The organism is Fluviicola chungangensis, assembly GCF_007558725.1.
Taxonomy (GTDB): Bacteria; Bacteroidota; Bacteroidia; order Flavobacteriales_D; family Crocinitomicaceae; genus Fluviicola; species Fluviicola chungangensis.
Window position 1 is genome coordinate 1 of record NZ_VLPL01000009.1, and the last position, 115,343, is coordinate 115,343.

Consider the following 115,343-nt stretch of genomic DNA (forward strand, 5'->3'; position numbering starts at 1 on the left):
AAATCATCCACACAAATCTTTAGCGGGGCAAAGCCCCTGGTTGTTTAAGGGAAGTAATAGATTGGAAAAAGTAAAACAGAATAATTATATTTAATCATTGTCTGAAAACGGGGAAGGTTACAATTGACCTGTGCTAAATAATGCTGATAAGGACAGCAAATAAGTGATTTTTTTCATAAGTATTATTTAATAAAAGCCGAGGTTAAATTTTATAGTATTGCATTAGCTTTCGGCATTTATTTTGCCAATACAACACTTATATTTCAATTGTCTGTAATCAATGAAATATGCTAAAACAAGATATTACAGATCTCTTGTTTTTAATTAAATTGCTTTTTCAATAAATGGGAATTTGGTGAATAGTATCTGGTATTGCTAAATATTTTTTAGGTTATTCTTCAATATTGCATTACAAAGATACCCTTCAACCTCGTAACCTATTTACGTAATGAAATCAAGTACTTTTATTTTGAACGCAACGTTAAAATTAATCTCTAAGTTGAGGCTCAAAAAAACACGTATTTTACACGTATTTTTCAAATTTCACGTACGTGTTTCGTACGTGTTTTTATTAATTGGTTGATTATCAATCGTTTCAAAATTTGTTTCAGTTCTAAAATTTTCGCCACTAAATTTCTCTATAAAATCTTTTTTGTTAGCAGATTCTGTCTTTTTGTAAATGTTTGAGGCATGTTTCGAAACAGTTTTTGGAGTGATAAATGTTTCTTGCGCTATGTCTTCATAAGTCATACTTTTGTTTTTCAAGATCAAATAGGCAATATCCAATTCCCTTGAAGTCAGTCCACTTTTTTCAAGTAATTCCGATTGCAAATCATTCAATTCATCATTCGTTGTTTCTTTTATTCCTAAAAACCCTGCTTTTTTCAGCAGGTTATATTCTACTTTGCTTTGAAATAAATAGTACTTCGTATAGGCATAAAAGGTAATAATGAAACTAATATTTACTAATCCATTATTGATTGTCTGATAATCACCAAAGAAAACGACAATTGGCATGGTGGCCATAAATATGATTCCGATATAGCCAGAATATATCATGAGTTTAAAAGGTGTTTCTTCCAACTTCTGTTTTTTTCTTTTTTTCGAAAGAAACTTAACTGTAGTAATGCAAAAATATACAGAGATTAGAACCGGGAGAACAATGAAATTTCGTTTTGAAATAGCGATATTACCAGTAATAAAATAGGTAAGAATGAAACCTACTCCAAAGGATAAAACCAAACTCCAAAATAGAACTTTTGTATTGAATAGCTTTTCCTGGGAAATGTTTAGTTCCTGGACCAAGTAATAAAAGTAATAGGTGGCAAGTATAATTCCGCTTCCAAATGCTAAAATGTTTTGTGCGAGAATATGAATCGGAATCCGTTCGTCTGGAAGTAATCCACTGCAAAGATTATAAAATATAAAAGCAACAATGAGAATCAAAAACCTGAATCGGGATTTGTCTTGCCTACGAGATAAATAATTTGGTAGTTGAAAAAACAAAACGATTATTTCAATGCAGGTAAAAATGAATGTTGTTAGTTTAAGTTCCGTTCCAAACATTTGCTTAATTCTCTTTTAAGTACATTTTTAATGGATAACCTAAAGTGTTTATTTCGGAGATAACTTTGAATCCGAGCTTTTCGTAAAATGGAAAGTTTCTTTCTGTAGAAGTTTCTAAATAAATAGGTAATCGTTTCTCCCTAGCATCGTGGATAATTCTCGCCATCATTTCAGTTCCTTTAGCTCGACCTTGTTCCGCCGGATCTACACCTATATACCACAGATGGAGGAATTGAAAATCCGGATGGTGTTTTTTGATTTCGCTTTCGCGTTTTAGAACTTTTTTGACGTTTGAAATTCCCATGCATCCGAAAACCAGTTTCAGATCCCATACAATGCTTTTTAGTGTGGTTTTCTGTTTGGACGGATCCAGTACTATTGCGCATGCCTTTTGATCTTTTGAAATATAGATCTGTCCAGAGTTTTTTCCCTTAAAGTAGGAGTATTCCATTAACTTCCTAATTCTTGCTTCGCGCTTATTATCTTGTTTAACTACAAAGTTTACAGATTTATTATCCACAAATGATTTAAGAAGAATGTCAATTACGATCTGCTTTTCGTTGATATTGTTTTGCATTTTTTGTTTTTTGCTCGCAGAAGGGGTAAGAACAATTGTTTTACCGATTCAGTGAATGTTTTTTGTTGATCAAAATTAAATATTTAATCGGTTTCTAGTATTTGGGTTACAAAAATACCGTAAATAAATACACCGAAAACGTGAAATTATATTTACGAAAATATTAAAAACAGCTTATCAAATTTGAGTTGTTTTGTCAGTATGGCAGAAATCCACATTGGTAACGAGATTAAGAACGTTTTTGATAAGCGCGGATTTACAATAACCGAGTTCTCAAAACGTATAAAGACATCTCGTGAAAATGTGTATAATATCTTCGCTAGAAAAACAATTGATACCGGATTGCTTTTAACTATTTCGAATGCCCTTGAATTTGATTTTTTTTCATTGTATGTGCATACTATTAATCCGACAAAAGATTCGGAAATCGATAGGCTTCGAAAAGAAATTGTATACTTGGAAGAAATTAATTCACTTTTAAAGGCGAAACAATCTAAATAGGATTTTTTCAAACTCAGCATAGTATATTGTTTTTCAGTTGGCTTTGGCAAGAATACAACATTAAAATTGTATTTACAACATATTTGTTGTATTGTTTTTCATTTTGATACAAGACCTTTCCAGTATGGATAAGGAACGATTGCAACAATTTGGAGAAGGAATTAGACAATTGAGACGTTCCAAAAATTTAACACAAGCTGAATTAGCCAGTCGTATGGGAAGAGATCAACAATCAATACAAAGGCTTGAATCAGGAAGAGTTAATCCGACTTACTTATATCTTCTTGAATTAGCAAAGAGTCTTGAAATGGATATTTCTGAACTCGTAGCAGTTGGCAAATAAATTTTTCATTTTCTATTGAAAAAAATATCTTCCCGTTTGAATAGGTCAGTCAATATTTTTTTGTCCTTTTCAGTTAAAAGAAAACGAGAACAAAGCGAAACCAACCAATTACCAGTTTGCAACCCCGCTAAATCCTGACTATCAGCTTCACATTGAACCTCCGCTGTGTCAAATAATTCGGGATAGAGTAATACTTCCCGGAAACGTCCTGTACCCACTGCTTCGAAAGCACGTTGTTTACCCCAAGTAGGTTAAATACCTCAAACGAAATGATCGCGCTTTCCATTTTCTTCAGGAAATTTCGTGTTTTACCCGGTTTGCGGTATAAAAGATCATACGACATTCCCATATCCACCCGGAAATACGATTTCATGGTTAAGGTATCTTTATAGCGCGAATGATCCGGCGGACCGTAGGGTAAACGTGAACCGTAAGTAATTCCAACCTGGCAAGTCAACTGCTGTAATCCCGGCATATGATCTTGGAACAACACTCCGACAGTTACATGCTGATCAGTGGGTCTTCTGATATACCCTGGATTTACCCGGTTTGAGTCTACTGCCACCTGATCCTCGCTGAATCCATAAATAATCTTTTCACCTGCAGCATTGTAATAATCGTAATAATAATCATCTTTAACGTCTTCCTTGGTAGAAAGTAAACCGAGCTTGAAAAAAGACATGAGCCCCGGAACAAATTCGCCGTTCAGGTTCAGGTCCAGCCCGGTTGCATAGGCTACTGCATTATTCTGTGCGAAATAACGTGTCCGTACATTGTCCACCTCGTAAGGATTTACGTCCCACAAGTATTTGTAGTAAGCTTCCGCTGAAAATTTAAAAGGAGACTCCCGTTTCCACATAAAAAAACTGTAATCCATCCCCAAGACAAAATGAGCGGATTTTTGCGATTTTACATTCGGATTAATTTGCCCTGAAAATGTGCGGTATTCTCTGTAAAAAGGCGGTTGATAATAAAGTCCGGTAGAAAGTCGGTAACGAACTCCCCTTCTGACAAACAGCGTGTCTTTACGAACATATTTGACAGGATAAAAAGTAAGGCTTAAACGAGGTGTAATGAAGCCATCGCTGTTGAAAGTGGTATAAGTGCCTCTCAATCCATAATCCAATACCAAAGAAGACCTTCCTTCTTCAATCGTGTCACGTACAATTGTTTCGCGGAAATTTCCAATCGAATCTTTGAACTTATAGGTTTTGGAAACAGGAATATTTTTCCGGGACTTTTTCCATTCCCAGTGATCCTGAGTATAAACATTGTAACGCTGATTATCCAACTGCAGCTTGCTTTTGATTACCTCATACAAATCTACCTCATCCGTTTGTTGGTCCACTTGGGAATACCCGGCAGAATCTACAAATTTCCATTCGCTCAATACGTCATTAAAATGATCGATCTGGATTCCTGCGCCTACTTTTAATTCGTGTTTGGTATTTTTATTCTTCGGTTTAAAAATTACCGATCCGTCATGGTACACACTGATAATATCTGCATTCAGTTTATTTCGGGCGTGATTCAGAAATCCTCCTACCCCCAACACAGCAATGGAATCACCAAATGCTTCTTTGGAAGGGTCCATTTCCAATTCATTGATGAAGTATTCACCCAGGATATCAAAAGTTTCGCGCTCATCGCTTCTGAAATAGGTAAAAAAGGTCTTACCCTCGTATTTTTTGGAGGTATAATTCAAAGAAGTTCCAACCGTAGAAGTGAGGAATTTGGTCTTTTCCTGTCCTTCAAAATAAATATTGAACGAATACGCCTGGTTCGCTGTTCCAAAATCGGTCTGGCTGGTTTGAGGAGCAAATTGATAGGTATTCGATGAAACATGCCCAAGCATACTCCAGGACCAATGCTCATTGATAGTATAATTCGTCACTGCCTGGGCATCCCAAAAGATCGGATTGTAATTTCCTTTCGTCGGAAGTGAATTCAGCAAGTATCCGTTGGCGCGGTATCTGGCTCCGAACAAGTATTGAAAACGGTCGTGTTTCCCAACCTTATCTTCCACATGAGCTTCAACCCCTAGCAAAGAAGCCATCGCCGAAATCCGCAATGAATCGGGACGTTTGTATTTGATATCCAAAACCGAGCTCAATTTATCCCCGTACATGGATTGAAAACCTCCCGATGAGAAGTAAATATCTTCTACCAATGCTGTATTAATAAAGCTCAATCCTTCCTGCTGACCGGAACGGGTAAGAAAAGGCCTGTTGATCAAAAATCCATTGACGTATACCAGGTTCTCATCGTAGTTTCCTCCGCGCACATTGTAATTGGAAGTCAATTCATTATTGGAATTTACACCGGCCTGGGTCAACACAAGCATACGTTCAACACCTCCGAGCACTTGTTTTTGCAAATCAATCGGTGGAATTTTGTCCAAACCATTCAGATCTTCCTTCGCTTTATTAATATCCACTTCGATAAAACCAAAATCAAAAACAACCGGGTCAAGTATAAAGGAATTCACATCCGGGATATGAACATTGCGCTTGTACTCATTTTCGGCATCAAACCGGGCAATCATCCCGTACTTTCCCGGTGCAAGCTGGACCTGGAAACGGCCTTCCTTATCGGTCGCGGTCGAAATGGTGTCTGCACCAAGGAGAAAAAGGATTTTCACGTTAGGCAACCCATTTTTCCGGTTATCCAGTACATTTCCGTTTACCTGGACCTGTGACCACAAAGCAGTCAGTGGCAAGAAAACAAGGAAAAATAATACTAGAAATCGGTTTCGCATCTTCGCTTAAACGTTGAAATGCCGAAATTAGTGTAAAGTTTTTTATTTCATCTGCGAATCCGCCGTTTTTTCAAGAATTCCTCCGGAAGAACAGCACATTTCAGTCCCCTGCAGATTTCGAACAGAGCGCAGATTAATGATTTACTGTATGTAAGCAAAGTTTATTCATCCTCCAGTGAAAAATCTGCGAGATCCGCATGAGCTTATTTCGTCAGATCAACCACTATTAACCCGGCTTCAAAAGGATCAATTTCTGAGTGGATCTGCTTTAGTAATTCCTTATAAGCTCCACTTGGTGCAAACTGCAGCCAATGAAAATGCCGCTCTTGCAGGGAATTCTCAGGGATTATCCGTTCCGAAATGAAATCAATGGATTGCAGTGCCTGCTCGTGTCGCTGCTTCAACTGCTTTACCAAACGCTGCTCGAAGGATTCCAGCTGTTTTTTCATCCGGACGGTTTCTGCTTCAGCGAATGATTCCAAAGTCGCTTCAATCGATCGTGCCTTTTCGATCATGGTGGAACGCAGGGTATTAAATTCAGTATAAAGCATCGAAAGATCCAGGTCATCTTCTTCATTTTCTTTCAGAAACAACTTTTTCAGATGCTCTTTTGGCTCGAAATAGCGTTCATCCGGCCAATTCAGTTTATCCATGCGCTTTTTCAAAGCACCATCGACCAATTGAAGTGAAACACGCTGCTGAACCAAAGGAAACAACATGCGATGCACTTCAAACACTCCTTTCAGCTGGATCCAATAAGCCATCTCTCCTCCTCCTCCGACATACACCAGATTCGGTAAGATCGTTTCCTGGTAAACGGGACGCAAAATCACATTCGGCGAAAAATTTTCCGGTTCCTTCTGAACCAATTGCTCCAGCTCTTCTTTCGAGTATATCTTTCCGTCAATTGCCAGGCCATTTGCCGTAGGTTCAATTCGTAAACGCTCACCTGCTTTCAGGTAAAACAAATTACATTCCCGCGAATTTGCCTGCGGTTTATATCCGGCTTCTTCTACTTCTTTATTTTTAGCTAAAACCGCCTGGTGTGCCAAAGGACCGGAAATCTCGCGTAAGATTACCGGGATAAACTCCTTTTTCAGATCACGGTTATCCGGTTGCAGCACCAATACTCCGAAATCTGCAAATAACTTACTGATGAATTCCTGCAAATACGAAGCATAATCTACTTTCTCTGAAATCGCTAGCAAGTCATTGATTTCCGTTTCCTTTCCTTCAAAGAAGGCACTGAATTGAGAAAAAACCTCCTTGAAATCACCCATATTAAAACGACCTACAGGTCCTGTTTGTGCAGATTCCCAGGTCAATTTTTGATTGAACAAATACGCAGATTTCACTTCATCAAAATCATGATCTTCGGAAGCCATCCAGAACACCGGAACCGCTTTAAACTCGCTTTGACTTTTGTTAAACTCTTCCGATAAACGGACCACATGAAGGACTTTGTAAATCAAATATAGCGGTCCGGCAAAAAGCGTCAGCTGATGCCCTGTTGTAATGGTAAACGTACGTTCGCGCTCCAATAATTTCAGGTTTTCCAATTGACTTTCGGAAGCATAAGAAGCAATTTGACTGTTCCAAACCCGCACCAGGTTTTGCCTGTTCGCTGAAGAGTAAACTTCCTTCTTTTTTTGAGCTTGCGCATGCAGATCTGAAATGGAACTCAAGGGTGCCGTAAGAAATTGCCCGAATGTTGTCTGGTTCCCAAAAGCCTGGGAAAATGATGAAAATTGGTTGATTTTATCTCGGGAGATTGTTGTATGACTCATGAGGCAAATGTACACATCATTTTCACTTGTAGCAGTTACCATGGAAGCTAAACTGTTAAAAACCCTAAAAGAATCCGGACTCTGAATCCCGGCTTTCGCATTGAGAATTCAAGAATAAGCCCGTTAAATGAGTTTTATTCCATGTGCGGGAACACTTCCGGAATTCAATTCGCATTTTTTAAAGTACTTTTGTAAAAAAAAATTTATCAATGGAAGCTATCATTCGTACCGAAAAGGGAGATATGCGTGTAACCTTCTTCCAGGAAGATGCACCGAATACAGTTGCTAATTTTGTCAAATTGGCCAAAGAAGGATTTTACGACGGACTGACATTTCACCGTGTTTTGCCAGACTTCGTCATCCAGGGTGGATGCCCGAACTCACGCGAAGGTGCAACAGGAATGCCGGGAACAGGCGGACCAGGTTACAAAATCGACTGTGAATTGAACGGAGGGAATCAATTCCATGATCGTGGAGTGCTTTCGATGGCTCATGCGGGAAGAAACACCGGAGGATCTCAATTTTTCGTTTGCCACAGCAGAAACAATACGGCACACTTAGACCGCAATCATACCTGCTTCGGAAAAGTCATTGAAGGGTTGGATGTAATTGACGACATCAGACAAGGTGATCGCATTTTGGCGATAGAAGTTCAAGATTAAGATCAAAACGCAATGGACCATTGCGATTTTGCTGAAATAAAAAAGGGTGGAAATTTTTTCCACCCTTTTTTATGTTTATCAAATCTTAATTTGTTTTCGGTGCATCAGCAGGAGTTTCCTGAGGCAATACTTTCCCGGTAATGGTCAAAATGATCGGTTCTGTAGAAGCGTTCGTTGTTACTGTAATTGTTTTTGTAAACTGACCAACACGTTTTGTATCGTAATTCACAACAATTTTAGAAGATTTTCCTTTTGCAATAGGTTCAGTCGGTTTTTCAGCAGCCGTACAACCACAAGAAGTCTGAACATTTGTAATGATCAATGGGGTTTTCCCGTTGTTTTTAAATTCAAAGATAAACGGCTCCTTAGAATCATATGGAATTTCCGCTCGTTCGATTTTTAACGTTTTAAAAGCCACAGGAGATTTCACTTCTGTTTTAACTTCTTTTTTCGCTTTATCCTTTGTAGTTTGTGCAAATGTTCCAAGTGAAATCAATGAAACTGCCAGAATTGCTATTACTTTCATGTGTTTTAGTTTTAACTATACAAGAATACGAACTCTTTTTAGAATGGTTGTTTAATTAACAAAAAAATAAGACAGTTCAAGAGCTTAAAAGTTCAAAACGATCAAAGAATCCCAGTAATCAAACCATTTAAATTGCAAGTTGAACATTTAAACTTTTTGAATCTTTTAAAATTTGAACATTTCTTTATCTTCGCAATCCATTCAAAACGAGTTCCATGAAGTTACTTTTTAGTTGCATCCTGTTCCTCACCACCGGATCTTTGCTTGCACAAACACAGCAGCAGCTGGATTCCCTGGAACGGCTGCTTCCCAGAAAGAAGGGAAAAGAAAAAGTACAGTTATTAAACGATCTGACCTTCTATTACTTTCGGGCCGATGCAAAGAAAGCCATTGCTTTTGGATCTCAATCACTGAAGCTGGCTCAGACTTTGAACGACGAAACCATCCTGGCAAATACCTACAACGATTATTCCATGCCCTTTCTGACTACCGGAAATTTCCAAAAATCGGTCGAACTAAATACCAAAGCTCTGGAAATACGAACCCGTTTAAAAGACACGAGCGGAATGATCTCTTCTTACGCAAAACTGGGAAATGGCCATTTCGAACTGGGACAATACAAAAAGGCGCAGCAAGCTTACAATAAAGCCATCTATTTTGCAAAGATTCTCGGCGATGAAAACACCTTACTTCAACTGTATCAGAACAGCGCAAATGTACTTGAAGTCAGTGGTTTTATAAAAGAAGCCCTGAAAATGCAGTTGGATGTACATGAAATCGCACTCCGCACAGACAACAAATTAGTCCAGCTCTCGAATTACGGCAACCTCGGCTCCTGCTATCAAAAATTAAAGCAATACGAAAAAGCAAGGGAAATGTATCTCAAAGCAATACCCCTTGCCAGGGAAACCAATCAGTCGGAACAACTTGCTATGGTTTATCAGGGCTTGGGAGTGGTAGAAAGAGCTGCTGGAAACACCGATTTAGGTCTGAAATATTATCAGCAGGCATTTCAACTCTACAAACGACTGGATTCAAAAACGGGAGAAGGAATTATTGCAGTCAATATCGGGAATAGTTTTGCAGACCTGAAGCAACCGGATTCGGCTGCTTTTTATCTCAATCTTGGTCTTCAACTGGTCAAAGACACCAAATCGTACAGACAAATAATGAACGCATACCGTGGTCTATCCGAACTGGAACTGAGCAGAAAAAATTATCAAAAAGCCGCAGAATACTTAGTGCTCCAAAACAAATACCAGGACAGTGTGACTATTTTTCAAGGAAATGAGCTCATTGCGGATGTTTTTGGGAAATACGAATTGGAGAAAAACCAACGTGCACTGGCTGAAAGCAAAGCAAAAAATGCAAAAAATCAATTGTATCAAGCCATTTGGATCGGTATTTCTGCTACTTTGTTACTACTGTTCGTTATCGTTTTCCTGTTTTTCAGACACAAACGAAAGATTGCCAAAGAAGAATTGGTGCGGACCAAACAGGAAGAACAATATTTGCGCGAAAAACAACTCAACGAACAGAAACTGAGTATTTCAAGAGAGTTGCACGACAACGTTGGTTCACAAATTACCTACCTCATTTCCTCCATTGATAACCTCTCTTACATGGATGAGGAAAACGAGGTTTTGAATACCAAACTTCAGGACCTGAGTAATTTTGGAAGAAATACCATGCAGGAACTCCGCAGTACTATTTGGGCAATGAATTCCGAAGACGGAAGTATCGAAACACTCTTAACACGCATTGAAAGTATTCGCAATAAAATCCCGCTTTCAATCGAAATTCATACAAAACTGGATCAAAACCATCCTTTAAAATCAACCGAATTATTGAACCTGTACCGGATCATCCAGGAAGCGATTCAAAACACCCTGAAACATGCACAGGCAACTTGCATCCGGATCACACTGGAAGAAAAAGAAAACCGGGTAAAGCTCACCATTACGGATGATGGCAAGGGAGTTCAAACAGGAAACGCACAGGGGAACGGCCTGCAAAATATGCGTCACCGCTGTGAGCAGATCGGCGGCGAATTTCAATTGAACACATCCGAAAAAGAGGGTACAGCTATTTCATGTACATTCGTCATCTGACGTATTGATTCATTTCGGGAATGATTGCATCTTTGCCAAGGAGAAAACGTTCTGTTTGTGATTGGACTCTTTTGATTCCGATAACTTTCCGGACTTTTAACCAATTAAACAACCTTTATGATTCGAATCGCAGTAGCCGAAGACAATGCTTTCTTAGCAAAATCCATTCAGGAAAAACTAGCCCTTTTTCCCGGGGAATTGAAATTTAAATTCCATGCATTTAACGGGAAATTGTTCCTGGAAAAATTAGCAGAAGACCCGATGGTGGATGTGATCCTGATGGACATCCAGATGCCGGAAATGGACGGTATTGAAACAACACGGACCATTTCAGAACGCTATCCGCAGATCAAAGTCATTATGCTGACAGTACTGGATGACGAAGAATCTATTTTCCAGGCGATCCTGGCTGGAGCAAACGGATATTTGTTAAAAGATGAAAATCCGCGGGTCCTGCTCCAAAGCATTTTGTCGATCGTAGAAGGCGGAGCTCCCATGTCATCCGGAATTGCGCTCAAAGCATTGAGACTGCTGCGGAATCCAATCAAACCGGATGAAGAGAAATTCAACACGGAAAGACCGGAACTTTCCCCACGGGAAATAGACGTCCTGAATCAGCTAAGCAAAGGAATGGACTACAAACAAATTGCGGAAAACCTGATCATTTCTCCGTCAACTGTTCGCAAGCACATCGAAAACATTTACAGCAAACTGCAGGCACACAACAAAATGGAAGCCGTGAAAATTGCTCAAAAACACCGGATCATTGATTAATTATCAAGAGGAATCCCCGTAATAATTGATAGTTAGAAATCCTTCAGTTCATAAGAGCGTCCACTCGCACAAGAAGTCCCGCATCCTGCTGCCAATCCTCCAACGTAATTCCGCAATATTACGTCAGGACGTTCCCAAAAGTGTAACCCGTTTTTACCATGCAATTTGAATATTCCAGGCATCAAGTACAGATAGAGCATAGATAGAGCATAGATAGAGCATAGATAGAGCATAGATAGAGTATGAAAATGTTATGAAATTAACAAGCTGATTTACTGCAAAAAGATATCTAAACGAAGCTCACTGATCAGGTCAGAAGCACCAAAGACGGTCTTAACGCCATAAAAAACTGCTCACAAATGTATCCCCGGAATTCCCCTTCATAATTTAAAAATCTTTTGCCATATCAAGAACCTCCTTAATCGAATCATAAGTATTCTCCCGGATCATATTCCATTCCTTCTTTTCAATCCAAATTGCCTGGGTGATCGATTCTTCTTCTTGAGGAAACACCTCCATGGACCCGGAATAATGGAGTGCGTACCACCAGTTCTTCTTAATAGTCGGCCTTCCCATATACGAATAAGTATGAAAAGTGATTCCAAGAAGGTGATCGATTGTTGGTCCCTGGATACCACATTCCTCTTCAATTTCCCGAACAGCAGCTTCCCAAGGCTGTTCATTTGCATCCAGTTTTCCCTTCGGAATATCCCACATTCCATGTCGTTCAATAAATAAATACCGCCGATCACACTTTACAATCCCCCCGGCAGCATCCATAAACTCGTAGGCATGAAAAACCTGGTTAAGGGCCATGTCAAAATCCTCGTAAACAACTAACAAACAAATACTTGAATCATAAAAATTGAATTGATCCAAAAGTTTTGACAAATCATTTTGTAGCGAATTCAGAACCGAATCATACCTCTTGGAAGGTATTTCTTCCGAGGAATCCAAAAATTCTATAACCGAATTATCAATAAAAACTTTGTACATTTGCAGTATGATTTTAAATAAAGATCGAGCACTAAAAGTAGCGGAATTTTTGCTACAGATTAAAGCAGTAAAGTTACAACCAAATTCTCCATTTACATGGGCTTCCGGTTGGAAATCACCGATATATTGTGATAACAGAATCACACTTTCCTTCCCTGCAATCAGAACATACATTCGCCAGGGCTATGCAGACGCTATCCTTGAGCATTTCGGAAAACCGGATATCATTGCAGGTGTTGCAACCGGCGGTATTGCTCAGGGAGCACTTGTTGCCCAGGAATTGGGACTTCCATTCGTATATGTCCGCAGTTCTGCAAAAGCACATGGTATGGGCAATCAGATCGAAGGCCATTTTGAAAAAGGACAACGTGTAGTGGTGATCGAAGATTTGATTTCCACCGGCGGAAGCAGTTTGAAAGCGGTAAAAGATTTAAGAGAAGCCGGATTGGAGGTAAAAGGATTGGTTGCCATCTTTACTTACGGATTTGACATTTCCATCAGGAATTTCGCCCAGGCAGAATGCCCGTTTGTCACCTTAACAGATTACGATCATTTGATTGATCAGGCCTTGAAATCAGATTACGTTACTTCCTCTGATATCGAATCCTTACGCGAGTGGAAGATCAATCCTGAAAACTGGAAAAACTAAGACCATGTTGTTAAAGACTGATTCCTCACCGGTAAATGCTCCAGCACAAAAAGTATTCGAATTCCTTTCGGATGCCGCAAACATAGAGCAATTGCTTCCAAAAGATAAGATCTCTGATTTTCAATCGGATGAAAAAGGATGTTCTTTCAAAGCACAGGGTGGAATTGTTATTCCGTTGATCTATTCAATGAAGGAACCCAACACCAAAATTGTTATGGAATCCGGTGAAAAAGCACCGTTCAGTTATACCTTATCCATTATCTTAAAGGAAACTGGCAGTACCTGTGAAGGTCATCTCGAATTTGAGGCACAAATCAATATGTTCATGAAAATGATGGTTGAAAAGCCTTTGACGAACCTCTTCGGCGTGATGACAAAGAACCTGCAGAAACAGTTTGAATGATCTAAATATTCATAAAAACAGGGGCGAAAAATTTTTCGCCCCTGTTTTATATACCAGCTTAACATTCGGAATCAGGTATTCGGAATAATCCGACCGTAGTTTGATTCAAAATTCAGCTCCTGGTTGTGATAAACCGTGATAATTCCATCCCGTTCAACCAATAAATTCCCAATTTGATCAACTCCGCGGATAATCCCCGTAAACGGGACCGGATTCTGGCGTTCTTCCAGGACAATTTCTTCATCCTTTTTCCACAAAAAAGACTCGTAAGTCCGTTTCAGGTAATCAAAGTCAGCTTGCTGAACGTAGTGATAGAACCCGTTCAGGCTCCGTGACAATGCATCCAAAACGGTAAATACTTCGGGAGATTTTCCCGAAAGTTCTTCCAGTGAAGTGGCATATCCGACACTTTGGACAGGAGAAATATTGACACCTATTCCAACAATGGCACCTTCCACCCGTCCGTTCTTCCAATTGGTTTCTATCAATATTCCCGCAATTTTCAGACTGCCGATGAAAATATCGTTGGGCCATTTGATGGCGACTTCTTTTCGCGTAAAGGATTGAATCATCTCGCGAACAGCCAGTGCAATGCTCATATTCAGATAACACAAATGGTCAACTGACAAAAAATCAGTTTTTAAAAAGTAGGTCCCGGTAAACTGTTTCGCGCCTATAGACTGCCAATTTCGTCCTCTTTGTCCCCTCCCCGCTGTTTGGTGCTCTGCCAAAATTACAGTTCCATGTGTCAATTTCCCTTCCGAAAGTAGCTTGGCAGCATAATTGTTGGTAGAGTCTACCTCATGGATTTGGATAATTTGTTGACCAATCATGTTTTATTAACAAGTATTTGCATTTAACAATCACACAAATCAAGCTAATAAATGCTTAGATTTGTACTTACAAATTTACGAATGTATAAATTAAAAAACGACATCGATTCTAAAGTACTTTGCGACACGATCGTTGAAGGTATGCAAGAAAACAAGGCGAAAGACATCGTTGTATTAGACCTACGAAATATTTCAAGTGCAGTTACAGACTTTTTTGTCATTTGCTCCGGTGAATCCAGCGTGCAAGTGGATGGTATTGCTTCAACCGTGGCAAGACATACCCGAAAAGAATTACAGGAAAAACCATGGCACCAGGAAGGTAAAACAACTTCCGAGTGGGTTTTATTGGATTATGTAAGTGTTGTAGCCCACATTTTTTATAAAGACGCAAGACATTTTTATGAATTGGAAGATCTTTGGTCGGATGCACTCAGAACAGATATTCCAAATTTGAATTAACTCTATTATGGCTGAAAATAACAATTCAAACAAACCGAAAAGAAATCCGTATGCGATTTACTGGATCTATGCAGTAATTGTACTAGGGATCATCGTTGCAGCTTACTACAACGGATCTTCGGACGCTCAATTGCGCAATATCAATACGTTTTATTCCCTGGCAGACTCCAGTATGATCGGAGATGCACGTATTGTAAATTACAAACGCGTGGATTTCAAACTCAACGAAGCAGGTGAAAAAGCGCTCAAAGCGAATAAGAACCCCAAGGGAGAATTAAAATTCATCAAAAAAGCACTGGAGAAGAAAAGCAACGGGTTTTCTCAAAAGGGTACGCCTGTTTTCTCCATTGATATCGTAGACGCAGGAAATTTTGAAACCAAACTGGATGAGATTAACGAACGCTTGATAGCAAAAGGAAAAGCAACGATTTCGGCTCCTCCGGTTGAAGAACGCGATTACTTCGGATCGATCATCGGTTTCCTTTTACCTATTTTGATCATCATTTTGATCTGGGTATTCGTTATGCGCCGCATGTCAGGAGGCGGTGGCGGAGCAGGCGGTCAGATCTTCAACATCGGTAAATCCCGTGCCCAGGTTTATGAAAAAGGAAAATCTACAAACATTACATTTAAAGATGTGGCAGGTTTGGAAGGTGCAAAGGAGGAAATCCAGGAAATTGTAGAATTCTTGCGAAGCCCGCAGCGTTATACCGAACTGGGTGCCAAAATTCCGAAAGGAGCTTTATTGGTAGGCCCTCCGGGAACAGGAAAAACCTTATTGGCAAAAGCTGTTGCAGGGGAAGCAAAAGTGCCGTTCTTCTCGCTTTCAGGATCCGATTTCGTGGAAATGTTCGTCGGTGTAGGAGCGTCACGAGTACGTGATCTATTCCGTCAGGCAAAAGAAAAAGCACCGGCAATTATCTTCATTGATGAAATTGATGCGATTGGTCGTGCAAGGGGTAAAAACAACGGTTTCAATTCCAATGACGAGCGCGAAAACACCCTAAACCAGTTGTTGACTGAGATGGATGGTTTCGGTACAAACTCCGGGGTGATTATCCTTGCAGCAACGAACCGCGCCGACGTACTGGATGCTGCCTTGATGCGTGCAGGTCGTTTTGACCGCCAGATTTATGTCGACATGCCGGATTTGAATGAGCGGAAGGAAATTTTCCAGGTTCACTTAAAACCGTTGAAACTGGATAAAAACATGGATATCGATTTCCTGAGCAAACAAACACCGGGATTCTCGGGAGCGGATATCGCAAACTTATGTAACGAAGCTGCTTTGATTGCTGCACGTAAAAACAAAAAGTTTGTTGAAAAACAAGATTTCTTGGATGCCGTAGACCGGATTATCGGTGGACTGGAAAAGAAAAATAAAATCATCACCAAGGAAGAGAAACGTGCAATTGCATTCCACGAAGCCGGTCATGCGACCACTTCCTGGTTGCTGGAACACGCGCATCCGTTAGTAAAGGTAACCATTGTACCGCGCGGACGTTCATTGGGTGCTGCCTGGTACTTGCCGGAAGAACGTCAAATCACCACTACAGAACAAATCCTGGATGATATGTGTTCTGCATTGGGTGGCCGGGCTGCGGAGCAGCTGATCTTTGGAAAAATCTCTACGGGAGCATTGAGTGACCTGGAAAAGGTAACCAAACAGGCTTACGCCATGGTCTCTATCTACGGACTGAATGAACGGGTAGGAAATATTTCCTTCTATGACTCCCAGGGCCGCGATGCATTTACCAAACCGTATTCCGATGATACAGCACGTATTATTGACGAAGAAGTAAGCAAATTGATTGAAACTCAATACCAGCGTGCCTTGAAAATCCTTTCAGAAAACAAGGATAAACTGACAGCCCTGGCTGACAAGTTGCTGGACAAGGAGGTGATTTTCAAAGAAGATTTGGAAGAAATTTTCGGAAAACGATTATGGATCTCGGAAGAAGAAGAGAATATGGCCGTGAATACTCCGCCAAGTGAAGATTCGACTACCAACTTCGTTTCGGAACAAGGAATGGATGAAGCAAACAATTCTGATTCGAACGTGATCAATCCGACGATTGAACCGTTGGACCATACGAATAAATCGGAAGAGTAATAACTATTTAAATAGTCCCGTCCCGGTTGAACCGGGACGGGATATTTTTTATATGAAAGATGTATTGATACGCTCCGTTTTCGGGGCTTTATTTTTGATGGTTGTTTTCACTCCATTTGTTTACGATGTCAGAAACAATGGCAATATGCTGAATCTGGTATTCTATGTATTTACCATGCTGGGAACTCATGAATTGTCTGAAATGAGTAAGAAAAGCCCGTATAAACACAGCATGAAATTACCGGCACTTTTACTGGTAACCGCCTTATTCATGCCCTTGCTGATCCAAACGGCAAAAAGTTTTTACCCGCTTTTATTCAATCCTGTCTGGGATTATTTTGTTCAAACACCGGCATTACTGGTATTGTGGGGAATCGTAATTGCAACAGTTATTATTCTTTCCTATTGGATCTTTCAAAAAGAAAAGATCGATTTTGTATTCAAAAGCCCGTTCGTATTCAACTTCTTCTACCCTGTTTTACCTATGTGGACATTGGCAATTGCTTATACCTTAACAAACAGCATCGACAAACAAATGCTGTTGATTGTGCTGTTGCCTATTTACCTGAATGATACATTGGCCTATGTTTTCGGGCGCTTGTTCGGAAAAACTCCCCTGATACCAAGTGTTTCCCCTAAAAAAACACGGGAAGGATTCATCGGTGGATTAATCGGTGCAGCCATTGTTATGATTGCCATCCTGTATTTCGCCGGGGAATTTACCACATACAACGCACTTGGTGTTGCCGGAGTATCTGTTTTAGCAAGTATTTTAGCCACACTCGGCGATCTTTTTGAGAGCAAATTAAAACGTTCTGTCAACGTTAAGGATTCCGGAAATATCCTTCCCGGACACGGAGGAATTCTGGACCGAATTGACGCCATGCTATTCGTAGCTCCCGTTTTATACGTACTTTTGGCACTCATCAGTTAACATCATGACATGACACTTCACAGAGAAGGAACAACTACCATTATTATTGCGGTAATTATCCTTGGCTTGATCCAATGGGGAAATTACTGGCTTTACACCAAAACAGACTGGCTCTGGTTATTCGTATTATTATCTGCAGGAGCATTGGTAATGCTTTATTTGGTCGTTCAGTTTTTCAGAATCCCCAAACGTACATTTACATTCACAGATTCGGATATTTTGTGCCCGGCAGATGGGAAAGTAGTTGTTATTGAAGAGGTAGAAGAAACGGAGTATTTCAAAGACAAACGCATCCAGGTTTCTATTTTCATGTCACCCTTAAATGTCCATGCCAATTATTTCCCGATCAGCGGATTGGTAAAATATGTGAAATACCACAAAGGACTCTTTTTGGTTGCCTGGCACCCGAAAAGTTCAACAGACAATGAACGCAGTACGATTGTCGTTCAACACGCTTCCGGTCAGGAGGTATTATTCAGACAAATTGCCGGAGCTGTAGCACGAAGAATCTGTTATTACACAAAAGAAGGTCAACATGCAGAAACCGGACAGGAATTCGGATTTATCAAGTTCGGGTCACGGGTGGATGTATTCCTGCCACTTGGCACGAAATTAGATGTCAAAATCGACCAGGATGTTAAAGCTAAGTTAACGAAGCTTGGCTCATTCTAATATTAATTGTATTTTTAAGCAAATTAAAACATTGAATCATGAAAAAAGCATTTGTTGCATTGACTTTATTGATGTTCGTAGGATCTGTAAGCGCTACAGTTTACGCTGCTTCTAACAACACTACTGTTTCAATCGTTAAGCACGACGATAAAAAAGGAAAGAAAAAGAAAAGCAAAAAAGGTTCTTGCTCCGGTGAAAAATCAGGAGGATCTTGCTGCCAGAAAAAAGCAGCTTAATACATTAAACGAAATAAAAAATCCCGCCTTGTTAAAACGAGACGGGATTTTTTTTGTGTTCGCTTTTTGCTATTCGGTACTTTTAATCCACGTTTGGGTTCTGTAAAATGGCCCCACATACCCTCTCACATGCAATTTGGTAAAATCATTGCGATCGATCCAAATGGCGCAGGTGTATACTTTTCCGTTCTCGGGATCCACAATCGTCCCATCTTCCCATTCACCGCCGTCCCACTCCAATCCGCGAACAATCTGCAAACCAACCAAGGGCTGATCCTTGCGGTCGTCCGTACATTTCTTACACTTCGGGTTCTCTTCTCTTCCCTCACGCGGGTACAAATAGGTAATCCTTCCGTACAGCTTCTCATCCTTTTTGTAAAGCTCCACTTTAGACTTTTTCTTGCCTGTTTTGTCGTCAATGGTAATCCAGGTCCCAATACAGGACTGGGCTTTTGCTACAACAAAAAATAACAGAAATAACGATGTGATGATCCATTTCATAGTTTTCGAATTTGATCCCAATATACAACTTTTTGCTATGACCGCATAATAATCAATGCACAAGGATGTCCTGCTAATCTCATTTTAGTGTCGCATTGACAACAACTCCGTCCTGTCGGTATTCCGCATATTGTTCCCGATGCGTGCCGACCTTCCTGTCAGGACAATCGAACTGACATTTGCGGAATGTATCAAGACACGGACAAACTAATTTCCCGTCACAATCTCCACAAAATTTTTGATCATTTTCAAGCCTGCAGGAGTCAAAATACTTTCCGGGTGGAATTGAACGGCATAGATTTTTTTCTCTGGGATTTCCATCGACATCAACACATTGTTTTCTGAAAATGCAGTCGGAATAAACGGCGATTTCTCATGGAGCTTAACCGCCCAGGAATGGTACAAGCCCACTTCAAAGCGTTCGGGAATCGCAGCATAAAAAAGTGAATCCCGCTTTACCAGCCGGATCTCTTCGGCCAATCCGTGTTTTACGATTTCCTGATTGTAAACAGTATCTCCTGCGTGAATAGCAAGTGCCTGCATTCCCAAACAAACTCCCAACACAGGAATATTCATTCGAAAGGTTTCAGCAACCACTTCCATCAGTTTTCCTGCCTGCGGAGGAAGTCCGGGACCGGGTGAAAGCACAACGGCATTATAGTTTCCGAGCAATGAACAATCGACTTCCAGGTTCGTAACTACATCCACCCTTACCTCGCATTGTTCCAGGTAATGGACAATGTTATAGGTAAACGAATCGAAGTTATCTACTAATAAAAACCGCATGTGGCCCAAATTTACTAAACTTGCAAAAAAGAATCGATGAAAAAGGCAATTCAAATTCCCGGAGCTCCTGCTCCGATCGGACCATACAGCCAGGCTATTGTTAGTGGAAATACAGTATATGTAAGCGGACAAATTCCATTAAATCCTTTCACGGGGGAATTGGAAACCGGATCCATTGAAGATGCAACCCATCAAATCCTGAAAAACATTGAAGCTTTGCTGAAGGAAAATAACATGACCCTGAACCACATTGTAAAGTGCAGCATATTCATGACCGACTTAGGGCAATTTTCCGAGATGAATGCCGTTTATGGTTCGTACTTTCAGCATGTTCCGCCGGCAAGAGAAACCGTACAAGTTTCCAAATTGCCTATGAACGTACCGATTGAGATTTCTTGTATTGCTGTAAACTAATTTAACACACAACGGTATTGTGACCCATTCTGCTCCAAAAATTGCTGTGATCATCGTCAACTACAATGTTGTCTTTTTCCTGGAGCAATGCCTGAATTCTGTTTCCGAAGCAATGAAACAGGAACCTGCAGAAGTTTGGGTCGTAGACAATAATTCCGTGGATGGCTCCGTAGAAATGGTACGCGAGAAATTTCCATGGGTGAAAGTCATTGCCAATAAAGACAATAAGGGATTTTCCAAAGCGAATAACCAGGCAATGGAACTATCCGAATGCAAATACCAGCTGCTTTTAAACCCCGACACCGTTATTGAAGAGGATACCCTGTTCAAAGTGGTCAACTATATGGACGAACACCCGGAAGTTGGCGGACTGGGAGTTCGCATGGTGGACGGAAAGGGGGTTTTCCTGCCGGAATCCAAGAGAGGCTTACCCACACCGTCGGTTGCATTCTACAAAATTTTCGGGATTTCCCGCATTTTCCCCAAGTCCAGGATCTTCGGAAAATACCATTTGGGTTATTTATCCGAATTTGAAACCAATGAAGTTGAAATCCTTTCCGGTGCATTCATGCTGATGCGCAAGGAAGCCCTCGACAAAGTGGGACTACTCGACGAAGCCTTTTTCATGTACGGTGAAGACATTGATCTTTCCTACCGGATCATCAAGGGCGGTTACAAAAACGTTTACTTTCCCGAAACGCGCATCATTCATTACAAAGGAGAGAGCACTAAGAAAAGTTCGGTAAACTACGTTTTCGTGTTCTACCGTGCGATGGTGATTTTTGCACGCAAGCATTTCTCTCAAAAGAATGCGCGTTTGTTTTCGTTCCTGATTAATTCCGCCATTTATTTCAGAGCGGGGTTAGCAATCGGGATGCGTTTCATCCGAAAGATCACCCTTCCGGTTTTTGATACTTTGTATTTGTTACTGGGATTATTTGCTTTGACCAATTACTGGCAGCAGGCGCAAATCGATTTCCCGGAGCAGATCACCAATATTCTCATCCTGTTCTATACCTTTATCTGGATGACGTCTGTCGCTTTGCAGGGCGGATACGACCAACCGATTACTTTCAGAAAATTTATTTTCGGAGGAGCGATCGGGACTGCCTTTATCTTAATATTGTATGCGCTTTTCCCCAAGGAATGGCAATTTTCGCGCCTCTTCATTTTACTGGGAGCCGGCTGGACCATTGCTTACTATATCCTTTCCAGGAGTATTCTTCACCTGGCAATCGGAAAACGATTCACTATCAACGGACGCAAGCACGCCAATTTTGCGATCGTGGGTTCTCCCGAGGAATTTGAACGGGTGTCGAATCTGCTTCATCAAACACAGCCGAAGATCAATCAGATTGTTTCTGTTTCCCTGACTGAGGACCATGGAAAGGATTCGCTTGGATCGATCGATCAGCTGGAACAAATTGCACGCGTTCACAACATTGATGAGATTATTTTTTGTGCCAAAGACCTAAGCGCTGCGGAAATCATTCATTGGATGACGGCCATTCCGGATGTTTCTGTGGATTATAAAATTGCCCAGCCCGACAGTCAATACCTCATTGGGTCCAATTCCATTGAAACCGCAGGAGATCTGTATATTCTGGAAATTAATGCGATCAGTCAGCCCGCTAAAAAACGGCAAAAAAGATTGTTTGACTTTCTGGTCGGGATCAGTTTACTGTTTACTTCTCCCCTTTTGATTTGGATGTACAGGAATAAAATCCAGTTCCTGGGAAATGTTTTCAAATTGATCAGCGGGCGGAAAACGGTTGTTTCCTACAATGACCCAAGCAATTTATCCAACAAGCAATTACCTAAGATCAAAAAGGGAATCCTTACACCAACCGACCATTTGAGCGGTTTGGACGAAAATCTGAAATCAAAACTGGACTTACTGTATGCACGGGAATATTCCGTCATTCGCGACATCCAGATTTTATGGAAAACGTGGAAAAAATTAGATCAGTAAAAAGCATTGGTGAAAATCCTATTTTTTCCGTTATTTTTGTACGAAATTTAATCGAGAATTCTTAGTCGTTATATGGCACAAATTGAAATTCGTCTTCCAAAAATGGGAGAAAGCGTTACAGAAGCTACCATTACCAACTGGTTAAAAGAAGTGGGTGATACAGTGGCAATGGATGAACCTTTGGTAGAAGTTGCAACTGATAAGGTTGACAACGAATTGCCTTCAGAAGCTGCTGGAGTTTTGGTTCAAAAATTATTTGAGAAGGACCAGGTTGCTCAGGTTGGTGATGTTATTGCGATTATCTCTACAGACGGAGATGCTGCACCGGCTGCACCAAAAGCAGAGCCTGCTGCCGTAGCGGCGGTTGCCGAAACTGTTTCTGCAGCTCAGGCCGTTGTTTCGAACGGAGGAGTTACTCTTGAAAAAAGCAGTGGAAATGGAAAATTCATTTCTCCGCTGGTAAGAAGCATTGCACAAAAAGAACATATTTCCATGTCCGAAATTGATGCAATCAGCGGAACCGGCATGGGCGGAAGAGTGACTAAAAAAGACATTCTTTCTTACATCGATACACGCGGAACGAGTGCTGCTGCTGCAGCTGCAACACCGGCTCAGCCGACACCTGTCGTTTCCGCACCGGCTGCATCCAACAACGGAGCTGCTCCGGTTGTTTCAGGCGGATCTTCGTTCTTAAGCAATATCAAAGAACCGGTCGTGGTTGCAAATCCGGGAGACGAGATCATGGAAATGGACCGCATGCGCAAGCTGATTGCCGAACACATGGTCATGTCAAAACATGTATCTCCTCACGTAACTTCTTTTGTGGAAGCGGATGTAACGAACATCGTGAACTGGAGAAACAAAATGAAAAAGGAATTTGAAAAACGTGAAGGTGAAAACTTAACGTTCACTCCTATTTTCATGGAAGCAATTGTGAAAGCGATCAAGGATTTCCCAATGATCAATGTTTCCTTGTCAGGAAACCAGATCATCAAAAGAAAAGATATCAACATCGGGATGGCAACAGCGCTTCCTTCCGGAAACCTGATCGTTCCTGTTATTAAGCAGGCCGACCGCATGAACCTGACAGGAATTGCCAAATCCGTGAATGAATTGGCACGAAATGCACGCGACAATAAATTGAAGCCGGAAGATATCCAGGGAGGAACCTATACTGTTACGAACGTAGGAACGTTCGGAAACGTAATGGGAACTCCGATCATCAATCAGCCGCAAGTTGCGATCCTTGCTTTGGGAGCAATTCGTAAAATGCCTGCTGTTATTGAAACACCGGAAGGAGACTTCATCGGCATCCGCCACAAGATGTTCTTATCTCATTCTTACGATCACCGGGTAGTCGACGGTTCCCTTGGCGGACAGTTCGTTCGACGGGTTGCAGATTATTTGGAACAGTTCGATATCAATAGAGAAATCTAAATTTATTTATATTTGTAACTAAAAATTAAAAAGAACGTAAGACCCACCAACTTAAACTGTTAAACTGAAAGAGGTGGGTCTTTCTTAATTTATAGCTCAGATGAAATTACTACAATCTACTATTTTACTAACTCTCTTGTGTCCGTTCATGTCTTTTGGTCAATATGACTCCAAAAAGGTCATGGAGATGATCAGCAACGGCTCCGAATCTGAATTGGTTATGGAGAGTGCGATTATGATCCAGGAAGGGTATTTCTATCAGGCAGGGCTGATCGTAGACAAACTGCTCGAATATCAACCTGCGAGTGCGAATTACAATTACCGCCGCGGGTTCATCTATTTAGAGATGTCGACCGATTTTGTTAAGGCAACTCCTTACCTGGAAAAGGCCGTATTGAAAACAGACAAAAAATACGATCCGTTCAACACCAAAGAAACGGCTGCTCCGATTGATGCGTATTTTGAAATGGGGAAATGTTACCACGCAGCTGGAAATATTGATAAGGCAGAAGAGTTTTACAATAAATTCCTCACCAGTTCGATTACGAAGTCCAACAATGTATTCTTTGCAAAACTGTATTTGGAACAATGTAAAGTAGCACGTGCCGAAATGATGAGCCCCAAAAATGTGTATTTAAAAAACATGGGGAGTTCAGTCAACACGGCCAACCCCGAATTTTCCCCGGTTATTTCACTGGACGGTTCTGCTTTGTATTATACATCACGCAGAAGATGGCCGACAGGAGCTTCGGATAAAGGTTTAGATCCGAGAAACAATCAATACCCGGAAGATATTTACGTATCCTACCGCGATTTCGATTCCACCTGGATGGACCCGATCAAACTGGAATTCTGCGATTCGTTGCAAAACGAGGCCACCCTGGCTGTGAGCCCGGATGAACGCCGGGTATATGTTTACCAGGATACCAAAGGAAACGGGGACATCTTCTACTCAGATTTCTCTACCAACAGATTCCAGGAGGTAACTCACCTGGATGATAAGAAAATCAATACCAACGATTGGGAAACACATGCAACAGTGACTCCTGACGGACAGCGTATGTATTTCGTATCGAACCGCAAAGGTGGTTTCGGAGGGCGCGATATTTACTACTGCATCAAACAGAAAGATGGTTCGTGGGGAGATCCTGTCAATGCCGGACCGAATATCAATGGGCCGATGGAAGAAGAGTCTCCATTCGTTTCTATCGACAACAGCACGCTTTATTTTTCCAGCAACGGAAACAAAAGTATGGGTGGGTTCGATATTTTTATGTCCAAAGCAGACGGGAAAGGAAATTGGGGACCTGCCATGAATTTAGGTTCACCGATCAATTCCACCTGTGATGATATTTTCTATACGACAACAGTCGATGGTTTAACCGGGTATATGACTTCCCTTCGCGCAGACGGAAGAGGCGAAAAAGACATTTACGAAATCAAGAACAACTACTTGGGAGTTAAAAACATCGCTGTATTGAACGGTAAGATTAACGTAATCGGTAACAAACCACTTCCTGAAGATGTGTATGTAACCCTGAGATGCCTGAACTGTGAGAACCCGTACGATCGTAAATTATTCCCGCGTTTGCGTGACGGAGTATTTATGAATTCCCTTGAGCCTTGTAAAGAATATGATTTAACATTCTCATACGAGAAAGACGGGAAGAAAAACTTCTACAACGAGAAATTCACCACGGAATGTAACAAGGAATATTCGGAAGTTTACCGTGAATTCTGGTTAGATTTGGACAAGCAAATGATGGTGAAACCTTATTATGTGGTCGGAACGATTACAGACAGCAAGACCAAGGAGAAATTATCAGGAGTTGCCATTACCCTGATCAACAAAAAAACGGGGGAAAAATTGTCTCAATCTGTAACAGCAGCGGCTGGTGCTTACAAGACAGATACGCTTGGCGGCATGAAGAAAGGCGATAACGTAGAGTTTGCTTTAACACTGGAAAAAGCGGGTTATGTGACCATGACTTATGATGCTCCGGAGACATTGGGCGATAATTCCGAGATCCGGATTGACCGTTCGTTGGCGAAGAACGAAGTTGGAACAGACATCGGTTTGGATGTCAATCCGATCTATTTCGACTACAACAAGTGGGATATCCGTCCTGATGCAGCAGCTGAACTGGATAAGATTGTGAAAATCATGAAAGCAAATCCGGATATCAAAATTGAGTTGGGATCACACACAGATAGCCGTGGTACGGATGAGTACAACATGAAATTATCCGATCAGCGTGCCAAAGCTTCTGCCCGTTACATCGTTTCGAAAGGAATTGCTTCCAACCGAATTACCGGGAAAGGATATGGTGAATCGAAATTGAAAGTTTCTGATGCACAAATCAATAACATGCCAAGCTGGGATGAAAAAGAAAAAGGTCACCAGTTGAACCGTAGAACGGAGTTCATTATTGTGAAATAACCCGGATTAAAAAATATCATAAAAAAGGTAGGGGCGAAAAATTTTTCGCCCCTACCTTTTTTATTTTCCCCATCTTTGAAGTATAACTTGTACACTATGAATTTATCACTCACCCGGAATTTTGTGATGCTGGACCTGGAAACCACCGGACTGGACGTTGCAAAAGACCGGATTATTGAAATTGCTTTGATTAAAATTGCTCCAAACGGAGAACAGAGTGAATATTACAAACGCATTAATCCAACCATTCCTATCACAAAAGAATCTGCTGAAATTACAGGTATTACAGACGAAATGGTTGCCGGGGAGCCCACTTTCGGGCAATTGGCTGATGAGATCGCCGCATTCATCGGGGACGCGGACCTGGGCGGTTACAATTCCAATAAGTTTGACATTCCCGTTCTGGCTGAAGAATTTTTGCGCATCAACCATGTATTCAAAGTGAATGAGCGCCGATTCATCGATGTACAGAACATTTTCCATAAAATGGAACAGCGCACACTGGCTGCTGCTTACCAGTTTTACTGCAAGGAATCCATGGAGAATGCCCACAATGCCCTGTATGATACCAAAGTGACCCTGGATGTTTTCAAAGCGCAACTGGAGCGTTATCCGGACCTTGCGAAAACAATTCCCGAGCTATCCGACTTTTCCCGTCAGGGCAACCAGGAATGGCATGATTTCGCAGGCAGACTGGCAAAAACGAAAGACGGCCAGGTGACTTACAACTTCGGGAAGCACAAGGGAAAAACCGTTGAAGAAGTGGCAGAGTCCGAACCGGGATATTTCGGATGGATGATGGATGCAGACTTCCCCTTGTTCACGAAGCAATTACTGCGTGAAGAAATGGAGCGCATCAAGCAGAAACGCCGGGAAAAACGCGAAGGAGAAAGCGCCAACGTGAGTATGGAAGATAAATTGGCTGCACTTCAGAATAAATTCAAAAAATAATTGAAAATGGAGCATGGGATAATTGAAAAGACTTTTCAATTGTCAATTTTAAATTTTCAATTCAATTGAACTTTTGGAACATTTGAACTATTGAATTTTAGAGAATAATGAAAATCATCTGCATAGGGCGCAACTACGCCGATCACGCAAAAGAATTGAATAATCCGCTTCCAACGGAACCTGTTTTCTTTATGAAACCGGATACGGCTTATTTGCCGGCAGGAAACGACTTTTACATTCCCGACTTTACCAAAGACCTGCATTACGAATGTGAGATCGTGGTGAAGATCAAGAAAGTGGGAAAGAATATCCAGGAGAAATTTGCATCGACGTATTACGATGAGATCTCATTAGGGATTGACTTCACAGCACGCGATCTGCAGGAACAATGCAAAGCAAAAAGCCTTCCGTGGGAAAAAGCAAAGGCGTTTGACAACAGCGCTCCTATGGGAACGCATTTCCTGCCTGTCAGTTCACTGAACCTGGCTGAACTGCACTTTACCCTGAAAAAAAACGGAGAAACCGTGCAAAAGGGACACACTGCGGATATGATCTTTTCGATAGACAAAATCATTGCGTATGTTTCGCAATACGTGACACTCAAAACCGGTGATCTGATCTTTACAGGAACACCTGCGGGAGTTGGCCCGGTGGCAATCGGAGATCATTTAGAGGGATTTATCGGGGAGAAAAAAATGCTTGATCTGAAGATCAAATAATTGAAAATGGACAATTGAGAATTGAACAGACAGAATCCATCAAAATTTTTCAATCTCAATTTCCAATTCTGAAAGGCCATTCACCATTGTGTTTCGCCTTCACGAAATAAACAATGGTTCCAAGACTGATCACGCTCAATCCGGCCAGGATCATCTGCCAGCCGGTAGAAATGAGAATTCCTGTCCACAACAAGATCGCAAGGATTGCGGGAAGTGGAAACAAAGCCATTTTCCATGGGAAGAATGCTCTTCCACGTTTTTTATGAAGCAGGACCAACCCGACGGATTGCCCGATGAACTGGATCAGGATGCGCATGGCCAGGATCGCACTAATGACGTCGCTGAGTTTGAAGAGCAAACTGAAAACGAATCCCAACCCCCCAAGGAACAATAGGGAAATATGCGGAAATTGTTTCGTTGGATGCAATGTTGCAAACACTTTAAAAAAAGAGCCATCTTCGGCGGCGGCATACGGAATGCGGCTGTACCCCAAGGTTGCAGAGAATAAGGACGCGAACGCAACCCACAAAATGAGACAGGTTACCACAATCGCTGCGGCGCTTCCCATTAAGCGTTCCATAAATAAACTGATGACAAATTCACTGTCTTTGGCTTCGTTCCAGGGAACAACGCTGGTTACACTGATATTCATGGCCAGGTACAACACGGAAATCCCCGTAATGGAAAGAAACATGCTACGTGGAATATTCCGGGCTGGATTTTTTATCTCACTTCCCAAATGGCAGGCATTGTAGTAACCGAGGTAACTGTAAACGGTCTTTACGCTGGCAAAACCCAATGCTGAAACGAATCCATAATTCAGGGTCAGTCCATCATTCATGTGCTTAATCGGTCCTAAGAAGTTGCCGTGAGCAAGTCCACCTGCAATAATCCACAAGATGGTCAGAATTACTCCGAACCACAAAAACACACTGATCTTCCCGATGGTTTCAATTTTCCGGTACAACAGCAATACGATCAGAATTACTACTCCCCCGCTGACAGCTTTCGAAGCATACCAGTTCAAAGGAAGGAGGTATGAAAAATAGGACGCAAACCCGATAGCCGCGGACGCGATTACGAGCGGTGCCTGGATCATGGTTTGCCACACAAAGAGGAAACTCATAAGCCTACCTGCTTTGTTTGGTCCGTAGGCTTCTTTGAGAAAATTGTACGATCCGCCGGCTTTGGGAAAGGCTGCTCCGAGTTCGCTCCAAACAGTTGCATCGATAAATGAAAGGAGCGCACCGGCGAGCCAGGCATACAGAAAATAGGGGCCGTTCATCATGGTAATGATCATCGGCAAGGTAATGAACGGTCCGATACCGACCATGTCGATCATATTGATCGCAGTAGCTTGTCCAAGCCCTAAACGTCTTTCCAGCATATGTTCAAAATTACGAATTATGATGATGCATGATACATACCGAAACACGAAATTCCTTCTCACTTATGAGCAGTTGTAAAAAAGCAAGGAATGATGTCAGAAGCGCTTCATTTTTGAGTGAATATTTGCTGAAACCCAGTGAAACCGGGTGTTAAATTCATAACATTTTCATACTCTATCTATACACTACCTATGCTGTATCCCTACAGTACCCATACAGTACCTCGCCCTGAGGTCCGGACGGAGTATTTTTGATGGTCCCGGGCTTCCCGGAAGTTACATTTGTGTGAAATTTATTTTTTGCCAACCGGCAAACGAATCTGCATTCGCTCCCCGGCCTGTTTTACTGTAAACAAGAATTAATAAACGACTGCTGATTCAGTAATTCGAGCAGGTTGAATGTGGAGGGATAATCACCGATTCAGCATTCGCTTCTGCTCTTTGATCATTTTATCAATTTCACCCGTCATTTCGACTGTCAGTTCTTCCCAATCGGGAAAAAAATCGTGTACAGCCCCGGTATCATTCCCCGGATTCCTTTTGGTGATTCCTTCCACATACCGGAAACGATCCACAGGACTCGGATGTGTATCTTCTTCACTCGTTTTGCGGTTGAGCGATTTTTGCAATTCACTTTCAAGATCGGATTCATCGGAAGCAAGTTCCGACAATTCGTAGAAGTTACTGTAACTGCGCTTTTGTTCTTCTGCTTGTTTAATTTCAGCATTTGCCAACATACCAAATTCAATGGAACGACGCACAACGAAGGTCAATCCATTGCGAAATGACTGCGCACCATAGGTTTCCGCTGCAATACGATCTGCGAGTACTTCCTGCAAACGGGTTGCTCCGGCAGAAATACGCGTAAAGATGAAATGATAAAACTTCAAAAACAAAAAGGCGATACTCCACCAGGAAGCATTCCCCGAATTGTAAAGTGCAATATAATAGTTGGTCATGTCGCGTTGTACGCGCATAGCAACGCCTCCACCGGCAGTATCGCGATTGGCGAAATGTCCGTACTCATGGGCAAGAATTGCCCTGAAATCATCCTTCTGAAAGTCTTTCAAGACAGCCGCTCCCAAAACGAGAACCCGTTTACCGCTATCCTGCATCTTAGCTCTCCACGAACCCATTTCATACACTGCCAAATCTGTTTCCGGAGTAATCCGGATTTCATCAATCGGCCGGGTGTTCAGGTCCTTTGCTACCGAGCGTGTTAGTGCAACTAATTCAGGTGCTTCCGATTCATTCAGCAATCTTCCCGGTTCTTGCAAACGGCCTCTGACAAGCAGGGATCTCAACAATCCGATGATTGTACCTCCAACAACGATCACCACAATAATAATGAGTTTAAACGCAATAATACCAGCCGAAAGCATACCGAAAAGAAGACCGCCTCCAATGGACAAAACTAAAATCACTATAATCGGCAGAGAAATGTAGTAGTAAAACCCGGCAGTATTAATCAAGATTTTATATACTTTTCGAAGCTTCGAACTTGCTTGCAAATTGTTGTTTCTGATTTGTTGCTCAATGGAACGCAATGTAATCCTGGACAAGATGATACCAACCAGGTAAAGCAATACGATGCCGCTGATCCAAACAATTACAACCACGAAAAGAATGTTCAGAAAACTCCATATTGTATTTTCAGTTGGCGCAAAACTGCCGGCAGAACCAGGCGTCGTATAGTCAGCATTCGCTGCCAAGAATGCATTCATATCTTCCTCCGGTAATCCCAACCTGTTGGCAATTCTGATTTCTTTGGCGGCCTTTTTAGGGTCTCCGTCATTCGCAGCAAGAATCGCGGCATAATAATGTGTTGCCATTTCGTTCTTGAAATGATCTTCCAAAAAATCGGTCGCTTCCCGAAATTGAGGCGGATTATTTTGCTGCAGCCCGATTTGTGCTTTCAATAAATAAAAGCTCACATCCTCCTTGGATTCAGGAAATAGTGCTGCTTCCCGAAGAAGCGTGTTTGCCCGGGTTAAACCAACGGAATAGGATGTTCCTGTAGCATTTTGCCGGACAATGCAGTTAATCAGTGTAATGAGATTAGAATAGGAACGATTCATTTCCACTGCTTTCTCACAAAGAAGAAGTCCTTCAGCATGTTGCCCAAGTTCATTTTTAATACTGCCCAAACGTCTGACAACGTGATTAAACGATGGAACATGTTCATACACGATCGAATACATACTATCGGCAAAAATCAAATCGCCTTTATCCATAGCGACGGTAGCCTGCCTGAATTCATCGACATAATCCGGTGCAATGGATTGAAGTTCTTTTTCTATTGCCTGTTCTGCAACCTGATCGCGTTCTTGTCCAAGAACCGTACTTGAAAAAATCAGTACTATAAGAGAAATAAAGGTGGTGATATAATTCATAAAGATTGAGTAATCGATTAGGTAAAAATAAGACGTTTCAATGAAATAGCGCATTGAATCGCATTTTATTCGCAAGCAACTCCGGATCAACGAAGAACTTTCCGGTTTTTTAGTTTGTTTGTACGGGAGAAATTTGTTTGTCGGCTTTACTAAAACGACCGGTACCCTCTGCAATATTTAATACGATGCTTAATGAGGCTCTTCGTAATTGGTTCTTCGTAACAACATCAATGGATTTGGTGTTTCTAAGAAATGAATAAACTTCTTTATTAAATGCCTTGGCTTTTTTGCAGACCTCCAATTTTTCGAAATCGAACATGAATAGTAGATTATCAGTTTCTACTTAAGATACACATTTTGAAATTAAAAACGAAACAATCCGAAGCCAGATTCTCCTCACACTCAATACTCACGCTCACTACTGCAAAAAGAAAAAGCAGATAGAGTTCAGTGTGAGGGAGAGTGTGAGTATGGAGGGAAAAAGAAAAAGCGAATTACTACCGCAATTCGCTTTTTCTTTTTGGTGCGCATGACTGGACTTACCGACGAAGACGAGCTACAGCTCACCTTGTCGGAATAAACGTCTCATCTTAAAGCTAATTATTTGTCAAATTCCCAATCATCCGAAACAACATCCGCGACAATTCATCTGCTCTCAAGTAAAATTGCTTGAACTCTTCTTCGGTTAGAATGGTTTCGTCTTTCAAAAAGTCGAAAACAGCTGCACATTCAAATGCCGAACCTCTGGAAATGACAAAGAAGTTTCTACGATCCGGTTTGCTGAATCTGCTGGAACCTTCGGCAATGTTGAGCATAATACTGAGCGATGCTCTCCTCAATTGATTTTTAGAAACAGAATCGATGGTTTTGGAGTTTCTAAGAAATGAATAAACTTCTTTATTGAATTGTTTTGCTTTTTGGTAAACATCTAGTTTTTCGAAATCGAACATGAATAGTAGAATTAAGATTACTATTTAAGATAGGAATTCTTTCTGGGATTGAAATGAGTGGAAGGTAATTATTCTTCTACGAGGATCCCGCTCTCAGTTCTCACTCCCGCTCTGAAAAGAATCGGGAATAGAGTGAGTGTGAGAGCGAGAGAGGAGTGAAAAAAAAATCGGGATCTTACTACCGTAAAATCCCGATTCTTTTTTGTGCCCAAGACTGGACTCGAACCAGCACACCTTGCGGCGCCGCCACCTGAAGACGGTGCGTCTACCAATTTCGCCACTTGGGCATTCCGATTACAAAAATAATTGTTTTCCCGAGCGAATCATCACTTGATTCATATATTTTGAAGAAAACATTAGGATTTCCTCACTCTCCGTTAAGAAAGAATAAGAACCTTGCAAGCGTATGCACAGGTCGAACCAAAAAGCGGGGAATTATTCACACCCGCTTTCAGTGCATTCACCCGAAGTTGAACAGGAACTTGCTTCTTTCTCTTTACCTGGTGCGGTGCATTCGGTTTTTGTTGAAGATGCTGAATTGTACTTTTCGTATGCGAAGTAAGTTAAAGCAGTAACGCTGATTGCCAGTCCGATCCAAAAGATTGCTTTTCTTCTTTTTGTTTTACGGATTTCTTTATCATTTGGAGCGCAATCGCACGCATTCCCGGTGTTGCAATTCAGCTTCGGGATCACATAGAGTGAATAATAGGAGATTGTAAAGGAAACCGCACTAATTGCGATTAACAAGGGTTCAATTACATTCATGACGGGTGAACTGGCAATGGTTGCGGAAGAAACCCCGAATAGCGAAGCTACCGGACTAGCACAAACTCCTACGCAGGCACCACTTTTGCAACACGCAAGTAATACGGGAGCAGTTGAAGTTAATCCCCCGGTGAGGATTGTCCAAATGGTTCTTTTCTGTTTCATAAAATTAAGCTTTGTCATAGTATTTCTTCTTAAACCAAAAAGCCAGGTTTACCAACGCAATTAATGCTGGAACTTCAACCAATGGTCCGATAACTCCTGCGAATGCCTGACCGCTGTTAATTCCAAATACGCCAATGGCTACGGCAATAGCTAATTCAAAATTGTTTCCCGTTGCTGTGAAAGCAATTGCGGTTGATCTGGAATAATCCGCTCCAAAATATTTTCCCAAAAAGAAACTGATCACAAACATGATTGCAAAATAGATCACCAATGGAATAGCTATTCTAACAACGTCCATCGGTATGCGCAGGATCAATTCACCTTTCAGGCTAAACATTAAAATGATTGTGAATAACAACGCAATTAAAGTAATCGGAGAGATTTTCGGGATGAACTTCATTTGAAACCATTCTTCACCTTTTAATTTGATCAATAAATACCTGCTTGAAATTCCCAATGCAAAAGGGATTCCCAGGTAAATTCCTACACTTTCAGCAATTTGGCCGATACGGATGTCTACTTTGAAACCTGTGTAACCAAAATAAGGAGGTAGCATAGTAATAAAAATGTAAGCATAAACGCTGTACAAGAGGACTTGAAAAATACTGTTTAAGGCAATCAGCCCGGCAGCATATTCACGATTGCCTTCAGCCAGGTCATTCCACACTACAACCATTGCAATACAACGTGCCAAACCAATCAATATAACTCCAATCATGTATTCCGGATAACCGCCCAAAAACAATAAGGCCAGAACAAACATCAACACAGGACCGATGATCCAATTCAAGAGCAAGGAAGATACCAGGACCTTTGTGTTCGAAAACACGTTACCCATTTTGGAATAATTGACTTTCGCCAAAGGCGGGTACATCATCAATATTAAGCCTATTGCAAGCGGAATATTGGTTGTTCCATTCGAAAAGGAATTGATAAATCCGGTACTTTCCGGGACAAAATGTCCAATAGTAACACCCAAAACCATGGCAAGGAAAATCCATACTGTTAAAAAGCGATCTAAAAAGCCAAGCCTTTTTCGCTCATTTGCGGGAGCACAGTTATTTGCTGACATATTGATTAGTTAATTAATGAAAATGCGTACAATGTTTCCAACGCAATTTGTTTGCATCGTTCATCGTATTTCTGATCTTGTAAGGGCGTATTGTCAAATTCTTTCGGGTCGTCGTAAGTTGTTGCTACCCGTAGCTCAACTCCAGGAATGAACGGACAATTTTCCTCGGCATCACTACACGTCATAATAGCAGAAAATTCTGAACCCGGGTTTTGAGCATGATCATAGACTTTCGAAAAACAAACGCTTGGTTCGCCTCCGTCGCTGTGATAAACGTGATAAATTGGATTTTCCGAATCAGTCGTTTTCTGAACGTTAAAGCCTGCACGTTGCAATGCACTGATTGCATGGGCATTAAATGCCGTTGCTTCTGTTCCTCCCGAATAAGTTTTGACGTTTTCTATATTGAAATAGTCAGCAGCCACTTTCGCCCAGATCTGCCCGAAATGACTTCTGCGGGAATTGTGAGTGCAGATATACACCAAATTTGCGGGTTTGTTTTGCGCTTGTTTTGATCGGATATAATTCGAAATTCGTTCCAAAATATCTTTTCGTTCCTGTGGAATTGTATCGAATTGCTGAGTCAATTCGTCTAAGTAGTTCTTAATTTTTGCATTCATTGGAAATATGGTTTTTTCTTGTTTCGGGAATCGGTTTTGGGACGATCTCCATTGTTCAAATTTCATCCCTTGCATCAAAGAACACGATCGCAAATGATTAGCAACAACCGCCTCCCGGAGTGCAACAAGCTTCCGAACTTCCACCCAATTCCCTCAATGCTACTTTTTCCTTTGCGGCAGGAATGCCACAAGCATCAGAAGCCAAACACGCAGTTGTTTTAGGTACTAATACAAAGTGAGTTCCGTTGAAACTTAAATCGTATTTCCCAATCGTTCCACTTTGGTATTCCACCTCGATTTCATTATCCTCAATTCCCAATTTCTCTTCCGAAAGCTGAATGATCTTCAATAATTTACCCGGCTTCAGGCGGTGTTCAAAATCGTCGGCGTTCCACAACTGGAAATTCACTACTGTTTCTTTGCGGATAGTGCCTCCGCAATCAATAAAGTGTTTTTGAATGCTTCCCACTTCTGTAACATGGAAATGCTCCGGAACGAAAGAACCATCAGGCATTTGAAATTTGACGTTCTCTAAGTTTGGCAAAATTGCCTTGATTTCTGAAAGTTTCATTAGTTGAATTTTTAATTAACAACACGGTTTTTTCTCTTTATTCTCCATTTGAAGCGTGGCATTCGTCAAATAGCCTTGCAATTCTGCAATCGCCTCTTTGTCTACACAGTAACAAATCGCTGTCCCTTCAACATTCCCCTTGATCAACCCGGCGTTTTTCAACTCCTTCAAGTGCTGTGAAACGGTTGGTTGAGCCAAAGGCAATACGTTTACAATATCTCCGCAAATACAAGCATCAACCTCTATTAAATGTTCCATAATGGCAATACGTGCCGGATGCCCCAGGGCTTTCATCCTGTTTGCCAGTCTGTTTTGTTGCTCTGTAAAATGATCTGTTTTAGTTGCTCCCATATCTATCGTAATATAACTATATTGCAATATTACGATTAATAGTTGAATAGAAAACAAAGTGGAGTATTTTTTTTGAGTTTTCGCCATCCATCCGCTGAACATCGAGTAGTTTTAACAAACTGAAACAATCCGAAGCCAGATTTATTTCCCTCACACTCAATACTCCACACTCACTACTGCAAAAAGAAAACGCAGATAGAGTTCAGTGTGAGGGAGAGTGTGAGTACGGAGGGAAAAAGAAAAAGCCCCTAAGGGTCAGTGTGAGGGAGAGTGTGAGAGTGAGTATAGAGGGAAAAAGAAAAAGCGAACTGCTACCGCAATTCGCTTTTTCTTTTTGTGCGTAATTCGGTCCGGAACTAGAACCATATTTGAGGTTTCATAGTACTAATAACATCTACAATTCTATTTTCTGACCAAATTCTAAAATGTTGTGTTTTACCACTCATATGTTCATACCATCCAAATTGTTTTTGAACATACTTCATGTAATCAGAGTTACCAACAACTTTTAGAAAACCGTTAGAATCTAAAATTTCATTTTCATCAAAGCAATAAGCAGATTCATCGACAACTTGCCATGTCAAAATTTCTTCAAAATGAACAATAAATTTTTTGCTGTTCTCATTTGGCCCGATAGCATAAGCATCGTTAATTGTAATATCATTCGATATTTGAATATTTTCAGGCTCACTATTTCGGAATAATTCCAAAAACTCTATTTTCAATCCATTATCATTATACTGAATCGATTCAAGTAAAAGACTATGAGCGGTGTCTAATAATGTTTGCATAATAAAGATAGAATTTATCTATAATGAGCTAGTATTTCCGGTCTCACTCTTCGCACTTGGTCTGAAAAATAAGGAGAGTCCTCACTCTCCTTATTTTTTTGTGTGCAATTCGGTCTAAAATTAGCCTTAAAAAGAGAATCTATTTTTAAGTATTTGATGATATTATAAAATTAATCAGGAATTTCTGGACTTATAATTGAGGGATCGAGTGTGGCTTGTAAAAGATAAGCACGATTAATCGCATCAGCAGCAATTTGCAATTTTTTATCTCTTGGATGTTGGGATGCTGAGCTATTAATTTTTTTCCTTAACATTTCAAGTTCATTAGTTCTAGCTTCACGATTTGTAATCCATTTCATTATAAAATAATAAGTACCTCTGCAATGGATATGAGGTATATGTGGATCTTTATCTCCATGACTAATCATTAATTGATTTGAGAGTTGATCAGCTTGTTGTTTGTAATCTAAGGCATGAGAATAATCGTCTTGAATAGTACTCATTTTATAAAATAGATTACATTTTGCATTTTGGATATGGATATTTTTGGGATCAATTGACTCTGCTTGATTTATGTAATTTTCAGCCAAAATAAAGTTCCCTCCATTCCCTTCCAATTCTAGAGACCCGTATTGCAACCAAAATTGTGCATCATAGTGAAAATATGAAGTTATAGAATCATAAACTTCCCTAGCCATATTTATATCGTTTTGGAATCGAAAAAATAGAATCTTATGATTTATAAGTGACTTGTATAAACTAAATTTTTTGGAATATTGTGAATTAATTAATTCAGGTGCTAATACAGACAAAACTCTTATATATGCGGTTTTTAGCATATTTAGATTTGCACAATGTCTTATCATATAATCAGCAAGAATTCTATGTCTAATCATGAAATTACCAGAATTTCCTACCCAATTAATCGTTCCATCTAGTACGTTATGCAAATAATGCAATGTTTCAATATGATTAGCTTCTGAGAAGCCTACAAAATCTTGTTTTGAGTTTGAGAATCCTAGCTCTGTATTCAGTGCTATACATAAACATAATATTTTCGCTTCAAATGGTTCTATAGAATCAAATTCACTTTGTATGATTTCGTTAAAAGACATACCATTAGTAGCCTCCTTCATGGCAACAAGGATCTGTTTTTTAGCGCGAAATTTGAATTCCGAAAATCTCCTTGCATCACTCATTCCTTTTAATTTACTCAATAAGTTGTATTGATCGAGTTTAGCAATTAAAGCAGTAATTTCATCATCATCTAAGTTGGGAATAGTATATGAAAAATGCTCTGTTATATCAGGATCTGTATAATAAACTAATTTGTCTTTTAAATTAGTCCGAACTGAAAAAAGAATTATTGGAGGGTTTTCAAGTTTAGCAAATGCATGGACAAGATTAGGAATTTGTGAAAGTACTGAAGTCGCATTATCAAATATAAGGACAACACGATCTTTGATAGCCGCTAATACATCTACTATTTTATCAATTCTGGGTAGAAAATCGGAATCAGTAATAAAAACTGTTATACCATTTTGAGATAAGTTAAGACCAAGTCTTTTGATAATGGTGGATTTTCCTGATCCAGCTGTTCCAATAATTGAAAAAACTTTTTGTTTTGTATTAGGATGCTGTCTTGTGCACAAATCAAAAAGTTGATTATAAATATTATTTGAGATTGTTCTCGGAATATCCAAATTATTATAAATATCGTTCCAACTTGGATTTGTTCCTAGTAAATAAGCTGATCTTGTGTTACTAATAGTATATTCTTTTGGAACACGTTTAAAAGTTTCTGCAAAGTCACTAACTGATTTTGTATTAATATTTGATACCGTAGCAAACTCAAGAACATTTAAAAGGTTTGGAAAAGTTTGCTTAAGTATTTCATTCTTATCTGGTAAATTACTTGCTTTAGATTCAAGCCAATTGAAAAAATCTTCTGTTGTTCCAACGATGTGATGAACATTATAGTCATTCTTTAATATTTGCGCTTTAACAGGCGAGATTGATGGGGTGATGATAAACGAACGAGGTCTTAACTCACCAAAACCTTCACGCCCTTCCCTAGATTCTATATACCTTTCAAACAAAGGTTCATTAAGGTCTGTTCCGATAAATATTGTGGGGTGAGTAGCATAATCATAAACGAATTGACTGTACAAAGGTTGTTCCCGCAATCCTGCCCTTGCATATTGTTTAGTGGAAAATACAACATCTTCAGGAATACATGGTAATTTACCATGTAAGTGAACAATATGAATTTCATCAAGAGATTGGTCGCGCTCCTTGAATTCATCGTGAGGGAAAATTAATTCCCGTAACTTCTTTCCCTTTCTTGCATAAACTTTTTGGACAATGTCATCAATATTAATTGTATAAATTTTATACCAATAAGGGATTGTTATTCGATTATAAGAACTAGGAATATCCCCACTCGAAAGGTTTTCATTTAGAAAATTTGTTTTTAAATCTCTTTTAATACCAGCTCCAATAAAAGCCTGATATAAAATAGGCAAACTAGTCCCATCATACTCCCCTGGATAACCGAGGAACTGCCATAATTTTTCTCCAAGTGCCCAACCTGTCGGGAAACTCTCTCCAATTTTATTTTTTGCATCTAAGGAAAATCCTGCCCCTAAAAACAATACGACCTCATTTCTTCCAAGTAATCGAATCAGATACTTTTCATCTTGTTCTTCAAACATATAGTGTTAGATTATATACGATGTAATTCTACACAAATAAAAAGACAATAGTGCAATACTTCAATCTTAATTTCATCTTTAGGATGAACTTTTACTTTCAATTCGAAAGTTCAAACCTTATTGTCCCACAAAGAAGGGCTTACAAGTTTTTCATTCTAATAAATATTTGTTATTGTTAATTCAAGGTAGAATTGAAGAGTCTCTATTTCGTTTTGCGTATGACTGGGGCTTACCGATGTAGCTGAATTATATGGCATAAACTTCTCATGAGTACTAATTATTTGACAAATTCCCAATCATCCGAAACAACATCCGTGATAATTCATCAGCTTTTCCATAAAATTGGGTGAATTCTTCTTCGTTTAAAATGGTTTCGTCTTTCAGAAAATCAAAAACGGCAGCACATTCAAATGCAGAACCTCTTGAAATAACAAAGAAATTGCGTCGATCAGGTTTACTGAATCTGCTTGAACCTTCAGCAATATTGAGCATGATACTCAACGAGGCTTTTCTCAATTGGTTTTTGGATACTGAATCAATGGTTTTAGAATTTCTGAGAAAGGAATAAACTTCTTTGTTGAAGGATTTTGCTTTTTGGTAAACATCTAATTTTTCGAAGTCGAACATGAATAGTAGGTTTAAGATTACTACTTAAGATAGAAATTATTTGTGAGATTGAAAACCTGGAACGACAAATTAGTTTTTTTCGAGGATCCCGCTCTCACTCTTCGCACTCGCTCTGAAAAATAAGAGCATTCGTAACAATAGAGTGAGTGTGAGAGTGAGTATTGAGGGATGCGCACAAAAAAATAAGAGCACCACTCGCGTAATGCTCTTATTTTTTTGTGCGCATGACTGGACTCGAACCAGCACATCCGTAGGAAACCACCCCCTCAAGATGGCGTGTCTACCAATTTCACCACATGCGCAGTTGCGTTCTAAACGCTTGCGAATATAGTATTTTTCTTGCTTTCAAAAAGACCTGTTTGCAGATTTTAGCCTGTTTTTCATACGTACTCCTTACAATATGCCTTTATCTGGTCCCGTACCTTGCGGAATCGGACAGTATTTCTTCCGGGGTTCCGCCTGCTTTGGTCGGATCCGGGAAATTCTGGTGAAACTTCCGGGCAGTTGTGGGGAAATACGGACAGTGTTCCGGAACAAAGATTCGTCCGGCATTTGGAATACGGTATTAGCGAGCTTGAAGGAGTAAAATAAAAAAAATCAATTATTTGTCACAAAACAACAGCTCGCCGGTCTTTGGTATAAAAAACGATTATGGATACTCCTTTTTTATTACCGATCGAGAAACCAAAAGGCCTTCTTTGGAAACTGATCTATTTTATGACCCGCAAACGCTTCGGCAAAGTTATTACTCCGTTGAAAGTTATGGCCGTAAGGCTTCCTCTTAGTTTCGGAAGTTTCTCCGGAAAGATTTCAAAGCTCGATAAAAAATTACTGCTTCCCGCCGAAACCATCATGCTTGTCCGTGAGCTGGTAGCCCAGATCAATGTCTGCAAATTTTGTATGGATATCGGACGTGCGCAGACAATCGTTTCGTTCATGAACCAGAAAAAATTTGATGCCTTGCATGATTACCGTTCCAGTCCCCTGTTCTCCGAAAAGGAACGCATATTGCTGGATTTCGTCACAATGCTGGCACAGGAACGTAAAATGGAGCGCGAAATGTTTGATCAATTGGCAAAACATTACAATGAGCGTTCCATTTGCGAGATTATGTGGCTGGTATCCAGCGAATTTTTCTACAACATCGGCAATATTGGCCTGAACATTCATTCGGATATGCTGTGTGATATCGCAAAAAAACGCGTTAGTTAACCCATTTACAACAGACCTATTTCTCCATTTTTAGTAACTTTAATTGTATGGAATTAACACCGGAAATATTCGCACTTCGCCCCTATCTCTTCAGTATTTCCTATAACATGTTGGGAATGGTGGAAGAAGCGGAAGACATTGTGCAGGACGTTTTTGAAAAGTGGATATCTGCTAAAGAAGTACAGGATGCTAAAGCCTACCTGGCCCGCATGGCTGTGAACCAAAGTATCAACCGGCTAAAGGAATTGCAGAAAAGCCGGGAAAATTATGTCGGGATGTGGCTTCCGGAACCGTATATTACATTGGAACCGGAACCTGTTCCCACCCTGGAATACGGCATGCTCTTTCTATTGGAACGCCTGAACCCCAATGAACGGGCTGTTTTTATTTTGCGGGAAAGTTTTTCGGAAGATTATCAATCAATTGCAGAGAGTACGGGACTTTCTGCCGAAAATTGCAGGCAATTGTTGCACCGCGCACACGAAAAACTCGGACGAAGCAAGCCCTTGCAGGTAGATCCGGAGAAACAACGGGCGTTCACTATTGCTTTCCTCACGGCCTTGCACGAACAGGACCGTTCGGAGCTCACCCATTTATTGCGAAACGACATTGAGTTATACAACGATGGAGGCGGAAAACGCGCAGCAGCTCTCAAACCACTTTTCGGAATGGAAAAAGTCCTGAAATTCCTGATGGGTGTTACGCAACTTCCGGAAGCCCTGGAAAGTCAGTACGAATACCGCGCTGTATTTGTGAATGGCCGTCCGGCAGCAATTATTTTCAACCGCACCACCGAACAACTGGATTCCATGCAATACATCGAAATGGATGACCAGGGAATAACGCGTTTGTTGAATATGAGGAATCCGGATAAGTTGCAGATCAGAGGGAAATTGAATTAAGCGGCATCGTCGCAAGAAGTAAGCAAAAATCCCGTTAGCTATGGGGACAAAGTCTGTACTCATGCGTCAGTCTTGATACGTCCCGCTTGTTGATTGATATTTATAATTCGCAGGGCATTCAGGCCACTCGACATGACATCCGTGTATAATGCTGTCCGGTTGAGTAGTGGAACAGTACCTTTGCTTGTTACGCTGTAAGCCCTTTACAGTCCACCATTCAGCCAGCCCATGCACTCTTTCAACTTCAACGGAAAAAGCGGCTTGTGTGTTATTCTTGTAAATCGCACTGGAAGGACAACACCTTTAGTTATAAAATGTAACATTTATCACATAAAACAATATAATCTAACTTTCCACGTCTCTTTTGTGCTTTATCGTAGCGGAAAACCACATTTAACGTTTTCAGATTTGACTCGTGATACCGAATGAGTTAACTTACTTCCATAACAATTATTCACTGTATTATGAAGACAACACTATTCACGGTGGCGCTCCTGCTTGCGCCCTATTTTGGCAACTCTCAGCGAATCCTGGAAATTACCAACGGAAGCTGGGTCAATCAAAACTTATCTGTTGAAAGCTTTCAGGACTTTGTCATAAGCGGTTTCACGGAAACCAATCCGGCAACAGGTTTATTAACTCCCACTTTTAAGGTTACCAATGTTGCCGGAACTCCTTTGAGCACCTATTATGTCGATTACCCCGATGCTGTTTATTTAATGGACTTTACAATCAGGGAAGCCACAAACACCATTATTCTCACGGGAATGACGGCTGTAACGACCGGCGGAACACCTTATAAAATGATCGTAGCAGAAGTTGACTTCATGACGGGAGCACCGGTACAAAGTTCGCTTGAGTATACCTTCAGCGGAAATTCCACGGTACCTCACCAGATTATCTGCTCGGAAACAGCCGGACAGGTGACGGTAGTCGGGACTGAAATTGTAGGGACAGTTACATCGAGCAATTATGCTACTATTCCGAAGTTCGGTTTTGTACTGGGGCTGGATATCACTAATTTCAATATCCAATCTTATCCTCCGATCGAAATGGACCTTCCGGCGACCAGCATCTGGGATTATGACATGCTGGAAAACATTACGGAAGTACCGGGAGCAGGCTACTTTATTTCGGGATCCTGCAATGCTCCTGCTTCGGGAGAACAAAACCTCATTACGCTCGGGACAGATTATGCAGGAAACGTAACATTTTCCAATATTATCGACAACACCAACTCGCGTTTTGCGGGATCTTCCGTAATGTACAATGCCCCATTGAATGTCGTTTACCTATTGGCTAACAACAGTGTTATTCACCAGTTCCAGATTGCTATATGTGATCCGCTTACCGGGGCATTCCTGACACCCTGGACACGCCATCAGCTGGCAGGATATCCGATTGGCAGCGGTGTCGATCAAAACGGTTTCCGTTTACAGCAGTCCCGGGATAATATGATTGTCATTGGGGGATATTTAAGCGCTCCGTCCGGTGCATTGCCGCAATTACTCACTCCTTTCCAAATTACACTGAAGGATAACCTGACTTTCCTGGCGGCGAAAATATACCAATCAGGCAACAACTCGCCTTTGGCGCCAAGTTATTTTGAGGAAAGCGGTAATTCTGTCTTTATCAACACTCCGGATATGATTGTGTACAACCTGTCTTCAAACCGGACTTACCTGGTAAGCCAGAATACCATCAACGGGGGTTTTGACCTGAATGTTTCTTCCCTTTTAAGTGTTTCCAAGTGTGAAAAACAGGCTTCGGTAAATACGTTTACAACCAGCCCGATTTGGGTAGGTCCCGGAAACTTCAATCCGCTTCCAATGTATCCGGTGAGTTATCCTTCCACCCAAATCCCGCGCCCGATCCACCAAACAATCCTTTGCCAAAGCATCGCTCCTGCCCTTGCCGCACAAGGTCCGGGAATTACTTTATCTCCGAATCCGGCAAACGAAGTGGTTAACATCACGGTGGATGAAGGGACCATTGAACATGTCTCTGTTTATGACCTGAAAGGCAAACTGGTACTTTCACAGCAAGCCGGTGAACGAAACCCGGATGTAATGACTCTTACTGTCGGAAAACTTGAGCAGGGAGCTTACATGATGGAGGTGACTACGAAAGGAGGAACCATTCAAAGAGAACGATTCGTGAAAGAATAAGCACTTTCGATTATGCATCAGCCCAGGCTGATATTCATTCAAACAGTAACAGAAAGGGAGATGACGCGGGTTGTCTCCTTTTTTGATATAAAACCTGTTGTTTTTGTTGTGAAAAACAGGTTATGGGCGAGTGTGGAGGATTACCAACCGCTCCTCCACTTCTGTGCAATCCGGAGTGCTGTTTCCAACATATAGGGCGACCAGCTTTCGGTTTTCCAGGCCGAATGCGCCAGTGTGGAATTGTTAAGCAAACGGGTTGCTTCTTCATAATTTGCAGCTTGTTCCAGGATGGAAGACAATTCCAATTGTTGCCGGTACAGTTCCAATGATTCGGGAACAGGTTCATTCAAAGACACGGCTTGCTTCAACAGGAAATCGTTATCGGGGATCAAATTATTGCGTCCATTGAATTCATTTACAATGGCTTGCATGTGGTCAAAATCCTGCTGAAATAACTCCTGGCTTTCAGTGGTATGCAGAGCAATCCCCAGCTGTTCCAATACTACAAACTTCAGGTTCGGGCATACGGAAAGTGTTTTTCTTAAGAGCTCAAACACGGCCTCCGGAACTGCATCGTCGTGCGTATCCCTGCGAATAGTTCGTTGCGGTTGAATCCCGGACACGTCCCAACTTCCTCCTGAAATGTGAATCTCACGCACACGATCAAGCGGATATGCCCGGATAAGCGTTTCGAAATCCAATTCAAAATTCTGCAATTGACAATATACATTGTGGAGGTCGAGAATAATAAATCCATTGACCGGTTCGATCAGTCTTTCCAAAAACTCGCCGTGTCGCTGCACTTCTTCCAGCGAATACGAAAATGCCAGGTTTTCCAACCCGACGGGACAAGCGCATGCCTCCCGGATCCGTTGCAGTCGGTCAATTCCAATACGAAGTGTTTCTTTCTTGTAGGGCACGGAGATCGGTGCACCTTTGTGGAAGTCCTCACCGGTCATGAACCCGAAATGTTCTGTAATATGATCAAAACGGAAGTTAGATGAAACCTTGCGCAAATGGTCGAGCCAGCGTTGTTGCTCTGCGGTCCATTTTCCCGAAAAAAGCGAGAAATACACTCCGTGACCAACAAGCCTTCCTTCGTTTCCAAAAGCATGCAAGAGTTCTACGAACCAAATCGGAATCTCACGCACTTTATAAAGTGTATCAAACGACCATTCGATCGCTTCTATTTTTTCCGCTGCAAATAAAGGAAGTGTCGCCTGTAAAAGCTGATTATCCAGGTTACAGGAAACAGCCGAACGGATTTTTGGAAGCAGTTGATTCATCCCATTCCACATACCGGACAGTTGTCTCTGACCGGCTTTTCTTTTTTCGCTTTGATCTCTTTTGTTCTTCCTGAATTCACCTCATTTTGATGACAAGAAGAAGACAGGGCAGTTACCGCAACACCCAGGGTAATTGCCTGAAGCAAGGCAGGAGAAAGTTTCATTCGGGTTGTCTTTAAAAGTTCGCTTTATCCCATTCCACATGCCGGACATGGCTCAGAATGCGTATTCGGTGAATTGGTGTCGCCAGACCGGTCGTCGTTGACTTGTTCTTTTTTCTTTTTGATGTCTTGTTTTTCACAAGAAGTTGTTGCAGCAGAGATCGTTGCTACAGAAACACCTAAAGTAATGGCATGCAATAAAGATGATGATAGTTTCATAGTTTCAGAATTTTGGGGAAGGTAACACATTCTCTTTACATGATCAAATTCATTTATTCTGCGGTGTATTCTCTTGAGGGAACGTTCGTTGACCCAAAAAAGATGCCTTCCTGATCTCCCGCATGACCAAAAAGACCCAAACACTTTGTACAGCTGCAAAAAAGCACCAAACGGAAACCAACCAGGCTTCATAGAACAACTCTGTGGTGATCAGCGAAACTAGATTGACAGCAGCCAGAATAAGGGCATTTTTCCAACTGGAAAAGAATGGTGAAATGACAATTGCAGCGATATACAAAATTCCCGTAATTTGTATGGCGTAGAAAGCCCCCATTTGATATGAAATATGACATCCGTCGATTTGTGCACTTGCAGAAAAGAAGAGCAAACGGTAAGCCAGCATAATGGAACACGCACTCCCTGCAAATAAAAAATAGCGGAGGATTTTCTGTCTTCGGGGATTGCGTTCGATAACCAAAAACGAAAGAGGAACCCAAAACGGCCAAATGACTTGTGCAAACAGAAGAAAAACATACTTAGCAGGTTCGTGCCACCTGGAAAAATCCGCATCAATTAAAGAAAGCCAGACAAATCCTTCGCAAAACTGTTGAATCGCAAAGAATAGCGGAATACAGGCAAAAACCACATGAATGGGTTTACGAACCTGGCTCACGGAGGCTATTCCAGCAATGGTTAAAGTTCCTCCTGCTATAAAACTTGCACTTGCAGAAAAACACATCCTTATTCAATTTAGTTTGTATTTCATTGAACGGCCGTACAACCCATGTTGCACATACCGTCTATGGATATAGAAATATAATATGAATAAATGACATAAAAGGATTAAGCGATCCGACATTTTTTTACCAAGCGTCTTTTTGTCCGACTATTTTTACTAGTATTGAAAATTCCAGACGACCGCCTGCATTACTGAAAAATAACTAAGCGGAAAATCGATGCATACCATTTTACTTTTTACCCGCCATGATCGCCGTCATCGTATTCCTGAACATGTGGGCGGTCAAATTGCACATTTCGCATCTTATTTTATTGGCGGGAAGCTGTTTACTGATCCGTTTTATTCCGGGCTTACGCAGCTATACCAAATTGATTTGAAAGAAGAACGTGTGAAAAGTATTTAAACATTCAACTATGAAAATTGCATTTAGCGGAGCTCACAGAGTAGGAAAAACCAGTCTTGCAGAAAAAATCCATGCATCCCTGCCTGAATTTTTTTTCGTTCCCGAGCCCTATGTGGCCCTGGAAGAACAAGGGCGTTCCTTTTCCCATACACCGAATTTGGAAGATTTGACCCTCCAGATAGAACACGCGATCGAAACCGTTGAAATGGATGAATTGGATGTCATTTTCGACCGGTGTCCGCTTGATTTACTGGCTTACATCTATGTCATCGGCGGAGCTGAAGCTTCGCGGAAGTACTACCTGCAAGTCAAAGAAGCCATGGAGGAAATCGATCTGCTGGTATTCGTTCCGATTGAAAGTCCGGATGAGATCGGTTGTCCGGAAGCTGAATTTCCCCAACTCCGCCGGCAAGTCAACGACCTGTTGGAAGAATGGATCGATGCTTTTGACCTTGAAACAATTCTTGTTAATGGAACTCCGGCTGAACGTGAGAAGCAGGTCATTGAAGCAATTCTTCGTTTTGATTAAACTTTTCATTATCACCACTCGAGCTGAAATGTCGCTTACTTAAAATAAAACTTATCCGGGGTATCCCTTTTCAATTACCGCAATCTGTGTTAATTTAGCCTTTATGAATGGGCACGAATTACTCCAAAAACACATTTCGAAAACGGTGACGCTTTCGGACGATGTATTTGAATACGTGCTTTCGCATTTCAAAGAACAGCATTTCACCAAAGGACAAACAATCATTTCTGCCGGGGATAAAGTACAGCATGAATACTTTGTGGTGGCAGGATGTTTAAAATCCTTTTACATCAACGAAGACGTCAAAATGTTCATCCTCCAGTTTTCCATGCCGAACTGGTGGGCCTCCGATTTCGAAGCACTCTACAGTGGTGAAAAAGCGAAGATCCATGTGGATTGTATTGCCGATGCAACCGTTCTGGCGCTTTCCAATGAAGACCGGGAAAAATTATGTCGGGAAATCCACGAAATGGAACATTTCTTCCGTTGGCGAACCAATAAAGGATACGTTGCCACCCAAAAGCGTTTGCTTTCCTTTATGAACAACAATGCCAAACAACGCTACGAGGAATTGCTTACCCAATACCCGCAACTTTACAACCTTGTTCCAAAACACCTGATCGCGGCTTACCTGGGAGTTTCGAGAGAAACGTTGAGCCGCTTATAGCATTGTGGGTTTGAGGGCGTGTATTAAGGATAAGGCAAACCAATTTCCACATCAAAATCCAATTCGCCGTTGTGACCTATGTCACATTCAATGCGCTCTTTTTCGAATGTGATGTATGTCACACAATGGTGCACTTTTTCCGCCTCAACTTTGTGTTATTCATTTAAACAGTTCAAGACATGAAAACACAATTTGAAATCAACAATGCAAAAAGCAAAGTAGCATGGGTAGGCCGAAAAGTAACCGGTGCCCACAACGGAACAATCGACTTCAAAGCAGGTCAATTAAATTTCAACGATCATTTCCTAAGTGGCGGAAACTTCGTGATTGACACTACTTCAATCAAAATCCTGGACATTACGGATCCTGCAACCAATGCACAATTCGCAAGTCACCTGGCATCAGACGATTTCTTCAGCTCCGAACAATTCCCGGAAGCACGTATGGAAGTGGTACATGTGGAGCCGCGTGAAAATGGTTCTTACCACGTAACCGGGGATTTGACCATCAAAGGAATCACACATCCCGTGGGATTCGATATGCAGGTAGATCAAACCGGCAATGCGGTTACTGCATCCGGAAAAATGACCATTGACCGCACGAAATACGACATCCGGTTCCGCTCCGGGAATTTTTTCACGAATTTGGGAGACAATCTCATTTACAACCATTTTGATTTGAATTTCACCCTCACAGCTGAGGCTTAACACGTTACAGTCATGCCAGTTATCAATATAGAGTTAACGCGCGAAGGCGTTACACGAGAGCAAAAGAGAGCGCTCATCCAGCAAGTAAGCGATGTGGTTACAAACATCCTGAACAAAGATCCGAACCTGACACATGTAGTGATTCGCGAAATCGATACCGACAATTGGGGATACGGTGGCGAACAAGTATCTGTGTTACGAGAACAGGGAATCACTGCCGACAAAAAATGAAATTATTCACCATCGCGCTGATGTTGTGCATCCGGCAAGGCATCAGCGCACAAATACTGAAAATCATGGAGACAACAAACAATACGGCAGCCGTTGTGACAGTAATCAACCGGTATTTTAAAGGAATCGAAACAGGCGACACGGTTCTTTTGGGGCAAACCTTTCATTCGGACGCACTTCTTTTCGGGGACATTAACGGCGTACCGTATGCCAAAACACGCAACGAATATTTGAGCGGTGTCGCAAACCGGGTAAGTCCCGACAAATCAGGTCAACCGTTTGAAGCGGAAATCCTGTCAGTCGAGGTGATCAATTCCATTGCGACGGCTAAATTACACGTGAGGATGTATGCGTTCAATTACTATAATTTCCTTACGCTTCACGAGACTGAAAAAGGTAAATGGCTGATAGTGAACAAGACGCTTACAAATGTTATTGATTAATTCCTTAAATTCATTCATTATGTGGTACAAGACAAAAGCAACTGAATTAATGGGGATTGACTATCCCATTTTACAGGGACCTTTCGGTGGAGGCTTATCCACACCGGAACTGGTTGCAACAGTTTCCAATACGGGCGGTTTGGGAGGTTACGGAGCATACAGCATTTCTCCACAGGAGATTTACGATATGGATCAGCGCATCAAAGCATTGACCGATAAACCTTACAATCTGAACTTATGGGTTTCGGACACGGACGCAAAAGACGGAACAGTCAGCGATGAAGCGTTCGAACAAACAAAAGCCGTATTCAAGCCGTATTTCGATGAAGCCGGTTTGGAACTTCCGGCAAAACCGGATTTCAAAACACGTTTCGAGAACCAGGTTCAGGTCATTTTGGATGTGAGGCCCAGGGTATTCAGTTTTGTTTTCGGTATTCCCTCTCCATTCATCCTGGAAGAAGCACGGAAACGTGGAATTTTACTGGTTGGAAATGCCACCACTCTTGACGAAGCAATAGCATTGGAAAATGCAGGCGTGGACGCAATTGTCGCATCCGGTTTCGAAGCCGGAGGACACCGTCCGTCCTTTTTGGAACCGGCTGAATTATCAACAACAGGAAGTTTTGTATTGACTCAACTGGTTCGGGAAAAAGTAAAACTGCCGGTCATTGCAGCCGGTGGGATCGCATCAGGAAAAGGAATTGCTGCAGCCTTTACCTTGGGTGCAGATGCAGTGCAAATCGGAACAGCATTTTTAGCAACAGAAGAATCGGGAGCATTGCCGGCACACCGGGAAGCCCTATTCTCAGATGCAGCGAAACAAACCCTGTTGACTCGATCTTATACCGGACGGCTAGGACGTGGAATCAGCAACCGGCTGGCAAAAGAAACCAGCGGGAAAGAAGTACAAATTCTCCCCTTCCCGCTTCAAACTGCTTTCATGTCCTCCTTGCGGAAAGCCGCTTTGGCTCAAAACAAATACGACCTGGTTTTATTCTGGAGCGGTCAGATTGCCCCTGTTTTGAAGCACCGGAAAGCAGAAGAGTTGATGCACGCATTGATCGAGGAAACAGGGAAATTGATGGGATCATAAAAAAATAATCTGCTATGAACAAAACCATTTATGGAATGTTGTTCTATTCGACATCTCTATCCAAATTTATTTATGAAATACGTCCTGTTTTCCGTGCTTTCCTTTTTGACAATAAACCAATCCCTTGCTCAATCAAGCATCCCGGACACAAGCAACCACACGGACCAGATCCAAATCAGGGGACAAAGAGGCGATAGTACATTTTACTACATCGATGGAATTAAGGTCCGTAAGACTGCCAATGTGACCGGAACAAGAATTGAAGACATTTTCATTATTACAGGCGGTATTCCCATAATATACGGAGATCTAAACAGCAGCATGTTCCGCATTAGTCCAACCCCTGATCCTGCAATCAAACACAAAACCTGTGAAAAGGAGCAAAATTTGGTAACGGAATAAACTGTAAAAGGGAAACCATCAACCGGGTACACTCCTTCTTGCAGCGATTTGTTTATGAATAGAAAAGTAACTAACAATCAACCCGTAATCGTATTATCGGGGGGAAACCCTTCATATGCCATTTTTATTCCTTACGCAATTAAATTTCGCGGTTAAAATAGTAGATTTGCAACAAATTTTTAAATCACTATTATGATAAGAAGACTACACTTACTTATTCTTGCGTTTACATTTTTTGGTTTTAAAGCCTATGCCCAACCTTGTTCTGCTGTAATCAGCGCCACAGATTCCCTGATATGCTGGGGAGACAGCATTACCCTGAATGCTTTGGCAAACGGGCCGGATAATCAGCTGGATGCTTCGAATACAGCTGGAAATAACCATCGCGGTAACATGTTTGACATCGTTGCAACCAATGCCGTAACGATTTTGTCATTCGACGCTTCCCCGATGTCAAATACAACTATCGAAATTTATTACAAGGTTGGTACCTGGAACGGATTTGCCAATACCCCTTCAGCCTGGACGTATATCGGTTCAGCCCCCGTAACTTACACCGGCGGGTTCTCACCGGTACCGGTAGATGTGAATATCACAATCCCAGCCGGACAGACGTATGCATTCTACGTAACGTCGAATACCTCCGCAGTTAGTTTGAACTATTCAAACGGTACGAATGTCGGAAATATTTACAGCAGCGATGCAAACATCACTTTCCTGGAAGGAGGAGGTCTGGAATACCCGTTTACACAAAATACAGGTGCTGTTTATCAGCCCCGTGTCTGGAACGGAAGGATCCATTATGCTTTGGCTAACCAACCCGGAAGTACGCTTACCTGGGGTACCGGAGAAACAACTGCGTCCATTCCTGCAGCACCAACAGCTACAGCAACATATACCGTGTCTGCTACTGTTCCCGGGTGTCCCGCAACATTGGCAGATACATTGAATGTGGTCGTTTCTATTCCGGTTGTAACTTCGAATAGTTCTCCTGCCGTGTGTTCCGGAGACGAACTGCTTCTTTATGGTTCAGGAGCCGAAAGCTATGCCTGGACCAATGGCGTAACAGATAGTGTTCCCTTTGAAGCAACGACAACTACAACTTATGTCGTGACCGGTACCGATTCGATCGGATGTACGGATACCGATACGGTAACAATTACAGTAAACGAACTTCCAAACGTGAATGCAGGTGCCGATTTCAGTGTATGTGAAGGAAACAACATCACGTTAAGCGGACAAGGTGCAAATACCTACATCTGGAACAACGGAGTGACGGATAATATGCCATTCGAACCGGATACTACGGCTGCGTACATTGTAACCGGAACAGATACCAACGGTTGTGTTAAAAACGACACAATTACAGTAACAGTTAACCTTTTACCGGTTGTTTCTGCCGGACCGGATTTAGACCTTTGCCAGGGAATACCACATACGTTCTCAGGAAGCGGTGCACAAACATATACCTGGGACAACGGCGTAACCAACGGCATTCCCACAATCCCAATGAACGCAACTTATACCGTAACCGGAACAGATGCCAACGGTTGTTCGGCGAGTGATCAAATGAACGTTACCATCCACAATGTGATGTCTTCTATCTTTTCATCAGGAGGAATCCTAACTGCAGGAGTATTGGTTGATATGTCCGCTCAGTGGATCAACTGCTCCGATATGTCCATCATTCCGGGTGAAACAGATGTTATTTTTGAACCTGCACATGGCGGAAGCTATGCAATCATCATCCAGGATAATGTTTATGGTTGTATCGACACCTCCAATTGTGTGGACATTCAATTTGCGGGAATCAACGAAATGCCTACTGCCGGGTTGAACATTTACCCCGTTCCGACCAATGGAAAAGTGACTGTTGCTTCTTCAGAATCAGTGATCGAACACCTGGAGCTGATCGATGTACTTGGAAAAGTATTGGAAACCTCCGAACCGAATACGCTTCAAACAGAACTGGACCTTTCTGCATACGAGTCTAATACCTTCTTCCTGCGTATTTACCGGGCAGGCCAGATGAGCTTGTTGAAAGTAGTAAAAAACTAAAAAACAACTTCCCGGTTGACATTCATCCTTTGTCAATTGACCTTAAAACCTCAGTAAACAATGTTTACTGAGGTTTTCCATTTTAAATCCCCGATGGCTTTAACGAATTTTAAGGGTTTAAATCGTTTAAAAGATCGATTTTATGCAGTAACTTTATTCATTCAAATTACAGCTTTATTTCATTCATTCATTGACCGAATACTTCATCCAACTCACGGTCAATCACACTTAAAACGAACACCATGCGCAAAGGATTTGTATTTACACCCTATTCCGCTCCTGAGCAATCTCCTTTTGATCGGCTCTTTGAGATTTTTAAAGAACTTATTACACACACTTCCGGTGATTTTGATGAGGCCATTGAGTGGCTTCGTGTCCTGGACAAAGAATATGAGCTCACCACTCCCGATTACACTATTGACGATTTTGTGGAAGATCTTCGCAAAAAGAACTTCATCCGTGACAAAACGGGTCAGGAAGGAAGCGGCGGAGCGGAAATTACCGCTAAAATGGAACGGGCAATCCGTCAGCATGCTTTGGAGCAAATTTTCGGGAATCTGAAGAAAAGCGGAATCGGGAATCACCGTACCAAGTACAGCGGAAACGGAGACGAACAAACAGGAGATTACCGCCAATTTCATTTCGGAGACGGATTGGAAAAGATTTCCATGACGGAAAGTCTGCGAAATGGGCAAATCAATAACGGGATGGGTGAATTTCAACTGCATGAGCGTGACCTGGTCGTAGAAGAAAGTTTCTACAAAGCACAGATGAGCACCGTTTTGATGATCGACATCAGTCACAGTATGATCCTGTATGGCGAAGACCGCATTACTCCGGCAAAAAAAGTGGCTATGGCTTTGGCAGAACTGATCAAAACCCGTTATCCGAAAGATACGCTGGATATTTTGGTGTTCGGGGATGATGCGTGGGCTATTGAAGCAAAAGATCTTCCCTACCTGGAGGTGGGACCCTATCACACCAATACGGTTGCCGGACTGGAATTGGCAATGGATCTGTTACGCAGAAAACGCAACACGAATAAGCAAATCTTCCTGATCACGGACGGAAAACCGAGCTGCGTAATTGAGCCGGATGGCTCTTATTACATGAACTCAAACGGTTTGGACAAATACATCGTGGACAAATGCTACAGGACTGCACAACAGGCGCGTAAACTCCATATCCCGATCACGACCTTTATGATCGCCCAGGATCCGTATTTACAGCAATTCATCCAACATTTTACAGCGGCAAACCAGGGAAAAGCATTTTACACGGGAATCCAGGGATTGGGGCAAATGATCTTTGAAGATTACCAGGCAAACCGGATTAAACGAATCAGAGGATAGAAAAGGTTCAAAGGAATTCAACTGAGAATGGAGAAAGTAATTATTCATGAACAATTATCAAGTTAGTTTATAGTGTGCATCAAAAACTATTGAACTATTGAACTATTGAAACAAATTAAACACACACATTGAAACAACACGTATGGAATCAATTAAAACACTGGGTGAACTAAAAGCTTCGGGATACCAGACAAAAAGCGTTAAAGAAGAATTGCGATCGAACTTAATGGAAACATTCAAGTCCGGAAAACAGGCTTTTGAAGGAATACACGGATATGAGAATACCGTCATTCCGGAATTGGAACGCGCCATTTTGGCAAAACACCATATCAACTTACTCGGATTGCGTGGTCAGGCAAAAACACGCTTAGCACGGTTGATGGTCAATTTACTGGACGAATGGATGCCGATCGTCGAGGGTTCGGAAGTGAATGACGATCCATTGGCTCCGCTTTCCCGTTATGCAAAAGACCTGATAGCGGAACATGGAGATGCGACTCCGATCGCCTGGATCCACCGGGAAGAACGTTTTGCTGAAAAACTGGCCACACCGGATGTAACCATTGCAGACCTCATCGGGGATGTGGATCCAATCAAGGCTGCGAACATGAAATTGTCTTACGCGGATGAACGGGTAATCCATTTCGGAATGATCCCGCGTGCAAACCGTTGCATTTTTGTGATTAACGAATTACCGGATCTCCAGGCTCGAATACAGGTTGCGTTGTTCAATATCCTGCAGGAAGGCGATATCCAGATTCGGGGTTTCCAGTTGCGTTTTCCAATGGATATTCAATTTGTATTTACGGCAAATCCGGAAGATTATACGAATCGCGGGAGTATTGTAACTCCGTTAAAAGACCGCATTGGGTCCCAAATCCTGACGCATTACCCGGAAACGATCCGGGTTGCACGCACTATTACCGAACAGGAAGCAAAACTGGAAGGCGATCAGAAAGAAAACATCACTGTTCCGGGATTAGCTATGGACCTGATCGAGCAAATCGGATTTGAAGCCCGCAACAGCGAGTACATAGATGTTAAAAGCGGTGTAAGCGCCCGCATGAGCATTTCGGCTTTTGAAAACTTAGTGAGTGCCGCGGAATTGCGTGGCTTGAAGAGTAAAAGTCCGAAAACCAGTGTTCGACTGGCAGATTTCCAGGGAATCATTCCTGCACTGACAGGAAAAATGGAATTGGTTTACGAAGGCGAACAGGAAGGAAGTACTTACGTGGCCGAGCAATTGATCGGAAGGGCTGTCAAAACCCTGTTTGAAAGTTATTTTCCGAAAGTGGAGAAACTGGAAAAACCAGGGGAAAGCGGACCTTACCAGGAAATCGTGGATTGGTTCTTCGAACAGGATGAATTTGTCCTTTCGGAAGATGCAGATGATCTTACGTATCATGCACAACTGGATTCCATTATTCCTTTGGAAGCACTGATCCAAAAATACCAGCCGAAAGTAGCTCCGTCCGAGAAACATTTCCTGAAGGAGTTTGTTTTGTGGGGATTGGTAGAAAGCAAAAAACTAAGCAAATCACATATGAATAACAACACTACGTTCAGTGATCAATTCAGTTCCTATGTACGCGGTGGATTAAATTAATCTCCAATTGATGAAAAAAAGAATCCTGCTTACTTTCGGAATTATCACATTAGTGGTATTCGGAATGATCTATTATTTCACTGATCATTTTCATGTACCAATGTGTTAGAAGAGACGGACATTCCGATTCATCCGATCAACTAAAACAAAAAAGGGAACCCGCATGAGGTTCCCTTTTTCATCAGTGTAAAACCGATGATTATTTTCCAGCCAATGTAATGGTTGTTTTTCCTTTTGTTGTGCTAGTATTGCTTCCGGAAGTATATGTATTTCCAATTTCAGCTTCTAACTGCAACTCATCTTTCTTAGACTCTTTAACAGTATAGACCATTACGTTCTCACCTGTCATGTAAGTATCAGAGCTTGAAGATGTCTGAGTTGTGCTTCCTGCAGTGTAAACTGAAGTAGTTGATTCAGACAATGTATTGAACATTACGCGCTCATTCTTTTTGAAATCATCACCTTTCGTTTTTCCAACAAAAGCCCAAGTTCCACTTGCAGTCATTGTCACTTTAGTTGTTGTGTTCACTCCAAAAACTACATCTGTAGTAGTAATGTCTCTTGTAGAAGTCCATGTACCATCTTTATCGATCGTCATTTCGTTCATATTAACTGTACCTGTTTGAGTTGTTGTAGTTGTTGACCCACCGTTTGGAGTATCTTCCGTTGTCATAGTAGCAGTCGTTTCTGTCAACGATGTTGTGTAAACAGTTTTGTCACCGTTTGATTCTGTGTCAGTTTCTGTCTGGCTGTACTCGGTTACTTTCCACTCATTAGCCATTTTACCTTTAGTTGATTTACCACAAGAAGATAATCCAACAGTTAAAAACGCAACACTTAAGGTGCAATAAAAAATCTTTTTCATTATTGTAAGTTATAAATTAGTGAGGCAAATGTACCACTATTCTTACAAAAGCCAAACTTTTAACAAAAAGATAACCAGTAATTTCCTGATATGCCTGTCAGTTTAAGTTCCTGTTAACAAGCGGGAAACCCGATTTATTAAGAATTTAGTTCATTTCCAGGGAATTTTCGTGAAGTAGAATGGATTCTCGTATTAACATTTCGGATAAATCCGGTTTTGAATTTTAGCTTTAATTCCAGTTTCCCGTTCTTCATTCCATTCCCGTTTTTTGTTTTATGAGATAAACACGCCGGCTGGTTTGTATTGTCCTCCTCATTATGCACTTGCTGCAAGCTATCCGATTCAACCATTCACCTTCAAAAAATGAGTATTCAGTCAACAGACTAAAAATAATGTTGCTCTTTTTTGCACAAAACGGCTTAAAATGCTGACCTTTGCACTAGAAAATATATTCAGAATGATTCGATTCATCTTTTTGGCTCCACTAATCGCTCTTGCCTTTGGTTTTATGAAGGAGGAAAAAAACAAGTTCCCTATTGAAAGCACGCTACCCGTTCACCCGCACGAATTGGACGATACCCTGCGCATCAATGACCTGATCTTTGCGGATTTCTTTTCACCGAACGGTGACGGATACAATGACCATTTCATCATTTTGAATGTATTGAACTACCCGGGGAATTACCTGAAAGTATTCAACCGCTGGGGAGAAACGGTTTATTATGCTTCCCCATATCTGAACTTGTGGGACGGCAAATCAAACCAATCGAACCCAATGCTCGGTGAAGAATGTTCACCCGGGGTTTATTATTTTGAATTCAACGACGGAATGGGAAATATTGCGTCCGGGAAAATAACATTGAAACGATGAGAAAAATTTACTTCCTTTTGGTGTTCCTGACATGCACCTTTGTCTCCCATTCACAATTAAGAAGTTTGTATAACCAATACATGCTGAACCAGGCAGTATTCAATCCGGGTTACATGGATATTTCAACCCGGTTCAGTGCCACATTGAACTTTAGAAAACAATGGATGACTACGCCAGAAACTCCCATGACCTTTACTGCGAACGGGCATTACCACTTCACCAAAAATCACGGTATCGGAGCAATTGCAATCAGTGATTTTGCTGCAGGAGTGAACTCCCTGGAGATCGGAGCAGTGTACAATTATCACATTTGGCTGGGCGAACGGACAGCACTCGGATTAGGAGTTAAAGTGGGGTATCAGCAACGTTCCCTACAAACAGACTACATTTATTTCAGTGAAAAAGAGCCGACTTTAGATAACCGTGTTTCCAGAGGTGTAAACCTGGGAGTCGGTCTATCCATTCAATCTCAAAATTTTGACTTCGGGGTTTCGATGCCAAGTATATTCGACAATGCATTGGCCAATCCTTCAAATATTTACACTACCACATACAATCATTTCTATTCGCACATTGGTTATAAGATCCGTTTCAACGACAACATTATTTTGTATCCCACAGCCATGGTACGCATGGTGAAAGGCTCACGTTTGAATATGTCTTTTGACGGACACTTCTTATTCGGTCAACTGGTTTGGGTTGGCGGCGGGTACCAATCAGACAATTCAGTAACGGGAAGTTTGGGTTTCTTTTTAGAAAAAGGATTGCGTATCGTTTATACCTACCAGACAAGTACATTCAGTCCGCATAAGACCACCCTGGAGCACACACATGAAATCACGTTAAACTTTGCACGAACGATTGATGATCTGCCATTCGCCAAACGGAAGTACACTACCCGAAAAGGAGGACAGTTCCGCAAGAAGCTGAAGTGGTAAATAAATCCCGGGCAGCTTAGTCGCAGCCCTTTCATCCATCTATTTAAGGGAAATTAAAACGGGATCCTGTCTCTACTCCTTGTTTTTCTTCGTTCGGAAAATGATGATCGGAACGATAAAAATGGCAAGGGTTAATCCGGAAATGAACAGGTCGAATTGCTCCGATTCAATCCACCCATAAGGTCTGATCAAGTACCCGGCAGCATTTGTATATTCGGTAAGTTTAACCAACAATGCCAAACACAATTTCACTCCTAAAATACCGATTACCAGGAAAGCTGAGTTTTCGAGAAAGGGATATTTCTCCATCAAGACCACAAAATATTTCGCTACATAACGCATCGCCAAGATTCCGATAAACACACCGGTACAAATCAGTATCACATTGTCTGAATAAGCTACGACCGCAAAAATGTTATCAATTGAGAAAACAATATCCATAAACTCCACCGCCAACACCGTAGACCAGAAAATACCAATTACACCGACAGTTCCGCGGTAAATGAAACTTTTCTTTGTGACTTCCACTTCCTCGTCTATTTTTTCCTGCACACTTTTCGCCGCGAAATGCTTCACAGCCATGTAAATCAGGTAAGCTCCCCCAATCGGTTTGAACCACCAGATACTCAGGATCGATTCCACCAGTACCAAAGCAAGTCCGCGGAAGAGATATGCACCGAGAATTCCGTATTTCAACGCTTTTGCCTGTTGCTCTTTCGGCAGATCTTTTACCATGGTTGCAAGTACCGCCGCATTGTCGAATGACAAAATAATTTCAAGCAATAAGATACCAAGGATCAACAAGATAGCATTCACCGGATGTTCGGTCATTAGTGCTGCAAATTCATGGAATTGGTTCATCATAGGATCCTGCGTATTCTGGGTCTGCGTCTTAACAGGTCGTAAAGATAGGATTAATTGAAAAGTTAAAATGGAGAATTGAAAGGTTTTCTGAAAATCATCCCGTTACTTCTGCGTTAATTCCCTGTGTAATTGAATTGTAACTCCCTCTTCAAAAGCTGTCGCTTGTCCCTCCTTACTTCCGCACTAACGTTTGTCGTAACTCCCTCTTCAAAAGCTGTCGCTTGTCCCTCGTTACTTCCGCACTAACGTTTGTCGTAACTCAGTCTTCAAAAGCTGTCGCTTGTCCCTCGTTACTTCCGCACTAACGTTTGTCGTAACTCAGTCTTCAAAAGCTGTCGCTTTTTCTTATATTTGTTTTATGGATTTCCAACTCACTTCTGAATTTAAACCGACAGGTGATCAGCCTGTTGCCATTGAACAATTGGTTAGCGGAATCCGCGACGGACATTTTGCTCAAACCTTGTTGGGTGTGACCGGAAGCGGAAAAACCTTTACGATGGCAAATGTAATCCAGCAGGTGGAAAAACCAACCCTGATATTGTCCCACAACAAAACACTGGCTGCCCAGCTTTACGGCGAGTTCAAACAGTTCTTCCCGAATAATGCGGTGGAATACTTTGTGAGTTATTATGACTATTATCAGCCGGAAGCCTATTTGCCGGTCACAGATACCTACATTGAAAAAGATTTGCAGATCAATGATGAAATTGAAAAACTGCGGCTTTCTGCTACTTCTGCCCTGCTCTCAGGAAGAAGGGATGTAATTGTGATCGCTTCCGTAAGCTGTATTTATGGTATCGGAAACCCGAACGAATTTGCCAATTCCATTATCCCGATCCGGATCGGTCAGTCGTTCCCTCGCAATAAATTCCTGCTTCGGTTGGTCGAAAATTTATATTCCCGTACGGAAGCCGAATTCAAACGCGGGACCTTCCGTGTAAAAGGCGATACCGTGGATATTCACCTAGCGTATGCCGATTATGCATTACGTGTAGAGTTTTGGGGAGATGAAATTGAACGCATCCGCACAATCGATCCCGAGAATAATTCCGAAATAGAAGTTTTCCAGGAAATCAATATTTATCCCGCAAACATTTTCGTTTCCAGTCCTGAGACCACTCGAAGAGCAATTGACCAGATTGGTGAGGACATGGTCATCCAGGTCGAAAATTTCAAACGTGAAGGAAAAATACTGGAAGCAAAACGCCTGGAAGAACGCACCTCTTATGATATGGAAATGATGCGTGAATTGGGTTATTGTTCCGGAATCGAGAACTATTCACGCTATTTCGATCAACGCGCACCGGGAACACGTCCCTTCTGTTTGTTGGATTACTTCCCGGATGATTATTTGATGATCGTAGACGAAAGTCACGTTACCATGCCTCAGATCCGCGCCATGTATGGAGGTGACCGCGCACGCAAGATCAACCTGGTCGACTACGGCTTCCGAATCCAGGCTGCGATGGATAACCGCCCTTTGATGTTTGAAGAATTCCAGTCATTGATCAACCAGATCGTATATGTTTCTGCTACTCCAGCCGACTTCGAACTGGAGCAATCCGAAGGGGTGGTAGTGGAACAGCTGATCCGCCCTACCGGCTTATTGGATCCTATCATTGAAGTGAGACCAAGTTTGAACCAGATCGATGATTTGGTCGAGGAAATGCAATTGCGCATTGAAAAAGACGAACGCACCCTGGTAACCACGCTGACCAAACGGATGGCGGAAGAACTCCAGAAATACCTGGACAAACTCGGAATCGCTTGTCGTTATATCCACTCGGATATCGATACCATTGAGCGCGTAGAGATTTTACGCCAGTTGCGCTTAGGCGAATTCGATGTCCTGATAGGGGTAAACCTGCTGCGTGAAGGACTGGATTTACCGGAAGTGAGCCTGGTAGCGATCATCGATGCCGACAAAGAAGGATTTTTACGAAACGAACGTTCGCTGGTACAGACAGTTGGCCGTGCAGCTCGGAACGTCAACGGGCGCGTGATCATGTATGCCGATAAAATGACCGATTCCATGGCGCGGACCATTTCGGAAACGGAGCGCAGAAGAGCGATGCAAATGGCATACAACGAAGCGAACGGCATTGTTCCGACTGCATTGAACAAGTCCAAGGAGGTCATCCTCAAATCCACGAAAGTGGCTGACGGTGATCCGGAGACACGTTCACAAAAAGCATATTACGCTCCGAACGAATCCGGATTAGTGGCTGCGGAGCCGTTAGTAGATTACCGCGATCCGGAAGAACTGGAAAAAGCGATTGTTGCGAAGCGTAAGCAAATGGAAAAGGCCGCGAAGGACTTAGACTTCATTGAAGCTGCGCGCTTGCGGGATGAATTGTTTGAATTACAGGCTCGTAAAAAGTAAATTTATTTAACGAAGATGATACAATCATAGACTGTAGACAACAGACTGAAGACTTTAGACAAAATCGTGTCTTTGGTCTTAAGTCTTCCGTCTTTAAGTCTAAAAAAACTGAAGCATGAAAAAAATAATTCTCCTTACTACCCTGACACTTGTTCTTTTCGCCTGCAACAAACCCCTCTTGAAATACAATTCCGACTTTGAAGGGACCTGGTATAGCGAACCACAATACAATTCGGTGATGGGTGTTTTTGTAAGTGACGAACTGGTCTTTTCCGGAAAAGAAGGAAGTTACCAGGTAGATTGTCAAGATACCTGTTCAACCAACTTATGCGAATGCACGGGTAAAATCACCGGAACACCTGAAATCAATAAGCAGCACACGATCATTCGTTTAAATTCCCAAACTCCCCGCACCTTTTCGTTGGACGCAGAACCTTACGAACAAGGCGGTTCCTGGTATATGGAGGTGGATGGGAAGAAATATAAGAAACAGTAGGAACACGACGCATCGTGCCTGCTGTTTATGAATCACATACGTATTATTGCACCTCAGTGCACAATGTTTTTCCGTTACCTACCATTTTTCGGCGAACGGTACCCCTATTTTCCGCTCAGTGATTAATTTCGCAAACAAAAACTATGAACTTCAAATCTGTTTTGGGTGCGTTGCGTATTGTCGCAATATTGGAAGGGATTTCCTTTCTTTCGTTTTTGGTGACCATGCCTTTGAAATATATGATGGACATTACCGCTCCGAATAAGATCGTAGGAATGGGTCACGGGTTGTTGTTCATTGCCTATGTCTTTTTGGTGTTCTGGGCTTCGACGGAAACCAAATGGAGCGCCAAAACCAAAATCTGGGCGTATGTGGCTTCCCTGCTCCCTTTCGGGACCTTTGTAGCGGATGCGAAAATTTTCAAACCGACGCAGGAATCCCTGAAATCCATCTGATTTTAGTACCTTCGCTCTTAATATGGATACACGAAAACTGATCGAAGTGTGCTATACTCCGGGTGAGTATGCTTATTTTAAAGATGAATTTGAGATTGTGGTAGTGATTGATGTGTTGCGTGCAACCTCAGCTATCTGCGCTGCTTTCGACAACGGAATTGCATCCATCATTCCGGTTCCAACCGTGGAAGAAGCCTGGGAATACAAGCAAAAAGGCTTCCTGGCGGGTGCGGAACGAAAAGGTCAGATCGTGGAAGGTTTCGACTTCGGGAACTCCCCTTTTTCCTATATGAAGGAAGAATTCAAGGGACAGGAAGTCGTATTGACTACAACCAACGGAACGAAATCCCTCGATGTTGCAAAAGATGCGGAGATCGTAGTGGTCGGTTCCTTTTTAAACCTCAATCATTTGAACCAATGGCTGGCAAAGCAGGACAAGAACATTTTGTGTTTGTGTTCGGGCTGGCAGGATAAGTTCAACCTGGAAGACACTATCTGCGCAGGAGCCATTTGTGATCACCTGATTAATACCGGTAATTTCACTTCCGTGGAAGATTCATCTATTGCCGCAAAATACCTGTATCTGTCCGCAAAAGACAATTATCTCGGATTTTTAAAGTCCAGTTCGCACAGAAGACGATTAAAAAACTTAAATTTGAATGAAGACATCAAGTATTGTTTGACACCGAACCAAACAAACGTGATTCCAATTTTAAGAAATGGTAAACTCGTCAACATTTCGGAGAACTAGCACTATTTTACTACTGAGCCTGTTCCTGACAGGATTCGGGGAAGCAGCTCCCTTACCTGATTACAGTAATTTTCCACAGCCGGCTCTTTGGGGATTTTTCGGACATAAACGCATTAACCGGGTGGCTACTTTTACGCTGCCACCGGAAATGTTCGGTTTCTTCAAGGAAAACATTGATTTCATTACGGAACATGCCGTAGATCCGGATAAACGGCGCTACGGTGTAGACGGTGAAGCCCAGCGGCATTACATCGATATTGATCACTACGCGATAAACGGACAAAATCCGTTTGAAGTTGTTCCGAAAAAGTGGAATGACGCCGTTGCCAAATTCACGGAAGATACGCTCCAGGCTTACGGAATTGTTCCCTGGCACATTTTGGTGATGAAACATCGCCTGCAGAAAGCATTTGAATCGAAGAACATCGACCTCATCCTGAAAAATGCAACGGAGATCGGACATTACATCGGGGATGCACATGTGCCCTTGCACACCACGGAGAACTATAACGGACAACTGACAGGCCAGCGCGGAATTCACGGTTTGTGGGAAAGCCGGATCGTGGAATTGAACTCGGAAGACTACGATTATTTTGTCGGGAAAGGAAAGTACATCCCGGATGTCCTGGAATTTGCCTGGGACGCAGTGAAAGCTTCCAACGCAGCGGTGGATTCTGTTTTAAGCATGGAAAAAGAATTAACTGCTGAATTCCCGAGTGATCAGAAATACACCTATGAAACGCGTGGAAATGTGGTGATCCAAACCTATTCCAAAGGGTTTTGCGATGAATACCAGAAACGCATGAACGGCATGGTAGAGCGTCGTATGCGCCAAGCCATTATTGCAGTCGGGTCGATTTGGTATACTGCCTGGGTCGATGCCGGTCAACCGGATCTTTCGAAATTAACGAACAATCCTCCTTCCGCAGAATTACTCAAAGAGTTGGAGGAATTAGACCATTTGTATCAACACAGCGACCATAAAGGAACGATTTGTGATTAAACCAATCTGGGAATTATGTAATAATTTAACCGGATAAGAACAAGGAATCTGTATGATTTACATTACCTTTATTGCCTAATTATTGAAAGTAAACTATGACAGTAGACACAAACATGGTGGTTTCCTTGAGTTACAAGTTGACCAATCACAAAACGGGTGAACACATCGAGGAAACATCGGAAAATCAGCCAATGGAATTTTTGTACGGAGTGGAGCGCATCATTCCTGCTTTTGAAGTGAACATTCACGGATTGAAAGCCGGTGACACGTTTGAATTCGATATTCCATCTGCGGAAGCATACGGCGATAAGAACGATGACCATGTAGCATTGATCCCGATCTCTGTATTTTTCGATGAGACCGGGAAAGTAGACGAAACACAAATCAAGGTCGGTGCTATTTTACCGATGACAGATAACGAAGGAAATCATTTAAGAGGAACGATCTTGGAAATGACGGATGAAACCGTAACCATGGATTTCAATCATCCGCTTGCAGGAACGGATTTGTTGTTCAAAGGGACAATCCTGGATGTAAGACCGGCAACAGATGAAGAAATTGCGCACGGGCACTCACACGGTGCACACGGGCATCACCACTAAACAAGTTTCGATACTCAAAAAGGTTCAAAAGGTTCAAACGTTAAAATATTTGGGCCTTTTGAGCGTTTGAGTTACCGAACTTTAAAAAAGCCACCATGAAAAGCACCTTGATTATACTTTCTTTTCTTTCAATCGGAATCACATCTGTCTACGCACAATCGAGCAACCGTTACGATTGGGGAATCGAAGGCGGACCGAACTTCAGTACCATGATTGTAAAGAACAATCCTTACGTTAATCCAAAACCTGCGATTTTCGGTTCGGGCGGTTTTATTTTTCAATACAACACCAAAAAAATCCTTTCGTTTAAAACGGGCTTTTCATTCCAGCAAAAAGGAGCTCAATCTGAAAACGCTATTTTTACAAACGCTCAGGGTGATTACATCGGTACGGGAAAATCAATCTCTACTTATGATTACATCACTTTACCCTTATTGGTGAAAGCCTCTTTCGGTAAAAAAGTCCAATTCTTTGTCAACGCTGGTCCTTATGGCGGATTTTTGTTGGCTCAAACCGATCGCTGGAAGTTGTCGGGATACCCTGACCATGTGACTAAAAATGATTTCAAATATTTGAAGCGCTGGGATTTCGGTTTTGCCGGAGGAATCGGAGTTTCCATCCCGATCAAGGAAGTCTGGGCAATCTCTGTGGAAGCACGCAACTATTCCGGAATCTTAAATCTCAATACGGCAGGTGTCGAAATGCAGGTTCAGGGGAATGGTTCCAAAATATACACAAATACAACTGACTTACGCATTGGAGTTGTATACAAGCTTGGCTTTCGCGATTCGGAATAAGCATTAACCAAAAACCATCATGAATCAACAAGTAAAAGCACTCCTGTTCCTTTTATTGATATTGCCGCAATTAACGTATTCACAAAAAGGTAAACTGGAAATTGGAATGGAGGGCGGCCTAAATTGGTCAAACTTAAGCAAGGAGCGTTTCAAATCGGATTATAAGCGCAAGATCTACGGAGCCGGAGGAATTACGATTCAGTACCATTTTTCCAAATTCTTCTCCCTGAAAACCGCGGTGAACTATGAAGCGAGAGGCTTCAGCCTGCCGATGACACTCACCTATCCCGATCACATTGAATACCCCTGGTTTTCCACTCGTTTCGATTTCCTGACAATTCCGCTGATGGGGCGCGTTACAATCGGTAGCAAAGTGCGTTTTTTCTTCAATGCCGGTGGATACTTTGGATTTGCCATGGACAAAAGCGGCCACCTGGAAGGAGATGATCCCGGTTTTAACAAGTTACACCTTACTTATTTGAAGGATTACAAAAAAAGAGATGCCGGTTTGCTTGCAGGAATAGGGATTAGTGTTCCGCTAAACGATGTGTGGGCACTTTCACTGGAAGCAAGAGGTACCATCGGATTTGCTGATTTCACGGAATCAAACATTACCAGAAGATGGGAAGGTGCCAATGTTTTATTCGGAGTCAGTCATCACGTAAAACCGAAAGACCCCGAAAATACTTCTTTTCAGAATAACCGGATTACCATCGGGATCAGCGGAGGACCAAACTGCACTTTTGCCCGCGGAGAAACTTCTCCCGGACCGAATTACACCTTTAAAACATATCCCAACGCCGGTTCTTCTTATGAATTGGCTCTTCAATGGAATTTCAAGAGACGGCTTTCCATACGATCCGGACTTTTATACGAACAAAAATCGGTTGTTTGCAATACCTACTATACATCTCCTGGTTGGGAACAACTCATCAATCACCACTTGGTTTCAACATTTGATTACCTGACAATTCCGGTATTGGCAAAACTCACATTCGGAAAGAAAGTCCAATTCTTTTGCAATGCAGGTTTTTTCATCAGTATCTTAAATAAACAACAAGATCAGATCAAAAGCAATTACGCCCTATTTGTTTACCCATATACCGGATATGAGTTTTCGACCACGGAGGTAACCCAAAACAATCGTACCATGTATAAAAAGACCGATTCAGGTTTAAGCGGTGGAATCGGAATGGGCATTCCGATAAAAAAACGGTTCTGCGTATCTGCAGAATGGAGGCAGAATTACGGAATGAAGACTATTTTTAACCTCGACAACTGGAAAGGACAATACACCGGAATAAAAAACGGCCGCCTTTTAACCAATTCAATGGGCTTTTTGGTTGGAATTTCATACAGGCTTAGTTTCCGGGAATCAACTAAATAATTGATTAACTTTCCGTATGAAAAAACCGGTTTGCTACATATTATCCGGCCTTGGAGCAGACGAACGTGTCTTCGATCAAATCGATTTCGGTGATTTTGCCCCTGTTTTCATTCCCTGGGAACCCGTTGAACACAGTCAATCATTCGAATCGTACGTTGAGCAACTGAGCCGGCAGGTGAAAAGTACACACCCCATCCTGATCGGGATTTCTTTCGGAGGGATTATAGCCCAAGAAATGAGCGCCTTGTTTGGAAATTGTCCGGTCCTGATTATTTCGAGCATTCAAAACCGTTCGCAGCTCACCCCGTTTATGCGCTTTAGTGGAATGGTCGGATTGTACAAACTCATTCCGATAAAACGGGTATTAAAAAACAAGCGCATCAATTATTGGCTTTTCGGAACAAAAAGGGAAGATGAGAAAAAAATATTGGATCGGATTCTTGCAGATTCGGACCCGTTATTTACTCAATGGGCAATCAAACAAATCACAACCTGGAAACGAACAGAACCCATTCCCGCTAAGTTACTGCACATTCACGGAGATGCAGACCGCATTTTCAGAATCGGGAGAGTGAATCCGGACTATATTATTCCGGGAGGAACACATTTCATGACCGTCTCAAAACACGAAGAAGTAAGTAGTGTGATTCGCGAAGCTTTAAGCAGTATTACACGTTCTCTCCCCTTGAGGGGAGAATAAGAGGGGTGGCCATCCCCCTTTATCCCCCTTCAAAGGGGGAAAACGAAAATTCCCCTACTAGCAATTCGTAATTATTTAAAGCCTTTCATCCTCAAAAATCACTTTCCCCTGAATTTACTGGCATTGCTGGAAACAACTTAGTAATTTAGTCCCATAATCTCTCGCTAATGATTCAAATTTCACACCTCAGTAAGTCTTTTACCTTAAACAGGCAGCAGAAGAAGGAGTTGGGAACAACCCAAAACTCTGTTCTTGCCGTAGACGATATCAGTTTCGAATGTCTGCCGGGCCGGGTGCATGCATTGCTTGGACCCAATGGCGCCGGAAAAACCACTACACTTCGCATGTTATCTACGATCTTCAAACCTACCAGGGGAACCATTATCATAGATAACATCGATGCTGTAAAAGATCCGCAGGAAGCCAGAAAACACATCGGGTTTCTGACTGGGTCTGCCGGATTGTACGCACGTCTGACTCCCAATGAACTCATTGCCTATTTCGGTGAATTGTACGGTGTTTCCAGAAACGACATCGAAATGCGTAAGAAGAAACTGTATGATTTGCTCGACATGCACGATTTCCAGAACAAACGTATCGGGAAGTTGAGCACCGGGATGAAACAAAAGGTTTCTATTTGCAGGACCATGATCCACGATCCGCAAGTCGTTATTTTCGACGAACCTACCAGCGGGCTGGATGTCATCACGGCAGAAAACATCATTCAACTCATACGCGATTGTAAAAACCAGGGGAAAACCGTCATTTTTTCCAGTCATATTATGGGAGAAGTCGACCTCTTGTGTGATGATATTACGATCATTCACAAAGGAAAAGTACTTTATAATGACACCATGGAAGCTTTCCGTGCTCAGCAACAGACCCCGAATCTCACCGCAGAATTTATCCGAATTGTTCACGACCAAAAAACTGAAGTCCAATGATCTTTACAGTATTTAAAAAGGAATTACGCGATACTTTAAGAGATCGCAGAACGGTGATGATGATGATCGTTATCCCGACCCTGGTATTCCCGATGATCATGAGTATCTTTATGTCAGTATCCGAGAGTTTCGAGAAAAAAGCTGCGGAGAAAAAAGTGAAGATCGGTTTGGTGAGCAACCAGGCAGGAAGCCTGGAATCTGATTTGCTGAAAGTTCCGGAGGCACTTGGAAAAAAAGAATTTATCCCGTTTACAGATACCATTTCCCTGGTTAAGGCAATTCGTTCGGATTCGATCCAGGTCGGGATTTATATTCCAAACAATGCCGAACAATTGAAGCGTACTATGAAACCGATTTCAGTAACTGTTTTTCATGACGGTACGGACCTGGGAATGAAAGAACGAGCAGATGCTTACCTGACATTCATCCAGGAGAACTGGAAAAGGGAACGTTATGCCGAACTGAAAATTGACGAAGCAAAAATAACCCCGTTCATCCTGGAACATTCCAATGTGGCCTCCAGTAAAGAAATGATCGGAAAACTGGCCGGAGGATTCCTTCCCTACCTGTTCATCGCTTTCGGATTCATGGGCTGCATGTTCCCTGCGATCGACTTATTTACCGGTGAAAAGGAACGCTCAACCATTGAGACCTTACTGACAACTCCGGTTCCAAGATGGAAAATCCTGTTCGGAAAAATGGGAGTCGTTGTACTTTCCGGTTTACTGGCAGCGACTTTCAACTTGCTGGGAATTTATTTGTCCATCGAAGTACTGAATATTGTAAAAGATCCGGTTGTACTGCAGGCAATTAAAGACATCCTTTCACCGACATTTATTATCATGCTCTATGCCTTACTTTGTCCGCTAATCATTTTTTTCGCTGGAATTATGATTCCAATTGCCGTTCGGGCGAAAAGCTTTAAGGAAGCTCAAAGTATCATTTCTCCGCTTAACCTCTTGATCATTCTGCCAGCCATGGTAGGATTCTTCCCGGGAGTAGAATTAAATGAAGTGACGGCCCTGATCCCGGTAGTGAACATTGTTTTGGCAACGAAGGAACTGATCGCCGGAACGCTGGAATGGCACCTGGTGGCAATGGCTTTCGGTGTGATGGTCTTACTGGCTGTGATTGCGATCATGCTTTCGTACCGTAAATTTGAAAATGAGAATAATGTAATCTCGTAATTTTACCGCAAAGAGTGAACGCTTCCGCTGTAGCTTGTGCCATCGCTAAAGCTAAGGCGGCATGCGATCAGCGAAGGAGCAAAGGGCGCAAAGGAAACGGATAAAAACTTTGCGTTCTCCTTTTCTTTGCGGTGAATAAACGTAAATTCGTGTCAAAAGAATTATGCAGTTGATACATCCGTATTTGGAACAAGCTGTCCAGGAAGAAATTTCGTATTCCCGAGCACTTGCTGCTGAAAACCTAAAGGCTTCTCCCAATGAACTGCGGAAACAGGGCTTGAGTTTATTTCCATGCGAAATTGCGGATATCAGAAGTGGTATTGACGGCGATTTCTACCAATTGGAAACTTCGTTTGTGATCAACAATACCTATTTTAAGCGAGGCGCCACTGTTTTATTGCATGTTGAGAGTAAAAGCTATAAAGCACGAATTGTCGAACTAAATGCATATTCGCTGCTCCTTTTCTGTAAGGAAGAGCCGGAAGGAAACCTGAGAGAACATTCGGTGCGTGTCGATTTCACACCGGACGACCGCACACTGGAATGTATGCAACTGGGACTTCGTTTCCTGAAGGAACACAAACAACTGCAGGAATTTGAGAGCAGTTTTCAAACCGAAAAAGCACCTCATTTGTTTAAACATCCGGCGCTTAACCGTTCGCAACAGGAAGCAGTCGGCGCCATTTTAAGCCCAGAACTGACGACCGTTATCCAAGGCCCGCCGGGAACTGGAAAAACCCATACTCTTTCCATTGCCATTGAAGAGTTGGTGAAACGGGGAAAAAAAGTACTTGTTACGGCTCCGAGCAACACGGCTGTTGACAACCTCTGTAAAAAGATCGTTGCATCCAAAATTTCCTTGTTGCGTATCGGAAACAATGAAAAAGTGGCCTCTGAAATCATGCCTTTTACCATCGATGCATATTTGGATTCGGGGAAAGCTGCTCAATATGGGCAGACGTTGAAAAAACAGATTCAAAAAGCCGAACAAATCGCTAACCGGTATATTCGCAATTATACGAAAGAAGCAGCAGATGAGCGGAGAAACGCCCGAAAGGAGTTACGCGAATTGCAGAGGGAACTTCGAAAACTGGCGCACGATTCCGAAGAGCAATTGATCGAATCCAGTTCGGTTGTTGCCGGAACGCCGGTTGGTTTATTCAATGTCCTTTCCAAAAACCATTCGTTTGATGTGGTGATTATGGACGAAGCAGGGCAAGGATTGGCACCATTGAGTTGGCTGGTTGCGAGTTTCGGCAAGAAATTAGTCCTGTGTGGCGATCCTCAACAGCTGCCACCGGTTGTTTTGAGTACAAAGGCATTTCAGCTGGGTTTAAGTAAAAGTTTGTTGGAAACGGCAGCTGCAATCCGGAAACCCATTTTACTGAATGAACAATACCGGATGTCCCCAGAAATTGTTTCCGTTATCAATCCCTATTTCTACCAGGGACTTTTACAAACAGTAGCAGATATGCCCCCGGGTCAGATCCAGTTTATCGATATGGCGGGTTTCGGAAACGGAGAAACTCCCAACGAAACCACCGGAAGTTTTGAGAATGAAGATGAGATCGGAATCATTCAAAAATTAGTGGAATCAGAATCTCTTGACCCGAAACGCACAGTTATCCTGGCACCTTATTCCGCCCAAATAGCCCGTTTACAAAAAGAACTGGGCAATAAATGGAAGGTTTCTACGATTGATTCGATCCAAGGACAGGAAGCAGAAAACATTGTCGTAAGTTTCACCCGTTCTAACCCGGATGGAATTATTGGTTTCTTAAGTGATTATCGCAGAACCAATGTAGCTATTTCACGCGCAAAAAGAAGCTGTTATTTAATTGGCGACAGCGCTACCCTGGGGAATGATGCGTTCTATTCGGAACTCTTGAATGAAATTGAACAACACGGGGTTTACAGAAGTGCATGGGAGTTTAATCTTTAATTAAAATTGTAAACTGGATAATTGAAAAAGGAATTGCTGATTTCTCAGAACGACCCTCCTTAACTTCAAATCCCCCTTTCCAATTTTGAATCATCCATTTTAAACAAAGAGCTGTGCTTTCGCCGAATAATCAATGATTTTGATTTGAATAGTTGTTCCTGAATTTTCACCTGTGTTCTTACCCACTATGAAACTTGCATCAATTTGTTCGCATAAGGAACGAATCAATTCAAAGCCAAGCGTATTGTTGTTTTGCTTATCCGTTTGGATCCCTGGTCCGTTGTCCGTCAATTCGATTTGGAGAGAATGACCGATTTGAGAAACATGGATCGTAACTACTAATTTTTTTCCGGGCACCATTCCGTGTTTGTATGAGTTCGTTATCAGTTCATTCATGATCAAACCAATCGGAACAGCTTTGGAAATGGGTAAGATCAATTCCGTGGAATCCACTTCGAGTACCACATCGGCATCATCACCAAAAGCATGTTCGACGTTCCGGATCAATTCCACCAGGTAATCCATCATGTTCAGGTTCCCGACTTTCGATCCGGAATACATTTGCTGGTGTACCAAAGCCATGGAATAAACCCTTCCGCGACAATCTTCCAATGCGTCTTTGACTTCCTGGGAAGTGGAATTGTTTTTCCTGATATTGATCAGACTGGTGACAATATTCAGGTTGTTTTTCACCCGGTGATACAGTTCTGCCAACAGCAATCGCTTTTCATCAATGACATTCCGGATTTGTTCTTCCTGACGAATATTTAACCAGGTAATCACGGTAATTTGCATCATGCCGCAGAAGAAAGCGAAAAGCCCGTTAAATACTTTCAGGACAGCCATGGTCGAATCAGGAATTTCAATAGGATAATACTTTGGTCCCAGGATAATGAGAAAACCGATCGTAAGGAAATAAATAATACTCCAGGTTATCAGGTGACCGAATACTTCTTTCCTGCCATAAATCTGAACAATCGAAAGCGTGAGCGGGAAGAAGTACATCAGTACATTGCTTTCCAATTGCATGAACATGGTTGCAACTCCCAACAAATAAATGCCAATTGCAAAAAAGAGGTAAGATGCAAGAATAAATTTGCTCCAATAGTTCAATAAAAAAACGGCTGTTGCCAAACCCAACACCACAAAAAAATGGACATTCAGGAACTGAAAACCTATGATATTGAAGACGATTAAGCAGGCGATGACATTAAAGGAACCTATCAAACTCAGGAAATTGACCTTACGAACTAAATTCTTCTCCCATTCGGGCATTGTCTCGGGCCATTTTAGTCCTAATTTGTTGCTTATCACACGTTTCAGTTTCGGCTAATATACCAACATTTTTCAAAAAAATTGTGGGATATTCAGATAAGCTATATACATTTGAAGCAAATTAATAGACTCGATTCATGCCTATACTTAAGACGTCACTTCACACAGTCTTGCTTTTTGCATTTTTGTTTGTCACGAACTTCGTTGATGCTCAGCCATATGTTCTGGGAAATCGTAAACCGTATTCCTGGATGATCGGTTTAAGCTGGACAGCTGTAGAGGACGATGGTCGTGGATTATGTCAGCCATTTGACGTGGCACAGTCCTGGAACTACGAATATTTCCCTACGCGTATCATGGTCGATAAGTATTTTAAATACGGGTTGAGTGCTGAATTTTCGGGAGCATATGTAACGTATAAACCTGCGAAATTAATCAATGATACCGTTGGTCGTTCGGGCGTGTTTTTGGCCCTGGACCTGAATTGCAAATACAGCTTTTATCCTTTGATTACTCCGCGTTGGGTTGACCCGTATGTTTCTTTGGGAATTGGGATGACACAGCGCACCACAATGCCGGGAGTTACTGCGCTTACAGGAAATATCGGTTTGGGAGTGAATTTATTTTTCTACCGAGGCCTGGGATTCCAGATCCAGACTTCAGGAAAATTTGCGTTTACCGGCGGTACGTTGGCAGGTGGAAACTATTTACAGCACAACCTGGGTTTTGTTTATAAATTCAACTCGGGTGCCCGAGGAAGAGAGAACTTCAACAAAAAGCGTTACAAGTGGACGAATAAAAAACAGAAGTTCAAAGGCAATAAACGAGGAGGATAATTTAATTATCAATGAGTTAATTATGAATTATCAAGTAAGCTTTGGCCTCTTGATAATTCATTCATTGATAATTACCCTTTTAGTCCCATCATTAACAAATCGATGTCTTTGTATTTCAGATCGAACACGCGTCCCAGTACCTCGCTGACCAAAATTCCTTTGTAGATATACACTCCGGAACGGAATCCGTGATCATTGCGGATCAAATCCAGACATCCTCCCGATTCGCCCATATCCATCAGGATCGGGGAAAAGATATTGGACAAGGCAAATGAAGCTGTTCTTGGAACCCGGGATGCAATATTCGGAACACAATAGTGTACTACTCCATGTTTCACAAAAGTAGGATTGTTGTGGTTTGTCACCCGGGAAGTTTCAAAACATCCTCCCTGATCAATACTCACGTCAACAATCACAGACCCTTCTTTCATGTTCTCCACCATTTCTTCGGAAACCACACATGGTGTGCGTCCCAAAGGCGAACGAATCGCTCCGATTACCACATCGGCCCGCATGATGGATTTCGCCAACACTTTCGGTTGTAAAACGGAAGTATAGATCCGTGATCCCAAATCGTTCTGCAAACGGCGTAAACGGGATAAACTGTTATCAAACACTTTGACAGATGCTCCCAGTCCCAACGCGGCACGTGTAGCAAATTCACCAACCGTTCCGGCACCCAAAACAACGACTTCTGTCGGCTGAACTCCGGCAATCCCACCCAACATAATTCCCTTTCCCTCGTTAAAGGAAGACAATAACTCACCTGCAATTAAAATCGAAGTGGTTCCTGCAATTTCTCCCATCGTACGAACGACAGGAAATACTCCCTGCTCATCTCGAATATAGTCCCAGGCAATTGCCGTTACTTTCTTTTCAATTAGTTTCTGAAGGATGCTTTTGGGCTGAATGCTTAATTGCAATGCCGAAATCAGGGTTTGGTTCCCTTTCATCAGGTCCACTTCTTCTTCGGAAGCAGGTGTGACTTTCAGGATGATATCACATTCAAAGATTTCCTTATTGGACGGACATAGTTCGGCACCTGCCTCGGAATATTCACGGTCGCTGAATTTACAGGATTCCCCTGCCCCTCTTTCTACCCGGACATCGTGTCCGTTTGCGACTAAAAATGAAACAGCTTCCGGAACCAATGCTACACGGCGCTCCTGGAAACTCAATTCTTTGGGGATCCCGATTACGAGGCGCCCTTTTTTCTTAGCAATTTCGAGCATTTCTTCCATTGGAAGAATATTGCCCTCTTTCAACAATTGTTTGAGTAATTCCGGGTCCTTTACCATAGTCTGTGTCCAATTTTAGCCAAACGAAGATACGAAAAAAAGGAATATGGAAATCGGAGTAAGCAGAAGGTTTTGTGTTAAATAAAAGAGGTGAATAGAGGGGATTTGAAATCTTCAGTTTCAAAAATCGATTTTACACAAAGTGTTGATAATTAGATTTTTAAATTTAAATCTGTTCGTATCTTTGGGAACACCCAAATTTCCAACTTCCCAAACCCAAATGACGAAATCGTACAAAATAAATCAACTTACCGAAACTACCCTATCCCCATTCGAACTTACCGAAATCCTCACCGTCACTACATCTTCCGGCAACAAGGGCTCAATAATCTCAGCCCATTCTACAAAACAAGTTGCTCCGGAATACAACAACTCCTCGATTCCTGCATCCATCGCTTCTTCTATTGAATTTAACCGGTACACATCGAAATGCATGACTTCACCGTAATAAGGTGAATCATACGTATTAACCAACGAATACGTAGGCGAACCCTCCGGAGACTCAATCCCCATTGCACGCAAAACAGCTGAAATCAAGGTGGTTTTTCCAGAGCCCATTTCAGCATAAAAAGCGATGACTTTTCTATTCCCGATGGTTTCCAATAATTCTTTGGCTACAAACGGAATATCCTCCAATTTATGGGCAATCAATTCTTTCACTTCGACTGCAAAATTACAAAAGGAATCAATAATTCCTCCATGGAAATTCCCCCATGCTGGAAGGTGTCATTGTAATAGTTTACAAAGTGATTATAATTGTTGGGGTAGACGAAATAGTCTTGTTCACGGGTAAATACAAACTCAGCCGATAAACTTGATTTCGGCAAACCTACTTTATCCGGATGTTTGATCGTAAAGACTTCTTTGTCCTTATAACTCAGGTTTCGGCCGGTTTTATAACGCAGGTTGGTATTGGTGCTGCGGTCTCCGACAATTTTCACCGGGTTGGTTACCCGAACCGTTCCATGATCTGTGGTAATGACCACCTTTCCTCCTTTTTCGGCAATTTTCTTAAACATTTCCTGTAAGGGAGAATGCTCGAACCAGGATAGAGTCAATGAACGGTATGCCGCTTCGTCTGCTGCCAATTCTTTAATCATGTCCATTTCCGTGCGTGCGTGCGAAAGCATATCCACGAAATTATAAACGATCGCATTCAGCTGGTTGTCCCATAAGGTATGGAATTGATCCACCAGTTTTTTCCCGGCCTCCAAGTTTGTTATCTTGTGATACGACCATTTCACGTTCTTTCCGTTTCGTTTCAGGTTTCCTTCGAGGAAGGTTGCTTCGTGCATATTTTTTCCGCCTTCGTCTTCCTCATTCAACCATTGGTTCGGGAAACGCTTCTCAATTTCGGAAGGCATCAATCCTGCAAACAGGGCATTCCGTGCATAATGAGTTGCTGTAGGTAAAATCGAATAAACAATTTCTTCCTTTTCAATATTGAAATAATTGGAAAGGATCGGTTTGAGAACCTGCCATTGATCGTAGCGCAGGTTGTCAATCACCATCAGGAAAATACGTTCATCCAATAAAGGAAAAACCTGTTCTTTCAGCAAATGATGCACCATGTCCGGTGCTTCTTCCCTGCCATTGAACCAATCTTCGTAATTGTTCTCGATGAAACGACAAAATAAATCGTTTGCCTCTTTTCGCTGGGCATCCAGGATTTCACGCATTCCCTGGTCTTCAATTCCTTTGAATTCCAAATCCCAATAAGTCAGCTTCTTGAACACATCTTTCCATTCTTCTGCATCCAGGCGACCATTCAATTGCATTCCCAACTGACGGAATTCCTGCTGGTAGTTTGAATTTGTTTTTTGGGAAACCAATTTCCGGTGGTCCAGGTTTTTCTTCAGGCACAGCAATAACTGATTCGGGTTAACCGGTTTGATCAGGTAGTCGGCGATTTTACTTCCGATTGCTTCCTCCATAATGGATTCCTCTTCACTTTTGGTAATCATCACAACCGGAGTCATCGGTGTAATTTCCTTGATACGTGCTAATGTTTCCAATCCGGAAATACCTGGCATGTTCTCATCCAAAAAGACAATATCGTAATTGTTTTCCTGACATTTTTCCACCGCTTCACTACCGTTATTAATAAGTTCCACACTGTATCCTTTTGCTTCCAAAAAGAGCACATGTGGTTTCAGGAACTCCATTTCGTCGTCTGCCCACAGAATCTTTGCTTGCATATCCTAAAGATTAATTAGCTTTGATATTAGATTTATAAAGGTATTCAATTGCGCACAAACACACATCGAAATAATAAAAAGAAAATCATCAACGACCCCGTTTACGGTTTTATTTCAATTCCCGACGAATTTATTTTCGATTTGGTGGAGCATCCATTCTTCCAACGGCTTAGAAGAATCAAGCAATTGGGAATGACTCACCTGGTCTATCCCGGCGCTTTGCACACGCGTTTCCATCATGCAATCGGTGCCATGCACCTCATGTCACAGGCTGTAGCCGTGATTCGCAGAAAAGGCCATGAAATTACCGAAGATGAAGAACGCGCCGTATTGGTCGCCATTTTACTGCATGATATCGGACACGGGCCTTTCAGTCACGCATTGGAATATGATATCGTAAAAAATGTCAGCCACGAACAGATTTCGTATTACTTTATTCAGGCGTTGAAACTGGATTTCCCGGACAACTCTGACGACCTGGAACGCGCTCTGATGATCTTTGCCAATAAATACCACAAAACCTTCCTGTATCAATTGGTTTCAAGCCAGTTGGACATGGATCGACTGGATTATCTGACACGCGACAGTTTTTTCACCGGCGTTTCCGAAGGAATTGTGGGAACAGAGCGTATCATCGAAATGCTGAATGTACACAACGACCAGCTGGTAATCGACGAAAAAGGTATTTACAGCATCGAAAAATTCCTCGTGGCAAGACGTGTGATGTACTGGCAGGTTTATTTACATAAAACCGTTGTTTCAGGCGAATTTATGCTGATTAATATTCTGCGCAGAGCAAAAAAACTGATCCGCGAAGGGCAAACCCTGTTCGGAAGTCCGGCCCTGCTTTATTTTATGGAAAAAGACATCCAAAAAGTAGATTTTGAAACAAAACCGGAAGTGCTGCAAACCTTTGCCCAGTTGGACGATTTCGATGTCATGGGAGCTGTAAAAGTATGGCAGAACCACCCCGACAAAGTATTGTCCATTCTTTCCCGGAACCTTGTTGACCGCAACCTGCATAAGGTGGAGATCGCGAAGGAACCATTCAGTCCTGATCGTATTCTGATGGAAAAGGAATTGGTGCGTACTCAATACCAATTAGACGACGAAGAGATTGACTACTTTGTTTATTCCGAACAATTGACAAACAACGCATACAGTCAGGTGAAACAAACGATCAACCTCCTGAAGAAAGACGGACAAACGATTGATGTATCCAAGGCTTCGGACAACCTGAACATTTCTGCATTGGCACAACCTGTGGAGAAGTACTGCTTGTGTTACCCGGTGGTTCGGCATTAAGAATCGAAAAATACGGAGTCTTCGGGAGGAGAATTACAACCCACCGGCCTTTCTTTCGTTTACAAGAACGGCAACCTGTATGAAGAAAGCTACATGAGTGAATATGAACCGGGGAAGTGGAAAAAATTTGATATTGATTCAAAAATCCAGTCCTAACATCTTAAAATCCTGAAGTCCTGATATCCAAAAAAATCGTTTATTTACACAAAATTTAAAGCTTATGATGATTGTATGGATTATTCTTGGTGCGATTGGAGGATTGATTGCCCTGGTGTTGATTATTGCTGCTTTCAGCAAGAAAGAATTTGCCGTTGAACGAACTGTTACAGTCAACAAACCACTACCTGAAACGTATGATTTTCTGACTTCGCTCCAAAAGCAGAACCAGTGGAGCAAATGGGCACAAATGGACCCGAACATGAAAACAACCTACATCGGAACAGACAAAACCGTTGGATTCATTTCCAAATGGGAAAGTCCCCACAAACAAGTCGGTGAAGGAGAACAAGAGATCAAAAAACTGATCCCGAATCAGCGCATTGAAAACGAGCTGCGTTTCGAGAAACCTATGAAAAGTGTTGCAAACGCGTATTTCACTGTAGCTTCCGAAGGAGATGAACATACGCATGTCGCGTGGGGATTCACCAGCCGAACTCCCTGGCCGTTCAATGCCTTCATGCTTTTCTTCAACATGGAAAATGCCATTGGAAAAGATTTTGAAGAAGGATTGGGGAATATGAAAAAGATGATAGAAGCCGAGTAATCGGCTTTTTTATTGCAGTTCTTTTTTCCCATTGCGCAAAAAAGAACCAAAAAAGGCTAGTCGCTCGCAAACCGAATGACCCATTAGCAGATCGTTCGCTCATTTTTCTTAAACTCGACTGCGTCTCAAACAAACGAAAAATGTACGCTCACTCCTGCATGGGTTCCCATTCTTGTTTGCCAAGGCGACAGATATAAATCCTTCTTCGATTGAAACAATTATTCTTTCGAAGTAATAAAATATATCAACTCCATGAAATTTAAATGGGTTCTTATACTGGAAATTGTCAAAAAAGAGCAAATAAGCTTCTAAACTGCGTTATTTAATATTCAAGTCTTAATTCAAATTATTTCGCGGTACAGGTGCCATTCCGGAAGCGAGGTAAAGAAAAATATCGTTTTCGTAATGTTTTGTCAAAAGCGCTTGCGTTTCAGATCCTGATCTGTCACTTTTGACCTAAAATATAGAAAAAGATGTTTTTCACAAGCGACAATGAATGGCACATTTTAAAAGGATGTTTTGCATACTTTTTCAGCCAAAAAGTATAAATAAATCGATTATTGTTTCACGATCATTCTTTGGGTAGAAACCCCTTCTTTCTCCAGCTCAACAAAGTAAATCCCATTCTGAAGATCAGATAAAGGAATCGTCACCTGATCTGTATTCGAAAAATCAACCGTTTGTGCTTGCACCAGCTCTCCTGAAACACTCAAAATCCGGAATTCCATTGTTCCCAATTCAAATCCACTTTCGCAGCGAAGCGTCACACTTTCTGTTGCGGGATTCGGGAAAAGCGTGAAATCTGCCCCTGCAAATAATTCCGTAAGGGAAGTCGTATTTGAAAAGACCGTTGTCTGTACCATCAATGAACAACCATACTGATCCGTAATTACACAGGAATAAGTTCCTGCACATAAGTTTGTTGCCGTGGAAGTCGTTTGATTCAGCGGGTCATCCCATTGATAGGTATACGGAGGATTTCCACCGGAAACTGCCACAAACGATTGTCCGTTGCACGTTCCGTAATCCATTCCGTCAAAGCCATTTGCGCTGATAGGACTCATTGTTTCCACTTCGAAACACACCTGATCCGTCAATCCGTTGTTATCCGTTACAGTCACACAATAACTTCCGCCCTGGAGATCATTCGCCGTTGCAGTGGTTTGCGAACCGGCATTCGCACTCCACTGATAAGTATACGGTGCCTGGCCCAGGTTCGGCTGAACCGTGACACTCGTTCCACCCGACTGACAGTTACTGCTCGCAAATGACAACGTCAGGTTCAACCCGAAATTCGTCGGGATAGTTGCCGTCATATCCAGTTTCACAGGCAAATGATCTGAAGCATAATACAAGGCGCGCACTACTGAGTCAGGATACTGAGAATTACTCCCGGTCAGGATGCTTTGATTGTAATGGTTCCCGTCATTCCCGATTGCTTTATAGGAGTTTGCGTTGTATTGCAGTAAATTAGTCCCATTCATCACGTTTTGCGACACAATGATGTGATCGAAGCGATCATCCAGTCCACCTGTAACACCGCAATCTGTAGATCCGCTTGCTCGCGGAGATTGGGTATGAATAGCTGCAAAAGTGGAATTAGTTGTCCAGTTTCCCGGCATATTCAGTGGATCTTTCAAAAAATTCGTCCCGCCGCTTACCAGGTTCTGGTATCCTGCTTCCGTGCTCCGGTAGGTATTCAGATCCCCGCAAACGAACAAATGACGCCCTTGTGGTCTTCCGTCCAAAACCGTGCGCAGCAACTGCGTTTGAGCCGCACGGTCACTCAGGTCGGCACTGGCACTTCCCGCTTTCAAATGACACATGAATACTTCAATGAAACAGGTATCGTGGTGCTGCGGCAAAGTGGCATCTTTCACATATAAAATGTAGTGACTGATATCGCGCGGTGAAGTTTGCACGATGCGTTGCTCTTTCAGAGTCAGTTTTGCTGCGTTGTAAAACAGCATGTTCTGCAAATCGCCGCCAAAGGAATTATTGACCCATTGCGCACGCTGGTAATGTGTGGTCCCGAATACATTCAATGCGCGGTTCAATACACTGTCGCAACCAGCTTCCGTTTGGATCTCACAGCCCACAAAAATATCGGGCTTGAGGTATTGCATGATCTTACGCAGTGAGTCCGACCTGTTCGGAAGGTTTACATTGCCCGAACCACAATCGTTGCGTCCGTTCGGAAAGTTCAACAGGTTATAGGAAACGATGCGCAAAGGAATGGTTTGTGCCGAAGCTGTAAACCCGCAAGCAAGCAAAAGAGCGAATAAAACGTATTTCATCCTGCAAAATTACAACGGAAAAACGGCTGAAACTAAGAATAACTCAAGGAAAATCAGATAAATCGGTTTAGTTCAGAACATATGCAAAAGGTTGGTCAGATGAATATTTGGAACTGGCAGAAAAATTTGATCAAATCTACGATAAGTACAAGTAGCCAAAAACTCCTTAACTTCACCCCATGACATACACCTTTTCATTAAGCCAAGCGGATTATTTGAATTTCCAGTTGTTTTTTGCCTCGACGGTTCAAAATGCCCGTACACAGCGAAAGAACAGTCAAATTATGTGGACAGTGTTCTTCCTGCTAATGGCTTTTAATTTCTATGCTGAGAAGATATTCTTCCCGGCTGTCGTTTTCCTGGTATTTGGAGTTTCCTGGGCTATTTTCTATCCTATGTATGCGAAAAACCGCCAGCAAAAGCACTTTGAAAAGTATATCAATACCTTTCTATCGGAGAAATTTGACAAAGTGTGTACGATCACCATCGACGATCAAATCATTCACACTGTAGAAGAAAATTACGAATCCAAAATTGCATTGAGCGAGGTGAAACAGGTTTATGAAACGGGCGATTACTTCTATGCACATTTGAAATCCGGGCAGACCTTTATTTTTCCAAGACATAGAATCGAGAACATAAACGCATTGGAAGACCAGTTGCGCGACATCGCTGCTAAAAACCAGGTCAACTTTACTGAAATGACCGATTGGAAGTGGTAAATTGAACTACCAAGATCAGTTGCTTTTCCTTCGCAGTAACCATTCCTGCAATTCGGCATTATTCCATACATTTATCCCGCAAACCCAAACGTCATCCCAATGAAACCCTCTTCGATATTCATTCTCCTTCTGTTTTTCATTCTGGCTTCCTGTTCCGTCGAAACCCAAAAAACGAATCCTGTCAACGACCAACTGATTCAATACATTCAAAAACGGTACAAAACTTCGGAGGTGAGCTCCATCATAGGATCCGAGTCTAAAAACGGTAAAACAAATACTTCTTTGCTGATTACCGTTGGGAAGAGTAATGTTATTGACAGTTCCAAATCCGATCCGCAGCTGTTCGCATCCGACATTGCTTTTCGTCAGTTCTGTGACATGAAAGAACAAGAACGTAAGAAGTATGACATGATTACCGTGAAGATCAATCAGCGGAACAAGGTAACGGAAGTGAACTACACAAAAGAAAAACTCCTGGAAGTAAATGTCAACCTGCTTTGGCTGGACGGATTTTTCCGGCTCATCGAAGAGAAGGAATATGCTCTTGCCAAAACACAATTTAATCCCAAGCTGGTAGATACTTCAACGGTCGAGCTCGAATCCATCTTTGAAGCGGTCCACACGAATCTGGGTAAACTTAACAGACACGAACTGCAAGGCTTTGAGATCCGTGATATTAAAGTTGACGGTAAAACTTACCGCGTGTTGCAAGCCAATTATATCTTTTTCTATGACGAGCATTACACCCAAGCCAAATATGCGGTATTGATGGACGAACCGGAACAAAAACTGGTCAACTTCCTGATCCAATAAGTTAACCACAAAGAGCACAAAGCTCACAAGGTATTTTTTTCTAAATGTGTCTAAAAATAATCCTCGTGCTCCCGATAGCTGTCCGGATTTCCTTCACCCCTTTATGGTATGACAAAAGGTGGGAAATATCACTCAATAACAAGTAAAGAAGCACTTGACTTTCCTAATTCGTCCGTACAACGGATAAAGTAAGTTCCATGACTCACCGCACGGCAATCCACATTCACCCCGCCATCAACGGCGCTAAAAGGTACTTCATGTGTTCTCCCCACATTGTCAACGAGCTTTACGGAGGTTATCTTTCGATGTTCATTTTCTCCCACAAATACATAAGCCTTCGTCGGATTCGGTGTAATCACATGTTCATCCATCAGCGAAACTTTGACAGATCGCACAGGACTGAGAACCGATTGACCGTCCATATCCACCTGCATCAGGCGGTAATAATTGATTCCTTGATTGGGTGAATCATCCGAGTAGCTATAACTGTGCGGGTCCGAAGTGGTTCCGGATCCTCCAACCACTCCGATAGTTTCCCAAATCAAACCATCGACCGAACGCTGTACGGCAAAATAATCATTGTTTGTTTCAGTTTCCGTGGTCCACGACAAACGGACCGTTCCATTAAGATGAACGGCATCCCAAGCGGTATATCCTACAGGCAAAACAATCCCGCAATTGGTAGTAGCCGTTCCTCCGGCATTGGTCACATTGATATTTTGTACTGTATTCGCATAATTGGTTACCAAAAGTACATACACCTGTCCGGGTAAAACTCCCGCCACATTTACCTGTTCTACTGCTGCAATGGAATACGAGCAATCAGTCGGAGCCCCATACGTATTGCATGCCGCGGTCCCGGTAGCTACGTTTGCAAAAGGTCCCCAAATAGCAAAATCCACATCGGAACCGGCTGTAATATCAATAGTAAGTGTTCCTCCAGTAGCAATTTCAAGATAATACCAACTTGGGTTCGGAGAAGTAGACAAACAACCGTAACTGTTTCCCGGGTTAACGGTACTGGCGGGAGTTCCGCCCGTATTTGCAGTAAATGTGATCGGTGAACCCGAACAAATCGGGGTTTGAACGGTACAAGTTGTATTTCCTGCCGGGGGAGCTAAAGATGAAACACATATATCAAAAGTACCCGTTCCGCCACCATATTCCCAAAAACGAATCAGATAGGTAGCTCCGGGAGTTAATCCCGATGTTGAAATTTCAGGCATCAATCCGTTATCATCGTCACTGCAGGTAATTTCTATCCAATTCCCACATGTCCCGGAATAGAGTGCCATTACTCCATCCGAGATAGACCCGGCTTGAGTCTGAATCAGAACAGAACCCGAAGCAGGTGCCGTGAACTGGTACCAAACATCCGGTCCCATAGATCCGCATGAAGGAGTATTTCCATTTGCATTATTTGTTTGTGCAGTAGCTCCGGCAGTTGTTCCGGAAGTATAAGAACAACTTGATCCAACAGAAATGGAAGGAGCTGATAGTGAGCCGCTTGTACAAGGAGTATTTGATTGTCCGAATCCAGTTTGCAGTGAAATGAGTGCAGAAAAAAGCAGGACAATATTATTTGTTAATCGCATAAGTTGTAGTGTGGGTAATAAATAAAATCAGTGCGGGTAATTTAGAATATCTTGAATCGTAATCGTTTCTCCTATTAAAATAAGGGATTCCATTGACTCATAAAGCTGTTTCCGTTCTTCGGTTAATGCCTGGAATTCAGACTGTTTTAAAATCTTAATACCCGGATGTAATCCAAGCCATTCTTTAATCACAGAAGCATCCGGATCCTCTTTTGTATAAATACCGGTTGAAACCTCATCGGTTTTCTCCAGCGGATCATAAGCATTCAGAAGGTCCAATGTTAATTGATCCTGGTAAATAACCACTTTTCCTTTAAGTTTTGTTTTAAATTCCTGGTCGAGTTTTTCGTAATTTTTCTCCGAAAAAATATGTACAGAAGGATGTGCTGAAATCCATTGGGCTATTGATGAGTTCTGTTGTCCAAAAGCTGTAGTAGTAGCATATTGAAAACATAAAACTCCCAACAAGAGCATATGTTTCTTCATATTTGAAGTATTAGTTAAGAATGTAGTGTTTGCAATTTGTAAAATATTCTTAACCCGGTTTTCTGTCTTTGAATATTTGCACACATCTTTCTTTCAAATAACTTTCTAAAATTATTTTTTAGTTATCCAACTATTAAACCTGCTGATTTTAAAAAACTAACCTATTAATAATGAATGTGATATAATTTAACTTTTTTAATTAGATAACATATAAAATATAACCGAAGACGCTTGCCTTTATTACTTTCTGCCGAACTGAAGTGAATAATTTCCCGACAATGCGGCGCTTATTCATGCTGATTGTCCTTTTACATCAAGTTCAGATTACCAGTCAATTCCAAAACCTACCAGGTATTGCAGGCAAATTATATCCTGTTCTATAAAAAACACTATTCCCAATCCAAATACGCCTTGTTAATGGATGAAGCAGAACAAAAACCGGTGAATTTCAGAATTGAATGACCACAGCACACAAAGAAAATAAATGATAAAGTTGTTAAAAAATCCTAGTGATCTTCGTGTCCCTTGTGGTTAACCTGTCGGATAGCTAACTTAGAAAGATGCAAAAAGAACTTCATCCCTGGAATTGGTTTGCTCCCGAAAACAGTCGTGTACTTATCGTTGGAACTTTTCCTCCCACGAAAAGAAACTGGTCTTTTGATTTCTTTTACCCCAACAAAAACAACTTCTTCTGGAAAGTCATGGCGCGGATCGCCGGAACCGAATTACAAATTCCGGGCGGAGAATCAGCTGTGGAAGAGCGAAAAGACATCTTGAGAAAACTGCACGTCGCCGTAACGGATATGGGACAACACATAACGCGCAGCAACAACAGTTCGCTGGACGAAAATCTGCGCGTCGATGCATACATGGACATTTTCCAAATCCTGGACGAAAACCCCGGAATTCGAAAACTCATTTTTACCAGCAGTTCAGGAAAGGAAAGCGCGGTGCGGTGGTTTAACCTTTTTTTGGCAGAAAAGGGAATTCCTCACCGTTTTCCAACTGGAAAAAGACCGATCAAAAGTTCGTTCCAATACCACAACCGAACCATAGAACTTGTTGTTTTGTACTCCACTTCTCCCCGCGCCGCCAACCGGATTTCTTTTGACAATTTGGTGGAGTTATACAAAAACGAGATACTTTTATAGCAGAATCTCCCGCTGATTACGCAGAGGAATGAATAAACCACATACTCTATAAACCAAATGAAAACCATCAAAGAACGCATCTTAACCATCGTCCTGGTCGCAAATTTTGCACTTGCACTTGTAGGTTACATGTTTGTTCGCGGAGCGCTGCGTCATTTCGACAACTATGTAAGCTTCATCATGTTCGCAACGGGAATCATATTGATGTTGTTGTTTTTGATTGTTCTTTGGATTGCTCTTCGATTCTCAAAGAAAAAAGTAATTACCGAAGAGTTAAAATTCTTCAATCAACTCACTTCATGGAGCAAATACCTCATTGACCTGAATACCATTCAAATTAAAAGTAACAAATGGAACGACTCTCATTTTATACGAAACCTGGGAGGCGATATTGAGATCAAACAGGAAAATATTCAAACCATCCTGGAATTCGAACTGGAAATAGCAGGTGAAACGAAACAATTTCACTGGCCTTGCAGTTTGGAGACCAAAAGCCTCGAAATGTATTTTGCCATTCAAAAAGAAACTGGCTTTTACCTCGATCCAAACGATCATTCCAACTACTACCTGGATTTGAGTTTTATCGGAAACTAAGTATTTTTATAGCTAAACCGCAAAGAGTGGAAGAACGCAAAGAGTTACAGGATAACTTTGTGGTAAAATAAAAACCATGCACATTGAAACCCATACTATAAATGCGATTCCAATCGCAGAAGTCCATTCGGATCATTTCATTATCGAAAAAGCCGAAGACGGGCTCGATCTCCTGGGAAGTCTCTATTACCAGGGTTTCGATCGCATCATTGTTCACGAAAAGAACATCACTCCCGCTTTCTTCGACCTGAAGAACGGCATGGCGGGAGAAATTCTTCAAAAATTTTCCAATTACCGTGTCCGTTTGGTCATTGCCGGTGACTTTTCTCCTTATACAGGAAAAAGCATCACCGATTTTATATATGAATGCAACAAGGGGAAGCAAGTTAACTTTTTACCAAATACAGAGACTGCTTTGTTGAAACTATCCTCGTAAAGTTTCTTCAGTAACCTTTGAGTCGAAATGGAATTAATTTAGTAAGAACGAAATCTCAAGACCATGGAACCAAAAAAAAATGCCCGCTTAATTGTTACAATTACTCTTTTATCTCTTTTTCAGCACGTATTTTCTCAAAATCTGGATACAGTAAATCTCAACAATCCACTTCCGGTTTTGAACGGAAAAGCGGTATTTACATTCCCAAAAGGAGCACAAAATGTGAAACGCGGGGTGGACATCATGTCGGTGGATCATAACGCCAATGAAGAAACACGCATCATTTATGATATTCAGAATATGCGACTGGTATTTTTTGCCGAAGAACTATTCGCATTGGGAGAAGACCACTTATTCGAGCATGTTTCAAAGGATTATGCAAATGATCCGTTCAAACTGAAAGTACTGACAGACAACAATCAACTCTATTCCATCCTGGCCACGCCAACACAATGGGATTCTACCCAAAACGGCATTCTTTTAAATACCCTGCTGGTAAAAACTCCGGATAATACCCTGTTCCGTATTCACGCTTTAATCAATCCTGCTGCTTACAAGCTCAAGGACCAATTTGTGAAACTCACCGAACAGGTATTCGGTTCCTTAGTAAAAGGCAACCGGAAAACCGATCTGAGTCCACGTAAAGAAACATTGGCCATTTTCGGGTCGGAAAAAAAATTCACCTTTGAACTGCCGCAAAATTATGTTGTCAATGTAAGCCAGAAATACGATTTCCAGGTATTCAAGTTCCGGACTTACCGTCCTTACTCGGATACGAACTGGACAAATATTACGCTATACACCGGACACCATCCTTCCTTGAATTACCGCGATTATGGCTTTTCAGAAAGTGATCTCAAAAAGATCAACGGGACTTTCTTAGGTAAAAATGTATCCTGGGTATTCTTCCAGGTCGAGAACGAAAATTACTACTGCAAAGAACAAGTCATTCCGGCCGGGGAAATTGAAGAAGACCTGGTGGTACACGTTTCTATGACTTCCAATTTGGAAGGTTCGCTGGATGAACTTACGCGGATTGTGGAAGACATTCAACTACAAAAGTAACACCGGCACTCATCTATCATTAAACAAATTTGATTTTTCAGATTAAACCGGAAAATCATTGTGAATAGTTGTATAAATCCATTTCATTGACGTAACTTAAGAACTAAAACAAAATCCATGTTCAGAGGTCATTTTATTTCAATTGTGTATGTCATTACCGCCTTGATCTTTGGCATCCTTGCTTTCTTGGAACGGTCCGAGACGCTTGACGTTGCGCTCAAGGAGGTTTATTTCGCCATCCCGAAAAGTTTTGCCTGGCTGGCCCTGGCTTTTTGCTTCTTACTTTTTGCCGGAATTTCCCTGGCCTTCGAACTTTCAAAGAAACCCATGAACCTGTATTTTTTTGGCGCGCATTACTTACTGACAATCATCAGTCTGGCAGTCATTTATTTTGCTGTTCCGCAGGAAGTATCTCCAACAAAATATACCGATTACAGCCTTTCTAACGAAGCACAGCAAGTTGAAATGGCAATCAATACGGTTGATTGGGTCTCGAATACGATCTATATCCTGATCGGTGCGCAGATTATTTTCGGATTAAACATCCTGTTTTCAATCCTTAAAAGCAGAAAGGTCAGAAAGGCACAGGGTTAACTATTAACTTGTTCGGGGCATAACGATGTACCGTTCCCGAACTCTATTCTCAAAATCCGTTTTGTTTTCAACATCCCCGGGTCCTTAACATCGTTGTTCCTCCAAGTTTCTTACATTTACTACGTCGAATAAAATCAGATCCAATGAAACAAATCGTTACCCTTTTTCTTGCTGTTACCTGCGCTCTCACAGCTGTTTCGCAAACCAAACAAAAAACTCCGGACTATGCCAAGCGTCTTTCCGGAGTGGAGAAAGAACTGGAAAAAGTCCTGGCAGATCAAAAAGTAGCCGGGTACTCGGTTGCCGTTGTTTACAAAGACAAGGTGCTTTATTCAAAGGGATTCGGATACCGCGATTACGAGAACAAAAAACCGGTAACTCCCAATACCTTGTTTGCAATCGGTTCTTCCAGCAAAGCATTTACAGCCGCAATTTTAGGCCAGCTGGAAAAAGAAGGAAAGCTGAAGCTGGATGATTTGGCAACTACCCACCTTCCACAATTAAGTTTCAAATACGATTATATGAACACCGGTATTACAATCCGGGACATGATGTGTCACCGCACTGGGCTTTCCCGCTTTGACTACTCCTGGTATCTGTTCAACACCAGTAACCGCGACAGTTTGATCCAGCGGGTGAAATACATGGAACCAAACACGAAACTGCGTCAAAAATGGCAATACAATAACTTCATGTTCCTTGCCCAGGGAATGATCGCCGAAAAGATTACGGAAAAAAGCTGGGAAGACAACATCCAACAGCGTTTTTTCGTCCCGCTGAAAATGACGCGAAGTAATACCAATATTTTCACGACTCAAAAAGATCCGGATGCTTCTCTTCCTTATACACTCGACGAGAAGTCTGCCATCACAAAAATTCCGTACTACAACATCAACGGAATGGGACCTGCGGGAAGCATTAATTCTTGCGCAAACGATATGGCAAATTGGGTTTCGACCTGGATCATGGATGGAAAATTCAACGGAAAGGAAATCATTCCTGCCGCTTACGTGAGAGATGCTTCCAGTGCACAAATGGTTGTTTCGGGCGGACGGCCGGGAGAACATCCCGATATCCAATTCAGTAACTACGGATTGGGGTGGTTCCTGAAATCATACCGTGGACATTATTTAGTGGAACATGGCGGAAACATCGACGGGTTTTCTGCAAATGTGGCTTTCTACCCTTCCGATTCGATCGGTATTGTGGTATTGACCAATCAAAACGGTTCCGCGGCAACAGATATCGTACGAAACATCCTATCGGACAAATTATTTGCTTTAGACCCGATTCCGTGGAATGCAGATGCCAAAAAGAGAATGGATGAAATGATGGAGATGAAGCAAAAGGTGAAAAATTCGACCGATAGTTTACAGGTGAAAAATACCCATCCGTCTCACCCGCTCAAGGACTATGCCGGCTTATATGGAAACCCGGCTTTTTCAGAATTCATGGTCACATGGAAAAACGATACCTTGTTTACTTTCATAGCCGGAGAAAAAACCTGGCTGAAACATTATCATTACGATGTGTTCGAGTTTAAATCCGTCGACAAGAAAGACGATTCGCCTGAAGAGGACGACAATCATTTCCTGATCAATTTCGGAACAGCGAACAACGGGAAGATTGAAAGCGCTTCGATTGAAATGGACGAACCCGGACAAGCAACCGTATTTGCAAGACAGCCGATCAAGGTCAATTTATCTGGAGATGATTTGAACAAGTACGTAGGCGATTACGACCTGGAAGGTATGACTGTAAAAATTTACCTGAAAGGAACAACGCTCATGTTATTGGTACCGGGACAACCGGATTACGAAACCGTTTCTGTGGGTAACGACACCTTTGACCTTGCCATTGCGAAAGGATACAGTATAAAATTCACCGTTGAAAACGGAAATTCAAAAGCCGTAACATTCATACAACCAAACGGGAATTTCACTGCAAAACGCAAATAACAACCCCATAGATATGACGAAAGAAATTTGGCTTAATTTACCTGCTAAGGATGTAGATGCTTCCCTGGCTTTTTTCACTGCAATCGGGTTTACCCCCAAAAATGAACAATCTGCCGCAGGAGAACGTGGCTGTTTTCAGGCAGGGAAGACCGTTGTGATGTTATTTCCGAATAACACATTAAAGCATTTCAATGGCGGTTTAGAAGTCAATGACACTTCCAAAACTGCTCAGATGATGATCTCGTTTGATGCGGAAAGTAAAGAAGAAATCGATGAATTAGCTGAGAAAGTAAAAAAAGCAGGCGGGCATGTATTTGCAGAACCTGCAGAAATCCAGGGATGGATGTACGGTTTTGCATTTGCGGATCTGGACGGACATCGCTGGAACGGACTTTACATGGACTTTTCTAAAATGAAATAACCGGCGATACAGAACAGCCGTGAATACGAACATAATATAAATCAAGATGAAAGGAATCAAAATTACATTTTGGATCAGCACCGGACTGATCGGTTTATTTATCATCCCGGGAGTTTTCTTTTTGGATACTCCTTTTGCAAAAGCAGTTCCAACTCATTTAGGGCTACCGTCCTGGTTCCACTGGGAACTGGGAATTTTAAAAGCAATCGGGGCATTGGTAATTTTATTGCCTTTTGCCGGAAACCGGATCAAGGAATGGGCATATTTCGGTTTGGCGTTGGATATGCTTTCAGCAGTTTTTGCACTTGCCTGGGTAGATGGAATCACGGGAGCTACTTTTTTCCCTCTCGTCGTGTTTGCTATTCTTGCAGTTTCATACTGGAGCCATCATAAGCTGCACCAGGTTTTTTGACAGTTCAAAAAAATAGAAAAGGTCCAAAGAGTTCCATTTAAATTGAAAAGTGGATAAGCGAGATGTTTAGACAAAACTATTTTTTCAATAAAAATCATCCCAAGCTTAACCGTAATTAATAACATTTAACAACACACTGTTCTATGACACAAGAGATCAAACAAATTCAGGCAAGCTTGGAACAAGTTCGCAAAGAAGTAGTTCACCACCCAAGCTACGAAGCTATTCAATCCATTGAAGATATCCGCACATTTATGGAACACCATATTTATGCAGTCTGGGATTTTATGTCCCTGCTAAAAGCGCTTCAAAATCAACTGACCTGCACGCAAGTTCCATGGTTCCCCGTTGGGTCCGCAGAAGTTCGTTACCCATCAATGAAATTGTTTGTGGAGAAGAATCTGACCTGGCTTCGGAAGAAGATGTAAAGAAGGGAGACGGTATCCGCAAAAGTCATTTCGAACTGTACCTGGATGCAATGGAACAAACTGGAGCGTCGCGGACAGGAATCGATGCCCTATTTGCTCAAATCCAACTGGGGAAAAGTATCGAAGAAGCCATTGAAGCAGTTTCCATTCCACCAGCTGCCAAGCGTTTCCTCCAATTTACCTTTGAAGTCATCGCGACTAAAAAACCGCATGTGATCGCTGCTGTTTTCACCTTCGGAAGAGAGGACTTAATCCCGAATATGTTCCACAGCATCGTCAGCGATTTGAATGCCAAATTCCCGACACAATTGGCTACCTTCAAATTCTACCTGGACCGGCACATTGAAGTGGATGGTGACCACCATGGACACCTGGCTTTACAAATGGTGAGTGAATTGTGCGGAAATGATCCGGAAAAATGGCGGGAAGCCGAAACATATTCCATCCAATCCCTCGAGATGCGCAAGCAGTTGTGGGATGGGGTGTCTGAAGAAATCAGGAAACATCAAATGGTATAAAACGACATAAAATATGGTGTTCTTTGTGCTCCTGGCAAGAAAAATTGACCGTCAGCACACAAAGGATGCAGAGTCTTTACACACAAAAAAACAGATCGGATCCTTTTTGATTCAAGGATAAGCCGTCATGGTAAATTGTTCCGCTACTTTTCCTTCTTTGATAAGGTGACTCCCGGAATAGACCAGTAATTTCGAAGTACCTGCAGCAGTCATCCGAAAACGCGATTCGGGAAGTCCATAGTAGGAACTGGTTCCCGGAAGTTCATTGTATCCGTAATGCGTGTTGGACCAACCGTATACCAGGGTGCAAAAGCCCTTTCCAGGTGCGTTGGCGGAATGGAAATCAGTTGAATAAATCAACACTTGCTGGCCTAAGGAAGAACTATACACCAACGAATCAAAATCAAGACGGGATAATTCATCCGGAATCGTGATCGTTACATCCGTGCCGCTTGAGCAGCATACTCCTCCCGCCCAGGTATGAATAAGGACATTGGTGAGTGCGTCCTGTGAAAATCCATCCGGGCTGAACACCAATAAAAAAAGAATACCAATTGCTTTCATAGTTCTTTTTACAACCGGAAATGAAATTGGTTCAGCTAAAAAGGCTGACAATAAATCGCCAGCCTTTGTTCCATATCTTAAAATGATCGCGGAAAACACGTTTTAATCTGCGGGATACTTTTCATATCGCTTTATTCTTTTCCTCCACTTTAGGCGGGATCAATTTGTAGATAATCGGTGTGACAACCCGTGAAAGCAGCGTCGAACTGATCAATCCGCCAATCAATACAATTGCCAAAGGTGAAATCAATGGATTGGTAGAGATTGCAATTGGGATCAAACCTCCGATTGCAGTCAGTGATGTCAGTACGATTGGTAAGAAGCGAACTTCTCCTGCTTCCCGGATTGCTTCATCCAGGCTTCGCCCTTCTTCGCGGAGATGATTCGTAAAATCAACGAGCAAAATGGAGTTCTTCACTTCAATCCCGGCCAGTGCAATCAACCCGATCACCGCAACGAATGAAAGCGAATTTCCGGTCATCCAAAGCGCAATAACTGCTCCCACGATTCCAAGCGGAATGACCGATAATACGATCAGCGTACTTTTAAAGGTCTTGAACAACAAAATCAATACCGCAACGAATAAGAAAACAGTAATCGTGATAATGGTATTGAAACCTCCGAATGATTCATTACGTGATTCGAATTCACCACCCATCACATACGAATATCCTCTCGGAAGTTTCTTCCGATCCATTTTCGCAATAACCTCATTGATCAGGTTATCTGCCAACACTCCTTTCTGAGCAAAAGCACTCACGGATACCGTTCTGACTTTGTTGAGGTGATTGATGAATAAAGGAGAGCTTTCGAGTTCCAGACTTGCAATTTGGGAAAGCAGAATAGCCTGTCCCTGCTGGTTATTGATGTACAACTGGCTGAAGACATCCAAAGTCGCTCTTTCGCCTTTATGCGTGGTCAAAAGCATGGAAAACTCGTCGTTGTTTTTATCCGAAAATGTTCCCAGATCTACTCCTGCAATTGCCAGTCGGACCGTTCTGTCAATATCGACCGTATTGATTCCCAAAGCACGTGCTTTCTCTTTTGAGATTACTAATTTGAAATCGGATTTCAGGTTGCTTACCGGGTTGTTTACGTACATCGTTCCGGGAGTTTTTTTCAACAGGATTTCAACTTCCTGGCTCAACTTGCGCAAAGTATCCAGGTTATCTCCCGAAAGACGCACTTCAACCGGAGCAACCATCGGCGGACCCTGCTCGAAATTCTTCACTTCGATCTTCGCTCCAGGGTATTCATTGAAAATACTTCGTAAATGATCGGCAATCTCCTGCTTCTTCTCTACTCCGGTATGTTTATCCAACTGAACAAAGACCTGGGCAAAATCAGTGCGTTCATTTTCCTGTGCTACATTATAATAGACCTGCGGATTTCCTTTCCCAACGTTGGACGCATAGTATTCCACTTCCGGAATTTTGCTCAATTCCTTCTCTACGTATTTCGTAATCTCATTGGTACGATTCAGGTTGGTTTGCAAAGGAGCTGAAACATTCACCATAAACTGCGGTTTCTCCGAAGCCGGGAACAAACTGAACCCAATGACAGGGAATAATGCCAAAGAACCTGCAAAAATTGCCAGGGCCACCGTCAAAGTAATGATCGGTCTTTTCAACGCTTTGTCAAGCAAAACGGAATAAGTCCCGGAAATAGCTTTTTGCAAGGCTCTCAGAAAAATATTCCCATCGTGTTGTCCCTGGTGTTGTTTCAACAAACGACTGGATAAAAACGGAATGATGGTCAATGAAACCAGCATGGAAGCCAGTACGCTCGCAATAACTGCCATTGGAAGGCTCCGAATGAAATCACCGGCTACTTCAGGTAAAAATACCAATGGTAAAAAGGCAATAATCAATGTGACCGTACAACCTACTACCGAAAGCCCGATTTGTTGTGTTGCCATCAGAGTGGCATCCATCCTGGAATGACCTTCGCGCAGCCAGCGTTCAATGTTTTCAACCACCACAATGCTGTCGTCGACCAGCAATCCAAGCGCTACCACCAAGCCTACAATGCTCAACTGGTTGATATTGTATCCCATGACGTTCAAAAGTACCAATCCAATGGCCAGTGAAAGCGGAATAGAGATCATGACTACCAGAGATGCTCTTCCTCCCAAAGGAAGCAAAGTGATGGCAACCAGGAGAATTGCGATCAGGAAATCAACACCCAAACCGCCCAAACGCGCATTCACATTGTCTCCCTGGTCAAAATGGTTCACCATGTCGATGTTGGAAGGAATGTGCGGATCAAATTCATCCAATACTTTTTGGTATTTCTTCTGCGTTTCGGAAATATTGAACCCCTCTTTCTGTGCTGCTGTTACAAACACACAGCGGTGGCCGTTCAGGCGCGTAATGTGCTTGGTTTCCGAAAAATCGTAGTAAACATCTGCCACATCTTTCAACGGAATGGTTTTCCCTTCGGAAGCATAAATAATGGTATTCGCAATCTCGTCCAGGGAAACATAATTTCCACTGGTCTTCACATTCAACGATTTAGTACCGACATCAATACTTCCTCCGGGAATATTCGCAATCTCACTTTGCAAAGTTCCCACAACGGCATTCAGAGGAAGGTGCAATTGTGCCAGCTTATCGGTTCTCAGATCAATTCTCACCTGTTCGTCTGACAAACCATGGATCTTCACATTTTTCAGTTCCGGCAGTTTTTCCAGTTCTTCCTGCAAATCTTCCGCTACCTTTTTCAAGGACTTGCGCGATGCATTTTCACTGATCAGGGCCGTTTGAATCACATTTACATCAGAAGCTACGAGTTTTTTGACTTCAATACTCAGGATTTCATCCGGAAGTTCGGAACGCATTCCGTTGACTTCGCGTGTCAGCTCCTGGAATTTTTCGTTCACATCGGATTCGTATTTGTACTCGACCTGCATGATCGCAACCCCATCTTTTATTTGGGTTTTGATCCGCTTGATATTTTCCAGACTGTAGATTTGTTTTTCCAGCGGTTTTACAACCAATTCTTCCATATCGGAAGGACTTGTTCCCGGATACACAACAATAACAGGAAACATAGGGGAATTGGTTGCCGGGTCCTCACTTCGAGGCATGGTCAAAAGCGTATTCACTCCCAAAGCGATCGCCATGATAAACAATACCAAAGTAAATTGGTAATTGCGTACTGCGTAAGTTGCTATTTTCATCTGTTTTTTTATTATCGAAAGCTGTGCTTTCTCTTATTTGGATGAGATCGTCGAATGTTCGTTCAGGTAAGGACCGCCGGAAACAATCACATATTTGTATCCTTCCAGACCTTCCGAGATTTCGACCACGTTCTGGTCCAGATTCTCAATTTTCACCGGAACTTTCTTTACTGTTTTTTGATCATTCGAAATGAAAACAAACCCATCGTCTGCATTTCCGTCCAGCAATGCCTCGTAAGGTATTTTCCAGTTCTCGGAAGTCTCCGAAAGTGTGATCGTTGCCTTTCCAAAAACCCCACTTGCCAAACCTTCCGGCAATTTTCCCAGGATTTCCAATTCTATGGTAAAGGTTCCGCTATATGGATCAATGCTTTCCGATTTGCGGGAAACTTTTGCTTTTAACGTTTTGTTCCTGAAAACATCGGCCTGAACTTCTGCCGGATCACCGATCTTAATCTGGCTCCATTGCCGGTCACTCACCCCGACTTTTAATTTAAATGCGTTGGATCCTGCACCGTTCGTCTGGAAAACAGGAGTTCCGCTACTTACCAGCTGTCCCTGGTTCGCCATTTTCTTCAGGATATATCCATTGGAAACAGCTCTTATTTCTGCGTATTTCAGGTTGAACAAGGCAGATTGCAACTGCTCCTGTGCAACGTCAAAAGCGGTTTGGGCATTTTGCATTTGTTCCAGGGTTGCATACCCTTCTCTTTGCAGGTTTTTCGCGCGTTCCAAATCGCGCTTTGCTTTTTCAAGCCCCAATTTTGCCTGGCTCACAGCAGCTTTTACCAGTGTCAAATCCAAAGTTGCAAGTAATTGTCCTTTGTGCACTTTATCGCCCTCTTTGACATACAATTTCTGGATAATTCCTCCCGAAAGAAAGGACAAATAGGTTTCGTCGTCTGTAGTAAACTGACCGGAAACATGAATTTCCTCGTTGGAATTCATCGCCCGGATTGACTCCAGTTTTACAGGAATGACTTCCGTTTTGGGAATGTCGTTGGTTGGTTTTTCTTTCGAACCGCAAGAAGCCAGGATAACCGAAAGAAGCAATGCCGGAATGACTAAATTTTTCATAATCGAATAGTTTATTAATTGAATTTCAATGGATATGTTGCTGCTGCCCGCTCAAGTTCAGCCAGTGAACTCAAGTAATTTTGATATTGAATGAGGACAAACAATTCCGCGTTGATCACCTGATTGGAGGCATCGATGAACTCAAGCTGATTGGTTAATCCTTCTCTGTTTGCACCGGAAACCAGCGCAAAATATTCTTTGGAAGCTTCTAACTGAACTTTAGCCGTTTCCCAGTTTTCCTGTGCGTTCAATACATTACGTAAGGCTTGTGTGCGTTGCAATTCCAGTTGCTGAGCTACCTGATCCAATTGCAAACGGGCATTTTCAAGATCGTATTTCGTTTGTTTGATTTGCTGTTGATTACGCGAACCGTTGTAGATCGGAATGGAAGCAGAAACACCAAACATGTAATAAGCCGATTTTCTGCTCACTTCCCAGTTTGTTCCCTGTGATCCCAAATCCAAAAATGCATTGATCTTCGGGACCCAGTAATTTTTGTTCATTCTCAAAACGGATTCCTGCACGTCGATCGATTGATTGATCAATTGAAGTTCTTCCCGTTCCTGCTTGACTTCCAATTGCGGGTTCTCAGCCGTAGCTTCTTCTAAGATAATTTCCGAATCCAGTGGTTTGTTGATCAGGAAATTAAAATAGGCTTGTGCGTTTTTCAATTGGTTCTTTGCAGTAGAAACCGACGTATTCATCTTCATCAATTCTGTCTGAGCTTTTACCAGCGTTACTTTCAACCCTTTTCCCTGTTTGATCAAAGCTTCATTCAAAGCGACATTTTGTTCCAGGATCTTTTTATTCGACTCATACACTTCTACCGATTTGGAGGCCATGATCACGTTGTAATAAGCCACTTTGATATTCTTCACCAATTCGCGGGCATAAACCTGCATATCCAGGCTGGTCAACTCAACCTTTTGTTCCTGGATGCGCTTATTGGAAATCATATCCATATTCAGTAAAGGAACAGAAGTGCGGAGGTACGTATCGTAGAAATTATTCGGCAGGAAATTGATCTGCTGATTTTGAATTTGTGGAAAAGCATTTGTACCGGTCATTTGGTTCAGGGTCGAATAAACCGGGTTCAGCATATCACCAACCGGGAGTTCTGAATACCTTCCTCCTTCCGCAGTGGTATAGGAAGCATTGAAATTCACAGAAGGCAGGAAATTGCTTTTCGCTGTATTTAAAGTCAAAAGCGCTTTTTCCAATTGAATTGAACGTTGCTTGAGTACCAAATTGGAGTCCAGCCCTTGGCGGATATAGTTCTCCAAAGCTCCCTGCGACCAGGAAAATGTATGTCCGAGCATACTTGCCGAAATCGCAAACAAAAGAATCATTTTTTGTCTCATAATAATCATTGTTATTTTACTAAACAGTGTTAAGTGACTAATAAAAAAATTAGCGCCCGAAAGCGTCAAGCATTTTTAAGAACTCCGCAAAAGCCAAATCAACGATTTGCTCGCTTTTTTCTTCGTCCAGTACTTTGCAGCGACCGCGGTCATATAAATTACACATTCCATGCAGTGTGGCCCACAAAAGGTAAGAACCCGCTTCTACATCATTGAAAGGAAGATAGCCCTGTTCCATACATTGTTGAACAGAAAACTTCAAGCCATCGAACGTGCTCATTCCCTCTTGCCAAACTTCGTGATCTTCATCCAGTTTGTTCATCGGCGATTTCTGCACGAACATCAGGTCGTAATAATCCGGATGTTCCATGGCAAAACGAATATAAACACGCCCCATTGCCTTGATGCGTTCAAGCGGATTCTCAACCAGGTTCAGCACCTCCATTTTGCTGGCCAGTAATTGAAATCCCTCGGAATGAAGTGCGAATAAAATCGCATCTTTATCCTTGTAATACAAATAAATTGTTGTGGGGCTGTATTCAATTTTTTGCGCAATCGAACGAATGGACGTCTGGTCAAAGCCCTTTTCCAAAAATACCTCACGAGCAGCTGTGAGAATGCTTTTTTGCAATACTTCTTTTTCCCGTTCCTTACGTTCGTTTATTCCCATTTTGAATATTGAATGGTACAAATATACTTAACACTGTTAAGTTTCCAAATTTTATTTCGAAAAAAATGCAAGAAAAATGATTTTTTATTTCTCTAAGCCTCCAGATAGCTGATTGAAACTAACAGTATATTTAAGAAAATAAGGAGACGATCAATTAATTTTCAACAACCCGATCAATCGATCTATTTCTTCTTTCGTATTGAATGCATGGAGGCAAATACGCAGCCGCTGTGCACCGGCCGGAACAGTTGGTGGTAAAATGGCTTTTATGGCGAAACCGGCATCTTGTAATTCTGCAGCCTTCATTTTGCATAATTCCAAATCAGGAAACGCAATCACCTGAATCGGGGAATCTGCAGAACTGGAGGTCGACCGGACACTTTTAGTAAAATGAGCAATATTTGCCTGTAATTGTTTGCGTAAAATATCCTGTTTGCTTCTTTCGACCTGATTCAGGATGTGGACATACACAGCTTCCGGCAAGGCTGTCGTGTAAATAAACGAACGGGCAAAATTGATCAGGTATTGCCGTACCTCAACCGAACAACACACAGCCGCTCCATGTGCTCCATAAGCCTTTCCAAAAGTGAACAGGCGGATAAAAACAGCATCTGCAATTCCCAATTCTTCGCACAATCCTTTGCCTTCCTTCCCGAAAACACCGCCGGAATGCGCTTCGTCAACGATCAGCAGTGCACCAAACTTTTCACACAGCCTGCTCATTTCAATCAAAGGAGCAAGATCCCCATCCATGCTGTAAAGAGATTCTACCGCAACGAAAACAGTTCCTTGTCCCATCGCTGAAGCTTTTGGCGACATGCGATCTGCTTTCTTCAGCTTTTTTTCCAGGTCCGCAACATCGTTGTGCCTAAACGAAAAGGAAGTGGCGAAACTCAGGCGAATTCCATCGCGAACGGAGGCATGGACGTATTCATCGTACAAAATAATATCTCCTTTTTGCGGTAAAGAAGAGAACAAGCCCACATTGGCATCGTATCCGGAATTAAAGATCAGGGCCGCTTCGGATTGAAAATGAAGGGCAAGCTGCCTTTCAACATTTTCTACCGCTTTCGAATTCCCGGAAATTAAGCGCGACCCCGTGCTTCCGGTTATTTTTATGGACTGTTCTTTTCCAGCCAGTCCCAAGTAGTCGTTCGACCAGAAATCGATGTGATTATCAAACGACAAAAGGGAGCGTAAACTCCTCTTTTTTATTCTATCCTTTAATTTGTCCTGAAATTTCAAGCCGATGGTTTAAGAAACGGTCACTTTACGCGGAGCAAATCCCTGCGATGCAATTTTCGCCTCTGCCAGTTCTTTTGCACGCTGAGCTTCTTTTTCTTTTCTCGCTGCGATGATCGGATCCGGTTTCGAAACCGGTTGTTCACCGTCAGCAAATGCTTCTTTCGGAATTAATCCCAAAATTTCGAACATTTCTTTGTCTTCATTGAACTCCGGATTCGGAGTTGTCAATAACTTATCTCCTGCAAAAATAGATCCTGCTCCTGCCATAAAACACAAAGCCTGACCTTCCATCGTCATTTTTGTTCTTCCTGCGGATAAACGCACGACGGCTTCCGGGAATGCGATGCGTGTAGTTGCAACCATGCGGATCATTTCCCACTGTTCGATCGGTTTTTGGTCTTCCAGCGGTGTTCCTTCAACTGCAACCAGCGCGTTGATCGGAATGGATTCCGGTGGATTCTCCATTTCCATATAGCTCATCAATAAACCTACACGGTCTTCGATCGCTTCACCCATTCCGATGATCCCTCCGGAACAAACGGTCAAGCCTGCTTTTTTCGCATTGTCAATTGTATTCAAACGGTCTTCGTATTCACGGGTGGAAATAACATCTCCGTAGAATTCCTTGGAAGAATCCAGGTTGTGGTTATACGCAAACAAACCGGCATTTTTCAACCGGTGTGCCTGGTCTTCGTTCATCATCCCAAGTGTTGCACACACTTCCATTCCAAGATTGTTTACTGCTGCCACCATTTCGATTACATTGTCAAAATCTTTATTGTCGCGGACTTCTCTCCATGCAGCTCCCATACACAAACGGGACGAACCGTTTGCCTGTGCATTTTTCGCCTGTTCGATCACCGATTCAACCGTCATTAATTTATGAGCTTCCACATCCGTGTGATAACGAGCTGCCTGCGGACAATATCCGCAGTCTTCCGGACAACCACCCGTTTTGATGCTCAACAAAGAAGACATCTGAACTTCTCTCGGGTTATGAAATTGACGGTGTATCGTTGCTGCTTCAAAAACCAGCTCCAACAGCGGTTTGTTGTATAATTCCAGTAAGCTTTCTTTCGTTTTGTATGCGGGGTTTACTTTCATATCTGAATTCTTAATGCGAACAAATATACGAAGTCTCCTGAAGGTGGCGTCTACTTGTGTTTTGAAATTATGAACAGAAATCGATTATCTTTATAAGACGAATATTTCAACGGATGAATCAGGAAATACCTCACATCAGAGCTTACAGGGATTCCGACAAGGATTCCTGTATGGAAATGTTCAAAACAAACGTTCCGAAGTATTTCACCCCGGAAGAAGTCGATGAATACGAACGATTTTTAACAAAACTCAGCAACCGGGAAGCAACAGACAATCCACCGTACTATGTAATGGAGTTGGAAAAGACGCTTATTGGTTGCGGTGGGTTCGGAGAAAAGAACGGAATTGACGGAACAGCCTCTATAACGTTCGTGTGGGGAATGATCCACAGGGATTACCACAAACAAAGATTCGGGGAACAGCTTTTGCGATTTCGATTAGCAGAAATTCCCGTTCATTTTCCAAACAAACCCATAATCCTTGACACCACCCAGTTTTCACACACCTTTTTTGAAAAATACGGATTCAGAACGGTGAAACTAACGGAAAATGGCTACGGAAAAGGAATGCACCGGTACGATATGGTACTGGAAACGTTAAGACTTTAGGTCTCGATAGTTATCGGGATTAAGATTTCAAATTGCATCAACCGGGACCAATTCAAGTCCTAATATCTAACTCTTCGAAACGAGGCAAACAGCATATGCTTTCACCGCTTCTCCCGCCCCGAATGAATCTACGTTTTCATGAGTGGTTGCTTTGATGGAAACGCGATCAGCTTCCACTTCCAGCAAGCCGGCAAGAATGGTTTGCATTTGGGGAATGTGCGGGTTAACCTTCGGCTGTTCCAAGATGACCGTTGCATCGATATTGACTACTGAAAATTGTTTCTCCTTAATCAAAGTCATCACATTTTTCAGGAGAATCTTCGAATCAATTCCTTTGTATTGCGGATCGGTATCTGAAAAATGATACCCGATATCGCGCAGGTTCAAAGCTCCCAATAAGGCATCACATATGGCATGAATCAGGACATCGGCATCCGAATGACCGACGGCACCAAACGAAGAAGGGAGTTTTAAACCTCCCAACCAAAATTCGCGTCCTTCCTCCAAACGGTGAACATCTACCCCGAAACCAATCCGAATGTCCATTATTCAGGCTTAGACTCCTTATCATTCATTTTATCACCCAAAGTAAAACGAAGGGTAAAACGCATCGTGTTTGCCAATGGATTATTTCTTTTCAATGCTGCCAGATAGGAGAAATCAAAACTGAAAATATTGTATTTAAACCCAACTCCCATCGTAAAGAACTGGCGGCCTCCTTTGGAAATGTTTTCGTAGAAATAACCACCGCGAAGGGCAAAAATATTGTTATACCAGTACTCCAATCCGGAACCGATCATGATCTCGCGCATTTCTTCACCGAACTTGGACCCCTTTTTAACCTGGTAAGTTCCATCTCCGTTATCGATCGGATCTCCGTTTTCGTCTTTGAGAACTCTTCCGGGAGCATCGTAAAACGATTGCACCATACCGGCAATCACACCTACATCATTGTTCTTCCCGGAAATCAGCGTTTGTTCCCCATTGATTGTTGCATACACAGGCGGTGTCGGAACTAATAACTTAGCGATGTCCACACTTACTGTCAAACTGTTGTATTTGTCAATTTTCGCTGTGTAAGCATTCCCGATTTTCAAGGTTGTCGGCAAGAAATCTCTTCGAGCATTTGCAGAGTAAGCAACCTTGTTACCAATATTGGTAATTGTAACTCCCAGGGCATAAACTCCATTGACTTTAAACCAATTGATATCTTCAGTTCTGTAAGCATATGAAATGTCTGCAATACCTGCAATCGCAGCCTTTGTTTCTGTTCCTTGTGTCACCAAACCACCTGTCAGATTGGAATAAGCAAATTTTCCGTTCACACCGATACTGTGTTTCTCTGCTAGTTTAAATGCATATCCCAAGGTCAATTCAAATTCATTCGGTTTAAACTCGCGAATCGTGTTTCCCGCATTGTCGGTAAAAGTAATTTCCCCCAAACTAAAATAGCGTAAAGCTCCACCGATCACATGTCTTTCACCCACTCTTGAGTAACCGGAAAGATAAGAAAGGTGCATGTCATTTGTTAATTGTCTCAGCCATGGTGTATAACTCACACCGATTTCCGATTTGGCTTCGGAAAAATTAAGCATTGCGGTATTCCACATAATGGAAGATGAATTCGGACTCAAAGCTGTTCCTGCATCACCCATTGCCCCTGATCTTGAATCCGGATTGATTCCCAGGAAAGGCAATGCTGTTGTGATTGTATTTAATTGAATATCATTTTGAGTCACTCCTTGTCCGTTTGCCTGAGAGAATGATAAAAAACCTACAAAAAGATTAATAACTAGTAATTTATGTGATAACATCAATGTTTTCAGTTTTAATTGTGACAAAAATACGCAAAACTAGGACTTTTATTGTGCAACTATCTTAAAAGAACCAATTTTTCCATCTTTTGGGCCTTTTTACCGTCAGGCATAGTGACTTTCAGTTGATAAACATACACACCTTTAGCCAATTGATCCCCGAAATCATCTTTCCCGTCCCAGGAAATTCCTTCCACTCTGAATCCGTTGGTCGGCACCAATTGATTGATTGTTTTCACCAAACGGCCGGAAACCGTGTAAATGTTGATTTGGGTCTCCAAAGAAGCACAGGATTGATTGTGTTCATACATAAACATGGTGTGTGTTGTAAACGGGTTCGGATAGTTCAATACATGATCCAGTTGCACATCCTGATCTTCCGTCACTGTGAAATCCAATCGAACAGTACTCGAATTATTGTTTACATCCCACATCTTTACGTCCAATGTGTGCTGCCCGACCGCAAGGTTACGAAGCGTATACTGCAGTTTCCCGTTTTGATAACTGTCGAGGTTCGATTTGTAGTATTCATTCAATACAATCGGGCTTCCGGTATTTCCATCCAGAACAGCCGTAATATCGTGTCCGATACCGTTTCCAACCGTATTGATTCCATACTCATCGTACGCTTCCACTACCAACAACGGGTTTGAGCTGGAAATACTGCCATTCACAAATGAATCGTCATTTAAGTAGATTTTTAATTCCGGTCCCACGTTATCCACCGGAGGGTTCGGGTTGATTCCTCCCACCACAAACGTACTGTCCCAGCCATCTGCGTCAATGACCTTATTATCTGCATAATAACTGATCTTTCCTCTTCCGTAATTAAAGTCAATATCCTTTGGAACCACGAACTCAAACTTGAAATCCCCGTTTGTTATTGTTGCGCGACCTTTGTACAAAGCATTCTTTTGGGTTTTGAATGTAATGACAGGGGATCCATCTGGATGAGAAGGTGTTATCGGGTCATTCGCAAGCGTTTGAACTTTTTTGGGTTTATCAAAAATCGTTGGAGACAATACACCGTTAAAAGTGGTCAGCTTGTTCCCGTTGTAATCTTCCAAATGTCCCACAACATGCATCTTGGTAAGCGCTCTAACCGTATCTGCACCATTGGAAATTGCCACATGGTTGATCGAATCAGTTACAACCCTCCATTTTGGCAGGCAGATCTTTAACGCGGGATCCCCGATCAAATTAAAACACCTTCTATTATCCTGATTTCCGGAAGTATTTTTTGTTCTGCGCATGATTTCACCGAAAGCAAGCGCATCGAAATTGGCATCCCGTTCAATTACATGAGAAAACAGACTTGCAACTACTACCGTATTGATTGAAATATAAACCGATCGGGTAGTCGTCATCAATGCAATCGAACCACCTTTCGGATTCAGAGAGATCAATTCCCCGATCGATTCCCTTGAAGGATCATCAAATTTCGTAAACTCACAGGTTGCCGTAACAAATAATCCCAATCGATTCAGGTTGGTCCACGCGTTTACCTGCGGAATCGTTATAATGCGTTCTTCCGCGGCCCCTACCTCTCCGCCATGTCCAACATAATTGGTAATCAAACTACCGCGCTCTACCCGATCTGTTATTGCACTCACTACATCCGGATACCGGTGACCACCCGTTGTTGAAACCTGTGTATACGCATCCGAATAAATTTTTTCGCAATTCATTTCATTAGCCGCTGCCTGCACCTGGTTGAAAGCCGGTTCGGCATCCGCTGTAATAAAGCTACCGCTTTGTTCATCATCCGTGATATTGGTGTAAACCTGTCTCCAATCGCCGAACATGTTGGCAGCCTCTCCTACGCAGCAGCTATTCGGATCATTGGAAACTATCGGTGAATTGATTCCGTTTTTCATGTAATGTTCGATCTTATCTACCTGGGTCTGCGCATGGGTCGCGTTGGATATCAATAAACGTCCTACACCGATATCCATCAAATCATTTCCGTCAATTGATTCGTTGTTATCCATAAATCCGAAGTAATCATCGGTCACCAATGCCGAAATGTGATTTTCAGAATTCAGGTACTCATACGTAGGGATCATGTAATTATTTCCAGCCACCCGGTTTTTCGGATCGTATGTTGCATCACCGAACAAACACAGGAATTTAGGTTGTAAAGCCGGATTCCCTCCCGCGCGTTCATAGAACATTTTCACAAATCGCCTGATCGCTGTTGCGTCCTGGTTCCCGGATGAAAACTCGTTGTACACCTGATCTACATCCACAACAACGGTAGACAGTCCGTTCGCGTCGTGTAAATTCCCCAGGCGAACTGCCTGATTGAGAAACTGTTTCGGACTTACGATGATATAATCAAATTGTCCCAAAGCATGTAAATCCTGGTTTTCAATCTGTTTTACAAAAGTTGGCTGTCCAAAGGCAACCTCATTAAATGCGATAAACTCCCTGAGGGTATCCGTATTTTGTTTAAACGAAAAAACATTTCCGGTCAAACTGCCAGCAATTAATCTCGGATTCGTTCTTGAAGTAATATCCCAAACGTGATGTGCTGCACTCATCCCTGACACATTAAACAAACTCACATTCCCTGCTCCAACGGAATTCAAATCGCGGAACAGCATGGAATTCCCGTAGAAATACAGGCTTCTTCTTCCAACGACCTGTATAAAATCCAGGTACGCTCTAATGGAAGCATTCATCCTGTTGAAGGTATAGATCAATTCAACAGGCGATGAAGTTGCATTGAATGAAAAAGCTCCGGTGGTACGAATGTAATCATCAGAGGTTGAGCTCATAGGAAGGTTATGTACGGAAGAACCATTGTAATTTACCTGGAAATTATTTCCCGCCCCATTTGCATTCGAAGCAACCGCATAATTCACCTGGATAGGTATTCCCGGATCCAAATTCGGAATATTAAATTTAAACGACTGAGTCAGAGTTGCGTCAAATGCTTCTCCATACCAACGCTGCCCCCCCTGAACAAGGTTGACAGATTCATTTTCGTGAATATCATAGAACGTATAGGAATTGACCGTTTGGGTTGATGGCAAAGAAGATTCCGGAAGACTTTGGATCCGCAACGGCAGATCTGTTTCATCGATATGAATAAAATAATGGTTTACAGCACTATAAATATGCATATTTCGGTCGTAATTGGTTCCAGATCCATGATCCCAGCGGTTTGGTCCGGCACCGAAGAACAAAAAATACTCGTCCTCACTGAAAGTCGTGTCCGAATTCCCTACAAACTGGATTGCATTCTTCGTCAGATCATCCCGAAAAGGAGCGCTATTCAATTCAGACAGTCTGCCATCCGCATTTCCATACAGATTGATCGTTTTCGGATCCAGGTTATCGACATCCACACCCATACTCTTAAAAAATGCCCTGTTCAACTGAAATATCCCATCAGTTGGAACAGAGATTTTATACCAGGAACCTGCATTCAAGACCGAATTCGAGGCGTAGCTTTTCAGATAATTGGAATTGGAACCTACTGCTCCGGAAGCAACAGGCCGCAATTTATAGGAAACTATTTTTTGGTATCCTGAAGGTGTTTTGATATAAGGAATACAATTCGACATCAGAAAATGTTCATTTCTTGCCTTTGAAACCTTGGCATTAATCCGAGCGGAAACGGGCACCTGGTCCATAATCGAATTCAGGTAATTGGTCTCATATGCGCTCACCGGTCCTGTTTGTACATCAATCACAGAGACCTGATAATTACCGGGTTTAAACTTTTGTTGAAAGGAATGCATTGGAAGCCGGTCTTCAAAACCTCCACCGGAAATTATGGGAACGATTGTCGGAACACCGTTAATAGTCAATTCTTTCGGATCCTGCCAACTGATTTCGACAGAAACATCCTGGGCTACAGATGAATGCCCTATCAAAAGTAAAATAAGGAGTTTGTAATATTTGTTAAAAATGTAACTTGCTTGTGTTTTGTCGTTTTTCATAGCACAAAATTCGAAAACTAGATGAATGTTCAATCAAACGTATGAATTCTTTTTTTATTTTTGTGTTTCGGCGATTTAGTTGTAACCATTGTATTTTTTTTTCGTAACATTGGCGAACCAATGCTACAAATTTAGCTTGAAAATATTCTTAACCGAATGAGAAATATTAAACTATTAGCGTTTGTTGGATGTTTATTTGGCTCGTGTCAATTATATGCGCAAGATCCAACTTTTACGCAGTTTTACGCGAACCCCCTGTACCTGAACCCTGCTTTTGCTGGATCTCATGGATGTGCTCGTTTTTCGATGAATTACCGAAACGAGTGGCCCAGTCTTTCCGGGAACTATGTTACCTATAGTGCATCTTATGATCAATACTTCAAAAACATTTCAGGAGGGATTGGAGTTCTGGCTACTCATGACATGCAAGGTCAGGGTACAATTAATACATCTATGTTAGGCCTGATTTACTCTTACCACTTGAAAGTAAACAGAAAGTTTGCAATGCTTTTTGGCGTTCGGGCAGCCTGGTACCAAAAATTCCTAGATTGGGATAAATTGACTTTCGGTGATATGATTGACCCCAGAAGAGGATTCATCTATCAAACCGGTGATTTAAGAAGAGGAGGATCAAGAGGATTCTTTGATGCTTCCGCAGGATTTGTAGGTTATTCAAAACATTTCTTTTTTGGAGGAGCAGTTCACCACTTAAATATGCCTAATGAGTCGGTCATTATTGGTAATTCACCGATGCCTATGCGGTTCACGGGACATATGGGGGCAGAAATTCCACTGGGAGGAAAATCAAAATACAACAATACAACTTCCATCATGCCAAACGTGATCTATCAGTACCAACAAGGTTTCCAGGAAATCAACATCGGTACTTATATCAAGTATGGAGCGTTCAACGCAGGAGCATGGTTCAGAAACAGAGATGCGTTCATCCTGACAATCGGGGTAACGACTCCTTCTTTCCGAATCGGCTATAGCTATGATGTCACAGTTTCACGATTAAATAATGGTGTGTCAGGCGGTTCACATGAGGTTTCACTAGGTATTTATACCAAATGTAAAGGTCCTGTCAAAACCTTCAAAACAATCTCTTGTCCATCATTCTAAATATTTTTTGTAACCTTTTGTTGATAATCCGTTTATAAACTTAACTTTGGTGTCCCAAAAAATGAAAAAACAAACCAAGCATATGAAAATGTTGCGTTTATTTATCTTAGCGGTTGCAGGTGTTGCAATAGCTTCGTGTAGCCGAGATTCCTCCTCTTCAACAGGATGGGATTACAACAATGTACAGCATGGAGGCTTTCAAAAAGTTCCGTTTGTAGATCAGGAAACTGGTCCGGGATTAATTCTTGTTGAAGGTGGTACATTTACAATGGGTATGGTCGAACAAGATGTCATGTTCGATTATAACAATCGTCCTGCCCGTGTTACCGTTTCATCCTTTTATATGGATCAGACAGAGGTAACAAACTTCCATTGGCTGGAGTACTTGTACTGGATTAAAAGATCTTACGAAAAGTACAACATGGTGTACCGCAATGCATTACCGGATACCCTTTCATGGAGAAGCCCGTTGGCATTCATGGACAAATATGTAGATTACTATTTACGTCACCCTGCATACAGAGACTACCCGGTAGTTGGTGTTTCATGGTTACAGGCAACCGATTTCTGTAAATGGCGTACGGATCGTGTGAACGAATACATTCTAATTCGTGAAGGTGTTCTTGGATGGGATATCGACGCAGCCGATGCGGAAACATTTAATACAGATGCATATCTTGTAGGTCAATTCGAACAGGATGAAGAATTGGGTGGAAGAAAATTAAAGGATACAGATCCATCTCATAGAGATGGTAAAAAATTAGGTGAACGGATCGTTCGTATGGAAGATGGAATCCTTCTTCCAAGATACCGTCTCCCAACAGAGGCTGAATGGGAATACGCTGCTCTTGGATTAATCGGGAACCTTTCCGAAGGAACTGAAGTAATCACAGAGCGTCGTCAATACCCTTGGAATGGTCACTTCGTTCGCCAGGACAACAAAGAATTTACAGGTGCTATCCGTGCTAACTTCGTAAGAGGTAAAGGGGATTACATGGGGGTTGCAGGTCGTTTGAACGACGGTGCCGATGTAACTGCTCCGGTTGAATCTTTCTGGCCGAATGATTATGGTTTATATCACATGGCCGGTAACGTTTCCGAGTGGGTGATGGATGTTTACCGTCCGTTGACTTCCGAAGACTATAATGAATTCCGTCCTTTCCGTGGAAATGTGTTCCAAACGAAAGTATTGAATAATGATGGAGTTGTTGAACAGAAAGATCAGCAGGTAATGTATGATGTTCACGGAATGAAAGAATATTTGAATGCATTTGAACGCGTTCGCTACCAACGTGTATCGGCAGCAAACCACAATCCGAATGACTCTGTTATTCCTGGTGGAATTCAAATGCACAACCAAGCAGAACATCGTTACAAAAGAGGAGCAGCTCCTGACCCTTACTATGTTTCTCACGGGAAAAAGAAAGACTCAGTAGAATTAGCTTTGATCGCACGAATCAATGAAGTATTGGATAGAGCAATCCAGGATAAAAATGACAAGTATGATATCGAGGCTTCTTCATTGGTACAAGATGAGATCTTTGAAGGTATCTTCGCTGAAAGTACAAGACAAGGTAGAGATGAAGAGTATTCTTTCGAGATCATTCCTATGTTGCGTGAAGGATTCAACCAATTCATCATTGGTACTCCGGGTAAATTGAAATACCGCAATGTAACAGAAGAAGAAAACATCGGTCGTTTGAACTACCGCAAGGATGATTATATTGATTATTTGGACGGTGATATCGAGAGCTCAATCTATTATGATAACGACGATCGCAAAAATGGTATTAACGAAGCAACCCGTGATCCGCATTTGATCATGTACCAAAACGAATACGAAACATACGATTTGAACGGTACTCCGATCAAACCGGAAGACAGAACATCCTGGCCAACAACTTTGATCTCTGATAAATCAAGAGTATACAAAGGTGGTTCATGGAGAGATCGTGCTTACTGGTTGAATGCAGGCTCAAGAAGATTCCTGGATGAAGCACAATCGACCTGTACCATTGGATTCCGTTGTGCAATGGATCGCGTAGGAAGTCCGGTTGGTCACAACTACGGTAAAAAGAAACAAAAGAAAAAATAATATTCAATTAGTAATAGAAACCCCGATGAGCTAACTGTCGGGGTTTTTTCATGGGATATGGAAGCACTTTATGAACTATTTCAATCAAGTACAGGTGTAGAAACAGACACACGAAAGATCCGGAAAGGATCATTGTTCTTTTGTTTGAAGGGAGCAAATTTCGATGGAAATACTTTTGCTGAAGAAGCAATTAAATCAGGTGCAATCGGTGCAGTGATTGACAATCCTCAATACCATATCGAAGGAAAAACAATCTTAGTGGAGGATGCATTACTCACCCTTCAACACCTCGCAAGACACCACAGAAACCAGTTTCAGATCCCTGTAATTGGTATTACGGGAAGTAATGGAAAAACAACGTCAAAAGAACTTATTTCAGCTGTATTGGCTACACAATATCACGTTCACTTTACCCAGGGAAATTTCAATAACCACATTGGAGTTCCCTTAACGCTTTTACAGCTCACGAAAGTGCATGACATTGCAGTTATTGAGATGGGTGCGAACAAACCGGGAGATATTAAAGAATTGGTTGAAATTGCTTTGCCTACCCATGGGATCATTACGAATATCGGAAGGGCTCACCTGGAAGGCTTCAAATCATTGGAAGGAGTCATTAAAACCAAAACCGAATTATTCGATTTCCTGGCTCAAAGCAAGGGACATATTTTCGCGAATAAACAGGATGAAACCATTGTTGCCAAATTACCTCATACAACGCATAACCATTTTTACAATGATGACTCCGAATTAGGTGGTTCACTTCTAAAGCTTACACCTTTGGTGGAAATGGAATGGTTTGAATCCGGATATTCCAGCCCTGCAATTCAAACCAACCTGGTAGGAGAATACAACTTCATTAACTTCCTGGCTGCCATCCGGATCGGGCGCTTCTTTGGAATAAGCCCGGAGAATTGTAACAAGGCAATTTCGGGGTACGAACCAACAAACAACCGGTCACAGGTAAGTAAAACAGAACGAAACACGCTGATCGTGGATTGTTACAACGCCAATCCGACCAGCATGCGCTCTGCCCTATCCAGCTTTGCAAAAATCGACACGCATGCTAAGATTTTTATCCTGGGCGATATGCGCGAAATGGGAGATGATGCTCCGATGGTACATGAAGAAGTCGTTCAACAGACAATTGATCTGCGCTTAAGCGGTTTCTTTATCGGTGAGGAGTTTTTGAAATTCAAAGGCATGCATCCGAACGCCATTTTTTTGAAATCAACAGAACCGCTGATTGAACATTTCACAAATAATCCGCCTGCAGACTTGTTGATCTTGTTAAAAGGTTCAAGAGGAATTTCACTGGAGAAGGTGATTCCATATCTATAATGATTGAAACCCGACGTAATTCCGCAATATTACGTCCGGATAGGTTATAAACCAGTAGGGGCGCGATTAATCGCGCCCCTACTGGTTTTTGTTTTCCTGATTGATTATTAATCAGCCAAAATATTTCTTGAAATAACGATTTTCTGTACTTCAGAAGTTCCTTCGTAAATCTGTGTAATCTTCGCATCGCGCATCAAACGCTCTACATGGTACTCTTTTACGTATCCGTAACCTCCGTGGATTTGAACAGCTTCAACTGTTTGTTCCATGGCTACTTTTGAAGCATACAACTTCGCCATAGCGGAAGACTGGTCAAAATTTCTGCCTGCATCCTTATCGGCAGCAGCACGGTAAACCAATAAACGGGCAGCTTCGATTTCAGTCGCCATATCTGCAATCTTAAATGCAATTGCCTGGTGCTTGTAAATCTCTTTTCCAAATGCTTTACGCTCCTTTGAATAAGCAGCAGCCAACTCGAAAGCTCCTGCAGCAATTCCCAATGCCTGAGCAGCGATCCCGATACGTCCTCCGGAAAGGGTTTTCATTGCAAATTTGAAACCAAATCCATCTTCACCGATACGGTTCGCTTTCGGAACTTTTACATCGTTGAACATCAGGGTATGGGTATCACTTCCGCGAATTCCCAATTTATCTTCTTTGGCTCCAACAATGAAACCTTCCATTCCTCTTTCAATAATCAATGCATTGATTCCTCTGTGTCCCAATTCAGGATTCGTTTGAGCAATCACAATATAAGTAGAAGCAGTCGAACCGTTTGTGATCCAGTTCTTTGTTCCGTTTACCAAGTAATAATCCCCCATATCAACAGCGGTTGTACGCTGAGAAGTTGCATCAGATCCTGCTTCCGGCTCCGATAAACAAAACGCCCCGATTTTTTCTCCTTTTGCAAGTGGAACAAGGAATTTTTCCTTTTGCTCTTCGTTACCGAACTTTTCCAATCCCCAACAAACCAGGGAATTGTTCACTGACATACAAACTGAAGTTGAAGCATCTACCTTGGAGATTTCTTCCATTGCAAGTACATAGGACATCGTGTCCATACCCCCACCTCCGTATTTCGGGTCAACCATCATTCCTAAGAATCCAAGTTCACCCAGTTGTTTCATTTCTTCAACAGGAAATTTTTGATCTCTATC

At 42.1% G+C, this 115,343-nt stretch carries 108 protein-coding genes, 2 tRNA genes and 1 pseudogene (1 of these 111 running past the window's edge); 64 read left to right on the top strand and 47 right to left on the bottom strand.

Translation table 11 applies throughout. The features are described 5' to 3' along the window. Positions 1–543: 543 nt before the first annotated feature. A complete protein-coding gene (locus tag FO442_RS15700; RefSeq protein WP_144334168.1) occupies positions 544–1,566 on the bottom strand; it encodes a helix-turn-helix transcriptional regulator in 1,023 nt (340 codons plus the stop codon). A gap of 4 nt (positions 1,567–1,570) precedes the next feature. After that, positions 1,571–2,143, bottom strand: coding sequence for a GNAT family N-acetyltransferase (locus FO442_RS15705; protein ID WP_144334169.1), 573 nt, complete (start codon positions 2,141–2,143; stop codon positions 1,571–1,573). A 625-nt stretch (positions 2,144–2,768) separates the two neighbouring features. Here FO442_RS15705 and FO442_RS15710 point away from each other — a divergent pair. Continuing rightward, positions 2,769–2,987 (top strand): helix-turn-helix domain-containing protein, encoded by a 219-nt coding sequence (locus FO442_RS15710; RefSeq protein ID WP_144334170.1) that lies wholly within the window; start codon positions 2,769–2,771, stop codon positions 2,985–2,987. 127 nt (positions 2,988–3,114) lie between these two features. Here FO442_RS15710 and FO442_RS15715 read toward each other — a convergent pair whose 3' ends face one another. Further along, on the bottom strand, positions 3,115–5,706 hold the full coding sequence (locus FO442_RS15715) for a TonB-dependent receptor plug domain-containing protein (protein ID WP_186280183.1): 2,592 nt from the start codon (positions 5,704–5,706) through the stop codon (positions 3,115–3,117). Positions 5,707–5,948: 242 nt separating this feature from the next. Continuing rightward, positions 5,949–7,532 (bottom strand): bacillithiol biosynthesis cysteine-adding enzyme BshC, encoded by a 1,584-nt coding sequence (gene bshC / locus FO442_RS15720; RefSeq protein ID WP_186280185.1) that lies wholly within the window; start codon positions 7,530–7,532, stop codon positions 5,949–5,951. A 209-nt stretch (positions 7,533–7,741) separates the two neighbouring features. Here bshC and FO442_RS15725 point away from each other — a divergent pair, with 209 nt between their 5' ends. Further along, the gene (locus FO442_RS15725; RefSeq protein WP_144334173.1) at positions 7,742–8,194 is read left to right on the top strand and encodes a peptidylprolyl isomerase; all 453 of its coding nucleotides are present in this window, start codon (positions 7,742–7,744) and stop codon (positions 8,192–8,194) included. 85 nt (positions 8,195–8,279) lie between these two features. Here FO442_RS15725 and FO442_RS15730 read toward each other — a convergent pair whose 3' ends face one another. Continuing rightward, positions 8,280–8,720, bottom strand: coding sequence for a DUF1573 domain-containing protein (locus FO442_RS15730; RefSeq protein ID WP_144334174.1), 441 nt, complete (start codon positions 8,718–8,720; stop codon positions 8,280–8,282). A gap of 215 nt (positions 8,721–8,935) precedes the next feature. Between FO442_RS15730 and FO442_RS15735 the strand changes: the two genes are divergently transcribed. Both FO442_RS15735 and FO442_RS15740 read left to right on the top strand, forming a co-directional pair. Further along, the gene (locus tag FO442_RS15735; protein ID WP_144334175.1) at positions 8,936–10,831 is read left to right on the top strand and encodes a tetratricopeptide repeat-containing sensor histidine kinase; all 1,896 of its coding nucleotides are present in this window, start codon (positions 8,936–8,938) and stop codon (positions 10,829–10,831) included. Positions 10,832–10,948: 117 nt separating this feature from the next. After that, positions 10,949–11,605: a response regulator gene (locus FO442_RS15740; protein WP_144334176.1), complete on the top strand. Its 657-nt coding sequence runs from the start codon at positions 10,949–10,951 to the stop codon at positions 11,603–11,605. Between the two features lie 387 nt (positions 11,606–11,992). Here the strand turns inward: FO442_RS15740 and FO442_RS15745 are convergent, their stop codons facing one another. Continuing rightward, positions 11,993–12,601, bottom strand: coding sequence for an NUDIX hydrolase (locus FO442_RS15745; RefSeq protein WP_144334177.1), 609 nt, complete (start codon positions 12,599–12,601; stop codon positions 11,993–11,995). Positions 12,602–12,608: 7 nt separating this feature from the next. Between FO442_RS15745 and pyrE the strand changes: the two genes are divergently transcribed. Together pyrE and FO442_RS15755 are read left to right on the top strand one after the other, a co-directional pair. Next, entirely contained in the window at positions 12,609–13,250 is a 642-nt protein-coding gene (gene pyrE / locus FO442_RS15750; protein ID WP_144334178.1) for an orotate phosphoribosyltransferase, read from the top strand. A gap of 4 nt (positions 13,251–13,254) precedes the next feature. Beyond that, positions 13,255–13,653, top strand: coding sequence for an SRPBCC family protein (locus tag FO442_RS15755; RefSeq protein WP_144334179.1), 399 nt, complete (start codon positions 13,255–13,257; stop codon positions 13,651–13,653). Positions 13,654–13,724: 71 nt separating this feature from the next. On the opposite strand, the gene FO442_RS15760 is transcribed toward FO442_RS15755, so the two are convergent. After that, complete coding sequence (locus tag FO442_RS15760; protein WP_144334180.1) at positions 13,725–14,486, bottom strand: biotin--[acetyl-CoA-carboxylase] ligase; 762 nt, start codon at positions 14,484–14,486, stop codon at positions 13,725–13,727. Between the two features lie 81 nt (positions 14,487–14,567). Between FO442_RS15760 and rsfS the strand changes: the two genes are divergently transcribed. From rsfS to FO442_RS15785, 5 genes are read left to right on the top strand one after another with little or no spacing between them, the layout of a single operon-like run. Continuing rightward, a complete protein-coding gene (gene rsfS / locus FO442_RS15765; protein WP_246073870.1) occupies positions 14,568–14,945 on the top strand; it encodes a ribosome silencing factor in 378 nt (125 codons plus the stop codon). Between the two features lie 7 nt (positions 14,946–14,952). Next, the gene (gene ftsH / locus FO442_RS15770) at positions 14,953–17,058 is read left to right on the top strand and encodes an ATP-dependent zinc metalloprotease FtsH (protein WP_144334182.1); all 2,106 of its coding nucleotides are present in this window, start codon (positions 14,953–14,955) and stop codon (positions 17,056–17,058) included. Between the two features lie 52 nt (positions 17,059–17,110). Further along, on the top strand, positions 17,111–17,992 hold the full coding sequence (locus FO442_RS15775; RefSeq protein WP_144334183.1) for a phosphatidate cytidylyltransferase: 882 nt from the start codon (positions 17,111–17,113) through the stop codon (positions 17,990–17,992). A gap of 9 nt (positions 17,993–18,001) precedes the next feature. After that, on the top strand, positions 18,002–18,664 hold the full coding sequence (locus FO442_RS15780) for a phosphatidylserine decarboxylase family protein (RefSeq protein ID WP_144334184.1): 663 nt from the start codon (positions 18,002–18,004) through the stop codon (positions 18,662–18,664). A 38-nt stretch (positions 18,665–18,702) separates the two neighbouring features. Then, the gene (locus tag FO442_RS15785; RefSeq protein WP_144334185.1) at positions 18,703–18,900 is read left to right on the top strand and encodes a hypothetical protein; all 198 of its coding nucleotides are present in this window, start codon (positions 18,703–18,705) and stop codon (positions 18,898–18,900) included. Positions 18,901–18,969: 69 nt separating this feature from the next. On the opposite strand, the gene FO442_RS15790 is transcribed toward FO442_RS15785, so the two are convergent. After that, complete coding sequence (locus tag FO442_RS15790; protein ID WP_144334186.1) at positions 18,970–19,401, bottom strand: DUF2147 domain-containing protein; 432 nt, start codon at positions 19,399–19,401, stop codon at positions 18,970–18,972. 207 nt (positions 19,402–19,608) lie between these two features. Next, complete coding sequence (locus FO442_RS15795; protein WP_144334187.1) at positions 19,609–20,187, bottom strand: anthranilate synthase component II; 579 nt, start codon at positions 20,185–20,187, stop codon at positions 19,609–19,611. Between the two features lie 36 nt (positions 20,188–20,223). On the opposite strand from FO442_RS15795, the gene FO442_RS15800 reads away from it, so the two are divergent. The 6 genes from FO442_RS15800 (at position 20,224) to FO442_RS15825 (ending at position 28,120) form a co-directional block, all read left to right on the top strand. Continuing rightward, complete coding sequence (locus FO442_RS15800) at positions 20,224–20,601, top strand: RidA family protein (protein ID WP_144334188.1); 378 nt, start codon at positions 20,224–20,226, stop codon at positions 20,599–20,601. Positions 20,602–20,620: 19 nt separating this feature from the next. Next, positions 20,621–22,573, top strand: coding sequence for a glycosyltransferase (locus FO442_RS15805; protein WP_144334189.1), 1,953 nt, complete (start codon positions 20,621–20,623; stop codon positions 22,571–22,573). 72 nt (positions 22,574–22,645) lie between these two features. Continuing rightward, positions 22,646–24,010: a dihydrolipoamide acetyltransferase family protein gene (locus FO442_RS15810; RefSeq protein WP_144334190.1), complete on the top strand. Its 1,365-nt coding sequence runs from the start codon at positions 22,646–22,648 to the stop codon at positions 24,008–24,010. 100 nt (positions 24,011–24,110) lie between these two features. Further along, entirely contained in the window at positions 24,111–26,450 is a 2,340-nt protein-coding gene (locus tag FO442_RS15815) for an OmpA family protein (protein WP_144334191.1), read from the top strand. 96 nt (positions 26,451–26,546) lie between these two features. Continuing rightward, a complete protein-coding gene (locus FO442_RS15820) occupies positions 26,547–27,401 on the top strand; it encodes a 3'-5' exonuclease (protein WP_144334192.1) in 855 nt (284 codons plus the stop codon). Between the two features lie 107 nt (positions 27,402–27,508). Continuing rightward, positions 27,509–28,120, top strand: coding sequence for a fumarylacetoacetate hydrolase family protein (locus tag FO442_RS15825; RefSeq protein ID WP_144334193.1), 612 nt, complete (start codon positions 27,509–27,511; stop codon positions 28,118–28,120). A gap of 55 nt (positions 28,121–28,175) precedes the next feature. Here FO442_RS15825 and FO442_RS15830 read toward each other — a convergent pair whose 3' ends face one another. The 14 genes from FO442_RS15830 to FO442_RS15895 form a co-directional block, all read right to left on the bottom strand. Beyond that, positions 28,176–29,507 (bottom strand): APC family permease, encoded by a 1,332-nt coding sequence (locus tag FO442_RS15830; RefSeq protein WP_144334194.1) that lies wholly within the window; start codon positions 29,505–29,507, stop codon positions 28,176–28,178. Positions 29,508–29,920: 413 nt separating this feature from the next. Then, positions 29,921–31,954, bottom strand: a complete 2,034-nt coding sequence (locus FO442_RS15835; RefSeq protein WP_144334195.1) for a M48 family metallopeptidase — start codon at positions 31,952–31,954, stop codon at positions 29,921–29,923. 55 nt (positions 31,955–32,009) lie between these two features. Further along, complete coding sequence (locus FO442_RS15840) at positions 32,010–32,219, bottom strand: four helix bundle protein (protein ID WP_144334196.1); 210 nt, start codon at positions 32,217–32,219, stop codon at positions 32,010–32,012. Between the two features lie 277 nt (positions 32,220–32,496). Next, positions 32,497–32,850: a four helix bundle protein gene (locus FO442_RS15845; RefSeq protein WP_144334197.1), complete on the bottom strand. Its 354-nt coding sequence runs from the start codon at positions 32,848–32,850 to the stop codon at positions 32,497–32,499. A 205-nt stretch (positions 32,851–33,055) separates the two neighbouring features. Then, positions 33,056–33,137: transfer RNA gene (locus FO442_RS15850), tRNA-Leu, on the bottom strand. A 148-nt stretch (positions 33,138–33,285) separates the two neighbouring features. Then, positions 33,286–33,780, bottom strand: coding sequence for a hypothetical protein (locus FO442_RS15855; RefSeq protein WP_144334198.1), 495 nt, complete (start codon positions 33,778–33,780; stop codon positions 33,286–33,288). A gap of 4 nt (positions 33,781–33,784) precedes the next feature. Further along, positions 33,785–34,852, bottom strand: a complete 1,068-nt coding sequence (arsB, locus tag FO442_RS15860; protein WP_144334199.1) for an ACR3 family arsenite efflux transporter — start codon at positions 34,850–34,852, stop codon at positions 33,785–33,787. A gap of 5 nt (positions 34,853–34,857) precedes the next feature. Further along, a complete protein-coding gene (locus FO442_RS15865) occupies positions 34,858–35,472 on the bottom strand; it encodes a low molecular weight phosphatase family protein (protein WP_144334200.1) in 615 nt (204 codons plus the stop codon). A gap of 97 nt (positions 35,473–35,569) precedes the next feature. Next, a complete protein-coding gene (locus tag FO442_RS15870) occupies positions 35,570–36,043 on the bottom strand; it encodes a DUF6428 family protein (RefSeq protein ID WP_144334201.1) in 474 nt (157 codons plus the stop codon). 15 nt (positions 36,044–36,058) lie between these two features. Beyond that, positions 36,059–36,394 (bottom strand): ArsR/SmtB family transcription factor, encoded by a 336-nt coding sequence (locus FO442_RS15875; protein WP_144334202.1) that lies wholly within the window; start codon positions 36,392–36,394, stop codon positions 36,059–36,061. A gap of 356 nt (positions 36,395–36,750) precedes the next feature. Further along, on the bottom strand, positions 36,751–37,185 hold the full coding sequence (locus FO442_RS15880) for a hypothetical protein (RefSeq protein WP_144334203.1): 435 nt from the start codon (positions 37,183–37,185) through the stop codon (positions 36,751–36,753). A 170-nt stretch (positions 37,186–37,355) separates the two neighbouring features. After that, the gene (locus FO442_RS15885; RefSeq protein WP_144334204.1) at positions 37,356–39,899 is read right to left on the bottom strand and encodes an SIR2 family NAD-dependent protein deacylase; all 2,544 of its coding nucleotides are present in this window, start codon (positions 39,897–39,899) and stop codon (positions 37,356–37,358) included. 273 nt (positions 39,900–40,172) lie between these two features. Next, positions 40,173–40,526: a four helix bundle protein gene (locus tag FO442_RS15890; RefSeq protein WP_144334205.1), complete on the bottom strand. Its 354-nt coding sequence runs from the start codon at positions 40,524–40,526 to the stop codon at positions 40,173–40,175. A 219-nt stretch (positions 40,527–40,745) separates the two neighbouring features. Next, positions 40,746–40,828 (bottom strand) — tRNA-Leu (locus FO442_RS15895). A gap of 349 nt (positions 40,829–41,177) precedes the next feature. Here FO442_RS15895 and FO442_RS15900 point away from each other — a divergent pair. The 3 genes from FO442_RS15900 to FO442_RS15910 all read left to right on the top strand — a co-directional run bounded on the left by FO442_RS15900 (position 41,178) and on the right by FO442_RS15910 (position 44,808). After that, positions 41,178–41,738: a carboxymuconolactone decarboxylase family protein gene (locus FO442_RS15900; RefSeq protein ID WP_144334206.1), complete on the top strand. Its 561-nt coding sequence runs from the start codon at positions 41,178–41,180 to the stop codon at positions 41,736–41,738. Between the two features lie 47 nt (positions 41,739–41,785). Next, positions 41,786–42,640 carry a sigma factor-like helix-turn-helix DNA-binding protein gene (locus tag FO442_RS15905; RefSeq protein WP_144334207.1) on the top strand — a complete coding sequence of 285 codons (855 nt, stop codon included), beginning with the start codon at positions 41,786–41,788 and terminating at the stop codon, positions 42,638–42,640. A gap of 464 nt (positions 42,641–43,104) precedes the next feature. Continuing rightward, a complete protein-coding gene (locus FO442_RS15910) occupies positions 43,105–44,808 on the top strand; it encodes a T9SS type A sorting domain-containing protein (protein ID WP_144334208.1) in 1,704 nt (567 codons plus the stop codon). Positions 44,809–44,948: 140 nt separating this feature from the next. Here FO442_RS15910 and FO442_RS15915 read toward each other — a convergent pair whose 3' ends face one another. Genes FO442_RS15915 through FO442_RS15925 form a run of 4 tightly spaced genes read right to left on the bottom strand, consistent with a single transcriptional unit; the run spans position 44,949 to position 47,213 of the window. Continuing rightward, entirely contained in the window at positions 44,949–46,094 is a 1,146-nt protein-coding gene (locus tag FO442_RS15915) for a multinuclear nonheme iron-dependent oxidase (RefSeq protein WP_144334209.1), read from the bottom strand. Beyond that, positions 46,091–46,258: a chryseobasin-related MNIO class RiPP peptide gene (locus FO442_RS18760; RefSeq protein WP_186280187.1), complete on the bottom strand. Its 168-nt coding sequence runs from the start codon at positions 46,256–46,258 to the stop codon at positions 46,091–46,093. Before FO442_RS18760 ends, FO442_RS15915 begins: the two co-directional genes overlap by 4 nt. 24 nt (positions 46,259–46,282) lie before the next feature. Beyond that, complete coding sequence (locus FO442_RS15920) at positions 46,283–46,474, bottom strand: chryseobasin-related MNIO class RiPP peptide (RefSeq protein WP_144334210.1); 192 nt, start codon at positions 46,472–46,474, stop codon at positions 46,283–46,285. A gap of 49 nt (positions 46,475–46,523) precedes the next feature. Then, complete coding sequence (locus FO442_RS15925) at positions 46,524–47,213, bottom strand: DUF6629 family protein (RefSeq protein WP_144334211.1); 690 nt, start codon at positions 47,211–47,213, stop codon at positions 46,524–46,526. A 217-nt stretch (positions 47,214–47,430) separates the two neighbouring features. Between FO442_RS15925 and FO442_RS18765 the strand changes: the two genes are divergently transcribed. The 11 genes from FO442_RS18765 to FO442_RS15975 all read left to right on the top strand — a co-directional run bounded on the left by FO442_RS18765 (position 47,431) and on the right by FO442_RS15975 (position 56,704). Then, positions 47,431–47,616 (top strand): hypothetical protein, encoded by a 186-nt coding sequence (locus FO442_RS18765; RefSeq protein WP_186280189.1) that lies wholly within the window; start codon positions 47,431–47,433, stop codon positions 47,614–47,616. A gap of 10 nt (positions 47,617–47,626) precedes the next feature. Beyond that, entirely contained in the window at positions 47,627–48,145 is a 519-nt protein-coding gene (locus FO442_RS15930) for an AAA family ATPase (protein WP_144334212.1), read from the top strand. Between the two features lie 103 nt (positions 48,146–48,248). Continuing rightward, positions 48,249–48,812 carry a Crp/Fnr family transcriptional regulator gene (locus FO442_RS15935; RefSeq protein WP_144334213.1) on the top strand — a complete coding sequence of 188 codons (564 nt, stop codon included), beginning with the start codon at positions 48,249–48,251 and terminating at the stop codon, positions 48,810–48,812. Between the two features lie 179 nt (positions 48,813–48,991). Then, positions 48,992–49,519, top strand: coding sequence for a YceI family protein (locus FO442_RS15940; protein ID WP_144334214.1), 528 nt, complete (start codon positions 48,992–48,994; stop codon positions 49,517–49,519). Positions 49,520–49,531: 12 nt separating this feature from the next. Then, on the top strand, positions 49,532–49,750 hold the full coding sequence (locus tag FO442_RS15945; protein ID WP_144334215.1) for a tautomerase family protein: 219 nt from the start codon (positions 49,532–49,534) through the stop codon (positions 49,748–49,750). Then, entirely contained in the window at positions 49,747–50,193 is a 447-nt protein-coding gene (locus FO442_RS15950; protein ID WP_144334216.1) for a nuclear transport factor 2 family protein, read from the top strand. Before FO442_RS15945 ends, FO442_RS15950 begins: the two co-directional genes overlap by 4 nt. A gap of 19 nt (positions 50,194–50,212) precedes the next feature. After that, a complete protein-coding gene (locus FO442_RS15955) occupies positions 50,213–51,286 on the top strand; it encodes an NAD(P)H-dependent flavin oxidoreductase (RefSeq protein WP_144334217.1) in 1,074 nt (357 codons plus the stop codon). Positions 51,287–51,358: 72 nt separating this feature from the next. Further along, positions 51,359–51,688, top strand: coding sequence for a hypothetical protein (locus tag FO442_RS15960; RefSeq protein WP_144334218.1), 330 nt, complete (start codon positions 51,359–51,361; stop codon positions 51,686–51,688). A gap of 192 nt (positions 51,689–51,880) precedes the next feature. Then, positions 51,881–53,746, top strand: a complete 1,866-nt coding sequence (locus tag FO442_RS15965) for a T9SS type A sorting domain-containing protein (protein ID WP_144334219.1) — start codon at positions 51,881–51,883, stop codon at positions 53,744–53,746. Between the two features lie 242 nt (positions 53,747–53,988). After that, positions 53,989–55,098, top strand: a complete 1,110-nt coding sequence (locus FO442_RS15970; protein WP_144334220.1) for a vWA domain-containing protein — start codon at positions 53,989–53,991, stop codon at positions 55,096–55,098. Between the two features lie 142 nt (positions 55,099–55,240). Further along, positions 55,241–56,704 (top strand): P-loop NTPase family protein, encoded by a 1,464-nt coding sequence (locus tag FO442_RS15975; protein ID WP_144334221.1) that lies wholly within the window; start codon positions 55,241–55,243, stop codon positions 56,702–56,704. 199 nt (positions 56,705–56,903) lie between these two features. On the opposite strand, the gene FO442_RS15980 is transcribed toward FO442_RS15975, so the two are convergent. After that, the gene (locus tag FO442_RS15980) at positions 56,904–57,485 is read right to left on the bottom strand and encodes a hypothetical protein (protein ID WP_246073871.1); all 582 of its coding nucleotides are present in this window, start codon (positions 57,483–57,485) and stop codon (positions 56,904–56,906) included. Positions 57,486–58,026: 541 nt separating this feature from the next. On the opposite strand from FO442_RS15980, the gene FO442_RS15985 reads away from it, so the two are divergent. Beyond that, positions 58,027–58,440, top strand: coding sequence for a T9SS type B sorting domain-containing protein (locus FO442_RS15985; RefSeq protein WP_186280191.1), 414 nt, complete (start codon positions 58,027–58,029; stop codon positions 58,438–58,440). Next, a complete protein-coding gene (locus FO442_RS15990) occupies positions 58,437–59,378 on the top strand; it encodes a PorP/SprF family type IX secretion system membrane protein (protein ID WP_144334224.1) in 942 nt (313 codons plus the stop codon). Before FO442_RS15985 ends, FO442_RS15990 begins: the two co-directional genes overlap by 4 nt. Before the next feature lie 72 nt (positions 59,379–59,450). Here the strand turns inward: FO442_RS15990 and FO442_RS15995 are convergent, their stop codons facing one another. Beyond that, positions 59,451–60,242, bottom strand: coding sequence for a TerC family protein (locus tag FO442_RS15995; RefSeq protein ID WP_144334225.1), 792 nt, complete (start codon positions 60,240–60,242; stop codon positions 59,451–59,453). A gap of 358 nt (positions 60,243–60,600) precedes the next feature. Between FO442_RS15995 and uvrB the strand changes: the two genes are divergently transcribed. The 12 genes from uvrB to FO442_RS16055 all read left to right on the top strand — a co-directional run bounded on the left by uvrB (position 60,601) and on the right by FO442_RS16055 (position 72,889). Next, positions 60,601–62,625 carry an excinuclease ABC subunit UvrB gene (uvrB, locus tag FO442_RS16000; RefSeq protein ID WP_144334226.1) on the top strand — a complete coding sequence of 675 codons (2,025 nt, stop codon included), beginning with the start codon at positions 60,601–60,603 and terminating at the stop codon, positions 62,623–62,625. A gap of 115 nt (positions 62,626–62,740) precedes the next feature. Then, positions 62,741–63,121 carry a hypothetical protein gene (locus FO442_RS16005; protein ID WP_144334227.1) on the top strand — a complete coding sequence of 127 codons (381 nt, stop codon included), beginning with the start codon at positions 62,741–62,743 and terminating at the stop codon, positions 63,119–63,121. Positions 63,122–63,264: 143 nt separating this feature from the next. Beyond that, entirely contained in the window at positions 63,265–63,576 is a 312-nt protein-coding gene (locus tag FO442_RS16010) for a DUF3817 domain-containing protein (RefSeq protein ID WP_144334228.1), read from the top strand. A 22-nt stretch (positions 63,577–63,598) separates the two neighbouring features. Beyond that, complete coding sequence (locus FO442_RS16015) at positions 63,599–64,327, top strand: 2-phosphosulfolactate phosphatase (protein ID WP_144334229.1); 729 nt, start codon at positions 63,599–63,601, stop codon at positions 64,325–64,327. Continuing rightward, entirely contained in the window at positions 64,296–65,330 is a 1,035-nt protein-coding gene (locus tag FO442_RS16020) for a zinc dependent phospholipase C family protein (protein WP_144334230.1), read from the top strand. The genes FO442_RS16015 and FO442_RS16020 overlap by 32 nt, the downstream gene beginning before the upstream one ends. 95 nt (positions 65,331–65,425) lie before the next feature. Beyond that, on the top strand, positions 65,426–65,932 hold the full coding sequence (locus FO442_RS16025; RefSeq protein WP_144334231.1) for an FKBP-type peptidyl-prolyl cis-trans isomerase: 507 nt from the start codon (positions 65,426–65,428) through the stop codon (positions 65,930–65,932). Between the two features lie 95 nt (positions 65,933–66,027). Next, positions 66,028–66,729: a porin family protein gene (locus tag FO442_RS16030; RefSeq protein WP_144334232.1), complete on the top strand. Its 702-nt coding sequence runs from the start codon at positions 66,028–66,030 to the stop codon at positions 66,727–66,729. A gap of 19 nt (positions 66,730–66,748) precedes the next feature. Next, on the top strand, positions 66,749–68,116 hold the full coding sequence (locus tag FO442_RS16035; protein ID WP_144334233.1) for an outer membrane beta-barrel protein: 1,368 nt from the start codon (positions 66,749–66,751) through the stop codon (positions 68,114–68,116). A gap of 16 nt (positions 68,117–68,132) precedes the next feature. Then, positions 68,133–68,816 carry an alpha/beta fold hydrolase gene (locus FO442_RS16040; RefSeq protein ID WP_144334234.1) on the top strand — a complete coding sequence of 228 codons (684 nt, stop codon included), beginning with the start codon at positions 68,133–68,135 and terminating at the stop codon, positions 68,814–68,816. A gap of 167 nt (positions 68,817–68,983) precedes the next feature. Beyond that, entirely contained in the window at positions 68,984–69,760 is a 777-nt protein-coding gene (locus FO442_RS16045) for an ABC transporter ATP-binding protein (RefSeq protein ID WP_144334235.1), read from the top strand. Continuing rightward, on the top strand, positions 69,757–70,947 hold the full coding sequence (locus tag FO442_RS16050; RefSeq protein WP_144334236.1) for an ABC transporter permease: 1,191 nt from the start codon (positions 69,757–69,759) through the stop codon (positions 70,945–70,947). Before FO442_RS16045 ends, FO442_RS16050 begins: the two co-directional genes overlap by 4 nt. 163 nt (positions 70,948–71,110) lie before the next feature. Next, on the top strand, positions 71,111–72,889 hold the full coding sequence (locus FO442_RS16055) for an AAA domain-containing protein (protein WP_144334237.1): 1,779 nt from the start codon (positions 71,111–71,113) through the stop codon (positions 72,887–72,889). Positions 72,890–72,988: 99 nt separating this feature from the next. Here the strand turns inward: FO442_RS16055 and FO442_RS16060 are convergent, their stop codons facing one another. Then, a complete protein-coding gene (locus FO442_RS16060; protein ID WP_144334238.1) occupies positions 72,989–74,203 on the bottom strand; it encodes a sensor histidine kinase in 1,215 nt (404 codons plus the stop codon). Positions 74,204–74,301: 98 nt separating this feature from the next. On the opposite strand from FO442_RS16060, the gene FO442_RS16065 reads away from it, so the two are divergent. Further along, complete coding sequence (locus FO442_RS16065; RefSeq protein WP_144334239.1) at positions 74,302–75,000, top strand: hypothetical protein; 699 nt, start codon at positions 74,302–74,304, stop codon at positions 74,998–75,000. A 71-nt stretch (positions 75,001–75,071) separates the two neighbouring features. On the opposite strand, the gene FO442_RS16070 is transcribed toward FO442_RS16065, so the two are convergent. The 3 genes from FO442_RS16070 to porX all read right to left on the bottom strand — a co-directional run bounded on the left by FO442_RS16070 (position 75,072) and on the right by porX (position 78,496). Further along, positions 75,072–76,298 carry an alanine dehydrogenase gene (locus FO442_RS16070; protein WP_144334240.1) on the bottom strand — a complete coding sequence of 409 codons (1,227 nt, stop codon included), beginning with the start codon at positions 76,296–76,298 and terminating at the stop codon, positions 75,072–75,074. A gap of 243 nt (positions 76,299–76,541) precedes the next feature. Next, positions 76,542–76,958, bottom strand: a complete 417-nt coding sequence (tsaE, locus tag FO442_RS16075) for a tRNA (adenosine(37)-N6)-threonylcarbamoyltransferase complex ATPase subunit type 1 TsaE (protein WP_144334241.1) — start codon at positions 76,956–76,958, stop codon at positions 76,542–76,544. After that, entirely contained in the window at positions 76,955–78,496 is a 1,542-nt protein-coding gene (gene porX / locus FO442_RS16080; RefSeq protein ID WP_144334242.1) for a T9SS response regulator signal transducer PorX, read from the bottom strand. Before porX ends, tsaE begins: the two co-directional genes overlap by 4 nt. Positions 78,497–78,544: 48 nt before the next feature. Between porX and FO442_RS16085 the strand changes: the two genes are divergently transcribed. After that, a complete protein-coding gene (locus FO442_RS16085; RefSeq protein WP_144334243.1) occupies positions 78,545–79,801 on the top strand; it encodes an HD domain-containing protein in 1,257 nt (418 codons plus the stop codon). A 220-nt stretch (positions 79,802–80,021) separates the two neighbouring features. Beyond that, on the top strand, positions 80,022–80,564 hold the full coding sequence (locus tag FO442_RS16090; RefSeq protein ID WP_144334244.1) for an SRPBCC family protein: 543 nt from the start codon (positions 80,022–80,024) through the stop codon (positions 80,562–80,564). Positions 80,565–81,121: 557 nt separating this feature from the next. Here the strand turns inward: FO442_RS16090 and FO442_RS16095 are convergent. Beyond that, positions 81,122–82,861: a T9SS type A sorting domain-containing protein gene (locus tag FO442_RS16095; protein WP_144334245.1), complete on the bottom strand. Its 1,740-nt coding sequence runs from the start codon at positions 82,859–82,861 to the stop codon at positions 81,122–81,124. A gap of 179 nt (positions 82,862–83,040) precedes the next feature. On the opposite strand from FO442_RS16095, the gene FO442_RS16100 reads away from it, so the two are divergent. Then, positions 83,041–83,583 (top strand): YcxB family protein, encoded by a 543-nt coding sequence (locus FO442_RS16100; RefSeq protein WP_144334246.1) that lies wholly within the window; start codon positions 83,041–83,043, stop codon positions 83,581–83,583. A gap of 99 nt (positions 83,584–83,682) precedes the next feature. Next, positions 83,683–84,396 carry a hypothetical protein gene (locus FO442_RS16105; RefSeq protein WP_144334247.1) on the top strand — a complete coding sequence of 238 codons (714 nt, stop codon included), beginning with the start codon at positions 83,683–83,685 and terminating at the stop codon, positions 84,394–84,396. A 128-nt stretch (positions 84,397–84,524) separates the two neighbouring features. On the opposite strand, the gene FO442_RS16110 is transcribed toward FO442_RS16105, so the two are convergent. Further along, positions 84,525–85,991 carry a hypothetical protein gene (locus FO442_RS16110; RefSeq protein ID WP_144334248.1) on the bottom strand — a complete coding sequence of 489 codons (1,467 nt, stop codon included), beginning with the start codon at positions 85,989–85,991 and terminating at the stop codon, positions 84,525–84,527. 27 nt (positions 85,992–86,018) lie between these two features. After that, positions 86,019–86,477 (bottom strand): hypothetical protein, encoded by a 459-nt coding sequence (locus tag FO442_RS16115; RefSeq protein WP_144334249.1) that lies wholly within the window; start codon positions 86,475–86,477, stop codon positions 86,019–86,021. A 300-nt stretch (positions 86,478–86,777) separates the two neighbouring features. Between FO442_RS16115 and FO442_RS18770 the strand changes: the two genes are divergently transcribed. The 10 genes and pseudogenes from FO442_RS18770 (at position 86,778) to FO442_RS16160 (ending at position 94,054) form a co-directional block, all read left to right on the top strand. Next, positions 86,778–86,939 carry a hypothetical protein gene (locus FO442_RS18770; RefSeq protein ID WP_186280193.1) on the top strand — a complete coding sequence of 54 codons (162 nt, stop codon included), beginning with the start codon at positions 86,778–86,780 and terminating at the stop codon, positions 86,937–86,939. A 98-nt stretch (positions 86,940–87,037) separates the two neighbouring features. Beyond that, entirely contained in the window at positions 87,038–87,628 is a 591-nt protein-coding gene (locus FO442_RS16120) for a uracil-DNA glycosylase family protein (protein ID WP_144334250.1), read from the top strand. A 57-nt stretch (positions 87,629–87,685) separates the two neighbouring features. Beyond that, entirely contained in the window at positions 87,686–88,222 is a 537-nt protein-coding gene (locus FO442_RS16125; RefSeq protein ID WP_144334251.1) for a hypothetical protein, read from the top strand. Between the two features lie 76 nt (positions 88,223–88,298). Next, positions 88,299–88,658: a DUF4180 domain-containing protein gene (locus FO442_RS16130; protein ID WP_144334252.1), complete on the top strand. Its 360-nt coding sequence runs from the start codon at positions 88,299–88,301 to the stop codon at positions 88,656–88,658. Between the two features lie 63 nt (positions 88,659–88,721). Further along, positions 88,722–89,723 (top strand): hypothetical protein, encoded by a 1,002-nt coding sequence (locus FO442_RS16135; RefSeq protein WP_144334253.1) that lies wholly within the window; start codon positions 88,722–88,724, stop codon positions 89,721–89,723. 117 nt (positions 89,724–89,840) lie between these two features. Next, the gene (locus FO442_RS16140; RefSeq protein ID WP_144334254.1) at positions 89,841–90,317 is read left to right on the top strand and encodes a hypothetical protein; all 477 of its coding nucleotides are present in this window, start codon (positions 89,841–89,843) and stop codon (positions 90,315–90,317) included. A gap of 143 nt (positions 90,318–90,460) precedes the next feature. Next, entirely contained in the window at positions 90,461–92,275 is a 1,815-nt protein-coding gene (locus FO442_RS16145) for a serine hydrolase (protein ID WP_144334255.1), read from the top strand. Positions 92,276–92,288: 13 nt separating this feature from the next. Then, complete coding sequence (locus FO442_RS16150) at positions 92,289–92,696, top strand: VOC family protein (RefSeq protein WP_144334256.1); 408 nt, start codon at positions 92,289–92,291, stop codon at positions 92,694–92,696. 46 nt (positions 92,697–92,742) lie between these two features. After that, positions 92,743–93,108 carry a DoxX family protein gene (locus FO442_RS16155; protein WP_144334257.1) on the top strand — a complete coding sequence of 122 codons (366 nt, stop codon included), beginning with the start codon at positions 92,743–92,745 and terminating at the stop codon, positions 93,106–93,108. Between the two features lie 254 nt (positions 93,109–93,362). Continuing rightward, a pseudogene (locus FO442_RS16160) lies at positions 93,363–94,054 on the top strand (DUF3050 domain-containing protein). Between the two features lie 111 nt (positions 94,055–94,165). Here the strand turns inward: FO442_RS16160 and FO442_RS16165 are convergent. The 7 genes from FO442_RS16165 to bioB form a co-directional block, all read right to left on the bottom strand. Further along, positions 94,166–94,618 carry a hypothetical protein gene (locus tag FO442_RS16165; protein WP_144334258.1) on the bottom strand — a complete coding sequence of 151 codons (453 nt, stop codon included), beginning with the start codon at positions 94,616–94,618 and terminating at the stop codon, positions 94,166–94,168. Positions 94,619–94,739: 121 nt separating this feature from the next. Continuing rightward, entirely contained in the window at positions 94,740–97,799 is a 3,060-nt protein-coding gene (locus FO442_RS16170) for an efflux RND transporter permease subunit (protein WP_144334259.1), read from the bottom strand. Between the two features lie 33 nt (positions 97,800–97,832). Beyond that, complete coding sequence (locus tag FO442_RS16175; protein ID WP_222102007.1) at positions 97,833–98,876, bottom strand: efflux RND transporter periplasmic adaptor subunit; 1,044 nt, start codon at positions 98,874–98,876, stop codon at positions 97,833–97,835. Positions 98,877–98,890: 14 nt separating this feature from the next. Beyond that, positions 98,891–100,237: a TolC family protein gene (locus FO442_RS16180; RefSeq protein ID WP_186280195.1), complete on the bottom strand. Its 1,347-nt coding sequence runs from the start codon at positions 100,235–100,237 to the stop codon at positions 98,891–98,893. Between the two features lie 49 nt (positions 100,238–100,286). Then, positions 100,287–100,907 (bottom strand): TetR/AcrR family transcriptional regulator, encoded by a 621-nt coding sequence (locus tag FO442_RS16185; protein ID WP_144334262.1) that lies wholly within the window; start codon positions 100,905–100,907, stop codon positions 100,287–100,289. A gap of 150 nt (positions 100,908–101,057) precedes the next feature. Beyond that, complete coding sequence (locus FO442_RS16190; protein ID WP_246073872.1) at positions 101,058–102,095, bottom strand: aminotransferase class I/II-fold pyridoxal phosphate-dependent enzyme; 1,038 nt, start codon at positions 102,093–102,095, stop codon at positions 101,058–101,060. A gap of 66 nt (positions 102,096–102,161) precedes the next feature. Continuing rightward, positions 102,162–103,256, bottom strand: a complete 1,095-nt coding sequence (gene bioB / locus FO442_RS16195) for a biotin synthase BioB (protein WP_144334264.1) — start codon at positions 103,254–103,256, stop codon at positions 102,162–102,164. Positions 103,257–103,369: 113 nt separating this feature from the next. Here bioB and FO442_RS16200 point away from each other — a divergent pair, with 113 nt between their 5' ends. Continuing rightward, positions 103,370–103,864 carry a GNAT family N-acetyltransferase gene (locus tag FO442_RS16200; RefSeq protein WP_144334265.1) on the top strand — a complete coding sequence of 165 codons (495 nt, stop codon included), beginning with the start codon at positions 103,370–103,372 and terminating at the stop codon, positions 103,862–103,864. A gap of 66 nt (positions 103,865–103,930) precedes the next feature. On the opposite strand, the gene ispF is transcribed toward FO442_RS16200, so the two are convergent. Genes ispF through porU form a run of 3 tightly spaced genes read right to left on the bottom strand, consistent with a single transcriptional unit; the run spans position 103,931 to position 109,628 of the window. Beyond that, positions 103,931–104,410 carry a 2-C-methyl-D-erythritol 2,4-cyclodiphosphate synthase gene (gene ispF / locus FO442_RS16205; RefSeq protein WP_144334266.1) on the bottom strand — a complete coding sequence of 160 codons (480 nt, stop codon included), beginning with the start codon at positions 104,408–104,410 and terminating at the stop codon, positions 103,931–103,933. Then, positions 104,410–105,678, bottom strand: a complete 1,269-nt coding sequence (gene porV, locus FO442_RS16210; protein WP_144334267.1) for a type IX secretion system outer membrane channel protein PorV — start codon at positions 105,676–105,678, stop codon at positions 104,410–104,412. Before porV ends, ispF begins: the two co-directional genes overlap by 1 nt. A 59-nt stretch (positions 105,679–105,737) precedes the next feature. Next, on the bottom strand, positions 105,738–109,628 hold the full coding sequence (gene porU, locus FO442_RS16215; protein WP_144334268.1) for a type IX secretion system sortase PorU: 3,891 nt from the start codon (positions 109,626–109,628) through the stop codon (positions 105,738–105,740). A 156-nt stretch (positions 109,629–109,784) separates the two neighbouring features. Between porU and FO442_RS16220 the strand changes: the two genes are divergently transcribed. From FO442_RS16220 to FO442_RS16230, 3 genes are all read left to right on the top strand, one after another. Next, positions 109,785–110,750, top strand: coding sequence for a PorP/SprF family type IX secretion system membrane protein (locus FO442_RS16220; RefSeq protein WP_144334269.1), 966 nt, complete (start codon positions 109,785–109,787; stop codon positions 110,748–110,750). A 61-nt stretch (positions 110,751–110,811) separates the two neighbouring features. Then, complete coding sequence (locus FO442_RS16225) at positions 110,812–112,845, top strand: SUMF1/EgtB/PvdO family nonheme iron enzyme (RefSeq protein WP_144334270.1); 2,034 nt, start codon at positions 110,812–110,814, stop codon at positions 112,843–112,845. A 57-nt stretch (positions 112,846–112,902) separates the two neighbouring features. Then, positions 112,903–114,186 (top strand): UDP-N-acetylmuramoyl-tripeptide--D-alanyl-D-alanine ligase, encoded by a 1,284-nt coding sequence (locus tag FO442_RS16230; RefSeq protein WP_144334271.1) that lies wholly within the window; start codon positions 112,903–112,905, stop codon positions 114,184–114,186. A 107-nt stretch (positions 114,187–114,293) separates the two neighbouring features. On the opposite strand, the gene FO442_RS16235 is transcribed toward FO442_RS16230, so the two are convergent. Further along, positions 114,294–115,343 carry the 3' portion of an acyl-CoA dehydrogenase gene (locus FO442_RS16235; protein WP_144334272.1) on the bottom strand. It continues 93 nt past the right edge of the window, so only the last 1,050 of its 1,143 coding nucleotides appear in the window; its start codon lies off the right edge, out of view — the gene reads right to left on this strand; the stop codon is at positions 114,294–114,296.

Bases quoted from the DNA above. Each gene is read 5' to 3' on its own strand.
- FO442_RS16165 (WP_144334258.1), bottom strand. From the start codon at position 94,618: ATGAAAGCAATTGGTATTCTTTTTTTATTGGTGTTCAGCCCGGATGGA.
- FO442_RS15795 (WP_144334187.1), bottom strand. From the start codon at position 20,187: ATGCGGTTTTTATTAGTAGATAACTTCGATTCGTTTACCTATAACATT.
- FO442_RS15790 (WP_144334186.1), bottom strand. From the start codon at position 19,401: ATGAAATGGATCATCACATCGTTATTTCTGTTATTTTTTGTTGTAGCA.
- FO442_RS15880 (WP_144334203.1), bottom strand. From the start codon at position 37,185: ATGCAAACATTATTAGACACCGCTCATAGTCTTTTACTTGAATCGATT.
- FO442_RS16035 (WP_144334233.1), top strand. From the start codon at position 66,749: ATGAATCAACAAGTAAAAGCACTCCTGTTCCTTTTATTGATATTGCCG.
- FO442_RS15700 (WP_144334168.1), bottom strand. From the start codon at position 1,566: ATGTTTGGAACGGAACTTAAACTAACAACATTCATTTTTACCTGCATT.
- FO442_RS16025 (WP_144334231.1), top strand. From the start codon at position 65,426: ATGACAGTAGACACAAACATGGTGGTTTCCTTGAGTTACAAGTTGACC.
- FO442_RS15925 (WP_144334211.1), bottom strand. From the start codon at position 47,213: ATGTGTTTTTCTGCAAGTGCAAGTTTTATAGCAGGAGGAACTTTAACC.
- FO442_RS15890 (WP_144334205.1), bottom strand. From the start codon at position 40,526: ATGTTCGACTTCGAAAAATTAGATGTTTACCAAAAAGCAAAATCCTTC.
- FO442_RS16175 (WP_222102007.1), bottom strand. From the start codon at position 98,876: ATGAAAAATTTAGTCATTCCGGCATTGCTTCTTTCGGTTATCCTGGCT.
- FO442_RS15835 (WP_144334195.1), bottom strand. From the start codon at position 31,954: ATGCGCTATTTCATTGAAACGTCTTATTTTTACCTAATCGATTACTCA.
- FO442_RS16065 (WP_144334239.1), top strand. From the start codon at position 74,302: ATGCCTATACTTAAGACGTCACTTCACACAGTCTTGCTTTTTGCATTT.
- FO442_RS16225 (WP_144334270.1), top strand. From the start codon at position 110,812: ATGAAAAAACAAACCAAGCATATGAAAATGTTGCGTTTATTTATCTTA.
- FO442_RS15930 (WP_144334212.1), top strand. From the start codon at position 47,627: ATGAAAATTGCATTTAGCGGAGCTCACAGAGTAGGAAAAACCAGTCTT.
- pyrE (WP_144334178.1), top strand. From the start codon at position 12,609: ATGATTTTAAATAAAGATCGAGCACTAAAAGTAGCGGAATTTTTGCTA.
- FO442_RS15785 (WP_144334185.1), top strand. From the start codon at position 18,703: ATGAAAAAAGCATTTGTTGCATTGACTTTATTGATGTTCGTAGGATCT.
- FO442_RS16100 (WP_144334246.1), top strand. From the start codon at position 83,041: ATGACATACACCTTTTCATTAAGCCAAGCGGATTATTTGAATTTCCAG.
- FO442_RS16170 (WP_144334259.1), bottom strand. From the start codon at position 97,799: ATGAAAATAGCAACTTACGCAGTACGCAATTACCAATTTACTTTGGTA.
- FO442_RS15990 (WP_144334224.1), top strand. From the start codon at position 58,437: ATGAGAAAAATTTACTTCCTTTTGGTGTTCCTGACATGCACCTTTGTC.
- FO442_RS16110 (WP_144334248.1), bottom strand. From the start codon at position 85,991: ATGCGATTAACAAATAATATTGTCCTGCTTTTTTCTGCACTCATTTCA.
- FO442_RS18760 (WP_186280187.1), bottom strand. From the start codon at position 46,258: ATGAAACTTTCTCCTGCCTTGCTTCAGGCAATTACCCTGGGTGTTGCG.
- FO442_RS16005 (WP_144334227.1), top strand. From the start codon at position 62,741: ATGAAAAAAATAATTCTCCTTACTACCCTGACACTTGTTCTTTTCGCC.
- FO442_RS15705 (WP_144334169.1), bottom strand. From the start codon at position 2,143: ATGCAAAACAATATCAACGAAAAGCAGATCGTAATTGACATTCTTCTT.
- FO442_RS16230 (WP_144334271.1), top strand. From the start codon at position 112,903: ATGGAAGCACTTTATGAACTATTTCAATCAAGTACAGGTGTAGAAACA.
- FO442_RS15945 (WP_144334215.1), top strand. From the start codon at position 49,532: ATGCCAGTTATCAATATAGAGTTAACGCGCGAAGGCGTTACACGAGAG.
- FO442_RS15840 (WP_144334196.1), bottom strand. From the start codon at position 32,219: ATGTTCGATTTCGAAAAATTGGAGGTCTGCAAAAAAGCCAAGGCATTT.
- FO442_RS16055 (WP_144334237.1), top strand. From the start codon at position 71,111: ATGCAGTTGATACATCCGTATTTGGAACAAGCTGTCCAGGAAGAAATT.
- FO442_RS15800 (WP_144334188.1), top strand. From the start codon at position 20,224: ATGAAAAAGGCAATTCAAATTCCCGGAGCTCCTGCTCCGATCGGACCA.
- FO442_RS16095 (WP_144334245.1), bottom strand. From the start codon at position 82,861: ATGAAATACGTTTTATTCGCTCTTTTGCTTGCTTGCGGGTTTACAGCT.
- FO442_RS15980 (WP_246073871.1), bottom strand. From the start codon at position 57,485: ATGGCTAATGAGTGGAAAGTAACCGAGTACAGCCAGACAGAAACTGAC.
- FO442_RS15830 (WP_144334194.1), bottom strand. From the start codon at position 29,507: ATGCTGGAAAGACGTTTAGGGCTTGGACAAGCTACTGCGATCAATATG.
- FO442_RS16125 (WP_144334251.1), top strand. From the start codon at position 87,686: ATGAAAACCATCAAAGAACGCATCTTAACCATCGTCCTGGTCGCAAAT.
- porU (WP_144334268.1), bottom strand. From the start codon at position 109,628: ATGAAAAACGACAAAACACAAGCAAGTTACATTTTTAACAAATATTAC.
- FO442_RS15725 (WP_144334173.1), top strand. From the start codon at position 7,742: ATGGAAGCTATCATTCGTACCGAAAAGGGAGATATGCGTGTAACCTTC.
- bshC (WP_186280185.1), bottom strand. From the start codon at position 7,532: ATGAGTCATACAACAATCTCCCGAGATAAAATCAACCAATTTTCATCA.
- FO442_RS15870 (WP_144334201.1), bottom strand. From the start codon at position 36,043: ATGAAACTTTCAGAAATCAAGGCAATTTTGCCAAACTTAGAGAACGTC.
- FO442_RS15825 (WP_144334193.1), top strand. From the start codon at position 27,509: ATGAAAATCATCTGCATAGGGCGCAACTACGCCGATCACGCAAAAGAA.
- arsB (WP_144334199.1), bottom strand. From the start codon at position 34,852: ATGTCAGCAAATAACTGTGCTCCCGCAAATGAGCGAAAAAGGCTTGGC.
- FO442_RS15935 (WP_144334213.1), top strand. From the start codon at position 48,249: ATGAATGGGCACGAATTACTCCAAAAACACATTTCGAAAACGGTGACG.
- FO442_RS16185 (WP_144334262.1), bottom strand. From the start codon at position 100,907: ATGGGAATAAACGAACGTAAGGAACGGGAAAAAGAAGTATTGCAAAAA.
- FO442_RS16220 (WP_144334269.1), top strand. From the start codon at position 109,785: ATGAGAAATATTAAACTATTAGCGTTTGTTGGATGTTTATTTGGCTCG.
- FO442_RS16200 (WP_144334265.1), top strand. From the start codon at position 103,370: ATGAATCAGGAAATACCTCACATCAGAGCTTACAGGGATTCCGACAAG.
- uvrB (WP_144334226.1), top strand. From the start codon at position 60,601: ATGGATTTCCAACTCACTTCTGAATTTAAACCGACAGGTGATCAGCCT.
- ftsH (WP_144334182.1), top strand. From the start codon at position 14,953: ATGGCTGAAAATAACAATTCAAACAAACCGAAAAGAAATCCGTATGCG.
- FO442_RS15845 (WP_144334197.1), bottom strand. From the start codon at position 32,850: ATGTTCGATTTCGAAAAACTAGATGTTTACCAAAAAGCAAAACAATTC.
- FO442_RS15730 (WP_144334174.1), bottom strand. From the start codon at position 8,720: ATGAAAGTAATAGCAATTCTGGCAGTTTCATTGATTTCACTTGGAACA.
- FO442_RS16050 (WP_144334236.1), top strand. From the start codon at position 69,757: ATGATCTTTACAGTATTTAAAAAGGAATTACGCGATACTTTAAGAGAT.
- FO442_RS16115 (WP_144334249.1), bottom strand. From the start codon at position 86,477: ATGAAGAAACATATGCTCTTGTTGGGAGTTTTATGTTTTCAATATGCT.
- FO442_RS15855 (WP_144334198.1), bottom strand. From the start codon at position 33,780: ATGAAACAGAAAAGAACCATTTGGACAATCCTCACCGGGGGATTAACT.
- FO442_RS15735 (WP_144334175.1), top strand. From the start codon at position 8,936: ATGAAGTTACTTTTTAGTTGCATCCTGTTCCTCACCACCGGATCTTTG.
- FO442_RS15865 (WP_144334200.1), bottom strand. From the start codon at position 35,472: ATGAATGCAAAAATTAAGAACTACTTAGACGAATTGACTCAGCAATTC.
- FO442_RS15885 (WP_144334204.1), bottom strand. From the start codon at position 39,899: ATGTTTGAAGAACAAGATGAAAAGTATCTGATTCGATTACTTGGAAGA.
- FO442_RS15815 (WP_144334191.1), top strand. From the start codon at position 24,111: ATGAAATTACTACAATCTACTATTTTACTAACTCTCTTGTGTCCGTTC.
- FO442_RS15780 (WP_144334184.1), top strand. From the start codon at position 18,002: ATGACACTTCACAGAGAAGGAACAACTACCATTATTATTGCGGTAATT.
- FO442_RS15975 (WP_144334221.1), top strand. From the start codon at position 55,241: ATGGAATCAATTAAAACACTGGGTGAACTAAAAGCTTCGGGATACCAG.
- FO442_RS15970 (WP_144334220.1), top strand. From the start codon at position 53,989: ATGCGCAAAGGATTTGTATTTACACCCTATTCCGCTCCTGAGCAATCT.
- FO442_RS15810 (WP_144334190.1), top strand. From the start codon at position 22,646: ATGGCACAAATTGAAATTCGTCTTCCAAAAATGGGAGAAAGCGTTACA.
- FO442_RS15755 (WP_144334179.1), top strand. From the start codon at position 13,255: ATGTTGTTAAAGACTGATTCCTCACCGGTAAATGCTCCAGCACAAAAA.
- FO442_RS15775 (WP_144334183.1), top strand. From the start codon at position 17,111: ATGAAAGATGTATTGATACGCTCCGTTTTCGGGGCTTTATTTTTGATG.
- FO442_RS16020 (WP_144334230.1), top strand. From the start codon at position 64,296: ATGGTAAACTCGTCAACATTTCGGAGAACTAGCACTATTTTACTACTG.
- ispF (WP_144334266.1), bottom strand. From the start codon at position 104,410: ATGGACATTCGGATTGGTTTCGGGGTAGATGTTCACCGTTTGGAGGAA.
- porX (WP_144334242.1), bottom strand. From the start codon at position 78,496: ATGCAAGCAAAGATTCTGTGGGCAGACGACGAAATGGAGTTCCTGAAA.
- FO442_RS15940 (WP_144334214.1), top strand. From the start codon at position 48,992: ATGAAAACACAATTTGAAATCAACAATGCAAAAAGCAAAGTAGCATGG.
- FO442_RS15985 (WP_186280191.1), top strand. From the start codon at position 58,027: ATGATTCGATTCATCTTTTTGGCTCCACTAATCGCTCTTGCCTTTGGT.
- FO442_RS15965 (WP_144334219.1), top strand. From the start codon at position 51,881: ATGATAAGAAGACTACACTTACTTATTCTTGCGTTTACATTTTTTGGT.
- FO442_RS16155 (WP_144334257.1), top strand. From the start codon at position 92,743: ATGAAAGGAATCAAAATTACATTTTGGATCAGCACCGGACTGATCGGT.
- FO442_RS15820 (WP_144334192.1), top strand. From the start codon at position 26,547: ATGAATTTATCACTCACCCGGAATTTTGTGATGCTGGACCTGGAAACC.
- FO442_RS16145 (WP_144334255.1), top strand. From the start codon at position 90,461: ATGAAACAAATCGTTACCCTTTTTCTTGCTGTTACCTGCGCTCTCACA.
- FO442_RS15910 (WP_144334208.1), top strand. From the start codon at position 43,105: ATGAAGACAACACTATTCACGGTGGCGCTCCTGCTTGCGCCCTATTTT.
- FO442_RS15760 (WP_144334180.1), bottom strand. From the start codon at position 14,486: ATGATTGGTCAACAAATTATCCAAATCCATGAGGTAGACTCTACCAAC.
- FO442_RS15710 (WP_144334170.1), top strand. From the start codon at position 2,769: ATGGATAAGGAACGATTGCAACAATTTGGAGAAGGAATTAGACAATTG.
- FO442_RS16180 (WP_186280195.1), bottom strand. From the start codon at position 100,237: ATGAGACAAAAAATGATTCTTTTGTTTGCGATTTCGGCAAGTATGCTC.
- porV (WP_144334267.1), bottom strand. From the start codon at position 105,678: ATGTTATCACATAAATTACTAGTTATTAATCTTTTTGTAGGTTTTTTA.
- bioB (WP_144334264.1), bottom strand. From the start codon at position 103,256: ATGAAAGTAAACCCCGCATACAAAACGAAAGAAAGCTTACTGGAATTA.
- FO442_RS15995 (WP_144334225.1), bottom strand. From the start codon at position 60,242: ATGATGAACCAATTCCATGAATTTGCAGCACTAATGACCGAACATCCG.
- FO442_RS16015 (WP_144334229.1), top strand. From the start codon at position 63,599: ATGGATACACGAAAACTGATCGAAGTGTGCTATACTCCGGGTGAGTAT.
- FO442_RS16070 (WP_144334240.1), bottom strand. From the start codon at position 76,298: ATGGTAAAGGACCCGGAATTACTCAAACAATTGTTGAAAGAGGGCAAT.
- FO442_RS16040 (WP_144334234.1), top strand. From the start codon at position 68,133: ATGAAAAAACCGGTTTGCTACATATTATCCGGCCTTGGAGCAGACGAA.
- FO442_RS15745 (WP_144334177.1), bottom strand. From the start codon at position 12,601: ATGTACAAAGTTTTTATTGATAATTCGGTTATAGAATTTTTGGATTCC.
- FO442_RS16105 (WP_144334247.1), top strand. From the start codon at position 83,683: ATGAAACCCTCTTCGATATTCATTCTCCTTCTGTTTTTCATTCTGGCT.
- FO442_RS16045 (WP_144334235.1), top strand. From the start codon at position 68,984: ATGATTCAAATTTCACACCTCAGTAAGTCTTTTACCTTAAACAGGCAG.
- FO442_RS15905 (WP_144334207.1), top strand. From the start codon at position 41,786: ATGGAATTAACACCGGAAATATTCGCACTTCGCCCCTATCTCTTCAGT.
- FO442_RS15960 (WP_144334218.1), top strand. From the start codon at position 51,359: ATGAAATACGTCCTGTTTTCCGTGCTTTCCTTTTTGACAATAAACCAA.
- FO442_RS16030 (WP_144334232.1), top strand. From the start codon at position 66,028: ATGAAAAGCACCTTGATTATACTTTCTTTTCTTTCAATCGGAATCACA.
- FO442_RS16135 (WP_144334253.1), top strand. From the start codon at position 88,722: ATGGAACCAAAAAAAAATGCCCGCTTAATTGTTACAATTACTCTTTTA.
- FO442_RS15900 (WP_144334206.1), top strand. From the start codon at position 41,178: ATGGATACTCCTTTTTTATTACCGATCGAGAAACCAAAAGGCCTTCTT.
- FO442_RS16140 (WP_144334254.1), top strand. From the start codon at position 89,841: ATGTTCAGAGGTCATTTTATTTCAATTGTGTATGTCATTACCGCCTTG.
- FO442_RS15740 (WP_144334176.1), top strand. From the start codon at position 10,949: ATGATTCGAATCGCAGTAGCCGAAGACAATGCTTTCTTAGCAAAATCC.
- FO442_RS18765 (WP_186280189.1), top strand. From the start codon at position 47,431: ATGCATACCATTTTACTTTTTACCCGCCATGATCGCCGTCATCGTATT.
- FO442_RS15875 (WP_144334202.1), bottom strand. From the start codon at position 36,394: ATGGGAGCAACTAAAACAGATCATTTTACAGAGCAACAAAACAGACTG.
- FO442_RS15950 (WP_144334216.1), top strand. From the start codon at position 49,747: ATGAAATTATTCACCATCGCGCTGATGTTGTGCATCCGGCAAGGCATC.
- FO442_RS15955 (WP_144334217.1), top strand. From the start codon at position 50,213: ATGTGGTACAAGACAAAAGCAACTGAATTAATGGGGATTGACTATCCC.
- FO442_RS16150 (WP_144334256.1), top strand. From the start codon at position 92,289: ATGACGAAAGAAATTTGGCTTAATTTACCTGCTAAGGATGTAGATGCT.
- FO442_RS16090 (WP_144334244.1), top strand. From the start codon at position 80,022: ATGATGATTGTATGGATTATTCTTGGTGCGATTGGAGGATTGATTGCC.
- rsfS (WP_246073870.1), top strand. From the start codon at position 14,568: ATGTATAAATTAAAAAACGACATCGATTCTAAAGTACTTTGCGACACG.
- FO442_RS15915 (WP_144334209.1), bottom strand. From the start codon at position 46,094: ATGAATCAACTGCTTCCAAAAATCCGTTCGGCTGTTTCCTGTAACCTG.
- FO442_RS16010 (WP_144334228.1), top strand. From the start codon at position 63,265: ATGAACTTCAAATCTGTTTTGGGTGCGTTGCGTATTGTCGCAATATTG.
- FO442_RS16130 (WP_144334252.1), top strand. From the start codon at position 88,299: ATGCACATTGAAACCCATACTATAAATGCGATTCCAATCGCAGAAGTC.
- FO442_RS15920 (WP_144334210.1), bottom strand. From the start codon at position 46,474: ATGAAACTATCATCATCTTTATTGCATGCCATTACTTTAGGTGTTTCT.
- FO442_RS16120 (WP_144334250.1), top strand. From the start codon at position 87,038: ATGCAAAAAGAACTTCATCCCTGGAATTGGTTTGCTCCCGAAAACAGT.